Annotated in this window: 110 protein-coding genes, 1 tRNA gene and 1 pseudogene (2 of these 112 only partly in view); 61 read left to right on the forward strand and 51 right to left on the reverse strand. The window is 64.8% G+C overall.

Translation table 11 applies throughout. The annotated features are described in order from the left end of the window. Window positions 1-397 carry the start of a wax ester/triacylglycerol synthase family O-acyltransferase gene (locus OIE68_RS42665; protein WP_327096560.1) on the reverse strand. The gene continues 1001 nt to the left of window position 1, outside the view, so 397 of the gene's 1398 nt are visible here — the first part of the coding sequence; the start codon lies at window positions 395-397; its stop codon lies beyond the left edge, outside the window. A gap of 232 nt (window positions 398-629) precedes the next feature. On the opposite strand from OIE68_RS42665, the gene OIE68_RS42670 reads away from it, so the two are divergent. The 3 genes from OIE68_RS42670 to OIE68_RS42680 are packed head-to-tail and all read left to right on the forward strand — an operon-like array spanning window position 630 to window position 4433. Next, window positions 630-1532 (forward strand): metal-dependent hydrolase, encoded by a 903-nt coding sequence (locus tag OIE68_RS42670; RefSeq protein WP_327096561.1) that lies wholly within the window; start codon window positions 630-632, stop codon window positions 1530-1532. Between the two features lie 11 nt (window positions 1533-1543). Continuing rightward, complete coding sequence (locus OIE68_RS42675; protein WP_327096562.1) at window positions 1544-2635, forward strand: PDR/VanB family oxidoreductase; 1092 nt, start codon at window positions 1544-1546, stop codon at window positions 2633-2635. Window positions 2636-2660: 25 nt separating this feature from the next. Further along, complete coding sequence (locus OIE68_RS42680; RefSeq protein ID WP_327096563.1) at window positions 2661-4433, forward strand: SDR family oxidoreductase; 1773 nt, start codon at window positions 2661-2663, stop codon at window positions 4431-4433. Window positions 4434-4437: 4 nt separating this feature from the next. On the opposite strand, the gene OIE68_RS42685 is transcribed toward OIE68_RS42680, so the two are convergent. After that, entirely contained in the window at window positions 4438-4941 is a 504-nt protein-coding gene (locus OIE68_RS42685; protein ID WP_419150646.1) for a hypothetical protein, read from the reverse strand. Between the two features lie 1025 nt (window positions 4942-5966). Here OIE68_RS42685 and OIE68_RS42690 point away from each other — a divergent pair. Then, window positions 5967-6965, forward strand: coding sequence for a zinc-binding dehydrogenase (locus OIE68_RS42690; protein ID WP_327096564.1), 999 nt, complete (start codon window positions 5967-5969; stop codon window positions 6963-6965). A gap of 68 nt (window positions 6966-7033) precedes the next feature. Further along, entirely contained in the window at window positions 7034-7183 is a 150-nt protein-coding gene (locus tag OIE68_RS42695; RefSeq protein WP_327096565.1) for a hypothetical protein, read from the forward strand. Window positions 7184-7185: 2 nt separating this feature from the next. On the opposite strand, the gene OIE68_RS42700 is transcribed toward OIE68_RS42695, so the two are convergent. Further along, a complete protein-coding gene (locus tag OIE68_RS42700) occupies window positions 7186-7617 on the reverse strand; it encodes a nitroreductase family deazaflavin-dependent oxidoreductase (RefSeq protein WP_327096566.1) in 432 nt (143 codons plus the stop codon). A 149-nt stretch (window positions 7618-7766) separates the two neighbouring features. Between OIE68_RS42700 and OIE68_RS42705 the strand changes: the two genes are divergently transcribed. Continuing rightward, window positions 7767-7840 (forward strand) — tRNA-Ile (locus tag OIE68_RS42705). A 200-nt stretch (window positions 7841-8040) separates the two neighbouring features. On the opposite strand, the gene OIE68_RS42710 is transcribed toward OIE68_RS42705, so the two are convergent. After that, the gene (locus tag OIE68_RS42710; protein ID WP_327096567.1) at window positions 8041-9255 is read right to left on the reverse strand and encodes a tyrosine-type recombinase/integrase; all 1215 of its coding nucleotides are present in this window, start codon (window positions 9253-9255) and stop codon (window positions 8041-8043) included. Between the two features lie 807 nt (window positions 9256-10062). Here OIE68_RS42710 and OIE68_RS42715 point away from each other — a divergent pair. The 3 genes from OIE68_RS42715 to OIE68_RS42725 all read left to right on the forward strand — a co-directional run bounded on the left by OIE68_RS42715 (window position 10063) and on the right by OIE68_RS42725 (window position 15940). After that, window positions 10063-14256 carry a TIR domain-containing protein gene (locus tag OIE68_RS42715; RefSeq protein ID WP_327096568.1) on the forward strand — a complete coding sequence of 1398 codons (4194 nt, stop codon included), beginning with the start codon at window positions 10063-10065 and terminating at the stop codon, window positions 14254-14256. A 79-nt stretch (window positions 14257-14335) separates the two neighbouring features. Continuing rightward, window positions 14336-14743: a DUF4231 domain-containing protein gene (locus tag OIE68_RS42720; RefSeq protein WP_327096569.1), complete on the forward strand. Its 408-nt coding sequence runs from the start codon at window positions 14336-14338 to the stop codon at window positions 14741-14743. Between the two features lie 429 nt (window positions 14744-15172). Continuing rightward, entirely contained in the window at window positions 15173-15940 is a 768-nt protein-coding gene (locus tag OIE68_RS42725; RefSeq protein WP_327096570.1) for a tetratricopeptide repeat protein, read from the forward strand. A 599-nt stretch (window positions 15941-16539) separates the two neighbouring features. Here OIE68_RS42725 and OIE68_RS42730 read toward each other — a convergent pair. After that, window positions 16540-17913, reverse strand: a complete 1374-nt coding sequence (locus OIE68_RS42730) for a DEAD/DEAH box helicase (RefSeq protein WP_327096571.1) — start codon at window positions 17911-17913, stop codon at window positions 16540-16542. 572 nt (window positions 17914-18485) lie between these two features. Then, window positions 18486-18875, reverse strand: coding sequence for a helix-turn-helix transcriptional regulator (locus tag OIE68_RS42735; protein ID WP_327096572.1), 390 nt, complete (start codon window positions 18873-18875; stop codon window positions 18486-18488). A gap of 196 nt (window positions 18876-19071) precedes the next feature. Here OIE68_RS42735 and OIE68_RS42740 point away from each other — a divergent pair, with 196 nt between their 5' ends. From OIE68_RS42740 to OIE68_RS42755, 4 genes are all read left to right on the forward strand, one after another. Then, the gene (locus tag OIE68_RS42740; RefSeq protein ID WP_327096573.1) at window positions 19072-19299 is read left to right on the forward strand and encodes a helix-turn-helix domain-containing protein; all 228 of its coding nucleotides are present in this window, start codon (window positions 19072-19074) and stop codon (window positions 19297-19299) included. Between the two features lie 173 nt (window positions 19300-19472). Next, window positions 19473-20426, forward strand: coding sequence for an ATP-binding protein (locus OIE68_RS42745; RefSeq protein ID WP_327096574.1), 954 nt, complete (start codon window positions 19473-19475; stop codon window positions 20424-20426). A gap of 6 nt (window positions 20427-20432) precedes the next feature. Next, window positions 20433-20666: a hypothetical protein gene (locus OIE68_RS42750; RefSeq protein WP_063047916.1), complete on the forward strand. Its 234-nt coding sequence runs from the start codon at window positions 20433-20435 to the stop codon at window positions 20664-20666. 396 nt (window positions 20667-21062) lie between these two features. Beyond that, the gene (locus tag OIE68_RS42755) at window positions 21063-21305 is read left to right on the forward strand and encodes a hypothetical protein (protein ID WP_327096575.1); all 243 of its coding nucleotides are present in this window, start codon (window positions 21063-21065) and stop codon (window positions 21303-21305) included. A 478-nt stretch (window positions 21306-21783) separates the two neighbouring features. Here the strand turns inward: OIE68_RS42755 and OIE68_RS42760 are convergent, their stop codons facing one another. Then, a complete protein-coding gene (locus tag OIE68_RS42760) occupies window positions 21784-21963 on the reverse strand; it encodes a hypothetical protein (RefSeq protein ID WP_327096576.1) in 180 nt (59 codons plus the stop codon). A gap of 473 nt (window positions 21964-22436) precedes the next feature. Between OIE68_RS42760 and OIE68_RS42765 the strand changes: the two genes are divergently transcribed. After that, a complete protein-coding gene (locus tag OIE68_RS42765; protein ID WP_327096577.1) occupies window positions 22437-22754 on the forward strand; it encodes a hypothetical protein in 318 nt (105 codons plus the stop codon). Between the two features lie 171 nt (window positions 22755-22925). On the opposite strand, the gene OIE68_RS42770 is transcribed toward OIE68_RS42765, so the two are convergent. The 9 genes from OIE68_RS42770 to OIE68_RS47340 form a co-directional block, all read right to left on the reverse strand. After that, a complete protein-coding gene (locus OIE68_RS42770; protein ID WP_327096578.1) occupies window positions 22926-23348 on the reverse strand; it encodes an acyl carrier protein in 423 nt (140 codons plus the stop codon). Between the two features lie 1039 nt (window positions 23349-24387). Continuing rightward, window positions 24388-24756 carry a hypothetical protein gene (locus tag OIE68_RS42775; protein WP_327096579.1) on the reverse strand — a complete coding sequence of 123 codons (369 nt, stop codon included), beginning with the start codon at window positions 24754-24756 and terminating at the stop codon, window positions 24388-24390. 421 nt (window positions 24757-25177) lie between these two features. Beyond that, on the reverse strand, window positions 25178-26464 hold the full coding sequence (locus OIE68_RS42780) for a hypothetical protein (RefSeq protein WP_327096580.1): 1287 nt from the start codon (window positions 26462-26464) through the stop codon (window positions 25178-25180). A gap of 6 nt (window positions 26465-26470) precedes the next feature. After that, a complete protein-coding gene (locus OIE68_RS42785) occupies window positions 26471-26776 on the reverse strand; it encodes a WXG100 family type VII secretion target (RefSeq protein ID WP_327096581.1) in 306 nt (101 codons plus the stop codon). Further along, complete coding sequence (locus tag OIE68_RS42790) at window positions 26776-27120, reverse strand: WXG100 family type VII secretion target (RefSeq protein ID WP_327096582.1); 345 nt, start codon at window positions 27118-27120, stop codon at window positions 26776-26778. The genes OIE68_RS42785 and OIE68_RS42790 overlap by 1 nt, the downstream gene beginning before the upstream one ends. A 475-nt stretch (window positions 27121-27595) precedes the next feature. Then, on the reverse strand, window positions 27596-28018 hold the full coding sequence (locus OIE68_RS42795; RefSeq protein ID WP_327096583.1) for a hypothetical protein: 423 nt from the start codon (window positions 28016-28018) through the stop codon (window positions 27596-27598). Between the two features lie 295 nt (window positions 28019-28313). Beyond that, window positions 28314-28565, reverse strand: coding sequence for a RipA family octameric membrane protein (locus OIE68_RS47335; protein WP_419150647.1), 252 nt, complete (start codon window positions 28563-28565; stop codon window positions 28314-28316). A 427-nt stretch (window positions 28566-28992) separates the two neighbouring features. Beyond that, window positions 28993-32172: a tetratricopeptide repeat protein gene (locus tag OIE68_RS42800; protein WP_327096584.1), complete on the reverse strand. Its 3180-nt coding sequence runs from the start codon at window positions 32170-32172 to the stop codon at window positions 28993-28995. A 35-nt stretch (window positions 32173-32207) separates the two neighbouring features. Continuing rightward, window positions 32208-32768, reverse strand: coding sequence for a DUF6082 family protein (locus tag OIE68_RS47340; protein WP_419150849.1), 561 nt, complete (start codon window positions 32766-32768; stop codon window positions 32208-32210). Window positions 32769-32842: 74 nt separating this feature from the next. Here OIE68_RS47340 and OIE68_RS42805 point away from each other — a divergent pair, with 74 nt between their 5' ends. After that, window positions 32843-32995 (forward strand): hypothetical protein, encoded by a 153-nt coding sequence (locus tag OIE68_RS42805; protein ID WP_327096585.1) that lies wholly within the window; start codon window positions 32843-32845, stop codon window positions 32993-32995. Between the two features lie 1002 nt (window positions 32996-33997). On the opposite strand, the gene OIE68_RS42810 is transcribed toward OIE68_RS42805, so the two are convergent. Next, a complete protein-coding gene (locus OIE68_RS42810) occupies window positions 33998-34570 on the reverse strand; it encodes a TetR/AcrR family transcriptional regulator (RefSeq protein WP_327096586.1) in 573 nt (190 codons plus the stop codon). A gap of 141 nt (window positions 34571-34711) precedes the next feature. Here OIE68_RS42810 and OIE68_RS42815 point away from each other — a divergent pair, with 141 nt between their 5' ends. Next, the gene (locus OIE68_RS42815) at window positions 34712-36079 is read left to right on the forward strand and encodes an FAD-dependent oxidoreductase (RefSeq protein ID WP_327096587.1); all 1368 of its coding nucleotides are present in this window, start codon (window positions 34712-34714) and stop codon (window positions 36077-36079) included. A gap of 672 nt (window positions 36080-36751) precedes the next feature. On the opposite strand, the gene OIE68_RS42820 is transcribed toward OIE68_RS42815, so the two are convergent. Then, entirely contained in the window at window positions 36752-37639 is an 888-nt protein-coding gene (locus OIE68_RS42820; RefSeq protein ID WP_327096588.1) for a hypothetical protein, read from the reverse strand. Between the two features lie 454 nt (window positions 37640-38093). Between OIE68_RS42820 and OIE68_RS42825 the strand changes: the two genes are divergently transcribed. Both OIE68_RS42825 and OIE68_RS42830 read left to right on the forward strand, forming a co-directional pair. Beyond that, on the forward strand, window positions 38094-39485 hold the full coding sequence (locus tag OIE68_RS42825) for a nucleobase:cation symporter-2 family protein (RefSeq protein ID WP_327102011.1): 1392 nt from the start codon (window positions 38094-38096) through the stop codon (window positions 39483-39485). 202 nt (window positions 39486-39687) lie between these two features. Continuing rightward, the gene (locus tag OIE68_RS42830) at window positions 39688-40005 is read left to right on the forward strand and encodes a hypothetical protein (protein ID WP_327096589.1); all 318 of its coding nucleotides are present in this window, start codon (window positions 39688-39690) and stop codon (window positions 40003-40005) included. Window positions 40006-40066: 61 nt separating this feature from the next. Here OIE68_RS42830 and OIE68_RS42835 read toward each other — a convergent pair whose 3' ends face one another. Continuing rightward, window positions 40067-40342 (reverse strand): hypothetical protein, encoded by a 276-nt coding sequence (locus OIE68_RS42835; RefSeq protein ID WP_327096590.1) that lies wholly within the window; start codon window positions 40340-40342, stop codon window positions 40067-40069. Window positions 40343-40496: 154 nt separating this feature from the next. Here OIE68_RS42835 and OIE68_RS42840 point away from each other — a divergent pair, with 154 nt between their 5' ends. The 3 genes from OIE68_RS42840 (at window position 40497) to OIE68_RS42850 (ending at window position 43407) form a co-directional block, all read left to right on the forward strand. Further along, window positions 40497-41102 (forward strand): hypothetical protein, encoded by a 606-nt coding sequence (locus OIE68_RS42840; protein WP_327096591.1) that lies wholly within the window; start codon window positions 40497-40499, stop codon window positions 41100-41102. A gap of 788 nt (window positions 41103-41890) precedes the next feature. Beyond that, window positions 41891-42337: a phage tail protein gene (locus OIE68_RS42845; protein ID WP_327096592.1), complete on the forward strand. Its 447-nt coding sequence runs from the start codon at window positions 41891-41893 to the stop codon at window positions 42335-42337. 326 nt (window positions 42338-42663) lie between these two features. After that, entirely contained in the window at window positions 42664-43407 is a 744-nt protein-coding gene (locus OIE68_RS42850; protein ID WP_327096593.1) for an SDR family oxidoreductase, read from the forward strand. Window positions 43408-43754: 347 nt separating this feature from the next. Here OIE68_RS42850 and OIE68_RS42855 read toward each other — a convergent pair whose 3' ends face one another. From OIE68_RS42855 to OIE68_RS42865, 3 genes are read right to left on the reverse strand one after another with little or no spacing between them, the layout of a single operon-like run. Further along, window positions 43755-44435: a GntR family transcriptional regulator gene (locus OIE68_RS42855; RefSeq protein WP_327096594.1), complete on the reverse strand. Its 681-nt coding sequence runs from the start codon at window positions 44433-44435 to the stop codon at window positions 43755-43757. Then, window positions 44422-45153 (reverse strand): maleate cis-trans isomerase, encoded by a 732-nt coding sequence (locus OIE68_RS42860; RefSeq protein ID WP_327096595.1) that lies wholly within the window; start codon window positions 45151-45153, stop codon window positions 44422-44424. Before OIE68_RS42860 ends, OIE68_RS42855 begins: the two co-directional genes overlap by 14 nt. A gap of 10 nt (window positions 45154-45163) precedes the next feature. Further along, on the reverse strand, window positions 45164-45904 hold the full coding sequence (locus OIE68_RS42865) for an Asp/Glu/hydantoin racemase (protein WP_327096596.1): 741 nt from the start codon (window positions 45902-45904) through the stop codon (window positions 45164-45166). A gap of 85 nt (window positions 45905-45989) precedes the next feature. Here OIE68_RS42865 and OIE68_RS42870 point away from each other — a divergent pair, with 85 nt between their 5' ends. Then, window positions 45990-46955, forward strand: a complete 966-nt coding sequence (locus OIE68_RS42870) for a D-2-hydroxyacid dehydrogenase (RefSeq protein ID WP_327096597.1) — start codon at window positions 45990-45992, stop codon at window positions 46953-46955. Between the two features lie 12 nt (window positions 46956-46967). Beyond that, window positions 46968-48359, forward strand: coding sequence for an amidase (locus OIE68_RS42875; RefSeq protein WP_327096598.1), 1392 nt, complete (start codon window positions 46968-46970; stop codon window positions 48357-48359). Window positions 48360-48374: 15 nt separating this feature from the next. On the opposite strand, the gene OIE68_RS42880 is transcribed toward OIE68_RS42875, so the two are convergent. After that, window positions 48375-48755 carry a MerR family transcriptional regulator gene (locus OIE68_RS42880; protein ID WP_327096599.1) on the reverse strand — a complete coding sequence of 127 codons (381 nt, stop codon included), beginning with the start codon at window positions 48753-48755 and terminating at the stop codon, window positions 48375-48377. Between the two features lie 28 nt (window positions 48756-48783). Between OIE68_RS42880 and OIE68_RS42885 the strand changes: the two genes are divergently transcribed. Then, window positions 48784-49473: a methyltransferase domain-containing protein gene (locus tag OIE68_RS42885; RefSeq protein WP_327096600.1), complete on the forward strand. Its 690-nt coding sequence runs from the start codon at window positions 48784-48786 to the stop codon at window positions 49471-49473. Between the two features lie 15 nt (window positions 49474-49488). On the opposite strand, the gene OIE68_RS42890 is transcribed toward OIE68_RS42885, so the two are convergent. Both OIE68_RS42890 and OIE68_RS42895 read right to left on the reverse strand, forming a co-directional pair. Then, a complete protein-coding gene (locus tag OIE68_RS42890) occupies window positions 49489-49983 on the reverse strand; it encodes a DUF3830 family protein (RefSeq protein WP_327096601.1) in 495 nt (164 codons plus the stop codon). Between the two features lie 16 nt (window positions 49984-49999). Then, complete coding sequence (locus OIE68_RS42895; RefSeq protein ID WP_327096602.1) at window positions 50000-51247, reverse strand: aspartate aminotransferase family protein; 1248 nt, start codon at window positions 51245-51247, stop codon at window positions 50000-50002. A gap of 123 nt (window positions 51248-51370) precedes the next feature. On the opposite strand from OIE68_RS42895, the gene OIE68_RS42900 reads away from it, so the two are divergent. From OIE68_RS42900 to OIE68_RS42930, 7 genes are all read left to right on the forward strand, one after another. Next, a complete protein-coding gene (locus OIE68_RS42900) occupies window positions 51371-52843 on the forward strand; it encodes an NAD-dependent succinate-semialdehyde dehydrogenase (protein WP_327096603.1) in 1473 nt (490 codons plus the stop codon). 23 nt (window positions 52844-52866) lie between these two features. After that, window positions 52867-53964: a tartrate dehydrogenase gene (locus OIE68_RS42905; protein ID WP_327102012.1), complete on the forward strand. Its 1098-nt coding sequence runs from the start codon at window positions 52867-52869 to the stop codon at window positions 53962-53964. A 98-nt stretch (window positions 53965-54062) separates the two neighbouring features. Beyond that, window positions 54063-54950 (forward strand): ectoine/hydroxyectoine ABC transporter substrate-binding protein EhuB, encoded by an 888-nt coding sequence (ehuB, locus tag OIE68_RS42910; RefSeq protein WP_327096604.1) that lies wholly within the window; start codon window positions 54063-54065, stop codon window positions 54948-54950. Between the two features lie 4 nt (window positions 54951-54954). Then, entirely contained in the window at window positions 54955-55680 is a 726-nt protein-coding gene (locus OIE68_RS42915) for an amino acid ABC transporter permease (RefSeq protein WP_327096605.1), read from the forward strand. Beyond that, complete coding sequence (gene ehuD, locus OIE68_RS42920) at window positions 55680-56348, forward strand: ectoine/hydroxyectoine ABC transporter permease subunit EhuD (protein WP_040700017.1); 669 nt, start codon at window positions 55680-55682, stop codon at window positions 56346-56348. Before OIE68_RS42915 ends, ehuD begins: the two co-directional genes overlap by 1 nt. Window positions 56349-56352: 4 nt before the next feature. Next, window positions 56353-57117 (forward strand): ectoine/hydroxyectoine ABC transporter ATP-binding protein EhuA, encoded by a 765-nt coding sequence (ehuA, locus tag OIE68_RS42925; RefSeq protein WP_327102013.1) that lies wholly within the window; start codon window positions 56353-56355, stop codon window positions 57115-57117. Between the two features lie 25 nt (window positions 57118-57142). After that, on the forward strand, window positions 57143-57880 hold the full coding sequence (locus OIE68_RS42930; protein ID WP_327096606.1) for a glutamine amidotransferase: 738 nt from the start codon (window positions 57143-57145) through the stop codon (window positions 57878-57880). Window positions 57881-57886: 6 nt separating this feature from the next. On the opposite strand, the gene OIE68_RS42935 is transcribed toward OIE68_RS42930, so the two are convergent. Together OIE68_RS42935 and OIE68_RS42940 are read right to left on the reverse strand one after the other, a co-directional pair. Continuing rightward, the gene (locus OIE68_RS42935) at window positions 57887-58801 is read right to left on the reverse strand and encodes an MHYT domain-containing protein (protein ID WP_327096607.1); all 915 of its coding nucleotides are present in this window, start codon (window positions 58799-58801) and stop codon (window positions 57887-57889) included. An 800-nt stretch (window positions 58802-59601) separates the two neighbouring features. Further along, window positions 59602-60432 carry a helix-turn-helix transcriptional regulator gene (locus OIE68_RS42940; RefSeq protein WP_327096608.1) on the reverse strand — a complete coding sequence of 277 codons (831 nt, stop codon included), beginning with the start codon at window positions 60430-60432 and terminating at the stop codon, window positions 59602-59604. A gap of 147 nt (window positions 60433-60579) precedes the next feature. Between OIE68_RS42940 and OIE68_RS42945 the strand changes: the two genes are divergently transcribed. Both OIE68_RS42945 and OIE68_RS42950 read left to right on the forward strand, forming a co-directional pair. Then, a complete protein-coding gene (locus OIE68_RS42945) occupies window positions 60580-61326 on the forward strand; it encodes an NADPH-dependent F420 reductase (RefSeq protein WP_327096609.1) in 747 nt (248 codons plus the stop codon). 531 nt (window positions 61327-61857) lie between these two features. Further along, window positions 61858-63120 carry a cytochrome P450 gene (locus OIE68_RS42950; RefSeq protein WP_327096610.1) on the forward strand — a complete coding sequence of 421 codons (1263 nt, stop codon included), beginning with the start codon at window positions 61858-61860 and terminating at the stop codon, window positions 63118-63120. A gap of 160 nt (window positions 63121-63280) precedes the next feature. Here the strand turns inward: OIE68_RS42950 and OIE68_RS42955 are convergent, their stop codons facing one another. Beyond that, window positions 63281-64606 carry a transposase gene (locus tag OIE68_RS42955; protein ID WP_327096611.1) on the reverse strand — a complete coding sequence of 442 codons (1326 nt, stop codon included), beginning with the start codon at window positions 64604-64606 and terminating at the stop codon, window positions 63281-63283. A gap of 309 nt (window positions 64607-64915) precedes the next feature. On the opposite strand from OIE68_RS42955, the gene OIE68_RS42960 reads away from it, so the two are divergent. Beyond that, the gene (locus OIE68_RS42960) at window positions 64916-66136 is read left to right on the forward strand and encodes a cytochrome P450 (RefSeq protein ID WP_327096612.1); all 1221 of its coding nucleotides are present in this window, start codon (window positions 64916-64918) and stop codon (window positions 66134-66136) included. A gap of 42 nt (window positions 66137-66178) precedes the next feature. Here the strand turns inward: OIE68_RS42960 and OIE68_RS42965 are convergent, their stop codons facing one another. Next, a complete protein-coding gene (locus OIE68_RS42965) occupies window positions 66179-66934 on the reverse strand; it encodes a hypothetical protein (RefSeq protein ID WP_327096613.1) in 756 nt (251 codons plus the stop codon). A gap of 115 nt (window positions 66935-67049) precedes the next feature. Here OIE68_RS42965 and OIE68_RS42970 point away from each other — a divergent pair, with 115 nt between their 5' ends. Beyond that, on the forward strand, window positions 67050-67208 hold the full coding sequence (locus tag OIE68_RS42970; RefSeq protein WP_327096614.1) for a hypothetical protein: 159 nt from the start codon (window positions 67050-67052) through the stop codon (window positions 67206-67208). A 38-nt stretch (window positions 67209-67246) separates the two neighbouring features. Here OIE68_RS42970 and glpD read toward each other — a convergent pair whose 3' ends face one another. Further along, a complete protein-coding gene (gene glpD / locus OIE68_RS42975; protein ID WP_327096615.1) occupies window positions 67247-68926 on the reverse strand; it encodes a glycerol-3-phosphate dehydrogenase in 1680 nt (559 codons plus the stop codon). Window positions 68927-68948: 22 nt separating this feature from the next. Then, window positions 68949-70442: a glycerol kinase GlpK gene (gene glpK / locus OIE68_RS42980; protein ID WP_327102014.1), complete on the reverse strand. Its 1494-nt coding sequence runs from the start codon at window positions 70440-70442 to the stop codon at window positions 68949-68951. 308 nt (window positions 70443-70750) lie between these two features. On the opposite strand from glpK (OIE68_RS42980), the gene OIE68_RS42985 reads away from it, so the two are divergent. From OIE68_RS42985 to OIE68_RS43005, 5 genes are all read left to right on the forward strand, one after another. After that, window positions 70751-71515 carry an IclR family transcriptional regulator gene (locus OIE68_RS42985; protein ID WP_327096616.1) on the forward strand — a complete coding sequence of 255 codons (765 nt, stop codon included), beginning with the start codon at window positions 70751-70753 and terminating at the stop codon, window positions 71513-71515. A 48-nt stretch (window positions 71516-71563) separates the two neighbouring features. Next, a complete protein-coding gene (gene glpK / locus OIE68_RS42990) occupies window positions 71564-73069 on the forward strand; it encodes a glycerol kinase GlpK (protein WP_327096617.1) in 1506 nt (501 codons plus the stop codon). Window positions 73070-73204: 135 nt separating this feature from the next. Then, window positions 73205-73507, forward strand: a complete 303-nt coding sequence (locus tag OIE68_RS42995) for a hypothetical protein (protein WP_327096618.1) — start codon at window positions 73205-73207, stop codon at window positions 73505-73507. 47 nt (window positions 73508-73554) lie between these two features. Beyond that, window positions 73555-74448, forward strand: a complete 894-nt coding sequence (locus OIE68_RS43000) for a DUF5995 family protein (RefSeq protein ID WP_327096619.1) — start codon at window positions 73555-73557, stop codon at window positions 74446-74448. 45 nt (window positions 74449-74493) lie between these two features. After that, complete coding sequence (locus OIE68_RS43005; protein WP_327096620.1) at window positions 74494-75750, forward strand: vWA domain-containing protein; 1257 nt, start codon at window positions 74494-74496, stop codon at window positions 75748-75750. Window positions 75751-75781: 31 nt separating this feature from the next. Here OIE68_RS43005 and OIE68_RS43010 read toward each other — a convergent pair whose 3' ends face one another. Further along, a complete protein-coding gene (locus OIE68_RS43010) occupies window positions 75782-76057 on the reverse strand; it encodes a hypothetical protein (protein WP_327096621.1) in 276 nt (91 codons plus the stop codon). A 157-nt stretch (window positions 76058-76214) separates the two neighbouring features. Between OIE68_RS43010 and OIE68_RS43015 the strand changes: the two genes are divergently transcribed. From OIE68_RS43015 to OIE68_RS43030, 4 genes are all read left to right on the forward strand, one after another. After that, window positions 76215-76511: a hypothetical protein gene (locus tag OIE68_RS43015; RefSeq protein WP_062992381.1), complete on the forward strand. Its 297-nt coding sequence runs from the start codon at window positions 76215-76217 to the stop codon at window positions 76509-76511. Between the two features lie 113 nt (window positions 76512-76624). After that, window positions 76625-78025 carry a DUF1254 domain-containing protein gene (locus tag OIE68_RS43020; RefSeq protein WP_327096622.1) on the forward strand — a complete coding sequence of 467 codons (1401 nt, stop codon included), beginning with the start codon at window positions 76625-76627 and terminating at the stop codon, window positions 78023-78025. A 9-nt stretch (window positions 78026-78034) separates the two neighbouring features. Beyond that, on the forward strand, window positions 78035-78352 hold the full coding sequence (locus tag OIE68_RS43025) for a DUF1214 domain-containing protein (RefSeq protein WP_327096623.1): 318 nt from the start codon (window positions 78035-78037) through the stop codon (window positions 78350-78352). Window positions 78353-78365: 13 nt separating this feature from the next. After that, window positions 78366-79085, forward strand: coding sequence for a hypothetical protein (locus OIE68_RS43030; RefSeq protein ID WP_327096624.1), 720 nt, complete (start codon window positions 78366-78368; stop codon window positions 79083-79085). Window positions 79086-79092: 7 nt separating this feature from the next. Here OIE68_RS43030 and OIE68_RS43035 read toward each other — a convergent pair whose 3' ends face one another. After that, entirely contained in the window at window positions 79093-79536 is a 444-nt protein-coding gene (locus OIE68_RS43035; RefSeq protein ID WP_327096625.1) for a group II truncated hemoglobin, read from the reverse strand. 311 nt (window positions 79537-79847) lie between these two features. On the opposite strand from OIE68_RS43035, the gene OIE68_RS43040 reads away from it, so the two are divergent. Then, complete coding sequence (locus OIE68_RS43040; protein ID WP_327102015.1) at window positions 79848-81077, forward strand: cytochrome P450; 1230 nt, start codon at window positions 79848-79850, stop codon at window positions 81075-81077. Between the two features lie 8 nt (window positions 81078-81085). Next, on the forward strand, window positions 81086-81811 hold the full coding sequence (locus tag OIE68_RS43045; RefSeq protein ID WP_327096626.1) for a TetR/AcrR family transcriptional regulator: 726 nt from the start codon (window positions 81086-81088) through the stop codon (window positions 81809-81811). Here the strand turns inward: OIE68_RS43045 and OIE68_RS43050 are convergent. Both OIE68_RS43050 and OIE68_RS43055 read right to left on the reverse strand, forming a co-directional pair. After that, window positions 81801-82565 (reverse strand): SDR family oxidoreductase, encoded by a 765-nt coding sequence (locus OIE68_RS43050; RefSeq protein ID WP_327096627.1) that lies wholly within the window; start codon window positions 82563-82565, stop codon window positions 81801-81803. The genes OIE68_RS43045 and OIE68_RS43050 overlap by 11 nt on opposite strands. Window positions 82566-82695: 130 nt before the next feature. Then, complete coding sequence (locus OIE68_RS43055; protein ID WP_327096628.1) at window positions 82696-84648, reverse strand: TerD family protein; 1953 nt, start codon at window positions 84646-84648, stop codon at window positions 82696-82698. Between the two features lie 149 nt (window positions 84649-84797). Here OIE68_RS43055 and OIE68_RS43060 point away from each other — a divergent pair, with 149 nt between their 5' ends. Then, window positions 84798-85286, forward strand: a complete 489-nt coding sequence (locus OIE68_RS43060; RefSeq protein ID WP_327096629.1) for a hypothetical protein — start codon at window positions 84798-84800, stop codon at window positions 85284-85286. Window positions 85287-85291: 5 nt separating this feature from the next. Here OIE68_RS43060 and pabB read toward each other — a convergent pair whose 3' ends face one another. Then, window positions 85292-87376: an aminodeoxychorismate synthase component I gene (pabB, locus tag OIE68_RS43065; protein ID WP_327096630.1), complete on the reverse strand. Its 2085-nt coding sequence runs from the start codon at window positions 87374-87376 to the stop codon at window positions 85292-85294. 309 nt (window positions 87377-87685) lie between these two features. Here pabB and OIE68_RS43070 point away from each other — a divergent pair, with 309 nt between their 5' ends. The 3 genes from OIE68_RS43070 (at window position 87686) to OIE68_RS43080 (ending at window position 90635) form a co-directional block, all read left to right on the forward strand. Continuing rightward, a complete protein-coding gene (locus OIE68_RS43070; protein ID WP_327102016.1) occupies window positions 87686-88675 on the forward strand; it encodes a phosphotransferase family protein in 990 nt (329 codons plus the stop codon). 78 nt (window positions 88676-88753) lie between these two features. Beyond that, window positions 88754-89329 (forward strand): DinB family protein, encoded by a 576-nt coding sequence (locus tag OIE68_RS43075; protein WP_327096631.1) that lies wholly within the window; start codon window positions 88754-88756, stop codon window positions 89327-89329. A gap of 175 nt (window positions 89330-89504) precedes the next feature. Next, window positions 89505-90635 (forward strand): NDMA-dependent alcohol dehydrogenase, encoded by a 1131-nt coding sequence (locus tag OIE68_RS43080; protein WP_040688149.1) that lies wholly within the window; start codon window positions 89505-89507, stop codon window positions 90633-90635. Between the two features lie 191 nt (window positions 90636-90826). Here the strand turns inward: OIE68_RS43080 and OIE68_RS43085 are convergent, their stop codons facing one another. Continuing rightward, window positions 90827-92014 carry a serine hydrolase domain-containing protein gene (locus tag OIE68_RS43085; protein ID WP_419150648.1) on the reverse strand — a complete coding sequence of 396 codons (1188 nt, stop codon included), beginning with the start codon at window positions 92012-92014 and terminating at the stop codon, window positions 90827-90829. A gap of 85 nt (window positions 92015-92099) precedes the next feature. Between OIE68_RS43085 and OIE68_RS43090 the strand changes: the two genes are divergently transcribed. Together OIE68_RS43090 and OIE68_RS43095 are read left to right on the forward strand one after the other, a co-directional pair. Further along, window positions 92100-92930, forward strand: coding sequence for a serine hydrolase domain-containing protein (locus OIE68_RS43090; protein ID WP_327096632.1), 831 nt, complete (start codon window positions 92100-92102; stop codon window positions 92928-92930). Between the two features lie 120 nt (window positions 92931-93050). Beyond that, on the forward strand, window positions 93051-93584 hold the full coding sequence (locus OIE68_RS43095) for a DUF3145 domain-containing protein (protein ID WP_327096633.1): 534 nt from the start codon (window positions 93051-93053) through the stop codon (window positions 93582-93584). Between the two features lie 20 nt (window positions 93585-93604). On the opposite strand, the gene xylA is transcribed toward OIE68_RS43095, so the two are convergent. From xylA to OIE68_RS43110, 3 genes are read right to left on the reverse strand one after another with little or no spacing between them, the layout of a single operon-like run. Next, window positions 93605-94783, reverse strand: coding sequence for a xylose isomerase (xylA, locus tag OIE68_RS43100; protein WP_327096634.1), 1179 nt, complete (start codon window positions 94781-94783; stop codon window positions 93605-93607). Window positions 94784-94802: 19 nt separating this feature from the next. Next, a complete protein-coding gene (locus OIE68_RS43105) occupies window positions 94803-95978 on the reverse strand; it encodes a 4-hydroxybenzoate 3-monooxygenase (protein WP_327096635.1) in 1176 nt (391 codons plus the stop codon). Continuing rightward, window positions 95975-97201 (reverse strand): aromatic acid/H+ symport family MFS transporter, encoded by a 1227-nt coding sequence (locus tag OIE68_RS43110; protein WP_327096636.1) that lies wholly within the window; start codon window positions 97199-97201, stop codon window positions 95975-95977. Before OIE68_RS43110 ends, OIE68_RS43105 begins: the two co-directional genes overlap by 4 nt. Before the next feature lie 124 nt (window positions 97202-97325). On the opposite strand from OIE68_RS43110, the gene OIE68_RS43115 reads away from it, so the two are divergent. Next, entirely contained in the window at window positions 97326-98246 is a 921-nt protein-coding gene (locus tag OIE68_RS43115; protein WP_327096637.1) for a LysR family transcriptional regulator, read from the forward strand. On the opposite strand, the gene OIE68_RS43120 is transcribed toward OIE68_RS43115, so the two are convergent. The 9 genes from OIE68_RS43120 to OIE68_RS43160 all read right to left on the reverse strand — a co-directional run bounded on the left by OIE68_RS43120 (window position 98230) and on the right by OIE68_RS43160 (window position 105764). Next, entirely contained in the window at window positions 98230-99039 is an 810-nt protein-coding gene (locus OIE68_RS43120) for an IclR family transcriptional regulator domain-containing protein (protein WP_327096638.1), read from the reverse strand. The genes OIE68_RS43115 and OIE68_RS43120 overlap by 17 nt on opposite strands. Window positions 99040-99061: 22 nt before the next feature. After that, entirely contained in the window at window positions 99062-99424 is a 363-nt protein-coding gene (gene pcaC, locus OIE68_RS43125; RefSeq protein ID WP_040688252.1) for a 4-carboxymuconolactone decarboxylase, read from the reverse strand. Window positions 99425-99444: 20 nt separating this feature from the next. Further along, a complete protein-coding gene (gene pcaD, locus OIE68_RS43130) occupies window positions 99445-100221 on the reverse strand; it encodes a 3-oxoadipate enol-lactonase (RefSeq protein ID WP_327096639.1) in 777 nt (258 codons plus the stop codon). 165 nt (window positions 100222-100386) lie between these two features. After that, window positions 100387-101739, reverse strand: a complete 1353-nt coding sequence (gene pcaB, locus OIE68_RS43135; RefSeq protein WP_327096640.1) for a 3-carboxy-cis,cis-muconate cycloisomerase — start codon at window positions 101737-101739, stop codon at window positions 100387-100389. Next, window positions 101732-102274: a protocatechuate 3,4-dioxygenase subunit alpha gene (gene pcaG / locus OIE68_RS43140; RefSeq protein ID WP_327096641.1), complete on the reverse strand. Its 543-nt coding sequence runs from the start codon at window positions 102272-102274 to the stop codon at window positions 101732-101734. The genes pcaB and pcaG overlap by 8 nt, the downstream gene beginning before the upstream one ends. Beyond that, window positions 102267-102989 (reverse strand): protocatechuate 3,4-dioxygenase subunit beta, encoded by a 723-nt coding sequence (gene pcaH / locus OIE68_RS43145; protein ID WP_327096642.1) that lies wholly within the window; start codon window positions 102987-102989, stop codon window positions 102267-102269. Before pcaH ends, pcaG begins: the two co-directional genes overlap by 8 nt. Continuing rightward, the gene (locus tag OIE68_RS43150) at window positions 102986-104167 is read right to left on the reverse strand and encodes a thiolase family protein (RefSeq protein WP_327096643.1); all 1182 of its coding nucleotides are present in this window, start codon (window positions 104165-104167) and stop codon (window positions 102986-102988) included. The genes pcaH and OIE68_RS43150 overlap by 4 nt, the downstream gene beginning before the upstream one ends. After that, entirely contained in the window at window positions 104164-104946 is a 783-nt protein-coding gene (locus OIE68_RS43155; RefSeq protein ID WP_327096644.1) for a CoA-transferase subunit beta, read from the reverse strand. The genes OIE68_RS43150 and OIE68_RS43155 overlap by 4 nt, the downstream gene beginning before the upstream one ends. Beyond that, the gene (locus OIE68_RS43160) at window positions 104943-105764 is read right to left on the reverse strand and encodes a CoA transferase subunit A (RefSeq protein ID WP_327096645.1); all 822 of its coding nucleotides are present in this window, start codon (window positions 105762-105764) and stop codon (window positions 104943-104945) included. Before OIE68_RS43160 ends, OIE68_RS43155 begins: the two co-directional genes overlap by 4 nt. A gap of 361 nt (window positions 105765-106125) precedes the next feature. On the opposite strand from OIE68_RS43160, the gene OIE68_RS43165 reads away from it, so the two are divergent. Continuing rightward, the gene (locus tag OIE68_RS43165) at window positions 106126-106344 is read left to right on the forward strand and encodes a hypothetical protein (RefSeq protein WP_419150649.1); all 219 of its coding nucleotides are present in this window, start codon (window positions 106126-106128) and stop codon (window positions 106342-106344) included. A 38-nt stretch (window positions 106345-106382) separates the two neighbouring features. Next, a complete protein-coding gene (locus tag OIE68_RS43170; RefSeq protein ID WP_327102055.1) occupies window positions 106383-106601 on the forward strand; it encodes a hypothetical protein in 219 nt (72 codons plus the stop codon). Between the two features lie 20 nt (window positions 106602-106621). Here OIE68_RS43170 and OIE68_RS43175 read toward each other — a convergent pair whose 3' ends face one another. Both OIE68_RS43175 and OIE68_RS43180 read right to left on the reverse strand, forming a co-directional pair. Continuing rightward, complete coding sequence (locus OIE68_RS43175; protein WP_327096646.1) at window positions 106622-107086, reverse strand: YbhB/YbcL family Raf kinase inhibitor-like protein; 465 nt, start codon at window positions 107084-107086, stop codon at window positions 106622-106624. A gap of 152 nt (window positions 107087-107238) precedes the next feature. Further along, window positions 107239-107817 carry a DUF2267 domain-containing protein gene (locus OIE68_RS43180; RefSeq protein ID WP_327096647.1) on the reverse strand — a complete coding sequence of 193 codons (579 nt, stop codon included), beginning with the start codon at window positions 107815-107817 and terminating at the stop codon, window positions 107239-107241. A gap of 171 nt (window positions 107818-107988) precedes the next feature. Here OIE68_RS43180 and OIE68_RS43185 point away from each other — a divergent pair, with 171 nt between their 5' ends. The 6 genes and pseudogenes from OIE68_RS43185 to OIE68_RS43210 form a co-directional block, all read left to right on the forward strand. After that, window positions 107989-108240 carry a hypothetical protein gene (locus tag OIE68_RS43185; RefSeq protein WP_327096648.1) on the forward strand — a complete coding sequence of 84 codons (252 nt, stop codon included), beginning with the start codon at window positions 107989-107991 and terminating at the stop codon, window positions 108238-108240. 159 nt (window positions 108241-108399) lie between these two features. Next, window positions 108400-109254: an alpha/beta fold hydrolase gene (locus OIE68_RS43190; RefSeq protein WP_327102018.1), complete on the forward strand. Its 855-nt coding sequence runs from the start codon at window positions 108400-108402 to the stop codon at window positions 109252-109254. A 2-nt stretch (window positions 109255-109256) separates the two neighbouring features. Beyond that, window positions 109257-110285: a VOC family protein gene (locus OIE68_RS43195; protein WP_327096649.1), complete on the forward strand. Its 1029-nt coding sequence runs from the start codon at window positions 109257-109259 to the stop codon at window positions 110283-110285. Then, the gene (locus tag OIE68_RS43200) at window positions 110282-112015 is read left to right on the forward strand and encodes a bifunctional 3-(3-hydroxy-phenyl)propionate/3-hydroxycinnamic acid hydroxylase (protein ID WP_327096650.1); all 1734 of its coding nucleotides are present in this window, start codon (window positions 110282-110284) and stop codon (window positions 112013-112015) included. The genes OIE68_RS43195 and OIE68_RS43200 overlap by 4 nt, the downstream gene beginning before the upstream one ends. A 26-nt stretch (window positions 112016-112041) precedes the next feature. Next, window positions 112042-112933: pseudogene (locus tag OIE68_RS43205) on the forward strand (2-keto-4-pentenoate hydratase). Continuing rightward, window positions 112930-113259: the beginning of an acetaldehyde dehydrogenase (acetylating) gene (locus OIE68_RS43210; RefSeq protein ID WP_327096651.1), read on the forward strand. 618 nt of this gene lie beyond the right edge of the window; only the first 330 of its 948 coding nucleotides appear in the window; its start codon is at window positions 112930-112932; its stop codon lies beyond the right edge, outside the window. Before OIE68_RS43205 ends, OIE68_RS43210 begins: the two are co-directional and overlap by 4 nt.

Raw genomic sequence — 113259 nt, forward strand, 5'->3', positions numbered from 1 at the left:
CCGCCACTTTGCCGTCCGTCAGGTGCTCCACCACGCTCATCTCCCACAGTGGACGGCTGCGATCCATCGGCACGCTGGCGATCTCGCCGACCAGGTCCGCGAGTTCCCGGCGTTCCAGCGGGCGCGGCGTTTCGATGCGTCGGATGTGGTGGTCCAGATCGAAATCCGGGTCTTCCACCCAGACCGGATGATCGAGGTTGAACGGCACCTCGTGGATCCGCCGCCGCATCTGCGGGATCAGCGGTAGCCTGCGGCCGAGTTCTGCTTTGAATTTTTCGAAGGTGTACTGGGTGCCCCCTGCGGTGGGATCGAGGATCAGCAGTGCGCACACGTGCAGGTGCTGGGTCCCGGTCTCGAGGTACAGGAAGCTGGCATCCAATCCGGTTAGTCGCTCCATAGCCAAAGCCTACTAGAACGTGTTCTAGTTTACTGCCGGAACGCGGGGATCTCGGTCACAGTGGACCGCTCTATTGTCAAGCGGGATTTCCCTGTCGCATTCACGCTGGCCAGACATGTATGTAACTGAGGGTTTCATATATGTGTATGATCATTGCTACGGCCATGAAGGAAGGTACGCAATGCCGCGGTCTTTCGGGCTGAGGCGCGGCGGATGAGATCGAGGAGTATCGATGAAGCTACTTCGTAGGGTGCAGCGGCGGGCGGACGTCGATCCCGGTGAGGTCGCCCTCAACGCGCGCAATGTGCGGTTCGACTGGGCGGATACTCCCTTGCGATGGATGCCCACGGAACCCATCGCCTCGCATCTCATCAATGCGCTGAACCTGTTGCTGCCCGAGGGGGAGCGGATGTTCTGCGCCGCGTATTCCGAGGCGCTGCCCTACGTCAAGGACGAGAAACTGCGCGAGGCCATGCTCGGCTTCATCGGTCAGGAATCCATGCACGCCGAGACACATGACAAGGTGCTGCACGAGGTGCTCGCCGCGAACGGCATCGATCCGGAACCCTATGTGCGGCAGGCGGAATACCTGTTCCGCAAGTCGCTCGGACCCAAGGATGTCGACGGCGTCGCACAGCGGCAGGTCATGGTGGAGCGACTGGCATTCATCGCCTGCCTGGAGCATTTCTTCGCCTACCTCGGCGATTGGGTGCTCAATGCCGATCTGGAAAAGTTCGGCGCCGACCCGCGAGTGGCCGACCTGTTCCGCTGGCATGGAGCCGAGGAGGTCGAGCACCGGCACGTCGCCCACGATGTGGCCGTCTACTTCGGCGCCGGCTACGTGCGCCGGGCGGCGATCATGACGATCGTCTTCCCGATTTTCATCACGCTGGTGGTACGCGGCACCAAATTCATGGTGCACCAGGATCCCGCACTGCCCGACCTCGGCTATCCACGCCTGATCACGCGGGTCCTCGGCTCGATGTGGCGCGGCGCGCTGCCCGGTGTGCCCTCGCTGTTGTGGAGTGCGCTGACGACGTTCAAGCCCGGCTACAACCCGGAATCCGTCGGTTCGACCGCGCAGGCGGTGGCGTATCTGGCCAAATCGCCCGCGGCCCAGGCGGTTGCGTCTTGAACTGGCGACCGATGCCGCAGCAGCGGCCGGCCGATCTGTTCGGTAAACGCGAGCAGGATCGGGCGGTGCGGGTGCTCGACGCGGTTGCCTCGGCGCGGCTGCGGTGGACCGCGATCATCAACCGCCGGGATCTGTCACCGCGCGCCGATGATCACCGGCTTTCGCTGGTGGTGACCGGTCGACGCATCGAGGCGCACGACCAGGATGTGGTGAGCCTGCGGCTGGAATCGCCGGACGCGCGTGAACTTCCGCCGTGGCGACCGGGCGCGCATCTCGATCTGGAGTTGCCTTCGGGTCGGTTGCGGCAGTACTCGCTGTGCGGTGATCCGGCCGATACCCGCGCGTATCGGATTGCGGTGCGCCGCATTTCCGATGGCGGCGGCGGTTCGGTGGAGGTGCACGACGAGCTGCCGGTCGGATCGCGCATTGTGGTTCGTGGTCCGCGCAATGCGTTCCCGTTCGCGGTGCCCGGTCGCGGATCGCCCGCCGCCCGTTTGCATTTCATCGCGGGCGGGATCGGGATCACGCCGATTCTGCCAATGGCGCGGTTGGCGATGCGGCTCGGGATCGACTGGTCGATGGTGTACACCGGGCGCAATCGCGACACGATTCCGTTTCTCGACGAGATCGCTGGATTCGGGGATCGGGTCACCGTGCGCACCGATGACGAACACGGATTGCCCGACGCCGCAACGCTACTCGCTGGGGTCACCTCTGATACCGCGGTGTACTGCTGCGGCCCGGTCCCGATGACGACCGCCGTCGCGGATGCGGTACGCGAAATGCCCGGCGTCGAACTGCATTCCGAGCGATTTTCGCCACCGCCGATCGTCAACGGTGTCGCATTCGCGATCGAATTCGCCTCCACCGGTGAAGTTGTCGAGGTGGCAGCGGATGAGTCGGCGCTGGAGACGATTCTGCGGAGTCGCCCGGATCGACCGTATTCGTGTCGTCAGGGCTTCTGCCGGACCTGCAAAGTGCGGGTGCTCTCCGGTGAGCCGGAGCATCGCGAGAGCGTGCTCACCGCCGCCGAGCACGAGGCGGGAGAGATGCTCGTCTGCGTCTCGCGTTCGCGGGGTGGGCGATTGGTTTTGGACCTGTGAGTAGGAACCTCGAGGAGATACGTCAATGACGACGACCGACCTGGACTCGGCCGCGACGCGGCGGATCGTGCGCAGCGGCGAATTCGATATCGCCGTCTTCGAGTACGGCGACCCGAGCGCGGAAACCATTGTGCTGGTGCATGGTTGGCCGGACACGCACCATCTCTGGAATGCGGTGGTGCCACTGCTGACCGACCGCTTCCACGTCGTCACCTACGACACCCGCGGCCACGGTGAATCCACCCGCACTCGGCGCGCCCAAGATTTCCGCCTGGATGCGCTGGCCGGTGATTTCTTCGCCGTCGCCGACGCGGTCAGCCCGGATCGGCCGGTGCACGTCCTTGCGCACGACTGGGGTTCGGTGCAGGTGTGGGAGGCGGTGTGCGAACCGCAGGCCGCGGCCCGGGTCGCCTCGTTCACCTCGGTCTCCGGGCCGAACCTGGACCATCTCGCGAAGTGGGTGCGCGCCAGGCTGTCCCGGCCTACGCCGCGCAATCTGTGGCAGCCACTCACCCAGGCGCTGTCATCGGGATACACGGTGTTCTCCATGACACCGGGGCTCGATCAGATCTTCCGGGTTGTCGCGCACGAAAAGCGTTGGCAGCGCATCGTTTCGATCATGAACGACACCGCGCCGTCGAATATCGTGCTCGGCCCGACGTTCCGTCGCGACGCCATAGAAGGCCTGCTCATCTACCGTGCCAATATCCTGCCGCGAATGCTCGCGCCGCGAGAGCGCCGCACCGAGGTGCCTGTGCAGTTGATCGTCGCCGGTCGCGATGTCGCGGTACGGCCCGCGGGCTATGACGATGGGCGCAAATGGGTTTCGCGGCTGTGGCGCCGCGATGTGCCCGCCGGACATTGGATGCCGTTCTCCCATCCCGAATTGCTTGCCACCGCGACCACCGAGCTCATCGACGCGGTCACTAGTGGTGTGGCGCCGCGCGGGCTGCGTCGCGCCGAAATCGGGCGCAGCCGAAAACCATTCGAGGATCAGCTCGTGGTGATCACCGGCGGCGGCAGCGGTATCGGTCGCGAGACGGGCCTGGCATTCGCGCGGCTCGGTGCGGAAATCGTGCTGTCGGATATCAATCTGGGCGCGGCCAAGGAAACGCGGGAGCTGATTGCCGCCGAAGGCGGTGTGGCGCATGCCTATCAGCTCGATGTTTCCGATGAGGAAGCGGTGCACCTGCATGCGGTCGAGGTGCTCGCCGCGCACGGCGTGCCCGACATTCTGATCAACAATGCCGGAATCGGGCAGGCCGGTGGGTTCTTCGATACGCCGTCGGCGGAGTTCGATCGGGTCATGCGGATCAATCTCGGCGGCGTGGTCAATGGCTGCCGTGCCTTCGGTTCGCTGATGGCCGAGCGCGGACTCGGCGGACACATCGTCAACCTGTCCAGCATGGCGGCCTACAGTCCGCAGCAGGGGTTCAGCGCATACTCCACCAGTAAGTCGGCGGTATTCATGTTCTCCGACTGCCTGCGTGCGGAACTGGCCGGGCGCGGCATCTCCGTGCACACCATCTGCCCCGGCATCGTGCACACCAATATCGTTGCCACCACCAGATTTTCGGGTGTCAGCGCGGAGGAGGAGCAGCGCAAGCAGGAGCGGTACGACAAGCTGTACCAGGCGCGGCGCTACGGTCCGGAGAAGGTGGCCGCGCAGATCGTGCGCGCGGTCGAACGGGATCGCAGCATCGTGCCGGTCACCCCGGAGGCGCGGCTGCAGTACCAGCTCAACAAGTTCGCCCCGGCGGTGGTGCGGTTCTTCGCCGCACGAGTGAAGCTCACCTGAGCTTCTAAGGTGTGCCTGCGAGGTCGGCCTCGATGGCCGCGACTCGCTCGGCGCCGATGCCCCACGGGTGCTCGACGCCCACCTTGCTGTCGAGGTCCCAGAGCACGCACGTCTCGCCGTCCATTGCGACCATCGACCACGCGACGACCGTGCGGCCGAGTTGCTCGCCCATGGACCCGTGCGAAATGCCCTTCGTTGCAACACCTTCCGGAAAGTGATGGAGGAAACGGCCGTATGCCGCGGTGCAGAATGCGGCATACATTTCCGTGCACAGAATGAATCCGTGCCAGGCCTCGTCCACGGCATGGGACGGCATACCGATGACCTGACCGTCGCGCATGGCCGCGCCACAACAGCGCAGCCACTGGCGCAGTCCGGTTTCCACCAGTTCCCGCGGTTGCCAGGGGCTGGTTTTGAAAACCGCGTCGGGAAATTCGAGTGCGGCTACCGCCCGCTCGACATCGCTCAGGTCGATTCGGCGCTGGGGACGGTTTCGTAAGAAGGCCACGATTCACTCTACGGCGAAACGGTGATTGTTCGGCCAGCCGTTGCTTTTCGTGGGTTCAGTGTGGGGGAGTGTGCCTATACCATTTCGGAATGGCGGTTTTCTTCGTTGTACTGCTGCTGATCATCCTCCTGGTCGGTGGTGGCATCACGGCACTGGTCGTATTTCTGATCACGCGGTCGACCAACAGGACGGTGCAGCGTGGGCAGATGGGGTATGGGGGCTCCAGTGACTCGCCGTGGGTTTACGGGGCCGCCGGGTTCGAGTCGGGGATGGGTTTCGATCCGGGCAGTGGTGGGGGGCATGGCCACGGTCACGGACATGATCACGGGCACGGGCATGGGCACGATGGTGGAAGCGGCAGCAGCTGTGGTGGCGGGAGTAGCAGTAGCTGCGGCGGTGGCGGGAGCAGTTGCGGTGGCGGCGGGAGCAGCTGTGGCGGTGGCGGGTCCTGAATGCTCGCTCTGCTGCTGGTCTTCCTGATTACGGTCCTCATCATGGGTGGGATCGCCGGGTTCGTGCTGTTGGTGACCAACCTGCCGAGTCGGACGCCGCGGCGTGGGTTCGGGTGGATCGGGGGGCCCAGTTCATCGTCCTGGGATGCCGGAGATTCAGGTGGCGGTGACTCCGGCAGTTCGGGCGGTTGCGGCGGAGGCAGTAGCGGTTGTGGCGGGGGCAGCAGCAGTGGTGGTGGCGGCGGATGTGGCGGCGGCGGCAGTTCCTGACTCAACAGGTTCGCCGCATGCTGTGTCGGATTCACCCCTGGTGGGCGTTGCGGATTCGGAGTAGCGGCGCGCGCTTCGATGGCAGTGCCCTGCATTTCGCGGAAGGTAAGGCGGGCGCGCGTCACTGGGTCCGCGCAACAGAACCGGTGCGGATCTCGGGCCCGGCGGCCGGTTGGCATTGCGGGTGGATTCGATTCCGAGTTCCGCGCTCAGCGTAATCCGGGCGCTCGACTTGACCTCAACCCTGCTTAAGGTTCCAGGCTGGTCCATGTCGGATCGAGTCAGGAATTGATGGAGGTTGTCATGCGCGCTGTACACGCTGCGGAATTCGGTGGACCCGAAGTTCTTTCGGTGCGTGAAGTGCCGGAGCCGGTTGCGGGACAGGGACAGGTGGTCGTCGACGTCGCGGCCGCCGATGTCATGTTCCTGGATGTCCAGCTCCGAAGTGGTTGGGGCACCGAGTTTTTCCAGCTCGAGCCGCCGTATGTGCCAGGCGGTGCGGTCGCCGGAGTGGTCACTTCGGTCGGTGCCGATGTCGACCCGAGCTGGGTCGGAAAGCGCGTTGTCACCGATACCGCCGCGAGCGGCATCGGCAGCGGCCAGCCGATCGGTGGCTACGCGGAGCAGGCACTCGCCAAGGCCGAAACCCTGGTCGCCGTACCCGAAGGGCTGAGCTTGACGGCGGCCGTGGCGCTCGCCCACGATGGCAAGACCGCGCTGGCCATCTTCGACCGAGCCGCGATCCAACCCGGTGAGTGGGTGCTCATCACCGCGGCGGGTGGGGGATTGGGCACCTTGTTGATTCAGCTCGCCCGCGCGGCCGGAGCGAATGTCGTTGCCGCGGCGCGTGGCAGCGCCAAACTGGAGCTCGCGGCACGACTCGGCGCGAATGCGGTCGTCGACTACTCCGAGTCCGACTGGTCGGGGAAGGCGCATGCCGCGACCGGTGGCACCGGTGCGAACGTTGTATTGGACGGTGCCGGTGGCGCATTGGGTGCGGGCGCAATCGAAGCCGCCGCCAACGGCGGGCGCTTCATCGGATATGGCGCTGCCGCAGGGCAATTCGCCGACTTCGATCGAGAAGCGGCGACAGCGCGGGGAATCGACGTGCTCGGGCTGTTCGATCTGACCGGGAAAGGCGATATCGATTGGCTCGCGTTGACCGAACGCTCGCTCGCCGAGGCGGCGGCCGGACGGCTGGAAGTCGTTATCGGCCAGTCCTTCCCGCTCGAGCAGGCCGATCGCGCACATGTGGCAATAGAATCGCGAACCGCCGTTGGACGCACACTTCTTACGGTCTGAACGGCGTTGCGTGACAACTTGTCTCACGTACCTGCAGGTAACCCTCTTGGGGCGCTAAGGTGCCCCGCGTGGAAACGCTGATTGTCGTTGTCGTCGTCCTCGCCGTGCTCGGTCTCGTCGCTCTCATCGTGCAGTGGGCCAGCCGCCCGCCGCGGAGCGAGTCCCGTTGGGACCGTGGTGATGTCGACGACGACTACGAGGCCTGGGAGACCGACTGAACTCAGCCGACCGGAGACAGCACCACCACCGCGATCGGCCGCTTGGTCATCTTCTGGTACTCGCTGTAGCGCCCCTGATTGACCTTGTCGACGATCGCCCAGCGCCGCGCATACTCCGGATCGTCGGGCAGCGTCGCCCGCGCGATCACCGCTACCTTGCGCCGTCCGACCTGAATCTCACACTCCGGCCTAGCCTTCACATTCGCCAACCACCCCGGTGGCCGCGGCGACCCACCATTCGACGCGGTCACCAAATAATCCGCCCCATCCCGCCCATACGTCAGCGCCGACGTCCGCGCCTGCCCCGTCTTGCGCCCCACCGTCCGCAACAACAACGTCGGATTCCCGAACAGCACCCGATGCCCCACCACCCCGCCACTCTTCTCATAAACCCACTGATGCACCTTCAGCACATTCGCAAACAAACCAGCCACAGCCCACCCTCCAGCCCGTTCTCGGATTACGCCCCCACCCTATCCACGCCACACCCCCACCATCCGTCACCACGCCGCCCCCCATCCGAGTGGTGCCAGCCCCACCCCACCCGGTACCATCCCCAACGCTGTCGATATCCACCGCACATGGGGCGGTAGCTCAGTCGGTTAGAGCCGTGGACTCATAATCCATTGGTCGCGGGTTCGAGCCCCGCCCGCCCCACAAACCCCTGGTCAGAGGGTTGCAGTCGGTGTTTGGGCCGTGCTTTAACCGCCCAGGTCACCACTTACTCACCTTTTTCAAATTGCGGGCACATACTGCTCCCTCCAGCTCCCGACACCCTGCCCGGCCAGGGCATCGGGAGCTGGTTGTTTGCTAGCCAGTGATGACCGACGCCGGGTATCGCTGGTCACTCTCGAGGGTCATGTTCGCCTCGTCGTGGCAGTCCCGTCTTGCTCATCCGGGAGAGCGAAGGCCGCGAAGCGATTCCGGGCGTCTGGACCTTGATGGGTGCGTTGGACGTAGTGCCTTCGTGTCACCGCTTCGGTGTTGCCGAGTTGGGCGGCCGCGACACCGATATCGGATTGCCCGCCGTCGGCGTCTTCGGCCAGATGCGTGCCGACAGTCTTGCGCGCCGCATGTGGGTTCTGGGGGATTCCCGTGACTCCGATGCGGTCGAGTGCCCGCTGTAGTTGCTTGCGGGCATTGCGAGGATCGCGCAAGGTCCCTCCTCGGGATGGGAACACGAGATCTTCGGGCTCATGCGGTATCAAGTCACGGCGGGCGGTCAGTCTCTCTACGGCCCACTCGGGCAGCAGCAGTCGGCGTTTGCCGTTCGGGCCGCCCTTGGGATGCGGTTGGATGATCATCCCGCCGCCGCGTATACGCACGACGGTCCCCTCAACGAGCACAGTGGGCTTGGTGGCGTCGAGATCGAGATGCTTCCACTTCAACGCCATCGTCTCGCCAATGCGGCATCCGGTGGCCAACAGGAGATCGACCAGATCGGCGATACCGTTCGCGACGGCGCGCTTGTCGCTACGCAGCCCGCTTCGGATGCGTTGCACCTCGTTGAGCGACCATGCCACAACCGGTTTGTCTTCGACCTGGATCGGTGCGAGCAGCTTGATGATATTTCCGGCACTGGCGCCGTATCGGCTTGCTAGCGTCCACATTCCGGACAAGCACGTCTTCGCGAGTTTCGCGGTCGGCCTGCCCACCTGATCGGCGATGTCTTCGAGCAACCCTTCCAGCACCTGAGTGGTGCACTCAGCGATGGTCAGCTTGCCGATTCTGGGGACGATGTGAAGGTCCAGTATCTCCCCGTATCGGCGTTTGGTGTTCGCAGACAGCTTGGAGCGCTCGACCTTTATCTGCCATCGCTCGACGAGGCGGTGCACGAGCGTATCCGCCGTGATTTCGGACTTCGAGGGTGCGACCCGCCGGGCCAGCTTTTCCTCGAGTGCTGCTATGGCCTTGGGCTTAGATTGTCCGACCGCCTCCACTTGCCGCAGGGCGCCGTCGAGGTCGCGAAGTCTGGTCTTTGCTATGTGCCGGATCGGTTTTCCGGCTGCATCCCGAACGACTGTAGCGGTGATCTTCCCGTGCCGTCCGGGCTTGATTCGTTCGCGCGGCATCAGGCATCCCCGCCGTCAGCGCGCGCGACAGCGCGATTATTCATTTGTACTCCCGTAGATATCAATTCCCGGTGCTAGCCGGTCTTGTGCATTCCAATTCTACTGGGCCACAGCGTTTTACGGAGAATCCGCCAGCGCGACCAAGTCATTGGATTCGGGTGGACCGTTCGGGGCGTCACCTTCGCTCGGACGGTCCTCTTCTGGACGCTGTGCTGACGGCGCGCTCATCGGCACCTGGCCCAGCCCGATTGGACAAGCCAACCTCGGATGGATCCGCGGCGGGCGCCATCTGGCCCGCGTCCTGCCATCGGCACCGCTGTGACGCAAGCCGGGCGGACGGCACCGGACAGACCAATACTGCGGAATCGAACCCCAAGTCGGGCGATGGTCCCGAACAACCGAGTACTGCGGAAACCCCGGCTGAGTCTGCATCCGGAGCAGACGCTCGATAGTCGTGTTCGCGAGATCGACTGCTGGCCAAGGACTGTGCGCCGCCGAACGCGCGGATCGTGGTGTTCGAGATTGTCTGTTTATGGCCTGACCGATGGAATCCGCTCCCTCTGCACGGAAGCGATTGATCAGTGGTGAGTCGATGCGGTGAGGCGTCGCAGGGCCGCGATCGATGAGGGTGGGAAGGGGGATCACGATGATGGCCCTTGACGACGATACTGGGCTGGTTTCTGTTCATCAGTCGTTCAAGGACAACGCGGTCCTGTGGCTGGCACCTTTGTAGTGAGGGACACCCAGCTGGTGAAATCGGTTGTGCCGAGTGCCGGGAATCGGCTGGGGTAGCATCCACGAGTCGGGGTGCTGTCGGGTGAGGGGCCGATCGTTGTGTCACGGGTGTTCATCAGTCATTCCAGCCGTGACAACGCCTGGGCGATAGCGGTGAAACAGTGGTTGGTCGAACAGCAGGGGGACCTGGCCCAGGAGATCTTCCTCGACATCGATCCCGAGACCGGAATCCATTCCGGGCAGCGCTGGAAGGACGCCCTGCGCGAGGCCAAGGAACGCTGCGAAGCCGTGGTGTGTCTGCTGTCGCGGAACTGGCTGGGCTCGCGTGAATGCGAAGCCGAGTACCGCGCCGCCGAGTACTTCGGCAAACGCATCTACTCTGCCCAGATCGAAGCGCTGCACGGTAGCGACGACATCACTCGCGAATGGCAACGCTGTGACCTCTACGGCGACGGCCCACACACCAAGGTCCACATCGGCTCTCGCCGCGAGCCGGTGATGTTGCGCACCACCGGACTGCAACAGCTGTTGACCGGATTACGCGCCGCAGGGATCGGCACCGACCATTTTCCGTGGCCACCGGCCGACGAGCCCGACCGCGCACCCTATCGCGGGTGGGATCCGTACGAACCCGTCGACGCGGCGGTGTTTTTCGGTCGCGACAGCCAGATCCTGCGCGCCATGGACGCACTACGTGCGATGCGCACCGACGGAACCCGGCCGCTCTTCGTCGTCGTCGGCCCCTCGGGCACCGGCAAGTCGTCCTTCCTGCGGGCCGGGCTGATTCCACGGCTGCGCCGCGACGACCGGCATTTCGTCGCGCTGGACACCATGCGCCCGGAACGCGGCGCCCTCACCGGCACCCATGGTCTGGCCGTCGCAGTCCACTCCACCCGCAGACGTCTGGGGCGATCCGCTCCGGATCTCGGTGACATCAAAACAGCACTCACCGAAAAGAACACCACATTGTTGCGGCAATGGCTGATCGACATCCAACAGGTGGTATCGCGCCGTCTAGTCGATGCCACCGCTGAGGCTCCGACGTTGGTGCTGCCCATCGATCAGGCCGAGGAACTGCTGTCTGCGGACGCCGGACCCGAGGGTGCGCGGATGCTGGAGATGCTCGCGGATCTGCTCACCGGGCCTGTGGGTGAGCGGTTGTCGTTGATCACCGTGTTGACCATGCGCACCGACCGCTACGAACACCTGCGATCGGCCCCGCAACTGATCGACGTCGAAACGGTGATATTCGACGATCTCAAACCGATGCCGCGCGACCGGTTCCGGGACATCATTACTAGCCCCGCCCGCCGCAGCGCCCGCCACCTCGATATCGCCCCCGACCTGGTCGACCGGCTGCTGGTCGACTGCGGCGACGGCGCCGACACCCTACCGCTGCTATCACTGACTCTGGGCACCCTCCACCGCGACTACGGCGGCAGTGGTGAACTCACTCTTGCCCACTACACCAAACTCGGTGGGATCGACAAGGTCGTAGCCACCGAGATCGACAACCTGCTATCCAACAATGCCGACACCCGTGACCGCGAACTCGCGCTGCTGCGTTCGGCGTTCATCCCGTTTCTGGCCACCATCGCACCCGACGGTGAGCAGCCGCTGCGCCGAATCGCCCGCTGGAGCGACCTGCCTCCCGACGCTCGCCCGCTGATCGACCGGTTCGTCGACAGCCGTCTGCTCGTCAAGGATCACCGAATAAACGGCGGCGACGACAGGGGCTGGGAGACCGTCGTCGAAGTGGCACTGGAAAGCTTGCTGCGGCAATGGGATGACCTTGCGGGATGGCTGCGGGAGGAAGCCGACGACCTGCGCACAGCCGAGAACCTGGAACGGGCCGCTGCCGACTGGAGCCGCAACAACTGCGCCCCCGCCTGGCTACTGAGCGGCCCACGCCTGACCGCCGCCGAGACTCTCGCCCAACGACCCGGCTTCCTCGAACGCCTCGCCACCGTGCGCGACTACCTGACCGCCTCCCGAGAACACGACGATGCTCGCCACGCCGACGAACTACGCGAAGCCAAAGCCCACGCCGACGCGTTGCGCAAACGTGCCCGAACACTGATCGCGCTCGCGACCGTCGCCATGCTAGTGGCCGTCACGGCAGGCTTCTACTACCTCAGCGCCAATGCCGCCAAACGCCACGCCACAAACCTCGCCGCCACAAACCTCGCCGCGCGCCTGGTCCAAGACGCCCAACAGCAACTCACCACCGGCCACGACGAGCGCCGCGGCGTGTTGGAAACCCTCGCCGCACAAGCCCTCTCACCCGCCACCACCATGACCGCACTGCTCGCCGCGCAGTACCAGATCCAGAACATCCCAAAGATCGTTGATGTCCGCCCCAAACCCGACACTCTGGCGGTCAGCCCGGACGGACGCTGGATGGTCGCGGGCTATTCCACGGGCGTTGTGCGGGTTTGGGACATGAGCTCCGCCGCCGGGCCGCGCGTGCTCACCGGCACCGACGCCAAATGGGTCGCGGCTGTGGCGGTCAGCCCGGACGGACGCTGGGTGATCGCCAGCGACGGCCCGGGTGTTGTGCGGGTTTGGGACATGAACTCCGCCGCCGGGCCGCGCGTGCTCACCGGCACCGGCAACAAACCAGTCGATACTGTGGCGCTCAGTCCGGACGGGCGCTGGGTCGTCGCAGGCGATCGCGCAGGTGTCGTGCGGGTTTGGGACACGAGCTCCGCCGCCGGGCCGCGCGCCCTCACCGGCACCGGCAACGACCGGGTCGCGTCTGTGGCGGTTAGTCCGGACGGGCGCTGGGTGGTCGCAGGCGATGGCGCGCCAGATGGTGGTGCGGGCGTGGTGCGGGCTTGGGACCTGGACTCCGCCGCCGGGCCGCGCGTGCTAACCGACACTGACACCAAATGGGTCACAGCTGTAGCGGTCAGCCCGGACGGACGCTGGGTGATCGCCGGCGGTACCGGGGGTGCGGTGCGGGTTTGGGACACCTACTCCACTACCGGCCCAAGGCTCCTCGCCGGCACCGAGCGTCTTACGTCTTTCACAGTCGATGCTGTGGCGGTCAGTCCGGACGGGCGCTGGGTGGTCGGTGGCGGGGGGCTCGGTGTGATACACGTCTGGGACATGAGCTCCTCCGCTGGGCCGCGCGTCCTCACCCGCACGGGCAGGGACCAGGTTGCGGCTGTGGCGGTTAGTCCGGACGGGCGTTGGGTGGTCGCCGGCAATGTCGCGGGCGTGGTGCGGGTTTGGGACATGAGTTCCATCATCAGCGGGCGACGCGCCCTCCCCGAGGGCATCGGATCTTTCGACGCTGCGGTCAGTCCGGACGGGCGCTGGGTGGTCGCCCGCGATGGCACGGGCATCCTGCGGGTTTGGGACACAAGTTCCGCCGCCGGGCCGCGTGTGCTCACCGACACCAAGTGGCTCGGCACTGTGGCGCTCAGTCCGGGCGGGCGCTGGGTGGTCGCGGGAGACAACGAGGGCGGTGTACGGGTTTGGGACATGAGTTCCGCCGTTGGGCCGCGTGCCCTCCCTGGCACCGGTACCGAGCCGGTCAACGCCGCAGTGGTCAGCCTCGACGGGTACCGAGTGGTCACCGACGATGATGTGGGCGTGGTGCGGGTGTGGGACACGCGTTCCGCCGCTGGGCCGCGTGTCCTCCCCGACATCGAGCACCGCGGCCCTTTGGCGCTCAGTCCGGACGGGCGTTGGCTGGTTGCCGGCGATCTCGACGGTGCGGTGCGGGTTTGGGACTTGAGTTCGGCCACCATCGGACAACGTAACCTCCCCGGGGTCGGCACCGATTCGGTAGATGCGGTGGCGGTCAGTCCGGACGGGCGCTGGGTGGTCGCAGGCGATAGTAAGGGCGCGGTGCGGGTTTGGGACTTGAGTTCGGCCACCATCGGACAACGTAACCTCCCCGGGGTCGGCACCGGTTCAGCAGATGCGGTGGCGGTCAGTGCGGACGGGCGCTGGGTGGCCGCTGCCGATTTGGAGGCGATCCGGGTCTGGAGCACTGACTCGAACCAGAACGGGGTCGCTGTGGCAGACCAGAACATGGGCAGTATCAAAGGGCTCGCGTTCGATCCCCGAAATCCGTCGATCAGCGCCGTGTCAAGGGATGGCCTCGTCGCGGTGTACCCGCTCGCTCCGGACCCGAAGATCTTGTGTTCCAGGCTGACAACGACGATGAGCAAAACCGAATGGGACGATTGGGTGACACCGGACCTGCCGCCCGCCCGGCTGTGCGACGGCCTGGAACCACCGACCCGCAACTGAGGAAAACCGAACCCGCCCCATAAAGCCATGAGAAAGGCACAGCGTGGTAGTGCAAACCGAGGCCACGACTACCGACCCAGTGTGGCAGCGGCTGACCGATCAGATCGCCTGGTACAGCACTCGGAGCCGATCGGCACAACGGGCATACAAGCTGGTCAAACTCGCTCAGGTCGTCATCGGTGCCACCGTCCCCGTCATCGCAGCTTTGCAGGCCCCCGCAGCCGTGACGGCATCGGTAGCCGCAGTCGTGGTGGCAGCCGAAGGAGTTCAACAACTGTTCCAGTGGCACGAGAACTGGCTGAACTACCGCTCCACAGCAGAAGCGTTGAAGCACGAACGGCTCATGTACCTGGCCGAATCGGGTCCGTATACAAGACCCAACCGGAGGAAGATCCTTGTGCAACGGATAGAAAGCATTGCAGCACAAGAGAATACAGAGTGGAAGTCGGTGCACGCCGAAAGCGACAAAGACACAGACAATTCGTAGCAGACAAGAACGGTCGAGAGGCAGACCGTTATTCCCGTTCGCGTGATGATGGTCGCTTCCGGAATGCGTATGAGGCACTACAGGGCAATCCGAAGGCAGGTCGCATTGCTTGCACGGCTCAAGGGAGTTGTGTCGTCGCACGCAGCCAGCCCTTCCAGCTGAGCCGCTCAACGGGCCATGACCGTCATCCGGTAATCGGCTACCGCGTGTTCCGGATGGCAGCATCGGTGTCGGTTCATGACCTCGTATCGCTTTCCTTTGATGAGTGAGGCTGCCGCCGCCCCAGTTCCGTTTCCGTGGGCCTGCCGCACGGATCGTCGGAGAAGCATCGGCTCGTTGTCTTCGTGAGTGTCGTGACTCGAGTGAGATAGGTTTTCTGGGCTGGAGTGGTGAGGTTTCCGCTCGCCAGTTGGACCAGGAGGGGACAGCGTGTTGGAACCGTTCAAACGGGCAGCGGCCGCTCTGAGCCGGCGCTTTAAGGGCACGGCGAGCGGGACCGCGGCCAGTTCTGGTGAGGCCGATCCCGTCTCGCTGATGGAAGAACTTCTGCCACTGCAGGAGCAAAGCCTCGGTCACGACCACCCGGACACCAACGAGACGCGCGATCGTCTCGCCGACGCTTATCATCGGGCAGGGCGGGGGGATGACGAAGTTCCGCTTTTGAAGCAGCTTCTGGCGTACCGGGAGCGGGTCCTCGGTCACGATCACCACGACACCAACGCCGTTCACAATCGACTCGGCGGCACCTATATGTCGCTGAGTCGATGGGACGAAGCCATTCCGCACTTCGAACAACTTCTCGCGTATCGCGAGAAAATGTTCGGGCCCGAGGTGTATTCCGTGGTGGGCGCTCGCCGCGTGCTTGGCGTGGCGTGCTACCGGGCGTGCCGATATGCCGAGGCCGTCGCGTTGTTCGAACGGAACCTGACGTACGTCGACAGAGGCGGCGCCGAGACCTACGAAGATCGTTGCAATCTCGCTGCCGCCTATGAGGCTGCGGGTCGCTGGGATCAGGCGATCCCGTTGTATGAAGAGCTCCTGACTTACCGGGAACAGCTTGTCGGGCACAATGATCCCTTCGCGCAGCGCGCCCGCGACGACCTCGTTCGCGTGTACCGGTCGGCGGACCGACCCGACGAGGCTGCCGCCTTGTCCGAAGCAGGACCGCACCGACGGCCCTCGTCGACACAGGAGTGACGGCATCTCGAACTTGCACGGGGGCGGTGCGGCACGTCGAGACTTTCCGCACTACGTGCACGTCCGGAGTGTTCGTCGTTGGCGCATGCGAAAACCTGGAATCGGCATGTGGGCGCGTTCGGCCACAGGTCGAGTTCCGTTGCGGGACAATAGTTCAGAAACCTCTCACCGACCGCTCAACGGCATGGCCGTGCATTCTCTCGGGGCTAGTACTGCAACGGCACTCGGTTCGGTAGTGTGCTGGGGGCGGTGTTGGATGTTATTGCGGCGGAGTTGGATTCGCTGTGTGGGAGGATCGGTGGCCGTTCGCGCGGTCGAAGCCGCGGGGCCGGGCGCGGGGTAGATGGCCGGGTTGGATCGGAAAGGTCCAAGTGTCGTGTCCCGGCGTGTTCCTCTTGGCCACGCCCGCAGATTTCCCGGCTACGCAATCGCACGGCAACCCATCAGGCGCGACTGCCTCGCACTCGATGGGTTGCCCGTCAGTACCGGCGTCATCAGCCACGTTCACCAGCATTCGATGCCTGGCAGTTGGCCGGCGATGCTCAGCGATTCGGCGATCTCGGCATGGGCTTGTCTGGGGGAGCGACCGAAAACGGGCCTTATGCGGCCGTTCCGCGCGCGGAGTGAGCGCGCGGCTTGGCGCGCGACTGACCATGCGCCGCGTTGCGACGACCGCTGCCTTGGCGCGGTCCGCCGCTGCCCCTGCGCGCTCCGCCACTGCTACGGTACGGTCCGCTGCTGCTGCGGCGGTCGTCTTCACGTGCCGCCCGCTCGCTGTAGGAGGGCGCGACGAATGGGGCAATCGTGCCGACGAGTTCGGCCACCACGGGCGAATCGGCGGTGACCCGTTGCGGGGTCACAGTGATCTTGGCCTTGCGCATGATGTCGGCCAGGTCGCGTCGTTCGCCGGGCAGCACCAGGGTGATCACTTCACCGGAGTTGCCAGCTCGCGCGGTACGGCCCGAACGGTGCAGGTACGCCTTGTGTTCGGCGGGCGGATCAACGTGCACGACCAGCTCGACACCGTCGACGTGCACGCCGCGCGCGGCCACATCGGTCGCCACCAGCACCAGGGCATCACCGGCGGCGAAGACCGCGAGGTTGCGGTCGCGGGCGCCCTGCGAGAGGTTGCCGTGCAGATCGACGGCCGGAATTCCGGCGAGGGTCAGTTGCTTGGCCAGTTTGCGAGCCTGATGTTTGGTGCGCATGAACAGGATTCGCCGACCCGAGCCGGAGGCGAGCCGGTGTACGACCTCGCGCTTGGCTTCGACGCTCGCGGTTTCGAAAACGTGATGGGTCATGGCGGCGACCGGGGAGTTCGCCTCATCGACGGAATGCAGCTTGGCATCCGGCAGGAAGCGGCTGACCAGCTTGTTGACGCCGTTATCCAGGGTGGCTGAGAACAGCAGGCGCTGACCGTCATTCGGGGTGGCCGCGAGAATGCGGGTCACGCCTGGCAGGAACCCGAGGTCGGCCATGTGGTCGGCCTCGTCGATCACGGTGACCTCGACGGCATCCAGGGAGATCAGACGTTGGTTCATCAGATCCTCGAGCCGGCCGGGGCAGGCGACGACAATGTCGACACCGGCGCGCAGCGCCCGGACCTGCCGGTTCTGCGGGACCCCACCGAAAATCGTGGTGACGGTCATGCGATAGGCCGCGGCGAGAGGTTCCAGCGCGGCCGTGATCTGGGTGGCCAATTCCCGAGTCGGCGCCAGCACCAGGCCGGTCGGGCGGCTCGGTGCGCGCCTACCGGCGAGACCGCCGCCGAGACGGTTGACCATCGGGATGGCGAAGGCGAGCGTCTTGCCGCTGCCGGTCCGGCCACGGCCCAGCACGTCGCGTCCGGCCAGCGAATCGGGCAGGGTGTCGGTCTGGATCGGAAAAGGTTCGGTGATCCCGGCGCGAGTCAACGCCTTCACCAGCGGTGCGCTCACGCCGAGCGCGGCAAAAGAAATGTCAGCAGAACTCATAGGTGTTGCGGTGCCTTTCGGGCATCAGGTGGTGCCCGAGCCGTCTGTGGACCTTCCGGGTCCGCGCCGGGGCACGAAATGGCGAGATTGCCAATGGGCAAAATCGATCGCCGTAAGAAGAGCGGATGCGGCAAGCGCTGGTTGCGAAGCGAATGCGATCTACGACGCTTGGCGTGACATGTCACGCACTTGATCAACAATAGCCTGTGATGGGCGGTTCGTACTCATCGGGTGAGGTTTCTCGCCTCTGGCCAGGGATGGGCCGCCAGACTCGTGTTTCTAGGCCGGAACCGTATTGGCCGGCGGTAAGGGAGCAGAGTCCGAGGTCAGACTTCGGCGCATGATCTGCAACTGGCCCCCGCGCTATCGCGGTTACCAGTGCGACATTGCTCAGTTTGGTAGACCGAAAGCGAGACCCGTTGTGGGATGGTTCCTGGACTTCTGGTACTTGGCCGTCCGACGAGGACCATCCCATCCTCTTGGTCTCAGTAGGTTAGACGCGGACCACGCACGTTCGGTTCCATCAGTTCATCGCGATCCGAACCGCGCATCGGTGGCCACTCGTGAACAAGCTAGTCGCCGGAGAGGACGACAACTCCGGTGGTCTGAATTTTCAATGGCGGCCGTGGATGTCGGTTCGTCGCCGCGAGCGCGCGGATGAGATCTGTGACGAGCTTGCGTTGCTCTCGACCGAGGAGCGCTGCCTCCGGTGGAGGCAGGTACGGCTCGTCGAGCTCGAGCGCGATACCGGACCAGTGCGCGACATCGCGCACGTCGAGCTTCAAAGCTTGGGCGACGGCGCGGATGGTGTCGATCGAGGACGGGTGCTCAGGGTTGTCGATCAACCGGCTGACGGTGGTCGGGTGTACACCGGCGGTGTCGGCGAGTTCGTTTCGGCTGGTAATACCCGCTGCGGCCATGGCGGAGGCCCAGGGCTCGGGTACGGCGCGCTTGCGTGGCATGTCCACAAGCGCAGGGCATGTGTCGATACCGAAATGGGTATTGGTGAGGAACTGAGGGGATGTGTGCAGTTATTTCAAACTATCGGGCATATCTAGCTGGTCCGATGTATCTCATAGATGTGGGTTTGAGTAGACATCATTAGGTTCTGTTGTTACTGCTTGCTCAGGGGTAGGAGGACACTGGAGGGAGGCCGGGATGGTCTATCGGGCGAGGTTGAAGTCCCGGACAGCATTACGTGAGGCGATGCAAGCCCAGGGTGTGCCGGTGCGGGTTCTGGCCGAGCGCGCCGGGTGCGGCAAAAGCATCGTCGGGTTGTTGCGGTCGGGGGCGCGGAGTTCGTGTAGCCCGGAGCTGGCGGCGAAACTCGCTGCGGCGCTGGATGTCCCGGCCGAGCACATGTTCCGGATCGAGGAGAGGGGATAAACGCAAGGGGCGAGCACAGTTTGATCTACGGGAGAAAAACGGTTGACCCGGCGGGCTAGCACTCCGCCGGGTCGGTGCACATCTACGGGAGTAGTTATGCGGTATCAGTTTAACCCGGCCACCGATGTCTTGGTGGCCGGGCTCGCCGTTTATCCACCGGTGCGGTGGTGGTGATGGCGTTCGAGTTTAAGCCTGCGGTCCGGCGAAAGAGCAAGGCGCGCATGGCGTTAGCCGGACCATCTGGGTCGGGCAAGACTTATACCGCTCTCGCGTTGGCCTGGGAATGGGCGCAGCGTGAGGGCGGAATCGTTGGCATGGTCGACACCGAGCATGGCAGCGCCAGCAAGTATCAGGGCCTCAACGGCTGGGGTTGGCAGACGGTCGAGCCGGATCGGTTCTCACCGGCCAGCCTGGTCGAAATCCTCGGTGTAGCGGCCGGTCACGGGTTCACCACGCTGATCATCGACTCGTGGTCGCACTACTGGATGGGCCAGGACGGGATGCTCGAGCAGGTCGACCGCCGCAAATCGGGCAGCAACAGCTTCTCGGGGTGGAAGGAAGCCAACCCCGACGAGCGCCGGATGGTCGAGGCGATGCTTACCTTCCCTGGGCACTTGATCGTCACCATGCGCACCAAGACCGAGTACGTCGTCGACGAAGACGGCAAAGGCCGTTCGGTCCCGCGCAAGGTCGGCACCCGCCCGGTGCAGCGAGAAGGCCTCGAGTTCGAGTTCGATATCGTCGCCGACCTCGACCTGCGCAACAACCTGCACATCTCCAAGACCCGTCTGCCGTTTCTGACCAACCAGGTGATCCCCATTCCCGGTGCGGAGTTGGCCAACCAGATCGCCGATTGGCTCGACTGCGGCGAAGACGTCCCCACGGTCGCTGAGTTCCGGCAGCGGATCCTCGATGTGGAATCCATGGAGCAGTTGCGCGCGGTCTATCTCGAGATCGAGTCCTATCGGTTGCTTGGTGCACCCACGGTCGACCTCGAGGGCTCTGCGACCACGCTGCGGGAATTGATCGTGGCGATCAAGCAGGCTATGGAGGCGGTGGACGCCAAGCAGGCCGGGCTGCGCGGCTCAGTGGAGACCTCCGAGAAGCACGCACAGGAGAGGGGGTGAGAACGAATGACGAAACGTTGTGACGCACACGGGTGCGAGCATGGGTTGCTCGACACTGCCGAGATCGCAGCACGGTTGAAGGTGACCAAGCAGCTGGTGTTGCAGTGGAGGGCGCAGGTGAAGCCGCATCCCTTGGCGGACAAGGGGTTCCGGCTCAATGGCGATTCCGGTCCACTGCGATGGCGGGAATGTCACTACCACCAATACCTCGATGAGCTCGCGCAGCCGAGGTCGGCATGAGTACCCGCCGCGGGCGTTCACAGCCCAGCGCCGCACGCATCGCCGCTGAGGACGCCCGCATGGTCTTTATCGAGGAGTACCGGTTTCTGCGCCAGTCGCTGATGAGCCACGAGGCGATTGCCCGCAAGCTCGGAATCACGGTGGGCACCCTGCAGACCCGGATCCTGCGCTACGACTGCCTGATCCTATCGCCAGCCGAGCAACGCATCTCCGACAACCTCGACGCCCTCATCGAACACGGAGAGCCGTTCACCCTCGAGCAGGTCTGCGCGCTCGATGACGGGACAGCCCTCTGGCTGATCAGCGCTGCCCTCAAACGGGGCCGCGTCCGCTCATCGCAGACACGGTCCAGCAGAACACAGCAGCCCCGGTGTACACGCCGGTGCGGAGCCGTCCATGACCGCGCACGAGACCGCCAGTACGCCAGCACGATTGCCTCTCTGGGGCGAGCACGACCCGTTCGGCGACGGCGAGCAATGGGCTGTGATCCACCAGTGCCGCGATATACACGGCCGAGTGATGCGGGTGCTCTACGAGTGCGACTACATCATCGAGAGCAGCGGCGGCCGTGCCAGTGTGACCGAACGGCGTTGGCACGACGGTGAACACGAATCCCGTGATGTCGACCCACTCGACTGATCGCCCCGCCTTCGATCCCGCGCACCGGGTTCGTCGACCGCGCATCGTGATGGGGGCGGTTGGTGTGCACCGTCTTTCGGAGTACCGGTATGTCCGCTGAACTGGCCGAGGTTAAGAAGGAAACGCGCGCCTACATCAAGCTGAGTCTCGATTTCCTGGAGAACCATCGCACCGGTCCGCTGTCACCGGTGGCGAAGCTGACCCTGATCGGGTTGTGGATGTACTGCGCCCGTAACCGCACCGACGGTGTCATTCCCGCCTCGTACGCGCGTCGCTCAGTACCCAAACGCCTGCGTGAGAACCTCACAGTGGCGGGATGCTGGCATCACCACGATTGCACTACGGCAGCGCCGTGCCTGCACGGCGCGTGCATGGTGGCGGCACCGTGCGGGCAGGAGGTGTTCGTGATGCACGATTACGGCAGGCATCAGAGCCTCCACGGCGTCATCGCCGACAAGTGTGCGAAGGACCGTCGCGGCTATATCAAGCTCAGTGTCGATTTCTTGGAGAACCATCGCACCGGTCCGCTGTCACCGGTGGCGAAGCTGACCTTGATCGAGCTGTGGATGTACTGCCACCGCAACCGCACCAATGGCCTCGTGCCTTCCGCCGTAGCCCGCAGGATCGCGCCACGACGCATCCGTGACGCGCTCACCATGGCGGGATGCTGGCGCCACCACGACTGCACCACGGCCACGCCGTGCCGCTACGGTGCGTGCACAGTGTCGACACCATGCGGCCAAGGTTTCGCCATCATGCACGACTATCGCCACCATCAAACCGTCTATTCCGACTCCACTCGACGCCAGGAACAGGCCAGGTCAGACAGCAAATCAGGCGTGCTGGCGAAGGCGGAGAATCAACGCCTGGGCGCTAGCGAAACCGGTAGCGAATCCGTTGGCGCCGCAGCTGGCCTCGCGTACGCGTCTCACAGATCACAAGTCACATATATCTCTTCTTCTGTAGGTTCGGATCCTGCGGTAGGTAACGCGAGGGAGGAGAAAAATCTCCGACCACCCAGACCGCCGACCCAACGTCGCCGCCCCGGCGGGGACGAAGTCGCTGACCGGCTCAACGCCGCCGCCCCTGAAATCCCGGCGACCCCGGCAATGCGCCAACCACGTCGTAGTCATGCACGTCCACCGCGACGTCGACCTCGACACCGGCACCGGCACCGAGCCGACCATCATCTCCGAAACCGCCTTGTTCCGGTACTTCCCACCCGGCACACCACAACCACCGACCCGGGAATCCTTCCTCGTCGGCCGGGAACTGTTGTCCATCGTCGACGACGATGACGCCGAACGCTACCGAGCCGCCATCGACGGCCACGGAGTCAACATCGAAATCGGCGACCACGGCGCACGCCACCGCGCCGACGGCCACGTCAACCCGGACCTGTTCGTCCAGCAGATCACCGGCCAAATAGTCGCAGGGACAGTGGAATAGCCACTGGCGGATCCGTCCGCCGATCAGACACAACGATCGGCGGACGGACCGTCACCCAGCATGGTCGTAGGGCCCAGCCATCAATGCCGTTGTGCGCCATCGGTAGTTGTCCGCTGCGAGTCGCAGGTGACGCAGAGGCGGCGCCGTGGATAGCGACTTCTCGGGTCTCGGCTACGCTGCTCCGCCATTGGTTCTGCCTTGTGCGAGATGCCCTGCCACGTCTTCGACCGATTGCATCGCCAGTGAGGAAATCAGCCAGCCGTTGCCGTCGACTGCAAACTCCTGTCGAGCTCTTGCTCCGATTTGGATCAGGGCCAGCGAATCGATTCCCGTCTCGAACACTGGTCGTTTGACATCGATCGGCCACGGTTCCGGCTGAAATTCTCGTATCCGCGCCAGCAACCACTCGAGCTCGGCCGCTGCTGGTGGCACAGACGGCGCGTCGACCAGAACGCTCTGGTGCTCGGCTGCATCCAGCACCTCACGTGCGCTAGCAGCGAAACGGTCGAGATCGCTGCGAATCTGCGCCTCCAAGCTCAGGCACACCCCAGCGGCCTCCACGGCATTCCGCTCCGACGGCGGCTTCAGCAGCAACTCTTCCAGTAGCCGCCGGAAGATGACGATGTTCTCCTCCGCTCGGCGCGTCGGCACCAGAATGGATTGCGGCCCTTCGACGAAGTTGGTTGCGCTGGCGCGTCGGACCTGATCGGTGAGGGAATGAGCCGACTCCAATCGCGATCGGATACCCGTATCGTCCAGCCCCGCCGATCGGACAAGTCGCCAGATCGCGGTGAGTTCGTCTCGGGCCTGTGCACCGGCGTCCAGGAACGCAGCATAGGCGTCACGTCGCTTTTCTCTCTGCCACTGGACGCTGTCACTTGCCTTCTGGGACAAAGCAACACGGCGAGCCGATCGTCCCGCAATCGCCGCTGCGCTCGAAGCCCCCACCGCGCCAACAGCTGCACCGATCAGAGCGATCCAACCCGGGTCCATGACAACCAAGTATGACCGATTACATCGCCGTGTGGCTTGGACCGTGGCATGCCACTGACCACGTCATGGTCCCGCACATTGAAAGCGACACCGGCACCAGCACTGGGGCGGCCGCGATCCGAGAAACAGTGCTGTGCCGGTACTTCCAACCGGGCACTGCACGACCATCGATTCGTGAATCCTTCATCATGGGAGAGCAATTCGTGTCGGTTCCTGACGACGACAGCGACGCACTCGGCTACCACGCTGCCATCGACAACAACGGCGTCACCGTCGAAATAGACGAACGCCAATAAGCCCGCTACGGGGTCGAAGGGCACGTCAGCCCGGATCTGTTCGACAGCAGGTCACCGGGCAGATGGTCATCGGCGTCAGCCCATAATCATTTCGCGACGCGCCGAATCCTCCTCTGCGAGTTGCGCATCGGACCGCTTGGATCGATGCGCAACCCGGACTTCTGCGTAAACGCGGGCCACGAGCTCGGGCAGTTGGATTTCAACCGAATGGCAGACGGCCAGACAACACGAGATGATCTCTGCCCGTTGATCTTCCGGCTACCCGACTCCAAGATCCGGCTACCCGATTTTCTGCCCTACGTTGCATGACGGGTAACTAGGTGCTGCCCGAGTCGAGGACAGCTCTACAGAACCTCGATTTGTGCGGGCTCGGGCAGCGCCCGTGGGCGCTCATCCGTATACCAGGCGTACTCGATTCCGCTGAGCCTGCCGTTCTCGACCCACAGGATGACCTCACCGACAGGTGCCCCGTTCCGGTCCGTGACCGCTCCGCTGGCAAAGATCCCGTCCGTCGATCCGGATGCCGGCACCGCACCGGGCAGCACCGCCAGGTCAACGCTGGGCGAACCGACACCCCAGGTCGCGACGACCTGCGCGAACGGGATCTGCGACAGGAACTCACCCGCACCGGCGGCACCGGACGACAGCAGCTTGGTGACGACGCCGGACTCGAGCTCGGTCAGCGCCTGCGGCTGAATCGGTGTGGCACTCATCAGCCCTCCTCGTAGGTGGTGTTACTTGAACCGCTTGATCAAGACATCGGCCGGGTTCGGTAGCGACACTGGGCACCGGTCTGTGTGCCACGCGTACTCGAGCCCGTGTAGAAACCCATCCTCTGCCCAAAGGGTGATGAATCCAGTGACAGTCCCGCGCGGGTCGGTCACTTCACCGGATACCGGCAACTCGCCATCTTCAAAGCTCGACTTTGGCGCATCGGAAGAGACATGCAGATAGAGACTCGGCGACCCGTCGCTCCACTTGGCAGCCACCCGAGTGTGCGCGATTTGTGATACGAACTCACTCGCACCGGGAAAGTCGACCGACAACAATTTCCGAATGATTGACTCTTCCAACGAAGAGAGCGGGCGTGGCATTGTCGATGTTCCATTCATATTTCCTCACCTTCCAAAAGCGTTAGGGAATGTATGCCGTACTGATCTTGAATACACCGTCAATCATCGCGCCGCGTACATGTATCGTATGTCCATCTATTGTTCTCACCAAAGCGTTACCCGGCCCATAGACCCCCTCGGGAACCCCCTGAACACTCTCAATCAATTTTCTCATGGCTTGTTCCCGGCTACCAGATTGCTGGACAAATTCGTCCAGATTATGCTTCGAATAGTCGAATACATGTTTCATCGGTTCGTCCTTGAGCGCGTAGTCAAGCGAACTCTTCAACTTGTCGCGCGCGATCCTGGCGATATCGGCCGTGCGCTGTGCCATGAGGTCGGCGATGCGCTGGAGCGCCGCCCGTCTCGCGGCGAGATCCTCGCCGGTTTCGGTGACCTTGTCGACGAATTTCGCTAACCGTTTGGCGGCAAGCACCCGGTCGACATACTTCTTCATCTTCAGCGCGAGCTTGCCCGCTTTGGCGGCGGCGATCGCCGCCGCACCGAACCCGGCCGTCAATGCACCCGCTATCACACTGAGGACGACGGTCTCGGCGACCTCCTGAGCGAGATCCTTGGCGAGATCGACCAGCAGCTGGCCCAATTGCGTCCGGAACTCCAGAATCGCGGAGCGATGGTCGCGGCAGGATTTGGCGAGGTCCTTGTAGAGGGTGAGCACGCCCTCGGCGGACGCCTTCAGCTCCCGGATGTCCTCATCGACATGGGAGGCATCGGGAGCGGTTTCGCTCTCGAATGTCTTCGCCAGCTGGTCCAGCAGCGTCGGCAGGTTGCCCACCCCCGATTCGGAGGAGGCGAGCTTGTCCCAGGCATCGGCGGCGGTCTGCAAGTCGTGGGGTTCCCCGTCGGGCATCGACACGCCGAAATCCTCGAGCGCCGACACCGCGAACCCGACATCGTCGAACAGGCCACTACCGGGCCCTCCTGCCGAGGGCGGCGGTGTCACGCATACCGACCATGCAGGCAACAAATCCGCTGGTTTCGTCGGTTCCGGTCGGCCGGTTCCCGCAACGTAATCCGCGAGAGCGTAGTTGTAGCCGAGCTGGTTCAGTATGCCGGCGTAGTTGCCCATCGCGGTGACAAGCAGCTCTGTCATACTCCTCGCCGTGGTGACGGTCGAATCATAGGACGTGGCCCACGCTTTGGATTCGCCCACATTGCCGCCCATATTGGCGGTTTCGCTCAGCGCGGCGATCTGTGTGGAGAAGATCCGCTGGTACGCGGTGGCGTACGAATACAGTGTCTTGCCAGCCGAGGAATACACCGCGGGATCGACTACCAACGTCGTCATCGGGTCCTACGACCTGCCCAGCATCGCAAGATTCGCGGCGATGGCGGCCGTGTATCGGTCGTGCGCATCCCGTACCGCTTGGCGCATGGTGTCGATCCCCTCGGAAACATCGGTCGCCCCGGTGTGCCACTCGCGAAAAGCCTCGGCCTGCGCATCCGCGGCGGCACCGTTCCAGTTCTGCTGCACCGTGGAGATGCGGTGCTGCAACCCGTCGAGACTGTCGTTGAGGAAACCGATGAACCCGGAGACGCGGGCGACCATTTGCTCGAGCTCGTCGAGATCGACACGGAAAGGCTGTGCGTTCTCGACCATCACAACTCCGGAAGGTCCAGCGACCCGGTGAACGCGAGAGTGGTGTCTGCCCGCGCCTTGTCCTGATCGTCCAGGGTCCGGCTCGCGACACCGAGCAGTTCGGCCATATCGGCCAACGCGTCGAGGATGGTGTCGGCGCCCTGCTTGGTTTCTGTCCACCCCGCGCTGAACGAATCGGCGGAGGTGCCGCGCCAATTGGACAGCAGTGCTGTGATGTCCGTATCGATCGAGTTCAGGCCGTTGACGAGCGATTCAGCGACCTGCTGGACGTACCGGCCGGCGTCGGTGACTTCGTCGGGGACCAGCGCGAAATCGTTGGGGGTCGAGCCGGGTTGGCCTATCATGCAGCCTCCTCGAACGTTGGTGCGGATCAACAGGTTAGACGCGAGTGTGTATTGGTCGGTTCCATGGTCGGGATGTGAGTCAGTCACGCGATGGACGGTGTAGGAATGGACAACCTTTCAACCCGACACCCGATTATCGCGCCAACATTCCTGAATGAGCCACTAGCGCAGTGGTTTTAGCCTTGCATGCCACAGCTGAACTTCGAGCAGCAGATTGCGGAACGTGTAACGTTGCCGACTAGCCGAGGTAATCGGGGAGGAGCAGATTCGTGCGTGTCCATCATCTGGATGGCGGGGGGACGCGGCCTCCTCTCGGTTGTTGGGGGCGATACCTCGACAGCCCACCAGCTGCACCGAGCCGATAACCACCACTATCCAACGACGAATCGCCCAGTTGACTGGGATTCCTTCTGGGCAACAGGGCGATTCGTCGTTTGGAGGAGCTGATCAACCGGGCCCTGGGCTTTTACGGCCGTCAGCGGACGGAGAACATCGTCGCCAAGTACGCGATCATGATGCCCAGGAGAAGCGCTATTGGTCCGATCCACGTCCTCCACCGATTCGGTACGGCCACAGTGGCGAGGAGATTCTGCGCGATCGTGTCGGCGGCAAGTCCGGCTTTGTTGGCCCTCATCAGGACTTCGACGGTAGGCCGGATCATCTTGGCCCACGCCTCGTCGCCGTCTTTCGTGTACTGAGTGAGAGTCACGTTCCACGAGTCGTCTTGTAGCTCTTGGTGGGCGCGTTCGATGGTGCTCATGTTCTGCGCGAACTTCCCAGCCACGCCGTAGTGCCGAAAAAGGTCGTACACGACGATGCCTGCGCCGACGAGCTGGAAGACCAGGGCGATGGTGGCCAACGTGAATATGCCAGCGTTGGACTTGAGGAATTCGATCATCGCTCTGTGAAGCGCTGTAACTGGTCAGGTGTTACGGGAAGTAGCCGGATCTCCGTCGTCAGCGGGCGGTCTTGTCGCCGGGTTCGGGCCACGCCAGTCCGGCCTCGGTGAGTGCGTCCATGACCCGGCGGATTGTTACGAGATCCGCGCCCGCGATAGCCGCGAGATCCTCGGTCGGCTAGGGCCCACCGCCGTGGCGGGCCACGATACACCGCGATTGCAGGCCGGGAGGTGCTGATTCGACCGCGGGGCAACGCCACCATCACAGTGGGCGATCAGGTACTTGCGTGGCAACTCAGGCAAGAAGGATGGCGAGGAACCCGGAGACATATACGAGACCGAACAGACGAGGGACTGACTGCTCGATGTGGGACAGGGGCCAATACAGCGCTCGATTCTTCCCTTCGCCCAGCGACCACCATTCGGCTCGCCAGAACGGCGAGGCGGGTAGCCGTTCCTCGAGGGCGCCCACGACCAGGTACTTCGCGCTGTTGTGGACTCGATGGTGACCTCCTGCAGCCAGGTCAGGCACGGCGCCGACGGTCATTTGACCTGGCCCAAAGCGGTGACCGCGCGTTATCTGGCCCCGCAAAGCTCATGTCAGTTGTTGTCAGCTGCGTTGCGGGTCGCCTCGGATCTGATGGATTAGCGGTATGACTGTCAGCGCTTTGCCGTAGCGTGCGACGACGTGCTCGATGCGCTGAAGTGGGGTTAGAGAAAGCATTACGGCAAGATTCTGGCGAAAAGCGGTCCGCGATCGTGGACAACGACAGTTCCTGCATCCAGAAGGGACGGCGTGGCTGCAGTTTCTCGCGGATGCGTGACGCTCGCCGAACACAATTCAGGCCTACGGCTGCCGGGTGGCCTGAGATCCTGGCCCTTCGACCTCACCGCTAACTGCGAACTTCACGACTGTCCTCGTCGCGATCGGCAATCGGATGGACCTCGCCGACAACGGAGCCGGGCGATGCTGGTCATCCCGCAGTCGCAGCATCAGCCGCGCCGCCGGTTACCCCGCGCCAGTAGGCGAGGTCGTGACGGATGGTGAGGGTGTCGGGGTGGTCTGGCCCCAGCACCCGCAGATAGTCGGTGAGCAGTCCTTCGAGTTCGGTGACTGTCCCGGCGGGGTCGCCATTCTCCGCACGCGAATGGGCGAGGTTGTGACGGGTGGTGAGGGTGGCGGGGTGGTCTGGTCCCAGCACCCGCAGATAGTCGGTGAGCAGTCCTTCGAGTTCGGTGACTGTCCCGGCGCGGTCGCCGCTCTCCGCACGCGAATGGGCGAGGTTGTGACGGGTGGTGAGGGTGGCGGGGTGGTCTGGTCCCAGTACCCGCAGACGGTCGGTGAGCAGTCCTTCGAGTTCGGTGACTGCCCCGGCGGGGTCGCCGCTCTGTGCACGCCAGTGGGCGAGGTTGTGACGGGTGGTGAGGGTGGCGGGGTGGTCTGGTCCCAGTACCCGCAGATGGTCGGTGAGCAGCACCTCGAATTCGGTGACGGCCCCGTCCAGGTCGCCGCTGTGCCCACGCCAGTTGGCGAGGTTGCCGCGGGTGGTGAGGGTGTCGGGGTGGTCTGGTCCCAGTACCCGCAGATAGTCGGTGAGCAGCACCTCGAATTCGGTGACGGCCCCGTCCAGGTCGCCGCTCTGCGCACGCCAGTAGGCGAGGTTGTGACGGGTGGTGAGGGTGTCGGGGTGGTCTGGTCCCAGTACCCGCAGACGGTCGGTGAGCAGCACCTCGAATTCGGTGACGGCCCCGTCCAGGTCGCCGCTCTGCGCACGCCAGTGGACGAGGTTGTGACGGGTGGTGAGGGTGTGGGGGTGGTCTGGTCCCAGTACCCGCAGACGGTCGGTGAGCAGCACCTCGAATTCGGTGACGGCCCCGTCCAGGTCGCCGCTCTGCGCACGCCAGCGGGCGAGGTTGCCGCGGGTGGTGAGGGTGTCGGGGTGGTCTGGTCCCAGTACCCGCAGATAGTCGGTGAGCAGCACCTCGAATTCGGTGACGGCCCCGTCCAAGTCGCCGCTGTGCCCACGCCAGTTGGCGAGGTGGCCACGGGTGGTGAGGGTGGCGGGGTGGTCGGGTCCGACGGTGTCGGTGAAAGACGGCAGCCAGGCGCCCCACCGATCACGATTGTCCGCGGCGCGGGGTGTGTCCAGGCTCCTGAGGAACAACACTGCCGCAGTCGAGTCGCCGTAGGCGAGGTAGTGGCGCACCGCTGATCCGCGGGCGTAATCGAGGGCTTGGTCGGTGGTGATGTTTTGGATCGCTGCGATGATCGCGCGATGTGCCTGCTCGGCATGCGCACCGAGCCGCTGGCTTTCGGCTTGCAGCGCGGGTATCAGGGCGTTGTGGGTGATGCCAAGGGATTCACGGGTCCTGCCGGGACGGCTGCGGCTCAGGAGCACACCCAAACCGACCGTGACGTCACGAACACGGGCGGTCGTCCATGACACACCGAGACTAGACAGTGCGAATTCGAGCAGTTCCAACGGCAACACGGGCCCGGCGCCCGCCGCGACAAGGATGCCCAGCAACCGACCCACCGCCCCGCCGGAGTCAGGCCCAGTCGACACGACCCCGTCGCGGACACGATGCGCGACCAAGGTGTCAAGGCCGACACCCTCGGCGACCTGCTGGCCGTTGACGTCGATCAGCAGCCGAGCCACCAGCCAGCCGCCCGCGACCGCTCGTTCGCCCTCGATGGTCGTTGGTATCTGCGCCAGCAGCGCGTCGATCCAGTTGATCCACTTGGCCGGATCGAGGCGCTCATGTTCGGCTCGCGTCGGTTTGCGTACCATCGCGGCGATCTCGGCGGCAGTGGGCTCGCGCAAGTCGATGCGGCACATGTGGGCCAAGGCGGGCAGGTCCTCGACACCGGTGCCTTCGCGGATCCCGGCGATGACCCGTACATGGCTGAACTCGGCGTCGCGGGTCAGCATGGACACCGCGTGCACGAGTAGGTCCCGGCTGCCCTGCTCGGGCTGGTCGAGTCCGTCGAACACGATCGTGACCCGGTCACCGGGCTTGGCGACCCGCGCCAGGGGCTGGCGTATCTCGATATCGAACACGTCGAGGGGGGATCCGGTGTGCTCCGCGAGCTCGCGGGCCGCGCGGGCGGCGGCGGTAAAGCCAGGAACCCTATTACCCAGCTGGGTCGACAGTTCGGCCGCGACGGACTCGAGCGAGCTGGCGACGGTGAGGAAGATCGCTGCGGTGATGTATTCCGGCGCGATCGTTAATCCCTCGACCAGGCCGGGCCGGATGAGCATCGCCATCAGCGTGGACTTGCCGCACCCCGGTGGACCGGCCACCACTCGCAGCCGTTGACGGCTCGTTTCGAGGATCTCGGTGAGTCGTTCCCGAATGGTGTCGGTCAACATCAAGGTGCGGGTGAGTTGATCGACGAACCCCGCCGCCGGACGCCCACTGACCGCGTCGCGACGGCGGGCGATGTTGGGCACCAGCCACAGCCCCGGATCCCCGCCCGAGGCCGATGTTTCCGCGCCCGCGGTGAACGACAAATGCTGAGGCTGTTGGCGAGTGCAGGCCCCCACGATCGGATCGACCAAATCCGACGGCAACAGATTCTCCCCCCGCAGCCCAAGCCCGGTATCAAACGCGGTAACCATGGTGCGAGTGAAACAACCCGCGAAGGCCGGGCCCTCCCCGGCCGCGACGAGTAGCTCCATGCGGCCTTGCGAGCGGGCCAGCAATTCGCTCCACCGGCGGGCAGCGCCCTGCACACCTTGGCCGGTGTCGCACGCATCGACCAGCACGATCAACCCGTCCACCGCCGCCGTGTTCAACCGTTCCCGAATTCCCTGCGTCAGATGAAACGCCGTACCCGAGTTCGGCAGCACCGGCGAATCACGAGCGAGGAGATAGAAATCCTCGGCACCGGTCGCAGTGCCATGCCCGACGAAACTGATCAACAGCGTTGCCCGCTGCCGCGACGCGGCAGCGAACGCCTCATCCACCGCGGCCGCCAACTCGGCGGCGGTCGGATTCAGTAACGGACCCGGAAGACTGGTCGCATCCTGCCAACCACCCAAACCGCCCAGACGCGAATGCAATTCGATCGCGAGCTGCCCAGGAAACTCAAGGGTCGCCAACGCAGCGCATTCGGATCCGACAACCAGCGCCAGCCTCCCACCACCCATGGCAGAAACATACTCGCCCAGTGAATCCGCGGCGATCAGTGACAGGAGGATCGAAATTGGCGTTTGAATGCCCGGGTCCGGTGGTTGTAGCTCGCCATCGTCTCACCCCACAGTGACCCGGTCTGACTCCAGTAGTCTCGGCCGATCTCGCTACGGAATACAACGCCGAACAGATCCTCGCGTAGCGACCGTTCGCTGACCACGCCAGACTCATATGCCATCAGTCCGTACCGCATCCACGCAGCGGCGTAATAGAACTGGCGAGCCTCGATGCCGGGTGGTTCGACTAGCCTCCCGATGCACGGCCCGTAGGTCGTCGGGTCCTCCAGCGCAATACGGTTCAAGTCAAGTTGGTAGCGACGAACTGTCTCGTATCGGGATGCCTTGAACTGTTGGGTCTGTATGAAGAGGGAAGTCGCAACCCCGCAGAGAGCGAGTGCCGACACGATTGTCGATGTCGCCCCGTAGGTTTGGCTGACTTCGCGCAGCACGCCGGTGACGACTGTCAAGCCGAAGGCGACATGTCGAGTGATCCTGTGGCCGAGCCAACCGGCACTCCAGTGAAGCGATACTGTCCGACGGGAACTGATCCTCATCTGTAGGTCCCCCAACTACCGACCGCGGTTGCTCGCGGATTCTGAATCTAGAGGCTATCGCAGGAGTTTCGTGCGTGCTGGCGAAAGATCCGGCGACATCGACGGGACGAGAGCCGGTCGACCGGGTCGGACGTTGGTTCGCGGGTGCGGACGAACCGATCGCGACGCTGGACGAGCTGACCGCACGCCCCGCGGTAGACCAGATCCGGGCAATCCTCGGACCCTGAACTACGACTACAGCTAGGCGGGCCCGTATCGGTCACCTTCCGATTCAGGAGGCCGACTATATGCGGATCCGCTCGCTGCATCGTGGTTGTGCTGTGTCAGTAGGCTTGGGCCATAGGCGGTTTCGCCTCGAGGAGAGGGTGGGGATAGTGCCCAGTACGATCTGGCTTCGGATCAAGAAGAACGAGTACGAGGAATCTTGGGTCCGGGGTGACGAGGTCACCCTAGTGAGCCTCACGACTCGCGCTGGTTCCATGCGCCAGGCTGAAAGTTATGGGGTGACGGCCGCTTGGTCCACGCAGGATAGAACGAGTTCAGAACTCACCAGCGGCATAGCTTCCCGCGCCGAGGCTATGTCTGTGGTCCGCCGTATCCTTGAGCTGTTGGCCAGCCCTCCTGGAATAGTCGGACTGGTCAGCGTTGATGGCACACAAGTCAGGCTTGAAGCATTGTCGGATTGAACGGGATTCGACAATGCCGCCGTCTGGGCCATCAAGATCAATAGGATGCGTCACGACAGCAATATTTTACTATTTTGCAGATCCCTGACCAGGGTATTGCCTGGTCAGGACACCGTTCGGAGCGTTTGATCTCATAATCCATTGGTCGCGGGTTCGAGCCCCGCCCGCCCCACAAACCCCCTCTGAGCAGGGGTTTTTGTTTTTCACGAGAGGTTTCGATCTAGAACAGCGCTCGTCCACGAATAGATTATTGCGGCAGCATCGAGCGGTGTGGGGACCGGAATGCGGCCGGGTCGAGCAGCTGGTCACGCCACCTGCTCGAGGTTCATCTCGGCCCAGTCCACGCCGGAGAGTTGAGGCACGATCCGACGGTACCTCAATTCGAACTTATGTTCTATAACGGAGGGCTGTCGCGTTTGGCTCATCGGTTGCGGCCCGCTGCCGAACCAAAGCTCTCTCTGCGTGGCGCCCAGAGAGTCACCGAATAAATGCATGAGCCGCTTGCTGATACGAACTGTACGATCCGTCGCAGTGCTTGATCCGCTAGTGGCTGACGGCACGGGCTACTGCTTCGCCGACTTGTTCGTCGGTGAGGTTGCTGCGTTCGATCAGTACATGCGACAGCGCGGTGCGGACGGCGATCTCTGCCGCCTGTGCCGGTGTGACAATCAGTGAGGTGCTGTCGTCGCGGGCGGCGAGGAGTGGCGCGATGAAGGTGCCGACGGTTTCGATCAGGTTGAGATCGGACCCTTCGTGCTCTATCGCAACGTTGAGCAGCCATGCCGGTTCCCGGTCGCGCAGCCGGGAGATCACCGGGTGTCGCCGCAGGTAGCGGATAGCAAAGACCACAGCGTCTTTCGCCAGCTGCTGCACCGGAGAGAACATGTCGATCTCGAGGTAGGCGGCGCTCATCATGCGGGCTACTTCGATTTTGCTGACGGCTCCGATGAGACCGTTCTTGTCTCCGAACTCCCGGTAGGCGGTTGCGCGTGAGACGCCAGCCTGGCGAGCGACCGCGGTCAGGGTCAGGTCGTCCAGGCCGATCTCGGCCATCATCGCCAAGGCGGTGTCCACGAGTAACGAGGACGACTGGGTCGCATTGGTCATGCCGGTCATTCTGCACGCTCCCCGATCTGAGGCGCCTCGACTAGTTGCGCCATCTTCGACACTGAGACTACATTCGCAATCAGTCTCAGTGATGGATCTTTGATTCGATCCACGCGCAGGACTCGGAACATCGACGTTCGGAGGTAGGGCATGCGAAAAATCGGCGATCACGCGGTCGTGTTGGGTGCGGGCATCGGCGGGCTCCTGGCCGCTCGTGTGCTCAGTGAGGCTTACGCAAAGGTGACGGTGATCGAGCGCGATGCCCTGCTCGACGATTCCGAGGCGCGGAAAGGCGTCCCGCAGGGGCGACACGTGCACGGGTTGCTGCCGCGGGGTAAGAACATCCTCGAGGAGCTGTTCCCGGGGTTCGGGCAGGACCTGCAGGCAAGCGGTGTGGTCGAATGCGACGCGCTCAGCGAAGTTCGCTTCACCATGGCCGGCCGCACTCTCAAGCGAGTACCTACCGGGCACAAAGCATTTCAGGCAAGTCGCCCACACCTGGAGTATCACCTCCGCAGGCGGGTCGAGGCGCTGCCCAATGTCACCATCCGCGACAGATGCGATGCCGGGGCACCGGCCGTCAGCGCCGACGGCACCCGGGTAACCGGTGTCGCAATCCTGGACCGCACCGACGGCGCCCGCGAGACCCTCGACGCGGACCTGGTCGTGGCGTCGATGGGGCGCGCCAGCGTCGTCCCGTCATGGCTGGAAAAGCTCGGCTATGACCGGCCGGCCGAAGAAGGCGCCACGATCGACATCGTCTACCGCAGCGCCTTCATCCAGCTGCCGCCCAACGCGCTGCCCCGCGACAAGCTGATCACGATCGGTGTGCGCGATCTGCCACCGCGTGCGCTGGCCTTGTTCGCCGTCGAAGGCGATCGTCATATCTTGACGCTGATCGGCCACGACGGCGAGGAACCACCGAAGGACCAGGCGGGATTCGTCGACTTCGCCGCAGCAATCGCCCCACCCGACGTGTTGGACGCCATCAAGAACGGTGAACTGCTGGGCGACATCTCGACCTTCCGATACAAGGCCAACCTGCGCCGCCGCTACGAGCGCCTCGACCGTTTCCCCGAGGGCCTGCTCGCGGTCGGCGACAGCCTGTGCAGCTTCAGCCCCGTCTACGGCCAAGGAATGACAGTCGCCGCGATCCAAATGACTGTGCTGCGCGACTGCCTCGCCCGAGGAGGAAAGGACCTTGCCGCACGGTTCTACACGGCGGTCACGCCCGAGATCGACAACGCCTGGCAACTCACCGTGATCGCCGACGGCGCCATGCCACACGTCACCGCCAGCGCCTCGCTACCGGTCCGAGGCGCCGTCGCAGCCCTCGATCCCGCGTTAATCGCCGCCGAACGGGACTCCGCAGTCGCGACAGCCCTCTACCGAGTGATGGGACTGGTCGATAGACCCAGCGCCTTGCTCTCGCCCACGATCGTCGCGCGTATCGGTATCGCCAACGCCCGTACGGCGCTGGACCGCGTCGGCGGCTTGGTGAGGGCGGGTCGGAAATGATCGAGAGCTCCAGCGCGACAGGTGATTCCGAGGTCGTGACTCGGGTCAAGGTGGCGATTATCGGCACAGGTTTCGGCGGCCTAGGTCGATCGATCTCACTGGTGACAACTACGACCCGTCGTCACAGCATGGTGAACGGCGGCGAGACATAACGACGGGCACGCCGGATTGTTGGATCTGTATGCGGTGTGGGCAGCGACGTCGTGGCAGGGAAAGGAAGAATGGTGGTGTGAACAGGCTTTTTGAACACCACTAAACTTTGCGTTTTGCGCACGCGAACGTAGTGGATCTTTCGTCGTCGGCACAGCGTTCAAGCGGATTGACCTTGTAAGCGACTGGTGCAGGGAACGTTTGGCCCGCAGCCGAAGAACGATTATTACGGTGGGGATGGCCAGATCTCCACACAGCCGGGACGCGCGGCCGGAGGTCGCGCGCGGGTCACTCCAGTAAAAAGTCGGGCTACCCGGACGCCATAGTGGCAGGCCAGTTTTCGCCGAGATAGCCGGAGACGGCCAGCACAGCCAGACTCACCGCCGACAGCACCAAGGGACCGATGGGCACCGGTCCGGCCGAATCCGACCATCATCCGCTCCTAGCAGCCGCGCACCTCCCGACCGATACGCCGCTCGCGGGAAAGAGATCACTGGGTCCGCTGGCACCAGCCGATTGCGCTCAAGCTGGACTATCGGATGGCTCCGCGTCTGGCCTAACAGCTCGGAGCAGGCGATGCCGTCGTTCGTTCGCCTCTTCATCGGAAATCGACTGAACCTGAATACGTCCCGCGATATCGGGTGATACGTCCAAGATCGCATCGAGCGATCTGCGCGCAGCGGCGGCCTCTGTCGAGGTTCGGATTATTTCCAGCAGAGCCTCGTTCTGGTGGATGGACGCCTCCGCTTCCAATGCTGCGATCCGGGCCGCTCGCTCCGCCTTGATTGTGGTTGCCCGCACGATGACATCGAGAATCGCCGGTACGTTGTGCAGTGCGACCCACCCCGCGCGTGCCGCAGCGGCCATCAATCCGCCCGTTGTGACAGCCGGAACCGCAACTTGAACGACCTCTTGCCACGGGTTGACTGTCACACTGCTGGAGATCGACAACGACGCTTCGATCCGCGCGGGAAGTCGCCCCGCGAGACCGGACACGACCGTGGCCAATACCTCGGCGTCTCGAGTTTTCAGGATTTCCCGGACCAAGTCGCCGACTTCGGTGTGATCCTCCGCAGCCTCGTTGATGATCTGCATCATCTTTTCCGTGGTCTCCGAGTCCGGATCTGGCCGTCGCTCAGGAAGTTTCGATACCTCGTAGTCGACGAGCGTGAGCAGTAACGCCCGGACGGCCTGTTGTGTTTCAGACACTTCGCGGAGATCGGGAAACTCTCCGAAGTCGACCTCTATCAGCAGCGCGCGCCCCACCTCCGACCCGACAGCCCGCACCACCATGTTCACGCCTGGATTGACGTGTGCGACATCGCGTGGCCACGAGAAGGTGACAGGCACGTCGACCGGTTGTCCCGCCGGAGAGGCGACGTCGACTCGGCTCGGCTCCCGATCAGTCATCGATGCATCTTAAATGCCCGCCCTTGATGGGCGTCGAAGTCTCGCATCGAAGTCGAGCCCGCGGCGTCGATCTCTGGAATCGGCTCGGATACCACCGAGATCCAACCGGTTGCCCACCCAGTGCTCCCTACAGACAGCGGTGTACCAGTTAGCGTTCCGCTCGTCATAGAGCCGAACCGGTTGACATATTGCCCGGCGGTCAACGCCGTCGTCGGGGAGTGGATGTTCTCGCACTGAGCTCACCGATGGACATCAAGCCACCCCGATGGCGAAGATCGCGAAATCCGGTTGCGAAGTCTCGAGAGACAGAGGCAACTAGCCGAACCGACAATGCGTTGTAGCGAGGAGGGGCCGAAGACTGGACATACCTACCGTAGCCACACTCGAGTGATGCCTGTCACATTTCCGTGTAGCGGAACATCATTTCCGCAATCGGAGAGGATGAGGCATGGGGATGTTGACTTGGCGTCGCGGCCGGGCGGACAGTGGACGACCGGAAGATGCAAGACACTCGCCGGGGCAGTTGGCCGCGTACGGAGCGCAGCACATTCTGACGATGTACGGGGGTGTGATCGCGCCACCGCTCATCGTCGGCGGCGCGGCCGGGCTATCCGCCGCCGACATCGGATTACTGGTGACGGCGGCCCTATTCGTATCGGGCCTCGCGACGCTGCTGCAAACCCTCGGAATCGGACCGTTCGGCAGCCGATTGCCCATCGTGCAGGGGGTTTCCTTCGCAGGCGTATCGACCATGGTGGCGATTGCCACCACCGGCGGGTTACGTCCGGTATTCGGCTCGATAATCGTCGCCGGGGTAATCGGTCTGGTGCTGTCATCGTTCTTCGCGCAACTGGTGCGATTGTTCCCCGCGGTGGTGACGGGCACGATCATCACCGTGATCGGCCTTTCGCTGATGCCGGTCGCCTTCAACTGGGCAATGGGCAACAACTCCGCCGCACCCGACTACGGTTCCCTGGCCAATATCGGATTCGCCGGCCTGACGCTGCTGATCATCCTGGTGATCAGTCGTCTGTTCCAGGGCGCGCTGTCGCGACTGTCGATTCTTATCGGGCTGGTGCTCGGTACCGTCATCGCGGCGTGCGCAGGCAAGGCCGATTTCTCCGACGTGGGCGACGCCCGCCTGGTCGCGCCGCCGCAGCTGCTGCACTTCGGGTCGCCGACCTTCGAAGTCGGGGCCATCGTCGCGATGACAATCGTGATCCTGGTGACCCTGATCGAAACCACGGCCGACATCCTCACGATCGGTGAAATCGTCGGAACCGACGTCGATGCCAGGCGCGTGGCGGACGGGTTGCGAGCCGACATGCTGTCGACGACGGTTGCGCCGGTCTTCGGATCCTTCACCTGCAGCGCATTCGCACAAAACGTCGGCCTGGTCGCACTGACCGGAATCAAAAGCCGGTTCGTAGTGGCAACCGGCGGCCTGATTCTCCTGCTGCTCGGCCTGCTCCCAGTGGTCGGCGCGATAGTCGCCGGAATTCCGTACCCGGTACTCGGCGGTGCTGGACTCGTGCTCTTCGGATCGGTTGCGGCGAGCGGGATTCGCACCCTGTCCAGGGTGGACTACCAGGACAACCTCAACATGATCATCGTCGCGGTCGGTATCGGCTTCGGTCTCATACCCGTTGCGGCACCGGAATTCTGGGATGCCCTCCCCGAAAGAATCGCAGTGGTCCTGAACTCCGGAATCAGCGCCGCCGCAGTTGCCGCCGTCCTCCTCAACCTGGCCTTCAACGAATGGAAATTCGGCAAACGACCGGGTGCCTCCGTCCTCGCCGCAGCCGTCGACGAGCGCGCCCGGTTCGACAACGACGTCAAGCCATGAGCAACCAGTCCTCGCCCGACATCACCCGCGCCCACATCGAGGATCTACTCGCCCGGCCCATAGTGAAGACACTTCTTTCCCAGTGTGACGGCGCCGATTTGGGGGGACCTGCCCACCTCCGAAGAGGGCTGTCCTGGGTAGCCAGGCGATCAGGGTCTCACGCTGTGGCGCTACGATCAGGCCAACGTTCTGAGAGGAAATCATGACCAAGTCGACGGCCTTCGCCGCTGTGCTCTGTGCGACCGCTGCCGCTCTACTCTTCCTGCCCGCCGCACCCGCGCACGCGCAGTCCCCCCACTGCGCCAAGGCCATTGAGCTGATCAATATCGCGATCGACACGAGCGGCGGCACCCTGGATGAGGCGACGGCGACAGCGCTGTCCGGCAGGCTGAGCGGCCTGGCCGATCTGGCCCAGGGCACGGAGAAGGATGCCATCACCGCCTACGCCGACGCGCTGGTAGATGAGAACGTCGCCAGCCTCGACCCCTACACCGACGAGCTCAATCGCGTCTGCGGCTGACCACTACCAGGCTTGAGCTGATGGGGCTACAGCTATGTAATCTCGAGGCTCGTCGAGATCGCTAGATGAGCGGCTCGACAGCAAAGTATTTCGCTCGAATGCTCTGTCCTGGCCAGCGTTTCGACTGGTCAGGACAGCGTTCGGAGTTTTCGAGCGCATGGCGCGAACTGCCGGACTCGCACGCGGTTAGTACCGATCGCTGCGACCACTCTTCAAATACCTTGTGGCCGAGGAGATTATCGACGTCAACCCGTTCGACAAGCTGAGCTCGCCGCATCGCATCCGGTATCGGCGAGCGGTCGGATGATTGCTGGTGAAATCCGTTCTGCGGCCCCACAATATGACGGTGGCACCCCGCCCGACCGTCGAACAAACCACGCGGGGACCATGCATACCCGCTGCGCAAACCGGCGGAGGTCACCGGTAGTCAGGTCCCGGCGGGCGGTCCGCGTGCTGGCTAGTCGCCGGTCGGGGTGATCCGGCCTTAAAACGTGATCGCGAACGCGTCATATGATGCTGGCATGCTTGGCCAAGTTCTCGGAACCCTTTCGGGGGTGGCCGTAGGCGGCGCGCTCGCCTTCCTCGCCACATACGCCAACGAACGTGCCAAGTGGACTCGGAGCCACGCAGTGCGATGGGATGAGCGCAGGCTGGCGGCGTATGTCGAGTACTCGAACTGTGTTCGTCTGATGCAGGTGCTGGCAAATCGAATTGCCGTGTCCCGCAATCTTCCTGGCGACGGTGAACCATTGTCGGTGGATGAGGGAATCCCACTTCTCGCGGAAGCCGAGGCGGCACGCAGTCAACGATGGCAAGAAGTGCTTCTCTTGGGAGGACCGCGGGCTATTGAAGCCGGATACGAGCTCAACCGATGCTCATGGACTCTCGAGTGGTTCGCCCGCGGAAAGCTCACAGGCGGCGACGACTGGCGATTGGCATCGGCCGAAGCCTACCGGCTACGTCGGAGGTTCGTTGCCGAAGCGAGAAAGGATCTCGGAGTTCCGGACCCGGATCGGCAAATGCCCGCCTGGATCGAAGACTGGACGCCCGAAATACTTTTGAGTTCGTTGCGGCAGCGAGCGACTGAAGGAGCCTGAAACTGCTTGATGCAGTTCGGAGCTTTGCGGTGTCTATTGCCAGAGTCGCTGACAAGGCAAGGGCTGCAGGGCTTCTCGCATATCTTGGTCGATCAGAATTGTTGCCAGTTGCATGGCATGCACTGCCTTGGCGAAAGTGTGGGCTGCCATGGAGTCTGCCCAGTAGTGCAGGGACGGCCAACCCGGAAACTTAACTGTGACATGGCATTGCATTGCGTTACCCGGCTATATGGTGGACGTGCGGTGCGCGGTCCGAGGTCTGTAGTCGCATAGGAATGTTCGCTTGGGCGTAGCATCGGGTCGGACTCGTGGTCCGGTTGCGGGTATTCGGTGGAATTAGCCGTGTCAGCTGCATACCGCGCTGACTGTTCTCCGGACCTGCTGGTCCGACGGAGGAAACCTCCGACAGGTGGTAAGTACAGCCGTTCGGCAACTGGGTAGCCAGTAACAAGAAATCCAAAGTCTGACCCGGTTTGTCCGGTTGTCTTTGTATGATCGTCCAAAATCACCCCGTGTATCGCCCGATGTGGGTGTTGTACCTCCGGATTGCGATCGTGCGCCGGCCAGGGCGCCACCGTCGCAATGGCACCTGGCTTATCGGTGGCGGTTAGGTCCGATCTGCTGCGGATCCGCCACGGATCGCCGCATGATGGGTGATGTGGGTACAGCCCCACGGGTTCTAGCCGAGTTCGTTGTGCTCTCCATGACGTAGACGATGGCGCGACAGTATGTGCAGATCTCGCGTGTAGCGAGGGCTGTGCCGCGCCCCGACAGGCAAGGAGATTTTCATGGCTATCGGCGACACAATCAACGGTTCCACCTTCGTTATCGATCTGGGAAAGTTTCAGGCGGAAACGGTTCAGCAGATCAGTGGGTTATCGCTCGGGGAGGACGCGGTCGAAATCAGACAGGTGACTCCTGATGGTGAGGTGCTCGTCAGGAAACAGCCGGGCTCCGCGCGCAGTGGTGAGATCACGATCACTCGTGGGTTGGACCAGAGCAAGGTGTTCACCGAATGGATCCATACGACCATGACCCAGCGAGATGTGGATGAGGCTCGCCAAGACATCACGTTGACTGTGCTGGACCCGAATAAGAGGCCGGTCAAGCGGGTGCATTTGTCGCGCGCTCGGGCATCGGACTGGCAGGGGCCGTCGCTGGATGCCGGAGCGAACAGTCCGGCGACTGAATCGGTGACCATCGTCTACGAGGACATCACGGTCGAGAACGCCTGAATGTCGTCGCGGACCGAGCAGCATGCGGTCCTGATCGGCGGCTTCGAGCTGACTTGATCCCCGCGATGCGCCAGGGGACCGGATGATCGCCGAGCTTCATCGGCCGGTTCGGCGTTGATCGAAACAGCTGACGAGGGCCGGTGACGCCGCATCACCCTCGCCAGCTGTGTTCGGCGGACTACGTGGGATCTGCGAGCGCCGCATCACATCTCCCTCCGGGTGCGTCCTGATGCGGCGTCTTCACGATGCTGTGCGCGGGACCTCGTCACAGATTCTCGGCATGCCTTGTCTTAGTTGCCGACCCAACTCCAACGGAAGGAATGAGGATGAAGATCGTCGTCATCGGCGGAACCGGGCTGATCGGCTCGAAGCTTGTCGCTCGGCTGGGTGAGCACGGCCACCAAGCGGTGCCCGCCGCGCCGAGCACGGGGGTGAACACGCTCACCGGTGTGGGAGTGAAAGAGGTACTGCAGGGGGCGGACGTTCTGGTCGATGTTTCCAATTCACCGTCGTTCGCCGACGACGATGTCATGAAGTTTTTCCGAACCTCCACCGAGAACCTGCTCGCTGCTGCCGACGAGGCAGGTGTCGGCCACTACGTCGCATTGTCGGTGGTGGGCACGAAGCGGCTACCGGAGTCCGGGTATTTCCGGGCGAAGGTGGCGCAGGAGGAACTGATCAAGGGGTCGGGCCTGGCGTATTCGCTCGTGCACGCGACGCAATTCTTCGAGTTCGCGAGTGGCATCGCCGACTCGGCGACCAAGGATGGCACGGTGCGGCTGTCGGGTGCCGGTGTGCAACCGATGGCCGCCGACGATGTCGCGACCGCCGTCGGCAGCACCGCGGCGGGCACACCGGTGAATGGCATCGTCGAGGTCGCGGGTCCTGAGGTATTCGGCCTCGACGAGTGGATCAGCACGGTGCTGACGGCGCGTTCGGATCCGCGTGAGGTCGTCACCGATCCGCAAGCACGGTATTTCGGGGCGGTGCTGGAGCAGGAAAGCCTGCTGCCCGGCGAGGGCGCGTGGCTCGGGCAGACAACGCTGTCGGAGTGGTTGGCCCGTAAGTGACCCGATCGCGCGGGCGGCGGTGGCCAGCCCGCGCACCCGCCTGCCAGTCGGGGATGACGTCGTGGTCATGGGCGACGGCTCCTGAGATAGTCCGGGTTTTGCAACTAGGACAGCGCAGGGGTGCCGTATGTGACGTGAATCGCCGACGGCCACAAGCGGGCACGCCCGTGCTGATGTAGCTGTCCGGTCATACGGCCATGCGGAGTGAACGTTTCATAGGTCGGTGTCGGCTCGGGTGATCGAACGGACGGCCGGTCGCAGGATTTCGACGATCCGGTCAGCTTCGGGGTGAGTCAGCATCGACCGCAGAGTGGCCAAGGATCACCGCGCCGAGCCATAACCCTGGCTCATGTCGCCTGCTCGCCGAGGCTGTATTGGTGATGTAGGCGATGGACCGCGTCGTCCATGTGCTCGATGAGTAACGTGCGCGCTCGGCGCGCTGGACCAGAGCCGATTGCGTCGCGCAGTTCGACGTGCTCTCGTGCTTGCTCTCGCAGGTCCGGATACGTTGTCTGCAACGCCCCCAAGCACATTCGGGTTTCGATCAAAAGGGTGCGGGCGGCGCGGACGAGGCGGGGGCTGCCTGCGCTGTCGACCAGCGCCTCGTGGAAGGCTTGGTCGGCGTCGGAAACGCCTGCGGCGTCGCCATTTTCGGCGTGGGCGCACATGGCCGTGACGCTGGGCTCCAAAGCCGCATAGGCAATGGTGCGGCGCCCGTCGAGGATGAGGGCTAGTGCGCCGCCTTCGATGGCAGTTCGGGCGCGGTAGATGTCGACGACATCGCCGATGGCCAGTTCGATGACGAAGATGCCGCGGTTGCGGATGCTGTACAGCAGGCCCTCGGTGAGCAGGCGCTGCAGTGCTTCGCGGACCGGGCCGCGCGATACGCCGAATCGTGTTGCGAGGTCGGCTTCGCCGAGTTGGGCGCCGGGGGCGAGATTGCCGCGCATGATCGCCTCGCGGAGCCGGTCGGCGATCATTTCCGCCGTCGACTGCCGGTTCACCGGCTCGAAATCAACGACCGACATGGGTATGCCTTTCCGAGAAGAGGGAGCCGAGCACAGCGGATGCCACCGTGCTGCCGGTCAGCCGCAGGCCTTCCCAGATGGTGACCTGATTGGCCGTCAACACGATCTTGCCCAAGCGGGCCTCGAGTTCTGGCAATACCCCGAGGGTGTGCATGGCGGTATCCGGAATCAGCAGTGCCTGCGCGTCGGGATGATCGTTGGCGGCCGCCAGCTCGCGCACCTGCTCGGCGGTCAAGGTGCCGACTTCCGCGGCGGTGTCGATACCGGCGCTGGAGAAGGCGACCACTTCGATGCCGGCATCGGCCAGAAACTCCACGAACAGCCGCGCGACCTCGTCCGGATAGCTCGCGGCGATCGCGACGCGGCGCACGTCGAGCGCATGCGCTGCCGCGACAAAGGCGAGGCTGGTGCTCGAGGCAGGTACCCCAGCGGCCGACGCCAGGTCGCGCACCTGCTCCCGCGCACCCTGCGGTCCGTATACGAAACTCCCTGAGGTGCAAGCCCAGACGACGGCGTCGGGCTTGTCCGGTGCGAGGAGCGCGGCGCCGTGGCGCAGCTTGTCCGGACTGCCCAGATCGAGCAGTTCCGGGATGGCGTGCAGATCGGTGCCGTAGATGTGGGCCACCGGCAACCGCACGCCGAGCAGCGATGCGGCGAGTGGGTAGTCGTCCTCGGCCGCGTGGTCCGGGTAGATGAAACCGACGGTGGGTGCCTGCATGTTCTTCCAATCAGAAAACGTTGAGTAGCCACTTTCCCGGACCCGTCATCGGCAGCTTCATCCGGCCCAGGCAGGCCCACATGGTGAGCTGATTCGCGGTGAGTACGGGTTTGCCGAGCGCCTGTTCGAGCGGCTCGATGACGTCGTAGGTGGGCAGGTTGGTACAGCTGACGAAGATCGCCTGGGCCTGCGGGTCGTCCGCGCGGAGAATGCGTTCGGCGATGGTGCGGTAGTTGACCTTCCAGATGCCGCCGCCCAATCCCAGGTGATCCGAACGGATTACGGTGCAGTCGGCCTCGGCAAGGAAGTCGTGCAGTTTGTGCGTGAGGATTTCGTCGTAGGGGGTGATCACCGAGACTCTGCTGATATCCAGATGTCGGATCGCCTCCACGAGCGCGCCGGAGGTAGTGACGGCATCCTGCGCACCGGCCCGGCAGATGGTGTCGCGCAGTGACTTCTCATAGTCCAGCCCCCTGATGAAACTGCCCGAAGTGCACAGGTAGGCAACAACTTCCGGCTCGACATGCATCACATCGCGCGTCGCCGCCGTCAGATGTACCGGGTTGGAAACCAGCTCGGCCATCGCCATCGAAACCGGCACCGGTTCATACGGCGTGCGGGCCAGGTGCAGACTGACGTCGAGCGGTGCCCAGCGCCAGAGTTCGCGTTCGAGTGCGAGGTCGAACGGTGCGATGATCCCGATCCCCCGTTGTGCTACGGGCCCATCGATATCGGGAAAGCCGAGTTCCAATGCGGCCCCTCTCGCGCTCAGCCGTTAGACCTCCGAGAACGATCGGATTGTTGACAATCATACGATGCGATTTTAGTGTGTCAATGTGGAACAGGGCCCGATTGTCACCGTCCTGCACAGTGACAGTGTGCCCGACGCGGACCTCATGGCCCCGGTGGCCGATCGAGCCGAAGTGCGGTACACGGAAGCGCCCGGACTCGCCGACGCACTGCGCGGCGCCGACGCGTTATTCGTCTACGACTTCCTGACTCGCGCGATCCCCGGGGCCTGGCACGCGGCCGATCGTTTGCACTGGCTGCATATGGGTTCGACCGGGGTGGATCCGGTGATGTTCCCCGAACTTCGGGAAAGCGAGGTCGTGGTCACCAATACACGTGGCGTATTCGATACGGCCATCGCGGAATACGTCTTGGGGCAGATTCTCGGTTTCGCCAAGGATCTGTCCGGATCGCTGCGTTTGCAGCAACGGCACGAATGGCGGCATCGCGAATCAGAACGTATTTCGGGGGCCTCCGTCCTGATAGTCGGAACCGGCTCGATCGGTTGTGCCATCGCGCGGTTATTGCGCGCGGCCGGGATGACCGTGCGGGCTGTCGGCCGCCGGGCGCGGGCGACCGACCCGGATTTCGGCACCGTGAGCACCGACCTGCTCGCCGAACTTCCCATTGCCGATTATGTCGTCGCGGTCGCGCCGCTGACGCCGCAGACCCGGGAAATGTTCGATGCCAAGGCATTCGCCGCGATGAAACCACATGCGAGGTTTGTCAATGTCGGCCGTGGGGAACTCGTTGTGACCGACGACCTTCTCGCCGCACTCAGCACCGGAACGATATCCGGGGCGGCACTCGATGTGGTGGATCCGGAACCGCTACCGGCGCGGCATCCGCTGTGGGATCTGCCGAATGTGCTTATTACTCCGCACAATTCGGGTGATTTCAGCGGCTGGCGAACCGAGGTCGTCACGGCGTTCACCCGCAATTTCGATAATTGGATCGCCGGCCGGCCTTTGGACAACGTGGTCGATAAAGAGCTGGGGTACGTGCCCGGCTGAAGGAGCCCTGCCATGAGCTACCCGGATATCAATACTCAACCGGCCGCGATGACCGCCGTCGAATTGGTCTCGGCCTACGCGGCCGGCACCCTGTCCCCGGTCGAGGCGACCGAGGCGATTCTGGAAGCCATCGCGGCGCGCGACGGTGAGGTGAATGCCTACTGTCTGGTCGATTCGGATCGCGCACTGGTGCAGGCCAAAGATTCGGAGGCGCGCTGGAATTCGGGTTACGCCCGCGGACTGCTCGACGGTGTGCCGATTTCGATCAAGGACATTTTCCTGACCGAGGGCTGGCCGACTCGGCGCGGCAGCACCTCGGTCGATCCGAGTGGTCCCTGGCAGGTGGACAGCCCGGTCGCGGCCCGGCTGCGCGAGGACGGCATGGTGTTCCTCGGGAAGACGACAACGCCCGAAATCGCTTGGAAGGGGGTCACCGACAGCCCGCTGACCGGCATCACCCGCAACCCGGCCGATCCCACGACAACCTCGGGCGGCTCCTCCGGCGGCAGTGCGGCTGCGGTGGCGGCGGGTATGGGTCCGGTATCGGTCGGCACGGACGGCGGTGGGAGCATTCGCATTCCGGCGGCGTTCTGCGGCATCGTCGGCTTCAAGCCGACACACGGCCGGGTCCCGCTGTATCCGGCGAGCCCGTTCGGTCCGCTGGCACATGCCGGGCCGATGACCAGAACGGTCGAGGATGCCGCGCTGCTCATGGACATTCTGGCGCTGCCCGACCCGCGCGATCCGACCGCGCTGCCGCCCACGGTGGCGACCTTCCGCGGCCAGATGTCGCGCGAGGTGCGCGGACTCACCGTCGCCTACTCGCCGACGCTCGGTTATGCGAAGGTCGATCCGGAGGTCGCCGCGATCGTGAATGCGGCGATGCGGCGGCTGGCCGATGCCGAGCTACGGGTCATCGAGACAGATCCGGGTTTCGAAGACCCGCGCGACGCATTCGAAGTGTTGTGGGCTGCCGGTGCGGCCACCATGTTGGCGAAATTCCCGGATGGCGCGCGCGAGAAGGTGGACAAGGGACTGCGCGCGGTTTGGGAGCGCGGCGAAACCGTCAGTGCCGTCGACTATCTCGACGCCCGCGCGGTTGCCGCCCAACTGGGCATCACCATGGGTGCCTTCCATAACACCTACGACCTGCTGATCACCCCAACGATGCCGATCACCGCATTCGAGGCGGGGCACGATGTTCCGCCGGGCAGCGGGCTCGATGGTTGGCCGCAGTGGACGCCGTTCACCTATCCGTTCAATATGACCCAGCAACCCGCGATCAGTATCCCCGCGGGCAAGACCGCCGCGGGGCTGCCGGTCGGACTGCAGATCATCGGGCCGCGCCACTCCGATGATCTGGTCCTCGCGGTCGCCCGCTACGCCGAGTACGTCCTGGGCTGAAGCGCGTCCTCGGGGTCAGGACCCGGGCTGCAGTCGATCAGCCAGGAGTCCCTGGAAACGCGGGCACGTCATGATGTCGTCGTACGGGCATTCGCCCTCGAGCATGTCGAGTGCGGCCTGCGCCCGGGCGATCCGTGCCAGCAGCCGCTCGCGGTGGCGGACCGTCACCTCGTGGCGGGCCGGTGCGGACCGGGCGGCCAGCATCGTCCGGATGTCGGCGAGTCCGAAGCCCGCCTCCTTCGAGATCAGGATCGCCGCCACCCGGTGTAGGTCCGCGTCGGTGTAGCGGCGACGGTCACCGACGCGGGCCGGTGTCAGCAGTCCTTCGGCCTCCCAATGTCGCAGCACATGTGTCGGCAACCCGAACCGAGCCGCCACCTCGCCGATTGACTTCATGTCGACATTAAGTCGCACACTGGCGGCCATGTCTACGTTGCTAACTCTCCTCGACGCCCTTGACGACCTGCCACAGGCTCGTAACCTGCGGGAACGCACGTATGAAGCGTTGGGCGACACCATTGTCGACGTCGGCTGCGGGAGCGGGCGCGCCGTCGGCGAGATGGCCGCCCGCGGGGTGCGGGCCATCGGTATCGATCTGGACCCCGCCATGATCGAGATCGCCATCGAGCGCTGGCCCACAGGCACCTTTCATGTCGCCGACGCCACCACGCTGCCTCTGGATGACGGCTCGGTCACCGGCTACCGCGCCGACAAGGTCCTGCACACCCTCGCCGAGCCCGAGCGGGCCGTCGCCGAGGCCCGCCGGGTCCTGGCCAGAAACGGCCGCGCGGTGCTCATCGGCCAAGACTGGGACACGTTCGTGATCGACTCCGACGATCCCGAACTCACCCGCACGCTCGTCCACGCTCGCGCGGACGGTATGCCCAGCCCGCGGGTCGCCCGCCGATACCGGAACCTCCTGCTGGACAACGGGTTCGTCGACGTTACCGTCGAGGTTCACACGATCGTGTGGACAGATGCCGCGTGCCTGCCGATGCTCGCCAACATCGCGGGAGAAGGCGCTTGGCTCGAAGGCCAAGTCGCCAGGGCACGCAATGATCGGCTGTTCGTCGCCGTCCCGATGTTTCTCGCCTCCGGGACTCGCGCCGATTGAGCAGGTCACGAATTCTCAGACGCGGGCGAATGCCAAGGTTTCGCCTTGGACACCGTGCAGCCAGAGCGCGTTGCACGCCGTCGCGATATCGGTGAGGCCCTCTTCGATGGTGGCGAAGACACTTCCGGGTACCCAGCCCAGATCGCCATTGATCAGTAAGTTGTTGCGGCCGTAGAACAAAGCGAGGTCGGTGGCGCCCTGCTCATGGTGCGCCGCCGTACCGGGCTCGTAGCCGTAGGCCGGGTTGCCGATCTCCCACGCCTCGAAATCGAACAGGCACACGTCGCCCGGAATCGGGGTGACGGTCGGGTTCTCCCGATGCGGTGCCGCAACGATCCGGGGCAGCAGGGTGTACACCTCGTTGCGGGCGTATTTGGCGTGGAAGGCGTCTCCTTCTTGCGGCAGCGCATCCCACACAGCCGCGCAGGTCCGCGGTGCCTCCGCGTCGAGCAGTCGGGCTCGGCAGGTCACGCCCGCCTTGGTCAGTGTGATCGAGATGTAGCGGGCCATCGGTTCTGCCTCCTGGTCACGCGGGGAGTTCGGCGAGCACGGTCGACCAGATCGCGAGCGCATCGTCGATCTGGGTATCGGTCACGATCAGCGGCGGGATCATCCGCACCACATTCATGTACGCACCGCAGGTGAGCAGCAGGAGCCCCTTCTCGACCGCGAGCCGCTGGGCGGCGGCGGCAGTTGCGCTATCGGGTTCGCCTGTGGCGGTGGTGAATTCGGTGCCACAGAGCAATCCCAGACCGCGCACGTCGCCGATCGCCTTGGTGGCGCTGTCGCGCAGTCCGGTCAGCAGTTGTGCGCCGCGCGCGGCGGCGTTGTCCACCAACCCCTCCGATTCGATCACCTCGAGCGTGGCGATCGCCGCCGCACAGGCCACCGCATTGCCGCCGTAGGTGCCGCCCTGCGAGCCCGGCCAGGCCCTGGCCATCAGCTCGCGCGGCGCCGCGATTCCGGACAGCGGGAACCCGCTGGCCAGGCCCTTCGCGATGGTGATGACATCGGGGCGAACGCCGAAGTGCTGATGTCCGAAGAACTTTCCGGTCCGGCCGAAGCCGGTCTGGATCTCGTCGAAGATGAGCAGGATGCCGTGCCGGTCCGCGCGTTCGCGCAGCCCACGGAAGAACGTGGCATTTCCGGGGATGTAGCCGCCCTCGCCGAGCATCGGCTCGACCACGAATGCGGCGGTTTCGGCGGGGGAGGTGACGGTGGCGAAGAGGTAATCGAGTTCGCGCAGCGCGAAGTCGGTGGCTTCGGCCTCGGTCCAGCCGTAGCGGTAGGCGGTGGGGAACGGCGCCACGTGCACACCGGACATCAGCGGGCTGAATCCGGCGGAGAAGCGGGTGCCCGAGGTCGTCATGGTCGCCGCCGCGACGGTGCGACCGTGAAATCCGCCTTGGAAGACAACGATATTCGGCCGTCCGGTGGCCTGGCGGGCCAGGCGCAGCGCGGCCTCTATCGCCTCGCTGCCGGAGTTGGCGAAGAACAGCGTGTCCAGACCTTCGGGCAGCACCGTGCCGAGGCGCTCGATGAGTTCGAGCAGCGGCCGGTGCATGACGGTGGTGTATTGGCCGTGGATCAGGCTGGCGACCTGGGCCTGGGCCGCCGCGACCACATGCGGATGGCAGTGACCGGTGCTGGTTACGCCGATGCCCGCGGTGAAGTCGAGATAGCGGCGACCGTCGGTGCCGTAGAGGTAGCAGCCCGAACCGTGGTCGACGGTTACCGGGGTGGCCTGCTTGAGAACGGGGGATAACTCGGTCATGATCCGCCTCCCGGGCGCGTATCCGCTGATTGTCTATTGTCGGATTGTTGACAATATGCATAACATGGGCACGGGGTTCACAGCAATGGCCGAAGGCCGCGTCGGGAATGAAAAGGAGCCCACATGCTCACCGAAACCGCCCTGACCGCAGCCGAACGCGCCGCGATCGACACGGTTCCGACAGGACTGTTCATCGACGGCGAGTGGCGCGGAACAGCCGCTACGCTCCCGATCACCGATCCGGCGACCGGCCAGTTGCTCTGTGAGGTGGCCGATGCTGATGCGACCGATGGGCTGGACGCCTTGGTCGCGGCCGATCGGGCACAGGCGGAGTGGGCGCGAACGACGCCGAGGCAGCGCAGCGATATCCTCATGGACGCGCACCGGGCACTGCTCGCCGATACCGAACGACTCGCGCTGATCATGACGCTGGAAATGGGTAAGCCACTGGCCGAGGCGCGCGGTGAAATCGCTTATGCGGCAGAGTTTTTCCGATGGTTCGCCGAAGAGGCCGTCCGCCTGGACGGTGGATACATGCCTGCACCGGCAGGTGGTTCGCGCTTCCTGGTGACCAGACAGCCGGTCGGTCCGAGCCTGCTCATCACGCCGTGGAACTTCCCGATGGCCATGGGGACCCGCAAGATCGGTCCGGCACTGGCGGCAGGATGCACCTGCGTCGTGAAACCCGCTGAGCAGACACCACTTTCGATGCTGGCGCTGGCCGACATCCTGGATCGGGCCGGTGTCCCGGCGGGTGTCGTCAATGTGATCACCACATCCGATCCGGCGGCGGTGATGACGCCGCTGATTCTGGACAGCCGCTCGCGCAAGCTGTCGTTCACCGGTTCGACCGCCGTCGGGAAGCTACTGCTCGAACAGTGCGCGCGGACCGTGATGCGCACCTCGATGGAGCTCGGTGGCAATGCGCCGTTCATCGTATTCGACGATGCGGACCTGGATGAGGCCGTCGAGGGCGCGCTCGCGGCGAAGATGCGCAATATCGGGCAGGCGTGTACTGCCGCGAACCGAATCTTCGTGCAGCGCAGTATCGTTGACGAATTCGCGACTCGGCTTGCGGACCGGCTGGCGGCGCTGCCGATGGGGCGCGGGACCGAGCCGGGAGTCGTGGTCGGCCCGCTGATCGACGCCGATGCGGTGGCGAAGGTGACCAGTCTGGTCGCCGATGCGGTCCGCCGCGGGGCCACCGTGCGCACCGGCGGCGCTGCGTTGGAGGGCCTCGGAAACTTCTATCCCGCAACGGTATTGACCGATGTGCCCGATGACGCCGAGATGTGCCACACCGAGATTTTCGGACCGGTCGCGGCGATCGCCGCCTTCGATACCGAAGCCGAGGTCGTCGCGCGCGCGAATAACACGCCATACGGATTGGTGGGCTATGTTTTCACCGAGAATCTGCGGCGCGGACTGCGGGTGTGTGAGGCGCTGGAAACCGGCATGGTCGGTCTGAATCAGGGAGTAGTCTCCAATCCCGCCGCACCGTTCGGCGGCGTGAAAGAATCCGGGCTCGGCCGTGAGGGCGGACTCACCGGCATAGACGAATTCCTGGAGACCAAATACATCGGAGTGCGAGTATGAGTACAGCAGCGCGAATCGATTCCATGAGGGGTAACGGTCGGGCGACATATCGGATAGCTACCATTCCCGGCGACGGCATCGGTGTCGATGTCACGGCCGAGGCGGTAGGGGTGCTAGACGCGGTGCTGCCCGGTATCGAATGGACCGAATTCGACTGGTCCTGTGAGAATTACCTGCGCACCGGAGCGATGATGCCCGCCGATGCGCCCGGTCAACTGGCCGGATTCGACGCGATCCTGCTCGGTGCGGTCGGCTTTCCCGGTGTACCCGATCATATTTCGCTGTGGGGTTTGCTGATTCCGCTGCGTCGCGCCTTCGGCCAGTATGTGAATCTGCGTCCGGTCCGACTATTGCCCGGCACCGAATCGGCCTTGCGCGACCGTACCGCCGAAGACCTCGACATCCTGATCGTGCGGGAGAATTCCGAGGGCGAATACTCCGCGATCGGCGGCATGCACCATCCCGGCCGCACCGACGAATTCGTCCGGCAGGAATCGATCTTCACGCGGGTGGGCTGCGAACGGATCATCCGCTACGCCTTCGAGCGGGCCCTCGAACGTGACGGCCGCCTGTGCTCGGCCACCAAATCGAATGGGCTGCTGCACTCGATGCCATACTGGGACAGCATCTTCGAGCGTATTGCCTCGGAATATCCCCAGGTGGAGACCCGACAGCTGCATGTCGACGCGCTGGCCGCCGAAATCGTGCTGCATCCGGATCGGCTCGATGTGATCGTCGGATCGAATCTCTTCGGCGATATCCTGTCCGACCTGGCCGCTGCGGTAACGGGTGGCCTCGGCCTCGCCCCATCGGGCAATATCAATCCCGAGCGCACGGCGCCGTCGATGTTCGAGGCGGTACACGGTAGCGCGCCCGATATCGCCGGCCAGGGTATTGCGAATCCGGTCGCGCAGATTCTCGCGGGAGCAATGCTGTTGGAGCACTTGGGCGAACATGCGGCCGCCGCGGCGGTCGATCGCGCGGTCTGCGATGTCCTGCGCGAAGGTCGAATTCGCACACCGGATCTCGGCGGCACCGCGACGACCGGTGAGCTCGGCAGTGCCATCGCGCACCGTGCGGCCCAATTGGTCGAGACAGATTCGATATTCGCGCAACCGTAGATCCACATCGTCATGTGACCGCAAAGAATTCGGCAGGCCGATCGCAAAGTTCATCCGCGAGCATGGGGTGACTCGCGTGTCTGCGGAAGGACGGGGTCATGAAGTTCGAATTCGGAGGTGCGCGCAGGCGATTGCGTCGCGCCATGGCCGCGGCGGTGGCCGCGGCCAGCCTCGTGGTGGTAGCGGGCTGCGGATTGGGCGGCGACGATGCGGCGGCGGTGACCTACGAGGATGCGAAGTCCTCGGGCAAGATCAAGATCGGCTTCGCAAACGAGGCGCCGTGGGCTTTCCTCGGTGCGGACGGCCAGCTGACCGGATATGCGCCGACCGTCGCTCGCGCGGTATTGAAACGACTTGGCATCAACGAAATCGAAGGTGTCGTCACCGATTTCGACGGACTGATCGACGGCGTTCGGGCCAAGAACTACGCATTCGTCGCGGCGGGTATGTTCATCAATCCGAAGCGATGTGAGAGTTCGGCATTCGCCACTCCCGACTACCAAGTCGGCTCGGCATTCCTGGTGCCGGAAGGCAACCCACGCAATATCAACAAGTTCGAGGACATCACCAGGGAGAACCTCCGGATAGCCACGCTGGGTGGCGCAGTCGAGAACGGCTACGCACAATCCTCGGGTGTGCCATCGCAACTCATCGAGCCGATGGCCAAACAGGACGACATCCTGCGCGCGGTGCGCAACAAGGATGTCTACGGCGCGGCAATGCTCGACGTCACGGCCGCATGGCTGGTGAAGAACAATCCGGACGCCAACCTGGCGGTCGGCCCGTCCTTCCGCTTCGGCAATAAGCCGGATGTCGGCACCTTCAACTTCCGCATCGGCGACGACAAGTTCCGCGAGGACTTCAACCGCGAGCTGCGCGCACTGCACGAAAGCGGTGAATGGTTGAAGCTGGTGGAGCCGTTCGGCCTGACCAAGGCGAACGAGGCGGATCCGGCGGCCACGGCCGAGCAGTATTGCACGGCTTGACGTCGTGTCGTCGCATTTCTCGACCTACCTCGAGCGGGTACTCCAGGGTCTTCCTTTCACGCTGTGGGCGGCGGTCGGCGGCATCGCGCTGACCGCCGTGCTGTCCTTCGTCGCCGGAATCGCCATGCTGTCGCCGTATCTGCCGGTGCGGTTCGTCACCCGCATCTATGTGGAGGGGTTCCGGGGCAGCTCGGAGGTGGTGCAGCTGTTCTTCTTCGCGGTGGCGATACCGATCTTCTTCGGGGTATCGCTCGGTGCGACGGCGAAGGGTCTGCTGGTCATCGGCATTATCGTGCTCGGTCTCAACCACGGCGCCTACGGTGCCGAAATAGTCAGGGGTGCGATCGGATCCGTGCCGCAGGCGCAGGTCGAGGCGGCGATTGCGCTGAATCTGTCACCGGCGCAACGCATGTGGCGAGTAGTCCTGCCGCAGGCCGTGGTGGAGATGCTGCCGTCGTTCAACAATCTGTTCATCCAGCTCGTGAAAGCCACTGCGCTGCTGAGCTTTATCGCCGTGCCCGAGGTTTTCAAGAAGGCCGATGAACTGCGTGCGGTACCTGCGTTCTCTCGCGAACTGGGTCTCATCTACGGGATTCAGCTGGTCGTGTACCTGCTGATCGCGGTGGTGATCACGGTGATCATGCGGGTGCTGGAGCTGTTGGCGGCCCGGCGGGTCGGGCGGCGGCCGAAGCGTTCGAGCATTCGACTCTCGGCACATGTGGGGGTCTGATGGAGAAATGGCGGTGGGACCGCTTCTTCGATGCCTTTCCCTTCATTTGGGACGGGCTGCTCGTCACGATCCAGTACACCGTGCTCGGATCGCTGGTCGCGTATGTGCTCGGTCTGATCTTCGCGGTGATCCGGCGGCTGCGGATTCCGGTGGTCGATCAGCTGCTGTGGGCATTCATCGAATTCATCCGCAGCACCCCGCTTTTGGTGCAGATCTTTTTCCTGTACTGGGTGGTGCGTCCGGATCTGCTCGGCGGGCTGTCCATCGACACCCAACGTCTGGTGGTCGGCGTGACGGCGCTCGGCGTGCACTACGCGTGCTACACCTCGGAGGTATTCCGCGCGGGCATCGATGCGGTGCCCGCTGCGCAATGGGAGGCGGCCACCGCGCTGAATCTGCCGCGCACACGCACCTGGGTCGATGTGATTCTGCCGCAGGCGGTGCCGCGGGTGCTGCCCGCGCTGGGCAACTACACCATCGCCATGTTCAAAGAGGTGCCGCTGCTGTCCTCGATCGTCATCCTCGACATGGTGTATCAGGTCAAAACCGAGTACGCGGCCGATACCGGCGGCGCGGGACCCGAGGCCTGGTTCGCGGCCGGTCTGACCTTCCTCGCGCTGAGCTATCCGTGCTCGATCCTGGTACGAAAGTTGGAACGACGTGTCTGAACCGATGATCCGGTTCACCGGTGTGGAAAAGCGCTACGGCGCCACGGTGTGCCTGGACGAACTCGATTTCGCCATTGCGCCAGGCGAATTCGTCACCTTGATCGGGCCGTCCGGCTCGGGCAAGACCACAATTCTGCGCCTGCTCATGGGACTCGAACGGATAGACGCGGGCACCATCGAGGTCGGCGGAGAATTGCTCAGCCATCAGCGGCGCGGTGACAAACTGGTGCCCGCCGGTCCGGCTCACCTACGCCGGATGCGACGCAAGATCGGCATGGTGTTCCAGCAGTTCAATCTGTTCCCGAATATGACCGTGCTGCGCAATGTCACCGAGGGCCCGGTCCGCGGTCTCGGCCAGTCCAAGGACGCCGCCGAGGAGCGGGCGCGAAAATTGCTCGAACTGGTCGGGCTCACCGACAAAATCGACGCCCGTCCCGCGCACCTGTCCGGCGGCCAGCAGCAGCGAGTCGCCATTGCCAGGGCGCTGGCCATGGAGCCGGAAGTGCTGCTGCTCGACGAGGTGACCTCGGCGCTCGATCCGGAGCTGGTGACCGGAGTGCTGCATCTGCTGGCGGATATCGCGGCCGATACCGAGATCACGTTTCTCTGCGTCACCCACGAAATGCAGTTCGCCCGAAAGGTTTCCGATCGCGTAATGATGTTCGACGCGGGGCGCGTGCTCGAGGACGGTGATCCGGAAAGGATCTTCACCGACCCCCGGCAGGATCGGACTCGCGAATTCTTAAAGGCGGTCTTGGATGAAAACTGACCGCCGATCTTCCACAATCTGATGCATGACCAAGCCGTGTCTAGTCCTGCAGTTGCGGCCGGAGCGACCCGCCGCGGATGACGAATACCGCGCCGTCCTGCGCATGGCCGACCTCGCCGAGGGGGACACGGTCCGGGTGCAGATGGATCAGGAATTCCCGGATATCGATCTCGACGACTACTCGGCGGTCATCGTCGGTGGCGGGCCGAGCAATGTCAGCAGTCCGGACGCCGAGAAATACGGGTACCAGCGGACATTCGAACCCAAGCTGAAGAAGCTGATGACCGAGATCGTCGGCCGGGATTTCCCCTATCTGGGCGCCTGCTACGGATTGGGCATCCTCGCGGACGTGCTCGGCGGCGAGGTGAGCTTCCAGCAATACAGTGAACCGGTCGGCGCGCAGACCATCGATCTGACCGAGCACGGCCGCACGGACCCGCTGCTAGCAGGTATTCCGCGGATATTCCGAGCGTTCGTCGGACACAAGGAAGCCTGTCAGGAGGTGCCACCCGGTGCGGTGCTGCTGGCCGGCTCGGCCGACTGCCCGGTTCAGATGATTCGCGTCGGGCAGCACGTGTACGCGACCCAATTCCATCCCGAATTGGACAGCGACGGTCTGGCTTTGCGCATCGAAGTTTACCGGCACGCAGGCTATTTCGAACCGCATGAGGCCGAGGACCTGATCGAGCTCGGTCATCGGGAATCGATCACGGTGCCCAGTGTGATACTGAGCCGATTCATCGCGCGGTACTGCCGCGGATAGGTCCGATTACCGATCGGGGTCGAGGCGATGGCGGTTTCGGTGTTCGGTGCGGGAGCTGGTACGCAGCGCCCAGCTGGGTGAGTCGGGGCGCACGTCGGTGATCACGGGCCAGGATCCGGTCGTCGTGGCTGACGTTTCGCGTGGTTCGCGCCGGACGGGCAGCGCTTCGCGCCGCCGGACCGGCAGCGCTTCGCGGGTGCTGCGTTCGTCGATCTCGGCGAGTCCGACGACGACCATCAGCATCATGATGACCAGCGTGACGGTCACGATCAGTGGCGACACCAGCTGGAGGGGATCGATGCCGCCGCCGTCGACCTGGTGGTCGGCATGGCTGGCGTGCATGGACGTCATCCCGACGTAGTGCATTCCGCACACCGCGACACCCATGATCAGCGCGGCGCCGATGGTGGCGAACAGACCGCGGACATGCAGCATGAACCACAGTGCCGCGGTGGCCGCGACCACCGCGATCACGATCGACACCACCACCGTGTTGCGGTCGTATTCGACGTGTGCGGTGGTCTTCATCGCGTACATGCCCAGGTAGTGCATGGCGGCCACACCGAGTCCGGTGATCGCGCCGCCGATCGGCAGTGCCACGAACTCGTTTCGACCGCGTACGACGATCGATAGCCCGACCCACACGACCACGATCGCGATGACCGCGCTGAGCAATGTCATCGGTACGTCGTAGCGAATGGTGGCGCCGTGGATGGAGAAGCCGAGCATGGCGGTGAAATGCATGACCCAAATGCCTGCCCCGCCGAGGGAGACGGCGGCGGTGGCCAGCCACCCGGCCGGCCAATCGGAGGACCGAGCGTGTGTCACACAACGGAGCGCGAGGCCGGATCCGATGACGGAGACGAGGTAGGCCATGACCGGGGTCAACCAACCGTGGCTGAAATGATCGAGTTCTAACATGTGTACTCCGCGTTCACCAGTTGTGCTGTGGCGGCCGAATGCCGGTCAGTAGGGGCGACCCGCTATCGGTCGGCGGCAACCAGCTGCCCGTCGAGCGCAGCGGCAGTAAACCAATGAACATCGGGTGGAACCTCACGATCTGCGGAAATTTACACTGGCATTTCCGCCAGGCGCTGACAATAGCCAGGTCGGACGCTCGTGGCCAGCTCGGGTCCCAGATTCACAGCTAACGCATAGTTTCCGACAGAGCAATCGGCCAGCGTTCAGTTCCGGGGCAGGCTCGCAGCGCCGCGCGATTCGGGTGTTCGGGGTTACCGAGGTGATCACGTGTCGGTGGCCGTTGAAGCGTTCGAATACGCATGCCCGTTCAAGCCTCGACCGCGTTGGACGCCTAGGTCTTGTCTCGAAGTGGTGGGGCGTCCATCGAGCCGAGTCGAATGGTGGTACTGCACACTGTCCGGAACCGCCTTTCGACTCGGCTCGCCGCCGGATGGTGGCCTCGGAGAGTGACTTCGAGACAGGCGCTAGTCGGTCAACGTTCCAGGTCGGCGCCGATGACGCCGAGCGTGCCCGCCAGACTGCCGCGAGCGTGGTGGCGGCCTCGTGGGCGCCGAGCGCGGTCGAATCGACGTGCAGGCCGAATACGGATCGAACTCTGGTGCACCTCCCCCAGGTGTGCGCGTCGGGCGGCGCGAACGGTTGCACCGCCGGGGTGCTGTCGAGCAAAACCAGCTGCACCTGCTCGCTGGTCAGGCGCAGCCGGGCCGCGATCTCATGCGCGACGAAACTACCGAGCCGGGCTACGGATTGCCGAGTTCCCGTAACGCCTGTTCGGATGCCGAACCCGGCTCGGCGGCGAACAGATCGAGGCCGCAGCACGACGGAGCCTCGGGGAGTGCGATGAGTTCGCCGTGCAGCGCCAGCTCGCCCACGACCGGGTGGTGCAACGCGTACGTCCGGTTGCGGACCTGTGCGACCGGGTGCTCGGCCCACCTTCGTGCGAAGTCCGGGCTCAGCTCTTGCATGTTCTCGATGTGCGCCGTGAGTTCGGTGTGTCCGCGATAGCGTCCGAGCAGAACACGCAGATGCGCCACGTGCGCGAGTGCCGCCTGATCCCAACCCGGTCCGAGTAGTTCGCGCAGGTGAGGCTCGATGAACAGGAGGTGTGAGAGGGTGCGGCGGTCGTGGGGGAGTGCGGGGAAGTCACCGAACACCGCCACCGCCAGCTGGTTCCACCCGATGATCTGGGTGTGGCGACCGACTACCAGTGCCGGCGTCATCACGAACGAATCCAGCAGATAACGCAGGCCCACAGGCATATCCGCCGACGGTGTCTCCTGTGCGCACGGTTGCGGACGCCGCGCGATCCGGTGCAGATATGCCGATTCGTCCGTGTCCAGGCGCAGCGCCGCGCTGATCGCTTGTAGGACCTCGTCCGACACGCTGTCACTCTTGCCCTGCTCCAGGCGCGTGTAATGGGCGATGCTCACCCCGGCCACCCGGGCCAACTCCTCCCGCCGCAGGCCGGCGACTCGGCGCACTCCGCCGTGGTCGCGCAGCCCGACGTCCTGCGGGCGCAGCCGAGCTCGGCGCGATTTGAGGAACCCGCTCAGCTCGGCCCGGTCGTCCACTCGACAACCCTACGCCCGGCCTTCATGCCTTTGCGCCGTGGCGAATTGGGTGATCACGCCGTGAGTACGCAGCACACGGGTCTGGTCGCGCGGCCGCGGCGGCTCCACGCTGTCAGGCGGCACCCACGCCAACGAACGGAGAAAGCCGTGCACGGAACACTCGGACTGATCGGCAGCGGAATGATCGGTACTTCCATTGCCCGCCTGGCCATCTCGGCAGGCCTCGATGTCGTCCTCAGTAATTCGCGAGGCCCTGAGACCCTCGCTGATCTCGTCGCGGAACTGGGCGGGCAGGCCCGAGCGGCGCCTCCAGCGGAAGCGGCGCGCGCCGCAGACCTGGTGGTGGCAGCGATACCGCTGCAGGCGTATCAAAAGCTCCCCGCGGCGGCGCTGGCCGGAAAGACGGTCCTGGACACGGCGAACTATTACCCGGAACGAGACGGTCACCTGACCGAACTGGACACAGGCGCACTGACTTCCAGCGCTCTGATCCAGCGCCACCTCGCGGATTCCCACGTGGTCAAGGCATTCAACAACATCACCCCACACCAGCTCCTCTCCCTCGCCCGCCCCACTGATGCCGCGGACCGGAGCGCCCTCCCCATCGGAGGCGACAACACGGCAGCCAAAGCCGAGGCCACCCGCCTACTCGACCTCCTCGGCTACGACGCAATAGACATCGGCCCCCTCTCCGCCAGTTGGCGCACCGAACCGAACACTCCGGCATACATCCGCCCCTACCTGGGCGAAATCCCAGCCATGGACGTCGACACCTTCCTCCAGTGGACCCACCGAACCCCCGGCATCCCCGTCCCCGTACCCCGACTCACCGAACTCATCGAAACCGCAGTCCGCCAGCCCGCAGGCGAAGCCGAACTTCCCAGCGCCAACTGAGCAGCGCGCCCGGACTGCGCCGTCGAGCAGCTTGTTTCGGATGCACACCAATTTATCGCAGCTGCACAGCCGTACAGGTCGTGCGCAACTGCCGCAGAGAGTGTGGGCGCGGAGCGGACATGGAACAACTGCTCGTCGAGCCTCGATGAGTGGCGTGATCAATAGCAGCTCAACATATTTGCCGGTAGCAAAGGGTTCGCAGTGGGCGTGCAGGCGTTGCGGACGGATCTGGAGAGAGTTCTTCCGGATACTGATAACGTGGGCGGGTCGTCGAGTTCTGGGCGGCTGGTAGGGCGTCCGGTGATTGTGCGTCGAAATCGCCTGTCCTGCAGGGACTGTGGGGTGACCGCAGTCGACTGTGGTTGCCTCGCCAGGGTTCGAGTTCTCGACGCGGACCTCATGGCCGGGGTCACATACGGTCGGCGTCGCGAGGAGGGCTGAACTGAGTGCTGTGGCCGCAGGCTGTGTTATCGCCGCGGTGCTTCCATTGATCCCGGCCTCCTTGCTGATCCAACGTCTGGAGTCACGCCTTTGACTACGCCACCGTCAACCCGCGCCACCGCGACCGGAGTCTGCCCCGCCCTGCACGGCTCGCCCCTCGATCCCGGCGAACCCCGAGTGCTGTTGCATACTCCCGAGTTCGCCGCCGATCCGCATCGGGCCTATCGGGAGGCGCGCAGCCAGTACGGGTCGCTGGTGCCGATGGAGTTGGCGCCGGGTGTGCCCGCCACCCTGGTGGTCGGGTATCAGACCGCGGTGCGAATCCTGAATGATCCGGAACACTTTCCGGCGGATCCGCGGCATTGGGAACAGACGATTCCCGACGACTCAGTCGTCAAGCCGATGATGATGTGGTACCCGAACGCACTACGCAATACCGGGGCGGCACATGCCCGCTACCGGCAGGCGTATTCCGGCAGCATCGACGGAATCGATCTGCACGAACTGCATTCGACGGTCGAGAAGATCGCCATCCCGGTGATCAACAGCTTCTGCGAGGCAGGCGAGGTCGACCTGGTCACCCAGTACGCGCTGCCGGTCGTCTTCGAGGTCATCAACCAGATGGTCGGCTGCCCAACCGAAGTGGGGCAGCGGGTCGCGACCGGTATGGCGATGCTCTTCGACACCGTCGAGGCGGCCGCTGGTATGGCGATGCTCAGCGAGGCGCTGCTGGAGCTGGTGCAGCTGCGCCGGGCCGAGCCCGGTGACGACGTCACCTCGCGAATGGCCCACCACCCGTCCAAGCTCGACGATACCGAAATGCTATGCCAGCTGATCAGTTTCTACGGTGCGGGCATCGAACCGATGCAGAATCTGATCACGAACACCCTGCTGCTGATGCTCACCGACGACCGGTTCGGCGGTGAGATGCTCGGCGGTAGCCTCTCGACCCGCGACGCACTCGACGAGGTGTTGTTCAACGACCCGCCGATGGCCAACTTCAGCATCACCTACCCGCGCCAGCCGATCCTCATCGACAACACCTGGCTGCCCGCCCATCAGCCGGTCGTGGTCAGCTTTTCGGGCTGCAATAACGATCCGGCGATCCGCGGCGGCGACCGCACCGGCAACCGCTCGCATCTGGCGTGGGGCGCCGGGCCGCACGCCTGCCCCGCGAAATCCGTTGCCTACCTGGTCGTTCAGGACGCCATCGATCAGCTGCTCGACGCACTGCCCGAGATGGAACTGGCCGTGCCCGCGGAAGATTTGGCTTGGCGGCCCGGACCGTTCCACCGGGCACTGGCGGCACTCCCGGTCGTCTTCCCCAAGTCCCCTCCACTGCCCGTCTTCTAACAACGCGTCTTGAACTCCCGGAGGAGCTTGTAACGCCGTCCTTCTCGGACGTCCGGTGTGCCCACCCCGTTTGGGGTGGGAGCCGGTTCCCGCGTCATCCGGGCTGGTTTCACACGCCCTGGGTGGGGGTGTGTCAGAGCCGTCCCGTCAGCGGGCGTTGTTATCCGGGGCTCGTGCTTCGGGCTCCCGGACTCGGGCACAGATCAAGTTGCTCGCCCCGAGTAGCGAGATTGACCGCGGCGTTGAGGTCGCGATCGAGTCGTGTCCCGCAACCGCAGGTGAAGACGCGGTCGGCCAGTGTCAACCCGGCGTTGCGGACTCCACAGCGTGAACAGAGGCGGCTCGACGGGAACCACCGCTCGACGGTGGCCACTTCGCCGCCGCGCCAGTCCTGTTTGTAGCGGATCTGGCGAGCGAACTCGCCCCATCCAGCGTCGCCGATCGCGCGCGCCAGGCGGCGGTTGCGGAGCATGCCCGCGATGTTGAGGTCCTCGATGACCAGCCGGTCGTGGGTCTTGACCAGCCGGTTCGACACCTGATGCAGAAAATGCGCGCGAACATTACGGATCCGGTGATGATGCCGCGCCAACCGGGCTGCGGCCTTGCGGCGGTTACGGCTTCCCTTCTGTTTGCGGGTGAACGACCGCGCGAGACGCCGTTGCGTGCGCATCCCGCTCACCAGTTGTTTCGGTCGGTCGGTGATCCGGTCGACCTCGACGCCGTCGCTGGTGGCGGCGACCAGGAACACCGACAATCCCCGATCCACCCCCACCCAGCCGCCGTGGTCATCGCCGTCGCGCACCGGATGCCGGTGGGCGGGATGTAGGTCGGTGGCTTCGGTGGTGAGGCTGATCATCCAGCGGCCCGCGCGATACGACACCGTCACCGACAGGATCTTCGCCCGCCCCGCCGCGATCATCCGCCGCAACCGGCGGGTGTCCTCCCGCACCCGCACCGCGCCGATGACCGGCAAAGTCACCGACCGCGGATGATCATCACCAACCCGAATCGAGGTCCACTCACGCGGGGAGCGCTTGTTTCGCATCCGGAACGACGGAATCGTCGAGGATTTAGATTTGAACTTCGGGAACCTCACACGGCGTCCGGCGCGCTTGCCGGTTCGGGAATCCCGCCACGCCGACAGCCCTCGTGCGAGGTCGACAGCGGCTTCCTCGAACACTTGCTGGCACAACTGATTTCGCCACCCGAGCCCGACCTCGGTCAATGACACCTCACCGGTCGAGTCCACAGTGAACATCCGTCCGGCGTGCTCGGTCTTCTTCCACGCGTTAAACCCGTTGATGTGGTCGAACCCAGTCCACGGCACGCGCACATCCGCGTCGCGACGACGCTCACTCAATGCCGCCTTCGTCATTGCCAGGCACTGGTTGAACGCGAACCGTGTCGCACCGGCATGGCGGGAAAGCATCGCTTGCTGCTCGACGGTCGGGTCGAGACAGAATCGGAAGCTCGTGAACCGTGTCACCGCAACAGCATCGCACTGGCCACCGACAACAATCGGCCACCTATGTAACGGTGACGATCTGTGTTTCCAGCAGTGCTCACTCCGGCTCGGTCAACAACGAGGGCGGGTGGAACGCGCACCTCGATCAGGCGGACGGGCGGCGTTCCGGGGTCGGACAAGACGAACAAGAGCACGTAAGCGACACTGGCACAGGGACTCTCGGTGGTGACGACTTGGTATGGAAACCTCAGTCGTACCGGCGCCGTCACATCGCACGTGACGCACGCCGACCAGCCACCAAGTTCTCAGATGTCATTTAAGGAGATAACGATGGAGCATGAACCGCTGGTCCTGGATCTGACCGGCGCCGATATCCAAGGCGAGAACGAGCGGATCCGGGAGCGCGGGCCGGTCGCGCTGGTCGCCCTGCCCGGCGGCGTGCCCGCGTGGTCGGTGACCGATGCCGCTGTGCTCAAGAGTTTGCTCGCCGATCCGCGAGTGTCGAAAGACGCACGGCAGCACTGGTCTTCGTTCATCAATGGCGAGATCACAGAGGAGTGGCCGCTGCTTCCGTGGATCGCGGTCGACAATATGTTCACCGCGTACGGCACGGATCATCGCCGCCTGCGCAAGCTGGTCTCGCCCGCGTTTACGCACCGTCGCACCACGGCGCTGCGTCCGCGGATCGAGGCGATCACCGAGGGGCTGCTGAACGCGCTCGCGGCCACCCCGAAGGGCGAGGTGGCCGATCTGCGGGAGGGTTACGCCTATCCGGTGCCGATCGAGATCATCACCGAAATGATGGGTGTGCCCGAACATCTCGGTCCCGGTCTGCGCAAATGCGTCGACGGTTTCTTCGATACCTCATTCGGCCCAGAGGAAGCGCAGGCCAACTACCTCGAGATGTACCGCCTCGTCAGCGAACTCGTGACCTACCGGCGCGAGACGCCTGGCGACGATGTCACCAGTGTCCTCATCGCCACCCGTGACGAGGACGACGGCTCGCAGCTGAGCGAGAAGGAACTCGTCGATACGCTGATGCTGGTCATCAATGCCGGTCACGAAACCACGGTGAATTTGCTCGATCAGGCGATCTTCATCCTGCTCACCCATCCCGGGCAGCGCGCCGATCTGGTCGAGGGCCGGGTGCCGTGGTCGGATCTGGTGGAGGAGACGCTGCGCTACGAGGCGCCGGTCGCGCACCTGCCGCTGCGCTACGCGGTCGAGGATATCGAGCTCGGGGAGATCCGAATTCCCAAGGGCGAGGCGATTCTGGCGTCCTATGCCGCCGCGGGCCGCGATCCGAACCTGCACGGTGCCACCGCCGGGACGTTCGACCTGCACCGGGTCAACAAGGAACACCTGTCCTTCGGGCACGGTGCGCACCACTGCATCGGCGCCCCGCTCGCTCGGCTGGAGGCGACGATCGCTCTCCCGGCCATCTTCGAGCGCTTCCCGAATATGCGCTTGGCCGTGGATCCGGCGGAATTGGCGCCGGTCGGCAGTTTCATTTCGAACGGACACCGCACGCTGCCGGTTTTCCTGGACTAGATCGTTGTAGGGGTGCCGCACAGCGGCACCCCGCAACGTGCGTTATGAGGTTGTGGGTTGTTCCTGGGCCGGGATCGGGGAGACGGCGCCGTCGATCGCGCCGACCGCCGCACCGACGGCCGCGCCGGCCGCCGCGAACGGTGTGGCGATTACCGCGTAGCCGATGGCCGCACCGATGACGGGGACGACCACGAGTCCCGCTGGGGCGAAGACGAGTCCGGCGACGAGACCCGAGACCGCGCCGACGACCGCACTGGTGGCGGCGAGCGGAGTCGACACGGTGGCGCCCACCGCTGCGCCGACGATGGCGTCACCGATCACCGCATCGGCGATATGGTCGGAACGAGCGCGTTCGACACCCACCGACTGCAGGCCTTGGGACAGTGCGGTTTCGGTACCTGCGGACGCGTCGTTGATCTGAGTGGCCTGTTCGGGCGACAGCCAGTCCGGGCGATCGATCTGGATATTGCCGACGCTGACGCGGTTGGTGGATGCCTGTGCGCCCTGATCCGGCTGCGCCGCGTTATCGGTGGGCGCAGGCGCTGCGGGGTCCGGATCGGCCACGAATGCGGTGGCGCTCCACAGTGGTGAGGGTGCGAAGACGGTGTTGTCGGCGATCGGAGCCGATGGCTCGGCAACGAATCCGTATGGCGTCGGAATACCGAGTGGTTGTGGATCAGCGGTCGCGGGTGCGGTGCTGATGAGGATGACGGACAGCGGAACCACACTGGCGAAGGCGAGTGCTGCGGTACGTCGACATATGGGTCGAATCTGAGCTGCGGGCTTCTGTGTGCCCATGAATAACCTCATTCCGAACGTCGATGTTTACTTACCTACATTCGGAACAGTCGACCTTTCGGATGAAAACGCGATGTGGCAATTTTCAGAGCCGATGCCTGGGTATACCGCGAGCATGACCGGACGAAAGATCGATCCGCGGACAACCGAGAACGCCGAGGGTGACTTCGCGGACGAGCACAGCAAACCCACGCATGCCGACGAACATCCGCAGGAGGAGCAGTTGGAGACCGACGAATCGACGCCCGAGGGCTACGGCGGCTCGGACATCTGACGGCGCGCGGTACGAATCTGTACCGCGCGCCGCTGGACTCAGGCGACAGCGACCAACCGCGCGGCGTTGGCCGATTCGTCGTCGCTGGCCTTGTTCGCGGCCAACTCCGCCTCCACCCGCTCGCGGTATCGGGTGACCTCACGATCCGTGGTGGCCGCATCCCAGCCGAGTCGCGCGCCCATGAGGAAGGCCACCGCGGGTGCGGTGGTCAGGCCGCGGTCGGCGGTCTCGATCGAGATGCGGGTGCGGCGGGTGAGGACATCGTCGAGATGCAGTGCGCCCTCATGGGTCACCGCGTAGACGACCTCGGCACCGAGGTACTCACCAGCACCGGGCAGCGGCTCAGCCAACTCCGGTTCGGCCGCGATCAGATCGAACAGTTCGGATACGCCCGAACCATAGCGACCGAGCAGGTGCTCGACGGTCGTGACGGGCAGACCGGCCCGCTGCGCGACGCTGTTCACATCGGCCGTCAGCTCCTGGTAGCCGACGGCACCGAGCAGCGGCAGATATTCGGTCACCGAGGGCGCGGCCGCGCGACCGAGCCCCTTGACGGCCGCGTCCACCACATCGGCGGCCATCACGCGGTAGGTGGTGTACTTACCGCCGGCGATCACGAACAGACCCGGAACCGGTTCCGCGACAGCGTGTTCCCGCGAGAGCGTCGCGGTATCCGCGGACGCGCCTGACAACAGTGGGCGCAGACCCGCGTAGGTGCCGACAATATCGTTGCGGGTCAACGGCTCTCGCAGCACCGCATTCATATGATCGAGGATGTACTGCACATCGGCATCGCTGGCCACCGGATGGTTCTTGTCCAGCGCCCAATCGGTATCGGTGGTGCCGATGATCCAGTGCCGGGCCCACGGGATCACGAACAGCACACTCTTCTCGGTCCGCATGATCAGACCGGTATCCAGATCGAGCCGCTCGCGCGGTACCAGGATGTGCACGCCCTTCGACATGCGCACGTGGAAGGGGAATTCCACGCCGGTCATCTTGTTCATCTCGTCGGTCCAGATGCCGGTCGCGCTGATCACCCGGCGGGCGCGCACGGTGTATTCGCGACCGGTCTCCACATCGGTGACATGCGCGCCGATCACCCGCTCGCCGTCGCGCAACAGTCCGGTGACCTTGGTGCGGGTGAGTACCGTCGCGCCGTGCTGGGCGGCGGTGCGGGCGATGGTCATGGTGTGGCGCGCGTCGTCGACCTGTGCATCGAAGTAGCGGATCGCGCCGATCATCGCGTCATCGCGCAGTGCGGGCGCCAATTCCATTGCGCGCGTGTGCGACAGGTGTCGGTGCATGGGCAGCGCCCTGGCTCCGCCGATGGTGTCGTACAGCGCGACGCCCGCGCCGATGTAGGCGCGCTCCCAGACCCGGTGCTGCAGCGGCAGCAGGAACGACACCGGGCGCACCAGATGCGGGGCGAGCCGGTGCAGCAGCAGGCCGCGCTCCTTCAAAGCCTCGCGCACCAGCCAGAAGTCGAGCTGCTCCAGATAGCGCAGGCCCCCATGGATGAGCTTGCTGGACCGGCTCGAGGTGCCGGCCGCGAAATCCCTTGCCTCGACCAGGGTTACGGTCAGGCCGCGGGCAGCGGCATCGAGGGCGGCCCCGGCCCCGACCACGCCGCCGCCGATAACCAGTACGTCGATTTCATTGTCGCCCAATGTGTTCAATGCATCGGCGCGGTAGTTCGAGTCCAAACGTGCGGACACGGTATGTCTCCTTGTTTCGGTGCTACTGCGTCTTCGAGATGGGTTGGTCATCGTCGATGTCGATCCAGTCGAGCGTGTGCGAGACCGCCTTTTTCCAACGGGCGTAACCGCGTTCGCGCTGCTCTGCGGTCCAGGTGGGTGTCCAGCGCTTGTCCTCGTGCCAGTTCTGTACGAGTTCGTCGGTGTCGCTCCAGAATCCGACTGCCAACCCGGCCGCATAGGCCGCGCCGAGTGCGGTGGTCTCCGCAACCACCGGCCGCGAGACCGGCACATCGAGGAAGTCGGCCTGCAACTGCATGCACAGTTCGTTGGCCGTGACGCCACCGTCCACGCGCAAGGTGTCCAGGCGCACACCGGAATCGGCTTCCATGGCCTCGACGACATCACGAGTCTGATAGCAGATCGACTCCAGCGTGGCCCGTGCGAGATGGGCATTGGTGCTGTAGCGCGACAGCCCGACGATCACCCCGCGCGCGTCCGATCGCCAATACGGTGCGAACAGGCCGGAGAATGCGGGCACGAAGTACACCCCGCCGTTGTCCTCGGCCTGCCTGGCCAGCGATTCGCTTTGTGCCGCACCGGAAATGATGCCGAGCTGATCGCGCAACCACTGCACGGCCGAGCCGGTGACCGCGATCGAACCCTCCAGCGCGTACACCGGCTTCTCGTCGCCGAACTGGTAGGCGACGGTGGTGAGCAGTCCGTGCTGGGAGCGCACGAGTTCGGTTCCGGTATTGAGCAACAGGAAGTTTCCGGTGCCGTAGGTGTTCTTGGCCTCGCCGGGGCGGAAGCACACCTGACCGACGGTGGCCGCCTGCTGATCGCCGAGCACACCGGCCAGCGGCACCTCGCCGCCGAACGGTCCGTCGGTGCGGGTCTTGCCGAACAGTTCCGGATTCGACGAGGGCGCGATGGTGGGCAGCATGGCGCGCGGAATTCCGAAGAGGGACAACAGTTCGTCGTCCCAGTCGCAGGTCTCCAGATCCATCAGCATGGTGCGGCTGGCATTGGTCGGATCGGTGACGTGCACGCCGCCGTCGATGCCGCCGGTGAGATTCCACAGTAGCCAGGTGTCGGTGGTGCCGAAGACGGCCTCGCCCCGGTCCGCATCGGCGGCGATGCCGGGCACATTGTCCAGGATCCAGCGCAGCTTGCCGCCGGAGAAGTAGGTGGCGGGCGGCAAACCCGCTTTGCGGCGGATGATTTCGCCGTGGCCGGCGCGCTCCAACTCGGCCGCGATCTTGTCGGTGCGGGTGTCCTGCCAGACGATGGCATTGCAATACGGCCGCCCGGTCCGGCGATTCCACACCACGGTGGTTTCGCGCTGATTGGTCACACCGACCGCGGCCAGATCGCTCGCGACGAGATTCGCCTTGTTCAGGGTGGACACGATGACCGAACGGGTGCGCTCCCAGATCTCGGTCGGGTTGTGCTCCACCCACCCCGCGCGCGGCAGGATCTGCTCGTGCTCGAGCTGGTGCCGGGCGATCTCGTTGCCGCCGTGGTCGAACACCATGAAGCGGGTGCTCGTGGTGCCCTGATCGATGGCACCGACGTACGAGCCGAAGTTCACCGTTGAGCCTCCGTCTGCCAAGAGGGCCGCGGTTGCGGCCGTTGGGGCCGACGTTACGACCGGATTGCCGAAACGGACATAGCGTGCGTTCGACAATGCCGAACGGTTGTGATGGCCATCGCCATGCGGCCTCACTACGGTCCAGTGACCGTGGAGGTCGCGATGGTGCAGGTCACATGGCGTTGCGTGGGTGTTGCTGGGCCATCGGTGCGTGTTCGACATTGTCGAATCGGCGGGATAGGTTTCGGCGTATGCCCGGTCCGATCCAATCGATCGAACGAGCGGCCGCCGTCCTGCAGCTGCTCGCTCGGGGTTCCGGCCGCCTCGGGGTCGGCGAAATCGCGGGTGCGCTCGGGCTGGCCAAGCCGACCGCGCACGGCATCCTGCGCACATTGCAGGGCGTGGGATTCGTCGAACAGGATCAGGCCAGTGGCAAGTACCAGCTCGGCGCGGCCGTACTGCATCTCGGGACAAGTTATCTCGACAACAACGAACTGCGCTCGCGGGCGATCAACTGGGCCGATGCCCTGGCCGCGCGGACCGGGGAGTCGGTGCGAATCGGTGCCGCGGCGGACGAATGCGTGGTGGTCGTACACCACGTCTTCCGGCCGGACAACACCGAACAGGCGCTCGAAGTCGGCGAACTGCTACCGGCGCACGCGACCGCGCTCGGCAAGGTGCTGCTCGCCCATGACGCCGAGCTGGCCGTCTCTGTTCGCGGTGGTGAATTGGCGCCGCTCACCCGGCGCACCATTGTCGACCGGGCGGCGCTCACCCGGGCGCTTGCCGCGGTCCGGCAGGCCGGATGGGCCGGGGAGACCGAGGAATTCCGATCCGGGGTGGCCGGCATAGCGGCGCCGATCCGGACACACGGTGGACTCGTGGTCGGTGCGATCGGGATCAGCGGTCCGGTCGACCGGCTCTGCGATCCGCAACTGCGGCACCGGCCGACGCTGGTCGGGCACGTCCGCGACGCCGCGCATGCGGTATCGCGGGATCTCGGTGCCGGACAATGAGTTTCGTACATCATGTGGCACCAACTCTCGTCCGACAGGAAGTAGCCGATGGCGCAACGCTATGTGCTGGCGATCGATCAGGGCACCACCTCCACCAGGTGCATCCTGTTCGATCAGCGCGCACGCCTGGTCGGGGTCGCACAGCGTGAACATCAGCAGCACTATCCGCGGCCCGGCTGGGTCGAGCAGGATGCGCTGGAGATCTGGCGCAATGTCGAGCGGATCGTGCCGCAGGCGCTGCGGGATTCCGGCATCGCGGCGGAACAGGTTGTGGCCCTTGGCATCGCGAACCAGCGCGAGACCACGGTGGTGTGGGATCGCCATACCGGTGTGCCGATCCGGCGGGCGGTCGTCTGGCAGGACGTGCGCACCGATGAACTGGTGCGCGAATTCGAGAGCAGGCCTGGTGCGGAACGAATTCGCGAACTGTGCGGCCTGCCGCTGGCCGGTTATTTCGCCGCGCCGCGGCTGCGCTGGCTGCTGGATACCATTCCCGGACTGCGGGATCGGGCCGAGCGCGGGGAAGCGCTGTTCGGCACCATGGAGACCTGGCTCATCTGGAATCTCACAGGTGGACCGGACGGCGGTGTGCATCGCACCGATGTCACCAATGCCAGTCGCACGCTGTTGATGAATATCGCCTCGCTCGCCTGGGATCGAGAACTGTTGGAGTTCTTCGGAATTCCCGGCGCGATGCTGCCGAGCATTCAGCCGTCGACCGCGTCCTATGGTACGACCAGCCGAGTGGTGCCCGGCATCCGGATCGCTGCTGCGCTCGGCGACCAGCACGCCGCACTGTTCGGCCAAACCTGTTTCGCCCGTGGGGAAACCAAATGCACCTATGGCACCGGCGGTTTCCTGATGATGAATACCGGGCGCGAGCTGGTGCAGTCCTCGCACGGTCTGCTCACCACCATCGGCTATCAGATCGAGCCCGAACCGGTGTACGCGCTGGAGGGGCCGATCGCGGTCACCGGCTCGCTGGTGCAGTGGGTGCGCGACAATATCGGTCTGGTGTCGAGTGCGCCCGAGATCGAAACCCTCGCTCGCACAGTCGAAGACAATGGTGGCTGCTATATCGTGCCTGCCTTCTCCGGCCTGTACGCACCGCATTGGCGCAGTGACGCAAGGGGTCTTGTCATCGGTCTGACCTCATACATCAATAAGGGCCACCTCGCCCGCGCCGTCCTGGAGGCGACCGCCTGGCAGACCCGCGAAGTCGTCGACGCCATGAACGCCGACTCCGGTCTCCAGGCCCGCACCCTGCGCGTCGACGGCGGTATGACCTCCGACAACCTGCTCATGCAGATCGTCGCCGACGTCCTCGACATCCCCGTCATGCGGCCCTTCGTAGCCGAAACCGTCTCTCTCGGAGCCGCTTACGCCGCCGGGCTGGCCGTCGGCTACTGGCCCGACCTAGAGGGCCTGCGCAGCAACTGGCGCCTGGCCGGACAATGGATCCCCCAAATGGACCCTACCCACCGCCAAGACGAATACGACAACTGGAAACGCGCCGTAGCTCTGACCTTCGGCTGGTCCCGCTCGAAGCGATAGGGTGTGGTGATCTTTGCGGGGCTCGTCCGGGATGGAGAGGATCCAGATGATCGTGTCACGCGTTGTCGGGAGCGTTCGCGCGAATTCCATCTCGCCTGTGTCGATGCCGCCGATTTGCATCGCATCGGCGATCAGGTGCGGACTCGATTCGATCAGGAATCGGTGCTGACCTTCCGGCACCTGCCGAATTCGGCACCGGACGTCGACGCCTTCACGGTCGAAGTCGCGGGCGTCGATGTGCGCCGGTTCCGTGACGCGCTGGTCGCCGATCGAGAGGCGCGCGAGCATCTGGTCGGCGGGTCCGTGGCCGAATCCGGCAGTCTCATCCTGGTCGCCGACCTCGCGGACTACGCTCTGACCCAGCGCTTCGTCACCGGCATCGGTGGCACCTGGAATCCGGATATCGTCCACTACGGTGACCGCGAATTCGTGGGCTGACGTGGCACGTTCGGCGAAAACCTGAATCGCACTTTAGACTTCGGCGGGTGCGAGCTTCCTTGCGAACGGCCGTCCTCGGTCTGATCACCGTGGTAATCGCGACGGCCGTCGGGCTGACGCCAGTGGCCGTCGCGGAGCCGGTTGATCCGGCGTTCTGCGGCGCGCCGCTGTCGGCGGACGAACTGGACACCATCGCGCGGCTCTCCGATATCAGCACACTGACCGGAGATCCGTTGCAGCGCTTGGCCACCGCGGTAGCGCGCCACCATGAGATCACCGAAATCCTGGTCGCGCACCGGGATCGGCGCGGGCTGTTTCCGCTCGGGCTCGACGGTGTGGAGCAGTCGGCGGTTATGCCGTTGCAGCGTGATCCTGGCGCGTTCGTTAATCCGGAGTACGCGCATGCGATCAGCCTGGAATTGCTGCGGCGGTTCCTGGTCAATGTGCACGCGGCCTTCACCGGCGCGCCGGTCGAGCCGCATTGGGCGCGGTATTTCGAGCTCGCTCGCCGGTGTGAGGTATCGCCCGCCCGCGTCGCCATGGCCGGCTACAACGCGCATTTGAGCGTGGATCTCGCGTATTCCGTAGCGACGGTTGCGAGTAAGCCGGAGAACGCGCCCGACTACTTCAAGATCGTCGACGCGATCGCGGCCTCCGGTCAGGTGATCATCGATCGGACCGAGGAGATCTACAACGGCGATCTCGGTCCGCTGTGGCGGTTCTATTTCGTCGGCGAGGGTCTGGACCTGTTGCTCGGTGCGGGTGTGGCGACCGGTCCGCTGCTGCGGGCCGCCGATCTCGGATACAACGTGGTGGTCTACGGCAATGGCCTGGCGCTACAGGATCCCGGACTGCACAACGTGACCGCGGCGGAGATCCGGCTGCTCAGCGATTCCGTCGAAACAGCATTGGATGTATTGACACTGCTCAGGGGTCTGTGAGACGCCTAGTCTGTACGGTTCGGTCGGGTACGGCAAGGAGTCGCGGTGGGCATATCACTCGTCAAGGGACAGAACGGTCCGCTTGCGACTTCGAATGTCGTTGTCTCGGTGCGATCCACCGCCGCAGCCGATGTCTCGGCATTATTGGTGACCGAAGCGGGCCGCGTTCGAACCGACGCCGATTTCGTCTTCTTCAATCAGCCGCAGGCACCTGGCGTCGAGTTGCGGGCGGGAACGCCTGCTGCGCTGGCTGTTTCCGCGGCCCACGTTCCCGTCGATATTGCCCAAATACGGGTGATTATCACTTTGGACGAATCTGGGGCAACTTTTGGGCAATTCACGCCACCGATTGCGATCGTTGCCGACGGATCTGGAAATGCGCTCTACGAGTATGTAATCGATGGACTCGACAGCGAGTCCGTAGTCATCGCACTGGAATTGTATCGGCGTAATTCCGAATGGAAGGTCCGCGCGGTCGGGCAGGGTTATGCGGGCGGATTCGCCGCGCTGGTCACCGATCATGGCGTAAGCGTTGACGACGAGCCCGCGCCGGTCACTCCTCCCACCACTCCGGAGGTCCGCACCGCCCCCGGCGAAGCCGCACTCTCCTTCGAGAAGCGCGCCGAACTCGACCTGCGCAAACGTGAAGTCGCCAAGGTCCTGATCAACAAGAACGCCTTCGGCATTCGCGCCCGCGTCATCCTGGTCATCGACAAAACCCTCAGCATGAGCAGGCAATACAGCAAACAGGTCGTGCATCGCGTTGTGCAGCGGATGATCCCGGTGGCGACCCAGCTCGACGAGGACGGCACCCTGGAGGCCTACCTCTACGCGCTGTCCTTCGCGAAACTGCCCGATATCACCGTCGAGCACGGCGAGGCATGGGCCCAGACCTTCCTGCACCTCACCGGCACGCACCAGGGCATCGACTACGCCAGGATCGGCGGCCGCAATGACGAACTGCCGATCATGCGCGACATCATCGCCTCGCTACGACCCGGCGATGCGCCGACTCTGGTGCTGTTCTTCACCGACGGCGGCTTCGCGAAGAAGCGCGAGATCGCGGCACTCATGCGCGAAGCGTCCCGACTGCCGGCCTTTTGGCAGTTCGTCGGCCTCGGCAGAGCCAACTACGGCCTGCTGCGCACCCTCGACGAGATGTCGGATCGGGTCGTGGACAACGCGGGCTTCTTCGCCCTCGACGACATAGACCAGGTGGACGACGCACAGCTGTATGCCCGTTTGCTGGGCGAATTCCCGGACTGGCTACGCGCGGCAGGCCAAGCGGGCATCCTGCGCTGAATCGTGCCGGTCCGCAGTTGATGTCGCGGACTCAGCCGATGACGGCGTTCATGATGGTGCCCGCACTGGTGGCGATGACACCGCCGATCATGGCTCCGGCCACCATCTTCGGGGATTCCATACCGCCGCCGCTCCACTTCTCCCAGGCGAAGCGACCACCTGCGTAGATGATGGCGCAAATGCCGGCGAGCAGCACGAACCAGGTGAAGTAGCGGACCAATTGAAGAATCTTGTCGGACACCGGAGGGGCCTCGGGGGTGGGATTGCCGATCTGCGCCCAAGTGTCGTAAACGGTGGCCAGGATCATCTCGTGTAGCTCATTCTGGAAGCGGGACAGGGGGTTAACGCGCTCTCCGAGCGATGGTATCGGTTTCTCGGCGACCTTGCAGTCACGATGCCTGCGCGCTTGCGAGACCACTCGTTGTGCGGATCATGGAAAGGGCGTGATAGTCGAGGAGTAGACGATGAACATCTATCTGATGTCGATCGGCGATGCCTACGCGACGTTGGCGCAGATCCAGAATCCGACGCCGCAAGCTCCGCCGCTATCGGACAAGCTGCTGCAGATGGTGCGCTATCTGACCTGGTTTGCCCTGTTGTCCGGAATAATCAGCATCATCTATGCGGGCGGCCGGTTCGCCTGGGAGAAATGGAGCGGCGGTGCGATGCAATCGCCGAAGATGGTTGCGGGAGCCATGATCGGCGGTGTCGTTGCCACCAGTGCGGGCACGATTATGAATTCTATTCTCGGCACCGGCTGACCCCGAAAACCCGGCCGCATCGCCGCTTGCCCGAATTACGGCAAATATTTGGCTATACTCCGGCTGATCTCTCTCGAAGTTGTCCGACCTGATCGGGAAAGTAGGGAGAAGGCATGAGTATGTCGCGGCGATCTGTGCTGCTGGCCGGTGCCGTTACGGGCGCGGGCCTGGTCGCGTGCGGCAAATCGACGGATTCCGATAACGTGGCGAGTTCCGGCAGTGTGCTGCCGAGTGATCCGCGTTCGGTCGCGACCGACGCCTATATCTATGGGTATCCGCTGGTGCTGATGGATGTCACGCTGCAGTCGAATACCGCCGCCGTACCCGCCAATCGGATCTGGGCCGTCAGCCCGGTGAATCCCGGGATGAATACGGTGGTCATGCCGAATATCGACACCCTTTATGCCACAGCCTGGCTCGACGTGGGTGCCGAACCGGTGGTGCTGCAGGTTCCGCCGATGGACGGCGACCGGTACTGGCTCATGCAGATCATGGACGCCTGGACCAATACCACCCACAATCCCAGCAGTGTCGCACCACGGGTGCGCGCCGGTCAGGACCCGCCGTACGGCTACGTGATCACCGGCCCTAATTGGTCTGGTGCGCTGCCGGATAACCTGACCAGATTGGCGATGCCCACCGCGACCGCATGGCTGATCGGTCGCATCGAGTTGCGCGGCGAGGGCGATTTCGCCGCCGCCGAGAGCGTGCAGCAGCAGGTGCTGCTCGCACCGCTGAGCGCTTGGTTGCGCGGTGAACGGCCGACCCCGGTGATCAATCCCGATTTGACCGCCCCGATCGCACCTCCGCAGCAGGTTGCGCGGATGGACGGGCGCACCTTCTTCGACCGGCTCTGCACACTTATGCTCACCAACCCGCCTGCCCGCGACGATGCCCCCGCGCTGCAGCGGTTCTCGAAGATCGGCATCCTGCCGGGCGGCACGGTGGACAATGCGCCGGTCGCCGACCTCAACGCCGCGGTGGCGGCGGGCCAGATGCGCATCCCGGATTACGCCAATCCCAAAGCCAGACGTGAGAACGGCTGGGGTTTCGCGACGAACCTCGGCACCTACGGCACCGATTACTCACTGCGTGCCTCGACTGCGTGGACCGCACTCGGTGCGAATCTGCCGGAAGACACGGTCTATCCGGAGATCAGCGCGAACGCGGGGGAGCAAGGTGCGCCGCGCTCGTACCGGCTGCATTTCCCCGCGGGCCAGATGCCGCCCGCGCGGGCCTTCTGGTCGCTGACCGCCTACACCGCGGAGCGCTTTCTGGTGCCGAATCCGGCGGGCATCTTCTCGGTCGGTCATCAGCGTCCCGTCGTACCGCTGCCGGACGGCTCGCTGGAACTCGCCATCCAGGCGGCGGACCCGGGAAGTGCTGTGCCATACGGCAATTGGTTGCCGATACCGGAAACCGGCACCTTTCGGCTCGCGCTTCGCCTGTATGTGCCCGAGGAGCGGGCGCTCGATGGTCACTGGCGACCGCCGAGTCTGAACCGAGTCGGATGAAGGAGATGCATGAACGTCTCGCGCAGAACCGCACTCGGACTCCCCGTGACCGGCATCGGACTGGCCGCCTATGACGCGGACAGCTATCTGGTGCCGAATACCGCGAATATCTATGCGATCGGCCATCAGGTGCCGGTGGCACCCAATTCGGACGGTTCGGTCGAAATCGCTGTGCAGCACGAGGATCCGGGCACGAGCGTACCGGCGGGCAATTGGCTGCCCATCCCGGCGTCGGGGCAGGTCTGGCTGACCATGCGGCTGTACGCGCCGAAAGGCATCGCCATCGACGGGCATTGGCAGCCGCCCGTCCTGACTGTAGTGCTATAGGAGACGAGAAACTATGGGCCGCTTGGCTTTCCCGATCTCGATCGCCGCCGCCGTGGTGCTGGTATTCGCCGCGCCCGTTGCCGCCGCGGAGGTGGGTGATGAGGACGGTGTGCCGTCACGAACCGCGTTCTCCTTCCGTTCGGTGCTGCCCGGCGTTCAGTGGGGCACCAGCAACGAACACGAGATGCGCACCGGATTGTCACTGGTCAAGCTCTATATGGTCGACTACGCGCTGCATCGCGGCGACGGGTCGGCGACGGATCTGGCGTTGGCGGAGCGGATGATCCGCTATTCCGACGACTCCGCGGCCGACGAACTCGGCGCGAAGTATCCGCAGGCGATCGACGCTATTGCCGCGGAGTACGGTCTGACCGCTACCAAATCGGGGCCGGCCTGGGGCATGTCGTACACCAGCACCGCGGATGTGGCCACCTTCCTGGCGACCAAGAAGCGCACCGAACCCTGGTCGCCGATCTTCGGCTGGATGGCCGCGGCGGGCGAACAGGCGGCCGACGGCACCGCACAGGACTGGGGGACCGCGCGGCTGCCCCGCGTCGAGGGCACCAAGTGGGGCTGGTCCGACAGCGGGCCGCTGGAGGTGGCCTCGGCATCGTTCGGCGAGACTTTCGCGGTCGCGGCACATACCCGCGGCACACCCGAGGATCAGACGGCCGATGTCGGCGCCACCGTGCCGTTCTTGCTACTGGCTCTGGTCGCGCGCGTGACGGGATAGGCGGCGGTCAGTCCTCGCCGTCCCAGGTCCAGTGCGGCACCTCGCGGATCGGGTGCAGTTCGTCGTCGGACTTGGCATGCGAATTCTGTTGTGCCACTTGGGCGCCGAATTCGGCATGTGCGCGCACCGCGGCACGGAAGGCGGGATCGTCGAATAGCCCCGCCTCCTCGAACGCCTCCAGATACAGCTGGGCGAAGCGCTCACGCTGTTCATCGGTGATTTCGAGGCCGCGATGTACGGCGATGATGTAGTCGAAGCCGAGGTTGCGGGTGAAACGGTGCGGGCCGCCGAAGGATTCGGCGGTGAACCAGGTGAGATGGTCGACGTGCGTCGGGCGGCGTTCGGTGAACTGGGTTTTCAGCACCGGATCGGCGAGCACCTTGTCGTAGAAGGCTTCTTCGACGCGATGCAATGCCTCGTCGCCACCGGCGTGCTCGTACAGGCTGGGCATGGGGGACCTCCGGACAGTGACCTGTTGCGTCCCATTACAGGCTTGTCCGCTCGGTCGCGTGCACGGTTTCGCGATAAGCAATCAACTCGTCATTTATAGCTGACGGCTATTGAATGTAGGCGATCGGATGGCTATCGCCGCTGAAGTTAACGGGGTTTACTAAACGCTATTCACAAAACTCCGGTTGTGTGGTTTTATCGGCTTCGGAACGTGTCCCACAGTTCTTACCCGCCCGCCGGCTCCGCCGGCTGCCATCCCCAGTGTCGTGAGGTCTGCAGCCCAAGTCAGACCGGTAGGAGATAGCCGTGACCGTGACCACGCCGTCGATTCCCGCGGGATTCGACTTCACCGACCCAGATCTGCTGTCCACCCGCCTGCCCATCCAGGAATTCGCCGAGCTGCGCCGGACCGCCCCGGTCTGGTGGTGCGCGCAGACCGGGCGGGCCAGCGGCTTCGATGACGGCGGCTACTGGGTCGTCTCCAAGCTCGAGCACATCAAGGAGATCTCGAAGAATCCGGAGGTGTTCTCCTCGCACGAGAACACCGCGATCATCCGGTTCAACGAGGAAACCACCCGCGAGCAGATCGACATGCTCGGCAATATGCTGATGCTCAATCAGGATCCGCCGCAGCACACCAAGACCCGCCGCATCATCTCCAAGGGTTTCACCCCGCGCGCGGTGGAGAGCTTGCGTGCGGCGCTCACCGAGCGTGCGGCTCGAATTGTGCACGAGGCCAAGCAGACCGGTCGCGGCGACTTCGTCGAACAGGTCGCCTGCGAACTGCCGCTGCAAGCCATCGCCGAACTGCTCGGAGTGCCGCAGAACGACCGCAAGAAGCTCTTCGACTGGACCAACCAGATGATCTCCTATGACGATCCGGAGTTCGACGGCAATCACCACACCGCCACCGCCGAGGTCATGGGCTACGCCTGGAACATGGCCGAGGAACGGCGCAAATGTCCGGCAGGTGACATCGTCACCCAGCTGATCAATGCCGATATCAACGGCGAGAACCTGGGCTCGGACGAATTCGCGTTCTTCGTGATCCTGCTGTCGGTCGCGGGCAACGAGACCACCCGCAACTCGATCACCCACGGCATGAAGGCCTTCGTCGACAACCCGGAGCAGTGGGAGCTCTACAAGCAGCAGCGCCCGCGCACCGCGCCCGATGAGATCGTGCGCTGGGCCACCCCGGTGACCGCTTTCCAGCGCACCGCGACCCAGGACACCGAGGTCGGCGGCCAGGAGATCAAGAAGGGACAGCGCCTCGGGCTGTTCTACAGCTCGGCCAATTTCGACGAGGACGGATTCGAGGATCCGTTCACCTTCGATGTGCTGCGCAACCCCAACCCGCACGTCGGCTTCGGCGGCACTGGCACGCACTACTGCGTCGGCGCCAACCTGGCCCGGCTGCAGATCGATCTGATGTTCAACGCCATTGCCGATGTGATGCCGAACCTGCGTCAGGTTTCCGATCCGGTGCGGTTGCGCTCGGGTTGGTTGAACGGCATCAAGCGCTGGGAAGTCGAATACGCTTGAATTCCCCTATGAACAGCTCCAAACCGCGGGGGCGGGCACCGGTGGTTTCGGATGCGGATATCCGCCGGGTAGCCCGCGCACTGCTGGTCGCGCACGGTCCCGATGCGGTCACCCTGCGGGCGATCGCGCGCGAACTCGGCATTACCGCGCCCGCACTGTACCGGTATTACAACTCGCACGAGGACCTGCTCGAGAGTCTGCGCCTGGAGTTCTGCGAGGACCTCGCCGCCGAGCTGTCCGAGCAGATCGCCACGCTGCCCGATGACGGCGCGGTGCAGTTCTTCGCCATCTGCAAGGGATTCCGGCGCTGGGCGCTGGCGCACACCAGGGAATTCACCCTGGTGTTCGCCTCGCCGGGCGCGGGCCGCGCGCGCATGCTGCGCCGGTTCGACGAACCGTTCGGCCGGATCTTCCTCGCCGCAGCAGGGCGACTGCTGGCCACCTACGATGTCGTGACGCCGCCGACCGATGTGATTCCGGCGGAGCTGCGCGAAGACCTCGTGCTGTTCCAAACCGAGCTGCTGGCAGCGCTTTCGGAGTCCGGACAGAAATTTCCGGCCGAAAAGCTCGACCTCGGCGTCACGTATCTGATGATCCAGATCTGGGCCCGGCTCTACGGGCACGTCACGCTCGAGGTGTTCGGGAATTATCCGATCCCGCTGTCGAATCCAGAGATCCTGTTCGATGCGATGCTGGCCGATCTGGGGCGCACGGCCGGGTTGATCAGCGAGTGATTCGGCGAGACAGCCATTCGGCGTAGCCGATGCCGATTGCGTCGCCGTTTCCGTCCAGGCAGAGAGCGCCCGACCGTAGGGCACGTCCGGCGCGGCCCGGGATGGGTACCGGAAGCGGAAGCAGCTTGCGGCCGATGTGTTCGTGGTAGATATCGGCCAGTTCGGTGAGGGTGTGCACGGTCGGTCCGGCGATATCCGGGATGCGCCCGGCCGGGCCATTGTCCACCGCGTCGGCGAGTCTTGTCGCTACGGCGTCGACGTCGATCGGCTGTATCTTCGCCGTCGAGCGCGGTGCGAGCCGCCAGCGCGCCGACAGGGCCAGGATTTCGGTGACGAGTTCGTGGAATTGGCTGGCGCGCAATAGTGTCCAGGGGATCTCCCCGGCGGTGACCACCTGTTCCTGGTCCACCTTCGCGTTGTAATAGCCGAAGGGGACGAGATCGCAACCGACGATGGAGATTTCGACGTGATGGCCGATACCGGCCTGCTTTTCGGCCGCCAGTAGTCGGCGCACGCCGTCCACCATGACCGATCGGGTCCGGCTGCGGGCGCTCACCGCGTCGACGACGGTGTCGCAGCCGTCCAGTGCGGATTCCAGGCCGGAGCCGGTGGTGAGATCCGCGGACCGGTGCTCCAGAGTTCGATCCGCCGGAGCGGTTCGGCTCACCACGCGGACCCGATGTCCGCGTGTGCTCAGCTCTCGTACTACCGCGGCCCCCAGTACCCCGGTTCCGCCGATTACCGCTACCTGCATTGATCCTCCCAAACGGCTCTGTTCGGTATTGGACGCTACGGTGACACGCGGGACCGCTCAACGTGCTTCATCGCATATGCATTGTTCACCACATCGGTGTTCCGGTACGTGATTGCGTGCGGTATCCGCATCAGATCCGGGCACCTTTGGCGCGGTTGCAGGCGCGGCAGAGGATCTGCAGATTGGTCGCACTCGTCGCACCACCGCGGCTGAGCGGGATGATGTGATCGAATTCCAGGTAGTGGCCGTCGCCGCATTCGACGCATTTACCGCCGTCACGTTGCCACACCTCGGCCTTGACTTCCTGCGGGATGCTGCGCGTGTCGCGCTGACCGGGCGTGAGCACCAGGCGTTTGGCGACCCGCAGCGCACCTTCCAGCGCGGCCGCGACGTAATCCGGATCGTCGACATCGAAGGTGGCGCCGCCGCGGGACGAGGTCGCCGCGACGACCACCGAACGCTGCTCGACATGCACCGAAACCACCCGGTTCCACGGCAATTCGGTGCCGGTATCGGTACCGACGAACCGCAGCTTCTTATTGCTGGCGATCAGCCTGCCGTCGGTGAGCTTCGGGCCCTTGGCGAGCCGGCGGACGTGCACGGCGGGCAGATCCACGTGCACCTTCTCCTCCGGATCCAGATGCAGGCCGGGCGTTCGCACCACCGGCAGATCCCCGCCGCGCAACCGCGACAGGGTGCGCCCGCGATACATCCGCCTGCGCAGATCCTCGACCAGCGGTCCGCTGAGCGCCAGCTCTTCGATCGCGTACTCGAACGCCTCGAACTCGGTCTGCTCGATCTCGCCATCCGCGAATGCGAAGGCGACCAGTCGCTCGACATAGGTGAGCGCCACATCCCGCAGCGCCGCCCGGCCCAGGCCCTCATCGATTCGCTGATACCGCAACGACGCCCACAGCGCATCCCACTCCGCACCGCGCGGTCCGGCTGCGGTCAGCGCCCGCCAGGCCTGGGTATGCCAGTGCGTCAGGAATTCCTCGATTTCGTGCTCGCAACTCTGGCACGGCGCGAGACCGCCGAACAGCTTGCGGCGCCGGGGATTTCCGCACCGCTCACAGCTGCGAGGGCCGGCCTGACTCCGTTCGTATGTGGCACTGGTCCATTCGGCCCCATCCCACCAACGCAGCCGCGAGGGATTCTCGGGATCCGAATGCCAGTCCGCGCGTTCGGGATTCGGTGGTGGTGGTATCGGCGGTTCGACTTCGTGGCGCTGGCGCCGAAGGTCGACCGGCCTGCCTGGTCGCGGGCGGGCAGGCCGTTCGTCGGCCGAGTCGGCGCGATGGTCGGCTCGGTCCCGGGGCCCGGTGGCGGCGGTGTGGTGCCCAGTCTGATCCCCACGGTGTGCGCCGAGCGTCCATGGTCGGGCCGGTGCTTCATCGGGCCGATCATGCTGTCCAGTCGGGTCGGCGCGGGTGCCGTCCTGGTCCGAGGGGGCGGTGTCGAGCTGCTGGGGACCGGGCGACCCGGCCGGCGCTGTGCCGGCCGAGACACGTTGCTGCATTGGGTAAGTGGGTATCCGAGCCGGATGTGCCGCGTGCGGGCGATCGGGTGTCGGCTCGGCGGGGCCGTCGATGGTGACGCCGAATTCGGTGACGAGACCGGGGAGCCCACTGGCCCAACCCTGGCCGATCGCGCGGAAACGCCACTGTCCGTCGCGGCGGTAGAACTCGCCGAACATCATTGCGGATACCGCATCGGGATCGGTGATCTCGAACCGGGCGATCGGCCCGTGGGCGGCCTCGATGGTGAGGGTCAGATCCGCGATATCGCCGAAGGTGCCGTCGTCGATCGATCCGGCGACCACGATGCGCGCCACATCCGATTCGGTGCGCGGTAGCGACACGCTCAGGCGCGCCGTCCCCGGTGCGGGTTCCTGGTCGAGCGTCACCGCCTGCGACATATGTCGGGGTGCATTGAAGAACACCAGATCCCGATCGGTGCGCACCGTCCCCGCCTCCGCCAGCAACAGCGCGTGCGCATCCATCGCATGCCCCGACCGCCATGAAACAACCACGGCAAGAAGGGAAGTCGGCACCGCCGCATTGGCCCCTTTACTGAGTTTCATCGTACTCGAACTATGCCACGAACCACCGACACGCCGACTTCGGCGGTCCATACCTTCGGCGATGCGAGCGAGTGCGCGGCGATGCGACACCAAACCGGTCGGTCGGGGATATCCGGCCTCGAGGGCTATGGGTGCGGCAGAGTGGAGGGATGACTACCCCGAAGGGTGCGGGCCGGAAGGCCTCGACTCCGAAGGCGCCGGGTGGGCGGGTGCCGAGTCCCGGCGATGTTCTGGCGGCCGCGCAATCGGCGGTGGAGGCGGCACAGTCGGCGGCGAGTCAAGTATTGGATGCCGCACAACTTACGGCCGGTCAGGCCTTCGATGCGGCGGTGCGGCTGCCACCGGCCTCGGCGCAGTTGGCGGCGCAGCTGCCGGATCTGATCGAGAGCCTCTCGATCGCCGTCGACCGGCTCAACTCCACCATCGATCGCCTGGACCGCACCCTGGCGCTGGCGGATCCGGCCTTCGCCGCCTACGACCGACTGCTGCCCCGCCTGGAGGCGATGATCGGCCTCGGCGAAGACCTCTTCACGGCCCTCGCCAAACTCCCCGGCGTCTCCCTCCTCGGCCGCTTCACCGGCAAGCCCACCGAACCGCCCGCGCCTCCCGAACCCCCAAAACGCGGCCGCCGCAAATAGCAGACTCAGTGGGGTGCGGCGCGGTGGGTGGCGGCGGCCTTGAGCAGGGTTTCGCGGTACTCGTCCTCGGGGTCCGAGTCGAGGACGATGGCGCCGCCCGCGCCGATACGCCAGTGGCCGTCGTGGCGGACCGCGGTGCGGATGACGATATTGAGGTCTGCGGTGCCCGCCAGCCCGAGGAAGCCGATGGTGCCCGAATAGATGCCGCGCGCTTCGGTTTCCAGCTCGTCGATGATCTCCATCGTCCGCAACTTAGGCGCCCCGGTCATCGAGCCGCCCGGGAAACACGCACGCAGACAATCGATCACGTCGACATTCGGTCGCAGCGTGCCGCGCACGGTGGAAACCAGTTGGTGCATGGTCGTATACGTCTCGGTGGCCATCAGTTTCGGCACGTGCACACTGCCGACCTGGCAGACCCGGCCCAGGTCATTGCGCAGGAGGTCGACGATCATCAGGTTTTCGGCCCTGGTCTTCGGACTGTCGGCCAGTTCGCGCCGCAGCCACTCGTCCTCGGCGGCCGTGGTCCCGCGCGGCGCGGTGCCCTTGATCGGCTTGCTCTCCACGGTGCGGGCGCGGTCCACCTTGAGGAAGCGTTCCGGTGAGGCACAGGCGATTTCGAGATCGTCGAAGCGCAGATATGCTGCGTACGGCGCGGGATTGCAGCGGCGCAGTGTGCGGTAGAAGTCGAGTCCATCCGCTTCGGCGGCTGCCATGGATGCGGTGTCGGTCAGGCAGATTTCGTAGGACTCGCCCGCATGCAGCCGCTCCTGGCAGACGGCGATATCGGCGAGATACCGCTCCCGCCCGCGGGTGAACAGCGGTGCGACGGCAGCGGTATCGGAGCACGCTTCGAGTGTCGGCGGATTCGCCCACGTCGGTAGGGATTCCAGGATCTCACGGGTATCGCGCAACCAATCCGCTCCCGCCCGAAGGGCTTCCGGCGTGGGATCGGTGAGTGCGAGCAGATGGGTGCGCCCGCCGACGTGGTCGACGACCACGATCCGATCGGCGAAAATCCACTGTGCGTCCGGTGTCGAGGCGCGATGCGCGGCATTCGCACCGCAATCGGCCTTCACCTCATAGCCCAGGTATCCGACGTAACCACATGCGAAATCGAAAGGCAGATCGGGTAGTTCGGTATGTCTCAGGTGTAGCTGCCCGGCGAGATAGTCGAGAATTCCGCCGGGTACGGTCCGCCGATTCCCGTCCGAGGATTCGACCGTCACCTTGTTCTCGCCGACCCGGTAGCGGATCACTTCGGCCAGTGGCCCGCTCGCATCGCCGAGGAAGGAGAACCGATCCAGTCCGGGTTCGACATGTTCGCTGTCGAGCCAGAATGCGGTGGGGGAGTTGCCGTATAGCCGGAGGAACGCGGCCTCGGTATCGATCGCCCGCTCGATCACCGCATGCCGCAGCTGCCAGGAACGCCGGGATTCGCGGAACTCGTGTCTACCCATCAGCGGCTCGGCATTCTCGAACGGCGCGACGATGCTCGACCGAATCCGCTGGCCCGCTGTAAGTTTCGCGAAATTGCCGAGCAATGCCGCACCGTACTCGCTGGCAATCGATTCGGGATGGAACTGCACCCCCCACTGCGGTCTGCTCCGGTGCCGCACACCCATGATCACCCCATCGGCCGCGACGGCGGTGATCTCGAGGCTGTCCGGCAACGGCCGCTGTGCGCACAGCGAGTGGTAGCGCACCGCGGTGAACCCCTCGGGCAGCCCGGCGAACAGCTCGTCGCCGTCGTGCTCGATGTGATCGAGATAGCCGTGCCGCGCGGTGGGCGCGGTCGTGACGATGCCGCCCGCCGCGACGACGATGGCCTGATGTCCGAGACAGACGCCGAGTAGCGGCAGTTCGGTCTCGCGGAGCACCGCGGCCGAGATGCCGATATCCCGGCCGACATCCGGGCGGCCCGGCCCGGGGGAGATGACGACATTGTCGAAGCGCTCCAGCCTCAGCCGCGCGATATCGTCCACCTCGTCATTGCGCACGACCGTGGGTTCTTCCCCGTTCACCTCGCTGATCAGCTGATAGAGGTTGTAGGTGAACGAGTCGTAATTGTCGATCAAGAGCGTGCGCATCGTGCTCCGAACCCTACGCCGCGCCGGGCGGTGCAAACTGTTGTCATGTGCCTTCAGTTAGGTTCGGCGCGTGCCTGCGCCCTACTATGGCCGGAGCAAGGCGCGGAGGTGAGATCGTGATAGTTGTTGATATTCATGCTCTCGAGCGACAACTGATTTGGAGAGAACATGGGTAACTCATCGGGTACGCCCAGAGCCGAGCAACCCGCTGAACCGCCGGTCCGCGATGCGACTGGTGGGGTGCCCACCGATCGGCCAGAGGTTCGGGGAGGCGGGGGAGCCGTCGACTTTGCCGTCGTCGGTAAATGGATGGACGAGCAGGGCCTGCCTGCCGGTGAGTTCGAGGATGTGACCGCCCTCGGCGGCGGAACCCAGAACATCATGCTGCGCTTCGCGCGCGGCGGTCAGGACTACGTGCTGCGCCGCGGCCCGAAACACCTGCGCGCCAAGAGCAATGACGTCATCCGTCGCGAGGCCCGGCTCCTGGGCGCGCTCGACGGAACCGGCGTGCGCGCGCCGAAGGTGATCGCAGCCTGCCCGGACGAATCCGTTCTCGGTGCGGTGTTCTACCTGATGCAGCCCATTACCGGATTCAATCCGCAGAACGAATTGCCGGAGTTGCACGCGAGCGATCCGCAGATCCGGCGGCAGATGGGCCTGTCCGCGGTGGAGGCCATCGCCCGCCTCGGCTCGCTCGACTATCAGGCGCTCGGCCTGCAGGACTACGGCAAACCGGACGGCTTCCTGGAGCGTCAGGTGCCGCGCTGGCTCGGCGAACTCGAGTCCTATTCGGCCAATGCGGGGTATCCGGGCCCGGAGATTCCCGGGGTGCAGCAGGTCGGGGAATGGCTGGATCGGAATCGGCCCGCGCGGTGGACTCCCGGCATCCTGCACGGCGACTGTCACCTGGCCAACATGATGTTCTCCTACGACGGCCCGGAGGTAGCCGCGATGGTGGACTGGGAGATGTCGACCATCGGCGACCCGCTGCTCGACCTCGGCTGGCAGATCGCGACCCGTCCGGAGCCGGGTACCACGGGCGCGGCGCTGATCGGCAAGCTCGGCGCTGTCGGCGGTCTGCCGACGCCGGAGGAGATGGTCGAGCACTACGGCAAATTCTCCGACCGCGACCTGAGCAATGTCACCTGGTACACGGTGCTCGCGTGCTTCAAGCTGGGAATTGTGCTGGAGGGCACGCATGCTCGCGCATTCGCGGGCAAGGCGCCCGAGCAGGTCGGTGACTTCCTGCATGCCATCACGCTCGAGCTCTTCGAACGAGCGCATCGTCTGATGGATTGAACGGCGCCTGTCGGGATCTTGTCGCTAGCTGGCTGAATATATATCGCTGAAGATATTCAGCCAATCTAGGGTAAGCGCATGCCGATCGTTCCCGACGTCAAGAACTGGACCTGGGTCCTCGAACGCTCCTGTCCCGAATGTGGATTCGACCCGGAGTCGATCACCTACGCGACGGTGCCCGATCTGGCTCGCGAATACGCGGGCCGTCTGTCGGCAACGCTCACGCGACATGACGCCACCGCCCGCCCAGACGATTCCACCTGGTCGGCGCTCGAATATGCCGCTCACGTACGCGATGTCTGCCGAATCTTCACATACCGCACGGCCGTCGCGGCCCGCATCGAGGCAGTGGATCCGAGGGTTCCCGGGTTCGACGCTGAAGGCCTCGAGTCCGAGGGCGGTATCCCGGTGTTCTCGAACTGGGATCAGGACGTCACCGCCATCGCCGATCAATACGACAAGCAGGATCCACGAAAGGTCGCCACGGAGCTGACCGACGCCGCCGAGGCGGTCGCGCGCGCCTTCGGATCAGTCCCCGCGGCCGCCCTAGGCAACCAGGCGCGACGCAGCGACGGCTCGGTCTTCACGGTCGAATCCCTGGCCGCCTACTTCCTGCACGACGTAATCCACCATGTGCACGACGTGCGCGGCTGAAGTCGGGCAATATCGGTCCGGGACGGGTTCGCGGTCGGGGTGGAACTGGAACTCGTTCGGGGGTTCCGTCAATCCGTATCGACGAATTTTCGATCGAGTACTAGAACGCGTTCCAGTTTTCTCGTAGTGTGGTTGCATTCACATAGAAGCCCGTGCATGCGAGAGGTCGACACGAATGAAGACGAAAGGCGCGATCCTGTGGGGGACCGACCAGCAGTGGTCGGTCGAGGAGATCGAGGTCGGCGATCCGGTATCCGGTGAGGTGCAGATCCGGATGGAAACCGCCGGTATGTGCCACTCGGACCACCACATCGTGACCGGCGCGACGCCGATGCCCGCATTCCCGGTCATGGGCGGCCACGAGGGCGCGGGCGTGATCACCAAGCTCGGGCCGAACTGCCCCGCCGATCTGCAGGTCGGCGACCACGTGATCCTGTCGTTCATCCCGGCCTGCGGTCGCTGTCCGGCGTGTGTGAGCGGCAATATGGCGCTGTGTGATCTGGGCGCGGGCCTGCTGATGGGTCAGGCCATCAGCGACGGCACCTACCGGATCCAGGCGCGCGGTGAGAATGTCATCCCGATGTGCCTGCTGGGCACCTTCGCGCCGTATATGACGGTGCACCACACCTCGGTGGTCAAGATCGACCCGAGCATTCCGTTCGAGGTCGCCTGCCTCGTCGGCTGCGGCGTCCCCACCGGCTTCGGTTCTTCCACCCACGTCGCCCAGGTCGCGCCCGGCGAGACCGTGGTGATCGCGGGTATCGGCGGCGTCGGCATGAGCGCGCTGCAGGGCGCGGTGCTCTCCGGCGCGTCCAAAGTCGTTGCTATCGACCCGAACCCGTGGAAGCGCGAGCAGGCGCAGAAGTTCGGCGCGACGCACACCTACGAGAGCATGGCCGCCGCGATCATGCCGCTGATGGAGGCCACCGAGGGCCGGATGGCGCAGAAGGTCATCCTGACCATGGGTGAGATGCACGGCGAATACATCGAAGAGGGCCTCATCCTCACCGCCAAGGCCGGCACCCTGGTCGTCACCTCCATGGGCCGCATGGACGAGAACGATGTCAAGCTGAACAGCTTCCTGCTGTCCATGCTGCAGAAGACCGTCAAGGGCTGCATCTTCGGCGGTGGCAACGCCCGCCAGGACGCGCCGCACCTGCTGTCGCTGTACAAATCGGGCCAACTGAACCTCGACGATATGGTGACCCGCCAGTACTCCCTGGAGCAGATCAACGAGGGCTACCAGGACATGTTGGACGGCAAGAACATTCGCGGCATCATCAAGTACACCGAGGCCGACTGGTAAACCGCAGGTTCACCGCTCGGCGAGCTCGGTCGCGACCCGTGATCAGCCCGCACGAAACCGGCTCTCCGAGCGGCGATTTCAATTCCCGAGTGCGGCTGGGCCGTTGAGCCGATGTGCCACACACGAATTCGCACGCCCCGCATGAATTTGCCCGGCGAATCGGTGCGTGGCGAACCAAAACGTGCGCGGCATCAGCGGGTGCAGCGGAGGAGGGCCTTGCGTAGGTTGCGGCTGCGAACGTCGTCGAGGACGGCTAGGCCCAGGCGGTTCATGGCGTAACCGAAGCCTAGGCCGGTGGCGGGGTCGGCGAATCCGAACGAGCCGCCGAGGCCCGTGGTGCCGTAGGCGCGTTTATCCGAGCCGAATCGGAACGAGCCGCGGGATTTGCGGAAGCCCAGGTGATAGCGAGACTTGGTGTGCAACACCAGATCATCGGCGGGCACATCATCCGCGGCCGGGGCGGCGAGCCGATCGAGCACCGTGTCCTCGATCGGTAGCGCACCGGTGCGACCCGCCGCCGCGCCGTAGGTCTTGGCCAGCGACCTGGCATTGCCGACGCCGTTGGAACCCGGCATCTCCAACGCGAGCAGTTCGCGCCTGCTCGCGCGCACCGGTGCGCCGATACGCGGATTGGTCAGTGCCGCATGCGAAAGTCCGCGTTTGGCGAAGATCTCCGCACCGATGCGCACCGGAATATCGCGTTCGTAGCGCAGGATGTCCAGGCCCTCGGTGGCGGCCAGGGTGGCGATCCGGTCCATGCTCTGTTCGGTGGGCAGGCCGATGAAGAAGTCCAGGTCGAGCGGTTTCGCGATTTCCTCGGCGAAGATCCGGCCGAGTGTGCGGTGTTCCGGATCGGCGCGGCGCACGAGTTCGCCTTGATACAGGCCCAGGGTGATGGCGTGATAGCCGTGTCGCGTGCCCGGCCGCCACGCGGGCCGCTGCGCCGCGAGAATCGTTGCGAGACCGTCGAGATCGGCGATCTGCCGCAGGCGTACCACGGTGTCCAGTCCGGACAGTCCGGCCTGATGGTCGATCAGCTGACGCACCGTGACCGCGCCCTTGCCCTGCACGGCGAACTCCGGCCAGTACTTCGCGACCGGCTCCTCGTAGTCCAGCAGTCCCTTCGACACCATCGTGGCGACCACGAACGCGGCCATACCCTTGGTCGAGGAGAAGACCGGCACGATCGTGTCGCGTTCCCACGGCAGGGTCCGGCGGCGGTCACGATGACCCGCCCACAGGTCGACCACCGGGCGATCGCCCGCGTAAACGGCCACGGCAGCGCCGATTTCGCCGTGCTGGGCGAAGTTGCGGCGGAAGGCGTCGGCAACGGGACCGAAACCGGCCGCCACATCGCCGTGGATGGTGGGTGCGCTCATGATCAGTTGATGGTACCGGCGGTACCGACTTTCCCATGCAGACGGTGCGGACACGCCGGGAACGGGCGTCTCGTACGCTCATTTCGTGCGTGCATTCGAGCAGATCAAGGACTGGCCGGTTCGGCATGCGGCGGCGGGCGTCGTCACCCGCGACGGTGCGCAGACGGCGGGTGATACCGAGCGCGTATTCCCGCTCGCCTCGGTGACCAAGCCGCTGGTCGCCTACGCGGTGCTCGTCGCGGTGGAGGAGGGGGCGATCGAACTCGGTCAGTCCGCCGGTCCCCCCGGAGCTACCGTCCGGCATCTGCTCGCGCACACTTCCGGCATCGCCTTCGATACCACCGAGGTGATCGCCGCACCCGGCACGCGGCGCATCTACTCCAGCGCTGGATTCGAAATTCTCGCGGCCTTCGTCGCGGAACAGACCGGGATTGCGTTCCCGGAGTACTTGCGCGAGGCCGTATTCGAGCCGCTCGGCATGACGGCCTCGGTGCTGGCCGGTCCGGCCGGACATGCGGGCCGGTCCACCGCGGCGGATCTGGTGCGCTTCGGTGCGGAACTGCTGGATCCCCAGCTGATTTCGGCACAGACCCACGCCGAGGCGACCACGGTCGAGTTTCCGGGACTCAACGGTGTACTGCCGGGTTACGGATCGCAGCGTCCCAACGACTGGGGACTCGGATTCGAGATTCGCGACGGGAAATCACCGCACTGGACCGGCGGATCGAATTCCGCAGGTACCTATGGCCATTTCGGGCAGTCCGGCACATTTCTGTGGGTCGATCCCGAATTGGGGGTGGCGAGTATCGCTTTGAGCGACGAGAATTTCGGCGACTGGGCACGGGAGGCATGGCCCGTCTTTTCCGATGCGGTGATCGCCGAGGTGATCCTCGCTCGGAACTCGGTGGCGAAGTAACAGGTCGGACACGCCTCCGAAGTAACATGTGTAACTCGGGGCACTCCAGTACACTCGGGCAACGCCAGTACGACGGATCGTTGGGGAAGACGTTTCTCGTCGAAGCTGGAGGTGTCAGTGGTGCGCGCATCGAGTCAGTTCGCGGACGCGACGGCGGGTGTGGTCTATATCCACTCATCGCCGGCTGCGCTGTGCCCACATATCGAATGGGCACTGACCTCGGCCCTCGGCTCACCCGCGAAATTGCGCTGGACCGCACAACCCGCCGACGGACACTTGCGTGCGACCACCGACTGGATCGGTCCGGTTGGTACCGCATCCCGAATTGCCCAATCCTTGCGGTCCTGGCCGGTTCTGCGCTTCGAGGTCACCGAGGACCCCAGCGACGGCGTCGACGGTGAGCGCTACAGCTTCGTGCCCACCCTCGGCCTCTGGCACGGCTCCACCTCCGCCAACGGCGATGTCACCATCGGCGAAATGCGTCTGCGCGCCATGCTGCAGGCCAACCGGGAACTCGGCAACTACACCGGCTATGACCTGGCAACCGAACTCGACCGTGCCCTCGGCACCCCCTGGGACGAAGATCTCGAGATCTACCGCTACGGCACAGAATCCGGCGCCGAGGTGACCTGGCTGCGCCGCGACGTCGGCTGATCGGTCACTCTTTCAAGGTCTCAGCCGATCAGGTGCTCGAGTGCGAGTTGTTGCAGTCGGACGAAACCGAAGTCCCGTTCGGCGGCCTTATCCGGGTCGAAACCGTCGTCGATGTGCAGGAATGCCTCGATCGATTCGCCGTCGTCGAGGGTGGGTTGTGCCAGGTCGAGGACGCCGGAGTAGGCCATCGCCTCCTGAACGCGGGAATCGGCGCGGAAGGCGCGAGCCTTGTCCGCCAGCATCAGATATGTTGCCATACAGGCCTTGGCCGATTCCCATACGCCGGTGAGGTGTTCGGTGCGTGCGGGCTTGTAGTCGAAGTGCCGTGGTCCGGTGTAGCGCGGGCCGTCCGGATAGCTGGGGAAACCGTTTTCGAGCAGGTCGACGGTGAAGAATGCGGAGACCAGATCGCCGTGTCCGAAGACCAGGTCCTGGTCGTATTTGAGGCCGCGCTGGCCATTGAGGTCGATGTGGAACAGCTTGCCGCTCCACAATGCCTGGCCGAGGGCGTGCGTGTAGTTGAGGTTGGCCATCTGTTCGTGGCCGGTTTCCGGATTGAGGCCGACTATATCGCCGTGCTCCAATTCGGCGATCAGGGCGAGTGCGTGCCCGACGGTGGGCAGGAAGATATCGCCGCGTGGCTCATTGGGCTTGGGCTCCAACGCGATTCGCAGGTCGTAACCCTGTGACTTGATATAGCCGGCAACCGTATCCAAACCCTCTTTGTAGCGCTCGAACGCGGCGAAGATGTCCTTGGATCCGTCGTACTCGCTGCCCTCGCGGCCGCCCCACATCACGAAGGTGGTGGCGCCGACCTGCGCGGCCAGATCCACCGCGCGCAGGATTTTGCGCAGACCGAAACGGCGGATCGAGCGGTCGTTGGCGGTCAGCCCGCCGTCCTTGAAGACCGGATGGGTGAAGGTGTTGGTCGTGACCATCTCGACGGTGAGACCGCAGCGATCGGTCGCTGCTTTGAGGCGCGCGAGGTTGCGCTCCTTGGTGGCGTCGTCGGCATCGAACGGGAATACATCGTTGTCGTGGAAGGTGATTCCCCAGACGCCGAGTTCGGCCAGGCGTTCGGTGTACTCCCACGGTGCGAGTGTCGGTCGGGTCGGCAGGCCGAACGGGTCGGTACCCGTCCAACCGACCGTCCACAGGCCGAAGGAGAACTTGTCGTCGGTGGTGGGTTGACGGGTCACGCGATGCCTCCAGATGTGTTTACGACGGGCCCCAGCTTCCGGTGTACCCCTCGGCGAAGTACGCCGCGCCGCGCCGGGATTCGGTGAGCATCGCGAGTTCACCACGTTGGCGTTCGAGATCGAAGGGGGACGCGCCGTCGATCGAGTGCAGGAGGGTCGTCGCCCAGTAGGAGAAATGCTGAGCCTTCCACACTCGATCGAGCGCGCGGTCGGTATAGCGACGCAATGATTCGTCAGAGCCGCCGGCGAAGTATTCATCGATAACCTCGTGCAGCACGCGCACATCCGCGAGCGCGAGATTCAGACCCTTCGCGCCGGTGGGCGGGACGGTGTGGGCGGCATCGCCTGCCAGCAGGAGTCTGCCGTGGCGCATCGGTGCGGTGACAAACGAGCGGAAAGGCAGGACCGTCTTTCCGCTGATCGGCCCCTCTTGCAGTGTGAAACCGTTGCCGTTGACGCGTTTGCGCATTTCGGCCCAGATTCGTTCGTCATCCCAGTCTTCGGGGCGCTCGGTGGGTGCGCACTGGAAATACATGCGCTGCATCGTCGACGTGCGCTGGCTGACCAGGGCGAAGCCGTGTTCGGAGCGCGCGTAGATCAGTTCCGGATGCGACTGCGGCGCCTCGGCGAGGAAGCCGAACCAGGCGAAGGGGTATTCGCGGAACCATTCGGTGCGCAGGCCATCCGGAAAGGCGTGACGGCAGTTCGAACGTGAACCGTCGGCCCCGACGATCAGATCGGCCGCCAGCCGGGTCGGGCGGCCGTCGGCCTCGGTGAACGTCACCACCGGAGGATCGATGGAGACCGCGGTATCCCGGACGCCATAGCGGACATCGCCGCCATCGGTCTTGCGGCGGTCGGCGAGGTCGATGAACACATCGGTCTGCGGATACAGCCACACGGATTCGCCGACCAGTTCCCGGAAATCGATCCGATGGTTGTCACCATCGAAGCGCAGCACTACACCGTCGTGTCGGTCGCCTTCGGTGAGTACGCGGTCGGAGACGCCGGAATCCACCAGCATGCGCACCGAACCCGGCTCCAGGATGCCTGCGCGAATGGTCGTCGCGATCTCCTCGTGCGTGCGGATATCGATGACGACCGATTCGATTCCGGAGCGGTGCAACAGATGTGACAGCAGCAGACCCGCTGGACCCGCGCCGACAATGGCGACCTGTGTGCGCGTATTCCTCATAGGGCGAACCCCTTCGAAGTGTCGAGGGTGGCGGCCGGTTCCACCGACCGAGTGCTGAGCCGCGACACCGCCGTCATCGCGAGCATCCCGACGCCCGCCACCGCGGCGAAAAAGTAGAAGCCCCACGGGTATGCGGATCCGGCGACGATGAGCCAGCCGGTAATGCTCGGACCGAAGATCGCGCCGAGCCGCCCCACACTCGAGGTGAGGCCGAGCGCGGTAGCCCGCACCTCGGCGGGATATACCTGCGTGACGTAGGCGTAGATGAGCGCCTGGGCCGAGAACACGAAGATGCCGGTGACCAGTACCAGCGCATTGAGGAGCACGGTGCTGGAGACTTTGACGCTCAACATGGCCAGCAATACCGCGGCGGCCGCAAACCAAACGAGGACAGTCGGTTTCGTTCCGCGCCGGTCCGCGAGCGGACCGGCGATCAGCAGCCCGACGATCGCACCGACATTCAGCACCAGCAGCAGCGTCAACGAGGTCGACATGTTGTACCCGGCGTCACGCATCAGCTTCGGCAACCAGGTGTTGAGTCCGTAGACCAGCAGCAGGCCCATGAACGAACCGACCCACACCCCGAGTGTCGTGCGCAGATAGCGTGGCGCGAGCAGCACGGTCGGCTGAACCCGTTCAGGAGCGGCCTTGGCGGCCAGGTACGCCGCGGATTCGGGCAGTTTGACCCAGATCAGCGGCAGCAGTAGGAATCCCGCGATGCCGCCGAGAAGGAACAGCGGCTGCCAGTGCGGAACAAGCTGTAGTGCAAGGAGTGAGGTGATCACCGCGCCGACGTGATAGCCGGTCATCGTGATGGTGCCGGCGAGGGCACGGCGGGTGGCGGGTACCTGCTCGGCCATGAAGGTCAGCGCCGTCGGCAGGCAGGCGCCGAGCCCGATCCCGGCCAGCAACCGGAATACGCCGAAAACGGTGATGGATCCGGCCGCAGGGACGGCCGCGGTGAATGCCGAGAACAATGCGATCGAGGCGAGTAGCACCTTGCGGCGGCCGTAGCGGTCGGCGATCGGCCCGACCAACGCGGCGCCGATGGCGACACCGACCAGCGAGATCGTTGCGGCGAATGTTGCACGCGCCGCGGTGAATCCGATGTGGTGCTGCTCGATGAGGGTGGGAATGACGGCGCCGAGCACGACCAGGTCGTAGCCCTCGAGCAGAACGATGAGCCAGCACAGCACGGCCGGCCACGACGACAGCTTGTTCATGATGATTCGTTTCTGCAGATTCGGGCCGGTCATAGCGGGCCCTGATTGTGATGGCTCTCACGCTAGAATGACCGGCAATCAGAAATCCAATTGATATTTTTCGCGATTCACATAGAGGAGATCTATGGCAGCCGAGTTCGATCTGAACCTGGTGCGCACCTTTGTGCTGCTGTACGAGACCAGGAGCGTCACGGCCGCCGCCGACCTGCTCGGGGTCACCCAGCCGACGGTCAGCTACGGGCTCGGCAAGTTGCGGCGACGGCTGCGTGATGAACTGTTCGTGCGCGGCCCGGGTGGTCTCGTGCCGAGCGCGGAGGCCGAGCGGCTGTATCCGCCGCTGCGTGCGGCCATCGCGGGTGTCGACGAAACGCTCAGCGCGGCAACCGAATTCGACCCCACCCGACCGGCCCGCTTCGCGCTCGGACTCTCCGACCTCGGCGAGGTGACGGTGCTGCCGCTGGTGCTCGCGGAACTGACGGCCCGGGCACCGCAGGTGACCCTGCAGGTCGAGGCCTTCGATGTCGATACCGCGACCGACCGGCTGGCCCGCGGCGAGGTCGACGCGATGGTGGCCAGTCCGATACTCGATTCACCTCGGCTGACTCGGACGCCGCTGTTCAGCGAGGGCTATGCCGGGCTGGTCGCGGCGCGCCATCCTCGGCTGCGCGGTGAGACGCCCACCCAAGCCGAACTGGAGCGTGAGCGGCATATCATCGTCGAGGGCGTGACGGGCCACCCCGGCCCGCGCAAGGCGCTGCGCGAGCACCATCTCGAAGACCGCGTCGCTGTGCGCGTCACCCGATTCGCCACCCTGCCCTATGTGGTTCAGGACAGTGAGCTGGTCGCCATCGTTCCCGAACGGGTGGCGCACGCTTTGGCGCGCACCCATCCCGTGCGCGTATTCACCCTCCCATGGCCGATCGAGCCGGTGGAGGTAGCGGCCTATACCCGGCGCGCACCTGGTCGCGCGGCGGCTCAGGGGTGGTTCCTGGACGTAGTTCGGGCGGCGCTGCAGAATCTGCCGTCGGTCAGCCCAGTCGCGTAATCGGTTTCGCGGCGGTGAGATCCGCTTCGATTCGATGGGCGGCCGTCTGCAGGCGCGGAATCAGTTCGGCCCGAATGGATTCGATGCTGCGGCGGGAGGCGTGCGTCGAAATATTGATCGCGGCGATCACACCGGACCGGTCGCGGATGGGGGCCGCGACCGACCGCAGACCTTCCTCCAATTCCTGGTCGACGATGGAATAGCCCTGTGCGCGAACCGTTTCCAAAGCGGCGCGAAAAGCGACCTGATCGATGATGGTGTTGGCGGTCAGCCGGGCCAGTGGCGTGCTCGTCAGATAGGCGTCGAGCTCGGCCGCCGGGAGTCCGGCCAGCAGGACATGGCCCATGGAGGTGGCGTAGGCGGGGAAACGCGTGCCGATATTGATGCTGACGGTCATGATCCGAGATGCGGCGACCCGGGCGACGTACACGACATCCGGACCGTCGAGCACAGATACCGAGCTGGATTCGTGCACGTCGGCGGAGAGCTGTTCGAGGTGCGGCTGCGCCACCTCGGACAGGCTCATGCTGGACAGATACGAGTAGCCCAGTTCCAGCACCTTGGCGGTGAGCGAGAAGCGTTTGCCGTCGGTGCGGACGTAGCCGAGATCGGTAAGGGTCAACAGGAACCGGCGCGCCGCCGCGCGGGTGAGTCCGGTCAGGCGCGCCACATCGGAGAGCGTCAGCTGCGGGTTCTCGGCGTCGAATGCCTTGATGACCGCGAGGCCACGTTCGAGCGACTGCACATAGTGGGTGCCGCGCTGGGCGTCGTTGTCGTTACCGCCGGTCGTCATCGTCGTCCTCCTCGACAGGGTGCTACAGGGCGGTATCGTCCCCGAGTTCGGCCAATACCTGCTGCCCGATCGCGAAGGCCGCGTTGGCCGCCGGCACGCCCGCGTACGCGCCGGTGTGCAGCAGTACTTCGGCGATCTCGGCGGCGGTGAGACCGTTGGTGATCGCGGCGCGGACATGCATCGCGATCTCCTCGTGCCGCCCGAGGGCGGTGAGCACCGCAAGGGTAACGCAGCTGCGGGTGCGCCGGTCCAGGCCCTCGCGGGTCCAGATCGAGCCCCACACCGACTCGGTGATGTATTCCTGGAACGGCCTGGTGAATTCGGTGGTCCTGGCGACAGCGCGATCGACGTGATCGTCGCCGAGCACTTCGCGCCGGACCGCCATGCCGCTATCGGCTCGTTCGTTCACGCGTCCTCCTTCAGGTGAGCGAGAATCAGATCGTTGACCGCCTCCGCCGCCTCGGCGCTGGCGAGATGTGCACCGGGGCTGACGATTTCGAGGCGTGCGTCCGGGACCGTGCGCGCAATGCGCTGTCCGTGCTCCGGTGGGATGGCCGGATCCTGGGCGCCTGCGATCACGAGTGTGGGTGCGGTGATCGATGACAGCCGGGCCGCGATATTCATCGTTTCGATTGCCGCGCAACAGGATGCGTAGCCCTCGGCGTCGGTGGCCGCGACCATTTCCTCGTAGTAATGGGTGCGCTCCGGATGGTCCGCGCGCCATTGCGGGGTGAACCAGCGTTGCACCACAGCATTTGAAACTGCCTGTGTCCCTTCGGCTCTGACCAACGCGGCGCGCTCGGCCCAACCGCTGGGCGGGCCCAGTTCAGCGGAGGTGCAGCACAGGGTGAGCGTGCGCAGCCGGTCCGGTGCGTGCTCGCCGAGCCACATGCCGACCATGCCGCCGAGTGAGAGTCCGACGAAATGCGCTCGTCGGACCCCGAATCGGTCGAGCAGCCCGATCACATCGGAGCCCAGGTCCGTCAGCGTGTACGGGCCGGAGGGGACCGGGGATGCGCCATGTCCACGGTGGTCGTAGCGCAATACCCGGTATCCGGCGGCGGTCAGCGCGGTTATCTGCGGATCCCACATCCGTAGGTCGCTGCCCAGTGATCCGCTCAGTACGACGGGTTCGCCGTCGTACTGACCGTCCACGAGGCAGTTCACCTCGATGGCGCTCACGACCGCGCCTGCCGAATCACTTGGCTGCCACCCGGTGATCTGCTCAGCACGATCGGTTCGCCGTCATCGGGATCATCCGTGGGGCAGTGCATCTCGACCACAGTCCTGCCTCCGTCTCATTGGCGCTCGGCCTTTTAGGTCCTGGCAGAGGATTTGATCGTGCGCTCATAATTTCTCACGCCAATCGTCAAGTGCCCGTTCGATGAACTTGCGTGCCGACCCGAGGTACAGGGCCGGATCGAGCAGTCTCTCGATTTGCTCTCGGTCCAAATACTTCCCGACCACCGAATCGGCGGCGAGCAGATCGGCGAGTGAGCCTGCACCGGCCAGGGCGGCCTGGCAGCACTGCGCGACGGCATCGCCCGCGGTATGCCTGCCGATCTCGCCGTTGGATGTCGAAACCAAGCCGGTCACCACGTTTTCCGCGAGCACGAGCCCGCCGGTGAGGTCGAGGTTGGCGCGCATGCGCTGTGGATCGACTCGCAGTCGATCCAGGCTGATACGCAGCCAATGCACCGCGGAACCGGAGGTCCGCAGCAATTCGATATACGGCCGCCATTCCGCATGCCACGAGCCTGCCGCGCGCTGATGTTCATGCGCGGCCGCACCGAGCAGTGCGGCGACCAATCCCGGTGCCTGCACGGCGGATCCGGCGGCAAGAACGGCGGCGACGGGATTGCGTTTGTGCGGCATGGTCGAGGAGCCGCCCGTACCCGCCGGGCCCTGCTCGTGGACTTCCGCGACCTCGGTCTGCGCCAGCAGCGTGATATCGCCGGCGATCTTGGCCACCGCCGCGCAGGTCTGACCGAGCGCCCCGGCGATCTCGGCGATGCGGCCGCGCTCGGTATGCCACGGCAGGGCCGGTTCGGCCAATCCGAGGTGCCGCGCGAGCTCGCTCAGGACGGCAATCCCGTTGTCGCCCAAGGAAGCCAGCGTGCCGACCGCTCCGCCGAACTGCACCGCCAAGCGGTGCCGACGGATGTCGTCGAGCCGGTCCCGCGCCGCGGCGAGACCGCCGAGCCAGCCCGCCGCGGTGAGGCCGAAGGTGACCGGCGGTCCTTGCTGGAGCAGGCTGCGCCCGGCCTGCACGGTGTCGGCGTGGATTTCGGCGAGGTGCGCCAGCTGGGCCGCGCATGCGCGCAAGTCGTCATCGAGCACCGCCAGCGCCCGGTGTGTCACCAGCATGGCGGCGGTATCGCCCACGTCCTGGCTGGTCGCGCCGAGGTGCACATATCCGGCCGCATCGCCCGCGACGCGTGCGGTGAGCGCCCGCACCAGCGGCCCAGCCGGATTGCCGATCCCGACCGCCTGCCGGCCGAGCTCAGTGATGTCGTAATCATCTGCGTAGCAACAGTTTTGGATCGCGGCGGCGGCCTCGGGTGGAACGACTCCGGCCGCGGCCGAGGCGGCCGCCAGCGCGCCTTCGAAGTCGAGCATGGCCTGCACCCATGCCCGGTCGCCGACCTGCGCCGCGACCGGACCGGCCGCGAGCACACCGTCGAACAAACCGTCAGACATCGAAGAACACCGTCTCGCGCTCACCCTGGAGGTACACGTCGAAAACATAGCCATCGGGGCCGTTCGCGGCGACCAAGGTGCCGCGACGCTCCGGCGGCACCGCGGCCAACACCGGATCACTCGCGCGCTGAGCGGCGTGCTCGGGGAAGTAGATGCGGGTGACCACTCGATGCAGCAGGCCACGGGCGAATACCGAGACATCGATATGCGGGGCCTGCCCATCGCCGAGCGCGCCGGGAATGACGGTATAGACCGCGAATTCGCCCGCTCGGGTGTCGCTGCGTGCGAATCCGCGGAAGTATTCGCGGACACCGCGACCGTCGTCGGGATGCGCGATATGCCCGTCCGGGTCGGCCTGCCAGATCTCGATCATGGCGTCATCGATCGGCTCGCCGACGGCGTCGAGCACCCGGCCGCGAATCCACACGGCCCCTGGTGTCCCCAGCGGCACAGCGTACGGGCCGTCGTCCCACGTCAGTCCGATATGCAGATAGGGGCCGACAGTCTGCGAAGGCGTGGTGGGCAGATCAGTCATCGTCCTCGTCGTCCTCGAAAGGTGTGGCGTCGCGGCCACGCAATACGATGTCGAACTCGAATGCCAGCGCCCGCTCTGGTTCACTGCGGTCGAGATCGAAGCGGCTGATCAGCAGTGGGCGAGCAGCCTCGGGCACCGAGTTGAAGATGGGGTCCTGGGCGAACAACGGATCGTCCGGAAAATACATCTGGGTGACCAGTCGCTGGGTGAAGGCGCGCCCGAACAGCGAGAAGTGGATGTGCGCGGGCCGCCAGGCATTGTGGTGGTTGCGCCACGGATAGGCGCCGGGCTTGATCGTGGTGAACTCGTAGCGGCCCGCGCCATCGGTGAGCGTGCGCCCGACACCGTCGAAGTTGGGATCCAAGGGACAGTCCCACGCGCCCCGGTCGTGCCGGTATCGGCCACCGGCATTGGCCTGCCAGATCTCGATCAAAGAATTCGGGACCGGCTTGCCGTCACCGTCGAGCAGTCGACCGTGCACGATGATGCGCTGTCCGAGCGGTTCCACGCGGTGCTGCGCGGTCAGGTCGTTATCGGTCTCGGCGAGCCGGTCCGCGCCGAGCACCGGACCGGTGAGTTCGGTCAGCCGTTGCGGCAGCAGGACCAGCGGCTCTTTTGGATGCCGAAGGGCGGTGGACTTGTATTCCGGGGAGTCCAGCGGCGGGTGGGTGCCCGCCGGATCCCTCCGATAGCCTTGCAGTGCACGGGTTTTCATGATGTCGCCTCCAGAACAACGGCCAGCCCCTGGCCGACGCCGATACACAGTGCGGCCAGGCCCCACCGGCTGCCGCTACGCCGCATTTCGCGGGCGAGTTGGTTGATGACGCGTCCCCCGGACGCGCCGAGCGGGTGACCGATCGCGATCGCGCCGCCGTTGACATTGACGATGTCCCGATCCAACTCCGGCCAATCCGCAAGGCAGGCAAGCGATTGCGCGGCGAATGCTTCGTTCAATTCGACCACGCCGAGATCGCCCCAGCCGATTCCCGCGCGCCGCAGGGCGATTCGCGCCGCTTCGACCGGACCGATACCGAAGACATCCGGATCGACGCCCGCCGTACCGCGTCCCGCGATCCGCGCCAGAGGTGCCCGGCCGAGCCGATCGGCCAGGGCTTCGTCACCGAGCAGCAGGGCGGAGGCGCCGTCGTTCAGCGGTGAGGCATTTCCGGCGGTGACGGTGCCATCAGGCCGGAACGACGGTTTCAATCCCGCCAACCGCTCGACGGTTGTTTCCGCCCGCAGCGACTCGTCGCGAGCCAGTTCGGTGCCGGGCACGGCGACGACATGATCGTCGTAGAAGCCGTTGTCCCAGGCCTTCGCGGCGAGCTGATGGCTGCGCGCGGCGAATTCGTCCTGCGCCGCACGCTCGATTCCGTAACGGCCCGCGAGGATTTCGGTGCTCTCACCCAAGGAGACCGTCCACTGCGCGGGCATTGCTGGATTCACCAGCCGCCAGCCCAATGTCGTGGAGTGCAGTGTTTCGTTGCCGACGGGAAATCCCTTGGCGGGTTTGGGCATAACCATGGGCGCGCGGCTCATCGATTCGACGCCGCCGACGACAACCGTTGCCGCATCACCGGTTTCGATCATCCGGGCGGCCTGCATCGCGGCGTCCATACTCGACCCGCACAGCCGGTTCACGGTCGTGCCGGGCACCGAGGTCGGCCAATCCGCCAGCAGCGCTGCCATGCGTGCCACATTGCGATTGTCCTCGCCCGCCTGGTTGGCGGCGCCGAAGACGATCTCGTCCACCGTCGCGGGGTCCAGATCGTTGCGGTCCGCGAGCGACCGCAGCACGGTGGCGGCGAGGTCATCGGGCCGGATGCCGCTCAGCGCACCGCCGTACCTGCCGAACGGGGTGCGAATACCGTCGTAGAGAAATGCGCTGGTCATGAGGCGGCTTTCAGCGCTCGCAGGGTCTCGAGTTCGATGGCCGTCGGCGGCTCGCCGATTTCGAGATCCGGCGCGACCCGCAGCTGCCAGCCGGTGGCATCGCGGACCTGCTCTACGGTCACGCCCGGATGTACCGCGACGAGGATCAACTCGCCGGTTTCGTCGGGCCGCATCACCCCGAGGTCGGTGATCACCAGGGTCGGGCCGGCGCCGCGCAGGCCGAGTTTGGCGCGCTCGCCGGTGCCGTGACCGTGCCCGAAAGAGGTGATGAAGTCGACTTTGTCGACGAAGGATCGGCGCGACTGGCGCACGACGACGAACACCTCGCCACAGGAGGCGGCAATCTCGGGCGCGCCACCGGCTCCTGGCAAGCGGACCTTGGGACGGGTGTAGTCACCGCCGATGACGGTGGTGTTGATATTGCCGTACTTGTCGAGCTGCGCGGCCCCGAGGAACCCGATATCGATGCGACCCGGCTGCAGCCAGTAGTTGAAAATCTCCGGCACGCTGATCACCGCGTCGGCGGTCTCGGCGAGCACACCGTCACCGATGGAAGCGGGCAGCCGATCCGGCTTCGAACCCAACGTTCCGGATTCGTAGATGAGGACCAGATCGGGCGCGTGGGTATTGCGTGCGAGATTGGCGGCCGTCGACGGCAGCCCGATCCCGACGAAGCACCGTTTGCCCGCGCCGAGTGCCCTGGCGGCGGCGATCGTCATCATCTCGTCGGCGGTGTATGTCGTTTCCATTGTGGCGGTGCGGGTTTCGGCGATGGTCATACTGTCTCCGTGGTGGCGGTGTACACGTTTTCGTCGAGCCAGCGGGTGAAGTGGGCACGGTCTCGGCTGATCGCGTCCCAGGTCTTGTAGTAGTCGTTGTCGCGTTCGGAATAGCCCTGTGCGTAGGACGGATGCGCGCCGCCGGGCACCTCCGCGACGGCGGTCACCGCCCACGCGGGCAGCACGATCGCGCCGGGCACCGGGGTCAGCTCGTCGACGATTTCCTCGACCGTGACCAGGCTGCGGCGCGCGGCGAGCACCGCCTCCTTCTGCACTCCGAGCAGTCCCCACAGCTGCACATTTCCGGCGCGATCGGCGCGCTGGGCGTGGATCACCGTGACATCGGGATTGATCGCGGGAACCGCGGTGAGCTGTTCCCCGGTGAACGGGCAGGTGATCGGTTTGATGGTGTCGGTGACCGTCGGCAGATCAGTGCCGACGTATCCGCGCAGCACGGCGAACGGCAATCCGGACGCCCCCGCGACATAGCGATTCGCCATACCGGCGTGGCTGTGCTCCTCGATATCCAACGCCGCGGGCCAGGCATGCTGTACCGCGTCGCGGAACCGGTGCAGTGAGCCGACGCCGGGATTACCGCCCCAGGAAAAGATCAGCTTGCGTGCACAACCGGCCCCGATCAGCTGGTCGTAGACGATGTCCGGCGTCATCCGCACCAGCGTCAGATCCCGCTTGCGCTGGCGGATGATCTCTTGCCCGGCGGCCACCGGGATCAGATGCGTGAACCCCTCCAGCGCGACCGTATCGCCGTCGCGGACGAGTTCGCCGACCGCAGCTGCCAAGGAGGTAATCCTGGCCATATCACTCCTCATTCGAAATCGTGGAAACGCCGCTGCTCACCTGCCGATGGCCGTGATAGACGGACGGATCCGAACCGCACAGACCGACGCCGAGCATGCGCACCAGGACATCGCCCGGCCATGCAAACCGGGTCCAGCAGTTCCGCGAGCGCTATCCGCTCGGGCGCAACCGAGGTAGCAGCCTTCACGATGCCGCATTGTTCGCAATCCGTACAATTGGTTGTTATGCGAACATCGTAGGTCGGATTCGATGGTGACTCAAGTCCCAAATATCGATCGATGGCACCGCTCGGCGATCCATCGTCGCCGTGGCAGCTTCCACATCCTTTCGCGCGCAAGCGATCCCGCTGGCATCGCCGATGTGTCCGGGGAGAAACTGCTCTTCCTGCAGCTCGCCGACGCACCGCACCTGACCATGGATGTGCTGCAGTGGAGCCGCCACTACTGGCTGTTTCCCGGCCAAGGGGCCTTCGATCTGCCCGCGTTCCTCGGCTATGTTCTCGATGCCGGACACACCGGGCCGCTGTCGCTCGAAGTGTTCAATGATGTTTTCCGCCAAGCCGATCCGGCGCGCCCGTGACGCGATGCGTTCGCTGCTGTGGCTGCAGGAGCAATACGGTGGGATCGCGGCCGATACCGCCGCGCCCGCGCTGCACGGCCACGCCTTCACCCAGCTCAGCGTCGGCAGCGCCCCCGCGGCGCGTCAGCGCCTTCACCTTCGGTCGCCGCATTCTCCGCGCGCGAGACATTCCGCTCGAAGACCTCGGCGCACCGGATGCGGCGCCGCTGTCACGCGAGGACTACTCGCGCCTGCGCGCCGAGGCGATCGCGGCGTAGAGATGCGCGGTGCGGGCGGATCAGGCGGCGAAGAGGCCGACCAGGGTTCCGCTCGCGACAACGTGGTCCGTGATGGCAGATCGGACCACGTCGGCCGTGGTTTCCTTGGTGAATCCGGGCTTTTGGTCGAGGGCGTAGAGGCGGAAGAAGTACCGGTGCGGCTGGTCGCCGACCGGCGGTCGCGGACCGCTCCAGCCGATTTCACCGAAGTCATTGGGCCCCGCGACGGCCATGGGCGGCGGCGCGTCCGCCCGGACACTGGTCGCGTTCGGCGCGATGCCGGTCATCAGCCAGTGGGTGAACGGCCCGCCCGGTGCGTCCTCGTCCTCGCAAAGCAGGACGAGCTCTACGGCGTCGTCGGGGATACCACTCCACTCGAGCGGCGGGGCAACGTTTCCGCCGTCGTAGGAGTAGCGGTCCGGAATCGTCGCGTGGTCGGTGAACGCGGCACTGTGCAGGTCCGCGCGTGCCGGCGTCCGTCGCACGTCAGATCGCTGGCTGGTGGGATTCGCCATAGTTTCCTCCGGTCGATCGATGGTTCGAAGCTGCCTCGGAATCGGAGAGGTTCGCGCTGATCTCGTACTCGCCGAGCAGCGTCAATGTGCGGGTTACCGCTGGACTATCTGTTAAACCGTGGCTAATAGACGGCCTCGTACTTACCGGTCTGATCCGATGACATAGCGGCCAGCCGCTGATCGATGCGCGCGAGCGTATCCGAGAGTGATTCGACCGACCGTTCCAGTCGATCCAACCGGTTGGCCGTGCCGTGCCTGGCTGTCTTGGGTGGGGCCGTCTCGGCGGACAACAGGAGCTCGCGCAGTGTGGGTGGCAGTTGTTCGAGGGCGTGCTCCAGCGTGCCGGGGGAGAACCGGTCCCGCAGCGCCGCGCTCAAACAGGTCACCGTAAACGGCACGTCGCCGTCGGAGATCGTGGCCTCCGCGGCGAAGAGCTGGACGAATTCGGTTTGGTCGTAGCGTTTCGGAACGTCGCTCGGACGCCAGCCCTCGTAGTAAATGCCGCGCAACAGCTCCGGGAGCTGCGCGCCGAGATGCGCTGCCGCATCCACCGTCAGACGGTCACGCACCGTATGCAACCACGCGCGGAGCACGCGGTATGCGTAGCGGCGATCACTGGTACCCAGGCACTCCATAACGGTGTCGAGCCAGATTCGCGCTGTCTGTTCGGTGTGGGCGAATGGGTCACCTCCGCGGTTCATTTCGACTTCCCTTCGGTCTCGTGAATCCACTACCCAGGGTAGGCCGATCGAACCCGTCATATGTGTTATAACCGCAGCTCACGCCTATCCGCCTGTCCTCCGCGCCAGATCGGGCAGCGCCGTGGCGTAGCGGCCTTCGAACAGCAGCGACAGGGGGCATCGGTTTCGTCCGTGGCCGAATCGACGAACATGATGCCGATCGAGCTGGCGGTCGCGGATCCCTCGGGTGCGATGGAAACCGGGCAGCCGAGCACCAACGGCTTATCGGGTAGGTCGCCGAGCTCGATCATGTACCGGCGCAGCGCCGTGGCACAGGCGGTGGGCACGATGTCGTCGACGGTGGTATCGCTGCACTTCGACAACCGCTTGACACGGTCCAATTCGATTGCGGCCGTGCTGATCCGGCGATGTGGGCCGACCTAGTCGACGTTGAGTGGTGATCGTGGTGCCGCGAACGGTCCGAAATGCTTCGTCAAATCTGGATGGGCGTCATTCTGACGTTTTCATCATTTCCTCTTGACAGAGACTGTGATCGTGACTGATGATTTCATCAACAAAGTCGTGGAGGTAGCTGTGACAAGCATCGACAAGGGGGTCGGCGCCGGACGGACGGTCCGGGTCGGCCAGCGCGAGGTCTTCTTCGGCGAGGTCGGATCCGGTCCCGCGGTGGTGCTGCTGCACGGTGGCGGGCCGGGTGCGACGGGCCTGTCGAACTATTCGCGCAATATCGAGGCGCTGGCGCAGCGATTTCGCGTGATCGTGCCGGATATGCCTGGCTACGGGCGCTCTTCGAAGGTTGTCGATCAGTCCGACCCGTTCGGCGACCTCGCGCGGGCGATCGGAGGTTTGCTGGACGAACTCGGCCTGGACTCGGCGCACCTGGTCGGCAACTCCTACGGCGGTGCCGCCGCGCTGCGGTTGGCGATGGACCGGCCGGAAAAGGTGGGCCGAATGATCCTGATGGGCCCCGGCGGTGTCGGCTCCACGCGCGCACTGCCGACCAAGGGCCTGCAGGAGTTGCTCGCTTACTATCCGGGCAGCGGACCGAGCCGGGAGAAGATCACCCGGTTCATCCGCGAGTACCTAGTGTTCGACGGCGCCGCGGTGCCCGACGAGCTCATCGAGCTGCGATTCCAGGCCAGCATCGATCCCGAGGTGATCGCGAATCCGCCGCTGCGCCGTCCCTCCGGACCGCTGGCCCTGCGGACGCTGTGGCGGATGGATTTCACCCGGGACTCCCGGCTGCGCGAGGTGGCCCATCCGACCCTGGTCATCTGGGGCGCCGATGACAAGGTCAACCGTCCCGCGGGTGGCCGGATGCTGGCCGATGCGATGCCGAACTGCGATCTGTACCTGGCGGCCGAGACCGGCCACTGGGTGCAGTGGGAACGCGCCGAACTGTTCAACGCACTGGCCACCGCATTCCTCGAGGCATAGCGATGAACGGTTTTCTGCGCCCCAACACCGACGCCTCGGTGTTCGGCTCGGTGCACATGGGATACGTTGCGGTGCAATCGAATCTGCTGCCGGATTGGCGTCGCTTCGGTGCCGAGGCGATCGGCATGCACGTGGACGAGGTAGACCGCGATGCGCTGCGCCTGCGGCTGGACGAGCGCGCCTGCCGGTTCCTCATCGAGCGTGGTTCGGCCGAGGATGTCACCGCATTGGGCTGGCACGTCGACGACCACGAAACCTTCGACCGCATCATCGCCCGGGTGACCGATCGCGGTGTCCCGGTCGTCGAGGGCACCCCGGAAGAGACCGCGCTGCGCGGCGTGGACCGACTGTGGCGCTTTCCGGGCCCGAAAGGTATTGCACAGGAAATCTTCACGGCCCCGATAACCACACCCGAACCACTGCGGATGCTCAGCTCCGGATGGGTGACAGGGGAGGCCGGAATGGGCCACGTCGCGATCGTTTCGCGCGAACCGGAAGCGATGCGTGGCTACTACCACACGGTTTTCGACTCCCGACTGACCGATTACATCGACGAGAACGTCTCCGGGTTGAAGATGAAGATCCGATTCCTGCGGGTCAACGAGCGTCACCATTCGATCGCCATCGCCAATATTCGCGGAGTCAAGATCGACCCACTGCGAACCCGGGTGCAGCACATCAATATTCAGTCCGCGACCTTGGACGACATGCTGGCATCCTTTCAGCGCGTCACCGATCTCGGCTTCCGCATGCAGTGGTCGGTCGGCCAGCACACCAACGACCGCGAACTGTCCTACTACTGCGTGACCCCGTCCGGCTTCGAACTCGAGGTCGGCTGGAACCCGATCGTGATCGGTCCCGAACTCGAATCCACCTGGGAACCGACGACCTACCAGGGCATCAGCATCTGGGGCCACACGACGGTGGGGGAGACGGTGCTGGACAAATTCGCCCAATTCCGCCAAGCGCTGCGGACCTCGACCACACCGGAGATCACCGTCCCGCAACTGGCAGGAGGACTTTCACGATGAGTACCACCGACTACGACGTGGTGGTCGTCGGTCTCGGCCCGACCGGCCTGACGCTGGCCAACCTGCTGGGGCGGCGCGGCGTGCGCGTGCTCGTCCTGGAACGGGAACCGGAGTACTACGGACTCGCGCGTGCGGTCTACACCGACGACGAAGGCATGCGCATCTTCCAAACCGCCGGTGCGGCAGACGAACTCGCGGCCGATATGAATATCGACTCCACCGTGCAATGGGTGCGCGCCGATGGCCGGGTGCTGGTGCAGTTCCACCAGACCGACCGTCCGCTGGGGTGGCCGGTGGTCAACTTCCTGTACCAGCCATACCTGGAGAACACCCTCGAAAGTGCCCTTGGGCGCTATCCCCATGTCACCGTCCGCCGCGGACGCGAGGTCATCGATTTCGACCAGGGCGAATCCGGCGTGAGCGTCGAACATGCCGAGTGCCGGGGCACCGGATACGGCAACCGCGCACCGGATACCGATCCGCGGACCGCGGAGCGGGTGCGCGCGAAATTCTTGGTCGGATGCGACGGCGGGCGCAGTGTGGTGCGCACCAAGCTCGGTATCGATATGAGCGGGACCAGCTTTCCCGAGCGTTGGCTCGTGGTGGACCTGAAGGCCAAGGACGGCATCGACGCGTTTCGGCATCTGCCGTATTTCAACTTCGTCTGCGATCCGGCAATGCCGATCGTGTCGTGCCCACAACCGGATGGGCATCACCGCTTCGAGTTCATGCTGACCGAATCGCAGACCAAAGAGGAGATGGAAGATCCGGAGAACGTCCGCCGTCACATCGCGCGCTTTATCGATCCGGACGAGGTCGAAGTGCTGCGCAAGCTGGTCTACACCTTCAATGCCGTGGTCGCCGACCGGTGGCGGGATGGGCGGATCCTCATCGCCGGTGACGCCGCGCATATGACGCCGCAGTTCGTCGGACAGGGCATGAACTCCGGGGTGCGCGATGCCGACAACCTGTCGTGGAAGCTCACCGCAATCCTCGAACAGGGTGCGGACCTGCGGATTCTGGACAGCTACGAGTCCGAGCGGCGGCCGCACGCCAAGGCGATGATCGATTTTTCGGTACTGAACAAGAACATCGTCTCCTTCGACAACAAACTGGTAGCGGCGGCCCGGGATATCGCACTCACCACGGCGCTACGAGTGCCCGGGCTGGGCGGCTGGATTCGCGCCGCGAAGATGAAACCGGCACCGCGCTTCCGTCGCGGTGGGTACCTTGGCCTACCCCGGCGTGGGCTGCGCGGCGTGGAAGGCACGCTCGCCCCGCAGCCGGTCGTACGGACCTACGACGGACGGCCTCGGCGTTTCGACGATGTGCTCGGCCTCGGATTCGCGGTCGTCGGCAACGGGGTCGATCCGCGCGCTGTGCTCGGAGCCGACGATCTGGCGAGGTTGCGGGCCCGGGGTGCTCGTTTCGTCACCGTGTATCCGCTCGGCGGGCGACCGCAGGGGCAGCCGGGTGACGGCCGCATTACCGGCGACGACTACGCCGATATCGAAGACCACACCGGCGCTTTGACCCGCTGGTTCGCCAAGGCGGGCGTCGGGACCGGCGGCGTGGTGCTGCTGCGCCCGGACAAGTTCGTCTTCGGTACCGCCGCTGCCGGGCGCAGCGGGTCCTTGATCGCCGAACTCTTCCGGCAGCTCACCGGGCCGATTCCGGTGCGGCCGCAATCGGATTCGGTCCAGGACCGTCACCTCGAGGAGGCTCGATGAACACAACAGCATCGCGTAACAATTCGATGAGCGATGGTGGCCGGGTGACGGGCGGGTTGGTGACCGATTCCGCGGCGGTTCATGCTGCGGCCGAACGGCTTTCCATCGCCACGACGACCGGAGCACCGATCGCGCCCGTTCGCGCCCTCATCGGCCCCGATGACGTCGACCTGGCATATGCGGTGCAGCGCATCGGCGTCCAGCACCGCCTCGCCGCCGGTGCCCGGCTCGTCGGACGCAAGATCGGACTCACCTCTCCGGCGGTCCAGCAGCAGCTCGGGGTGAATCAGCCCGACTTCGGCGTGCTGTTCGCCGATATGAACATCGCCGAAACTCCTGCGGCACAACGGCCTACGCTGCTGCAGCCGAAAGTCGAGGCCGAACTGGCATTCGTTCTGGGTGCCGACCTCGATGCTGCAGCCGAAAGTCGAGGCCGAACTGGCATTCGTTCTGGGTGCCGACCTCGATATCGAGCAGTTGGATGCGATCAGCGTCCGCGGGGCGGTGGACTATGCGGTTGCCGCATTGGAGATCGTCGACAGCCGCATCGCCGACTGGGATATCAGCTTCGCCGATACCGTCGCCGATAACGCGTCCAGCGGCTGGTTCGTCCTGGGCACCGAGCGGCTGTCGCTGGCCGAGTTCGAACCGTGCGAGATCGCGATGAATATGGCGATCGATGGCGAAATCGTCTCCACCGGAACTGGTTCGGCGTGTCTCGGTGATCCGCTCAACGCGCTGGCCCGGCTGGCCCGCACCGCGCGCGACTGCGGCGATCCGCTGCGTGCCGGTGAGATCGTCCTGTCCGGTGCGCTCGGACCGATGGCCCTCTTGCGACCGGGCGCCCGCATTCGGTCCGAATTATTCAGTGGCACACAGGCACTCGGTGCCATCGACTTCACGCTGGAGGAAATATGAGCCGCACCAAAGTCGCCGTCATCGGCTCGGGCAATATCGGTACCGACCTGATGTTCAAGGTGCTGCGGCTGTCGGAAACCCTGGAGGTGGCCGCCATGGTCGGCATCGATCCGGACTCCGACGGACTGGCCCGTGCCGACCGGCTCGGCGTACCGACCACCGCGAGCGGTGTCGATGGACTGATCGCCATGCCGCATTTCGACGAGATCGATATCGTTTTCGACGCCACCTCCGCCGGCGCGCACCATACGAATGCCGCCGCGCTGGAGCCGCACGGGAAGCGGCTGATCGATCTGACCCCGGCCGCGATCGGCCCGTTCGTGGTG

The organism is Nocardia vinacea (assembly GCF_035920345.1).
Lineage (GTDB): Bacteria > Actinomycetota > Actinomycetes > Mycobacteriales > Mycobacteriaceae > Nocardia > Nocardia vinacea_A.

Excerpts from the sequence above, each read along its gene's own strand:
- OIE68_RS42670 (WP_327096561.1), top strand. The coding sequence starts at position 630 with ATGAAGCTACTTCGTAGGGTGCAGCGGCGGGCGGACGTCGATCCCGGT.
- OIE68_RS42675 (WP_327096562.1), top strand. The coding sequence starts at position 1,544 with ATGCCGCAGCAGCGGCCGGCCGATCTGTTCGGTAAACGCGAGCAGGAT.
- OIE68_RS42680 (WP_327096563.1), top strand. The coding sequence starts at position 2,661 with ATGACGACGACCGACCTGGACTCGGCCGCGACGCGGCGGATCGTGCGC.
- OIE68_RS42690 (WP_327096564.1), top strand. The coding sequence starts at position 5,967 with ATGCGCGCTGTACACGCTGCGGAATTCGGTGGACCCGAAGTTCTTTCG.
- OIE68_RS42710 (WP_327096567.1), bottom strand. The coding sequence starts at position 9,255 with ATGCCGCGCGAACGAATCAAGCCCGGACGGCACGGGAAGATCACCGCT.
- OIE68_RS42730 (WP_327096571.1), bottom strand. The coding sequence starts at position 17,913 with ATGAGTTCTGCTGACATTTCTTTTGCCGCGCTCGGCGTGAGCGCACCG.
- OIE68_RS42735 (WP_327096572.1), bottom strand. The coding sequence starts at position 18,875 with ATGCCACGCAAGCGCGCCGTACCCGAGCCCTGGGCCTCCGCCATGGCC.
- OIE68_RS42740 (WP_327096573.1), top strand. The coding sequence starts at position 19,072 with ATGGTCTATCGGGCGAGGTTGAAGTCCCGGACAGCATTACGTGAGGCG.
- OIE68_RS42745 (WP_327096574.1), top strand. The coding sequence starts at position 19,473 with ATGGCGTTCGAGTTTAAGCCTGCGGTCCGGCGAAAGAGCAAGGCGCGC.
- OIE68_RS42750 (WP_063047916.1), top strand. The coding sequence starts at position 20,433 with ATGACGAAACGTTGTGACGCACACGGGTGCGAGCATGGGTTGCTCGAC.
- OIE68_RS42755 (WP_327096575.1), top strand. The coding sequence starts at position 21,063 with ATGACCGCGCACGAGACCGCCAGTACGCCAGCACGATTGCCTCTCTGG.
- OIE68_RS42760 (WP_327096576.1), bottom strand. The coding sequence starts at position 21,963 with ATGGTGAGCGCGTCACGGATGCGTCGTGGCGCGATCCTGCGGGCTACG.
- OIE68_RS42765 (WP_327096577.1), top strand. The coding sequence starts at position 22,437 with ATGCACGTCCACCGCGACGTCGACCTCGACACCGGCACCGGCACCGAG.
- OIE68_RS42775 (WP_327096579.1), bottom strand. The coding sequence starts at position 24,756 with ATGAGTGCCACACCGATTCAGCCGCAGGCGCTGACCGAGCTCGAGTCC.
- OIE68_RS42780 (WP_327096580.1), bottom strand. The coding sequence starts at position 26,464 with ATGACGACGTTGGTAGTCGATCCCGCGGTGTATTCCTCGGCTGGCAAG.
- OIE68_RS42785 (WP_327096581.1), bottom strand. The coding sequence starts at position 26,776 with ATGGTCGAGAACGCACAGCCTTTCCGTGTCGATCTCGACGAGCTCGAG.
- OIE68_RS42790 (WP_327096582.1), bottom strand. The coding sequence starts at position 27,120 with ATGATAGGCCAACCCGGCTCGACCCCCAACGATTTCGCGCTGGTCCCC.
- OIE68_RS42795 (WP_327096583.1), bottom strand. The coding sequence starts at position 28,018 with ATGATCGAATTCCTCAAGTCCAACGCTGGCATATTCACGTTGGCCACC.
- OIE68_RS47335 (WP_419150647.1), bottom strand. The coding sequence starts at position 28,565 with ATGACCGTCGGCGCCGTGCCTGACCTGGCTGCAGGAGGTCACCATCGA.
- OIE68_RS42800 (WP_327096584.1), bottom strand. The coding sequence starts at position 32,172 with ATGGGTGGTGGGAGGCTGGCGCTGGTTGTCGGATCCGAATGCGCTGCG.
- OIE68_RS47340 (WP_419150849.1), bottom strand. The coding sequence starts at position 32,768 with ATGAGGATCAGTTCCCGTCGGACAGTATCGCTTCACTGGAGTGCCGGT.
- OIE68_RS42810 (WP_327096586.1), bottom strand. The coding sequence starts at position 34,570 with ATGACCGGCATGACCAATGCGACCCAGTCGTCCTCGTTACTCGTGGAC.
- OIE68_RS42815 (WP_327096587.1), top strand. The coding sequence starts at position 34,712 with ATGCGAAAAATCGGCGATCACGCGGTCGTGTTGGGTGCGGGCATCGGC.
- OIE68_RS42820 (WP_327096588.1), bottom strand. The coding sequence starts at position 37,639 with ATGACTGATCGGGAGCCGAGCCGAGTCGACGTCGCCTCTCCGGCGGGA.
- OIE68_RS42825 (WP_327102011.1), top strand. The coding sequence starts at position 38,094 with ATGTTGACTTGGCGTCGCGGCCGGGCGGACAGTGGACGACCGGAAGAT.
- OIE68_RS42830 (WP_327096589.1), top strand. The coding sequence starts at position 39,688 with ATGACCAAGTCGACGGCCTTCGCCGCTGTGCTCTGTGCGACCGCTGCC.
- OIE68_RS42845 (WP_327096592.1), top strand. The coding sequence starts at position 41,891 with ATGGCTATCGGCGACACAATCAACGGTTCCACCTTCGTTATCGATCTG.
- OIE68_RS42850 (WP_327096593.1), top strand. The coding sequence starts at position 42,664 with ATGAAGATCGTCGTCATCGGCGGAACCGGGCTGATCGGCTCGAAGCTT.
- OIE68_RS42855 (WP_327096594.1), bottom strand. The coding sequence starts at position 44,435 with ATGTCGGTCGTTGATTTCGAGCCGGTGAACCGGCAGTCGACGGCGGAA.
- OIE68_RS42860 (WP_327096595.1), bottom strand. The coding sequence starts at position 45,153 with ATGCAGGCACCCACCGTCGGTTTCATCTACCCGGACCACGCGGCCGAG.
- OIE68_RS42875 (WP_327096598.1), top strand. The coding sequence starts at position 46,968 with ATGAGCTACCCGGATATCAATACTCAACCGGCCGCGATGACCGCCGTC.
- OIE68_RS42880 (WP_327096599.1), bottom strand. The coding sequence starts at position 48,755 with ATGAAGTCAATCGGCGAGGTGGCGGCTCGGTTCGGGTTGCCGACACAT.
- OIE68_RS42885 (WP_327096600.1), top strand. The coding sequence starts at position 48,784 with ATGTCTACGTTGCTAACTCTCCTCGACGCCCTTGACGACCTGCCACAG.
- OIE68_RS42890 (WP_327096601.1), bottom strand. The coding sequence starts at position 49,983 with ATGGCCCGCTACATCTCGATCACACTGACCAAGGCGGGCGTGACCTGC.
- OIE68_RS42895 (WP_327096602.1), bottom strand. The coding sequence starts at position 51,247 with ATGACCGAGTTATCCCCCGTTCTCAAGCAGGCCACCCCGGTAACCGTC.
- OIE68_RS42900 (WP_327096603.1), top strand. The coding sequence starts at position 51,371 with ATGCTCACCGAAACCGCCCTGACCGCAGCCGAACGCGCCGCGATCGAC.
- OIE68_RS42905 (WP_327102012.1), top strand. The coding sequence starts at position 52,867 with ATGAGGGGTAACGGTCGGGCGACATATCGGATAGCTACCATTCCCGGC.
- ehuB (WP_327096604.1), top strand. The coding sequence starts at position 54,063 with ATGAAGTTCGAATTCGGAGGTGCGCGCAGGCGATTGCGTCGCGCCATG.
- ehuD (WP_040700017.1), top strand. The coding sequence starts at position 55,680 with ATGGAGAAATGGCGGTGGGACCGCTTCTTCGATGCCTTTCCCTTCATT.
- ehuA (WP_327102013.1), top strand. The coding sequence starts at position 56,353 with ATGATCCGGTTCACCGGTGTGGAAAAGCGCTACGGCGCCACGGTGTGC.
- OIE68_RS42930 (WP_327096606.1), top strand. The coding sequence starts at position 57,143 with ATGACCAAGCCGTGTCTAGTCCTGCAGTTGCGGCCGGAGCGACCCGCC.
- OIE68_RS42935 (WP_327096607.1), bottom strand. The coding sequence starts at position 58,801 with ATGTTAGAACTCGATCATTTCAGCCACGGTTGGTTGACCCCGGTCATG.
- OIE68_RS42960 (WP_327096612.1), top strand. The coding sequence starts at position 64,916 with ATGGAGCATGAACCGCTGGTCCTGGATCTGACCGGCGCCGATATCCAA.
- OIE68_RS42965 (WP_327096613.1), bottom strand. The coding sequence starts at position 66,934 with ATGGGCACACAGAAGCCCGCAGCTCAGATTCGACCCATATGTCGACGT.
- OIE68_RS42970 (WP_327096614.1), top strand. The coding sequence starts at position 67,050 with ATGACCGGACGAAAGATCGATCCGCGGACAACCGAGAACGCCGAGGGT.
- glpK (WP_327102014.1), bottom strand. The coding sequence starts at position 70,442 with ATGGTGTTCGACCACGGCGGCAACGAGATCGCCCGGCACCAGCTCGAG.
- OIE68_RS42985 (WP_327096616.1), top strand. The coding sequence starts at position 70,751 with ATGCCCGGTCCGATCCAATCGATCGAACGAGCGGCCGCCGTCCTGCAG.
- glpK (WP_327096617.1), top strand. The coding sequence starts at position 71,564 with ATGGCGCAACGCTATGTGCTGGCGATCGATCAGGGCACCACCTCCACC.
- OIE68_RS43010 (WP_327096621.1), bottom strand. The coding sequence starts at position 76,057 with ATGATCCTGGCCACCGTTTACGACACTTGGGCGCAGATCGGCAATCCC.
- OIE68_RS43015 (WP_062992381.1), top strand. The coding sequence starts at position 76,215 with ATGAACATCTATCTGATGTCGATCGGCGATGCCTACGCGACGTTGGCG.
- OIE68_RS43020 (WP_327096622.1), top strand. The coding sequence starts at position 76,625 with ATGAGTATGTCGCGGCGATCTGTGCTGCTGGCCGGTGCCGTTACGGGC.
- OIE68_RS43025 (WP_327096623.1), top strand. The coding sequence starts at position 78,035 with ATGAACGTCTCGCGCAGAACCGCACTCGGACTCCCCGTGACCGGCATC.
- OIE68_RS43030 (WP_327096624.1), top strand. The coding sequence starts at position 78,366 with ATGGGCCGCTTGGCTTTCCCGATCTCGATCGCCGCCGCCGTGGTGCTG.
- OIE68_RS43035 (WP_327096625.1), bottom strand. The coding sequence starts at position 79,536 with ATGCCCAGCCTGTACGAGCACGCCGGTGGCGACGAGGCATTGCATCGC.
- OIE68_RS43045 (WP_327096626.1), top strand. The coding sequence starts at position 81,086 with ATGAACAGCTCCAAACCGCGGGGGCGGGCACCGGTGGTTTCGGATGCG.
- OIE68_RS43050 (WP_327096627.1), bottom strand. The coding sequence starts at position 82,565 with ATGCAGGTAGCGGTAATCGGCGGAACCGGGGTACTGGGGGCCGCGGTA.
- OIE68_RS43055 (WP_327096628.1), bottom strand. The coding sequence starts at position 84,648 with ATGAAACTCAGTAAAGGGGCCAATGCGGCGGTGCCGACTTCCCTTCTT.
- OIE68_RS43060 (WP_327096629.1), top strand. The coding sequence starts at position 84,798 with ATGACTACCCCGAAGGGTGCGGGCCGGAAGGCCTCGACTCCGAAGGCG.
- pabB (WP_327096630.1), bottom strand. The coding sequence starts at position 87,376 with ATGCGCACGCTCTTGATCGACAATTACGACTCGTTCACCTACAACCTC.
- OIE68_RS43070 (WP_327102016.1), top strand. The coding sequence starts at position 87,686 with ATGGACGAGCAGGGCCTGCCTGCCGGTGAGTTCGAGGATGTGACCGCC.
- OIE68_RS43075 (WP_327096631.1), top strand. The coding sequence starts at position 88,754 with ATGCCGATCGTTCCCGACGTCAAGAACTGGACCTGGGTCCTCGAACGC.
- OIE68_RS43080 (WP_040688149.1), top strand. The coding sequence starts at position 89,505 with ATGAAGACGAAAGGCGCGATCCTGTGGGGGACCGACCAGCAGTGGTCG.
- OIE68_RS43085 (WP_419150648.1), bottom strand. The coding sequence starts at position 92,014 with ATGAGCGCACCCACCATCCACGGCGATGTGGCGGCCGGTTTCGGTCCC.
- OIE68_RS43105 (WP_327096635.1), bottom strand. The coding sequence starts at position 95,978 with ATGAGGAATACGCGCACACAGGTCGCCATTGTCGGCGCGGGTCCAGCG.
- OIE68_RS43110 (WP_327096636.1), bottom strand. The coding sequence starts at position 97,201 with ATGAACAAGCTGTCGTCGTGGCCGGCCGTGCTGTGCTGGCTCATCGTT.
- OIE68_RS43115 (WP_327096637.1), top strand. The coding sequence starts at position 97,326 with ATGGCAGCCGAGTTCGATCTGAACCTGGTGCGCACCTTTGTGCTGCTG.
- OIE68_RS43120 (WP_327096638.1), bottom strand. The coding sequence starts at position 99,039 with ATGACGACCGGCGGTAACGACAACGACGCCCAGCGCGGCACCCACTAT.
- pcaC (WP_040688252.1), bottom strand. The coding sequence starts at position 99,424 with ATGGCGGTCCGGCGCGAAGTGCTCGGCGACGATCACGTCGATCGCGCT.
- pcaB (WP_327096640.1), bottom strand. The coding sequence starts at position 101,739 with ATGTCTGACGGTTTGTTCGACGGTGTGCTCGCGGCCGGTCCGGTCGCG.
- pcaG (WP_327096641.1), bottom strand. The coding sequence starts at position 102,274 with ATGACTGATCTGCCCACCACGCCTTCGCAGACTGTCGGCCCCTATCTG.
- pcaH (WP_327096642.1), bottom strand. The coding sequence starts at position 102,989 with ATGAAAACCCGTGCACTGCAAGGCTATCGGAGGGATCCGGCGGGCACC.
- OIE68_RS43150 (WP_327096643.1), bottom strand. The coding sequence starts at position 104,167 with ATGACCAGCGCATTTCTCTACGACGGTATTCGCACCCCGTTCGGCAGG.
- OIE68_RS43155 (WP_327096644.1), bottom strand. The coding sequence starts at position 104,946 with ATGACCATCGCCGAAACCCGCACCGCCACAATGGAAACGACATACACC.
- OIE68_RS43160 (WP_327096645.1), bottom strand. The coding sequence starts at position 105,764 with ATGGCCAGGATTACCTCCTTGGCAGCTGCGGTCGGCGAACTCGTCCGC.
- OIE68_RS43180 (WP_327096647.1), bottom strand. The coding sequence starts at position 107,817 with ATGAACCGCGGAGGTGACCCATTCGCCCACACCGAACAGACAGCGCGA.
- OIE68_RS43195 (WP_327096649.1), top strand. The coding sequence starts at position 109,257 with ATGAACGGTTTTCTGCGCCCCAACACCGACGCCTCGGTGTTCGGCTCG.
- OIE68_RS43200 (WP_327096650.1), top strand. The coding sequence starts at position 110,282 with ATGAGTACCACCGACTACGACGTGGTGGTCGTCGGTCTCGGCCCGACC.